This window comes from Sphingobacterium sp. B16(2022) (genome assembly GCF_012030425.1).
Lineage (GTDB): Bacteria > Bacteroidota > Bacteroidia > Sphingobacteriales > Sphingobacteriaceae > Sphingobacterium > Sphingobacterium anhuiense.
The window spans coordinates 749731-865073 of the sequence record NZ_JAAUVN010000003.1 but is presented as its reverse complement, the minus strand read 5'-3'; the positions used below and the strand labels follow the sequence as shown (position 1 = coordinate 865073).

Sequence of the window (115343 nt, the reverse complement as noted above, 5' to 3'; positions counted from 1 at the left end):
ACAAAGTAGTTTTTGATAATGCAAACTCAAGTACTTTACGATTTTTAAAGGAATATCTATCTATTGATAAAATTGATCCAACAGCGATTTCTGCCTTAGAGAATAATACTGATGTCATCAAATATGTGAGTGAGAATAAAGGAAGTATCGGAATTGTAGGTTTCAACTGGATATTGGATATGACTCAAAAAAAATCTGAATTATTGAATAAAATTCGTACATTGAGCGTAGAAAATGCTTTAGGAGCTAAGAAAGACGGTTTGTTCTACAAACCTTCGCAATCCAATATATCTTTAGGTGTATATCCTTTTACAAGACCTATATATGTATTGAATTATCAGCCGAACATGGGCTTAGGCCTGGGCTTTAGTGCCTTTTTGACAGGAGATAGAGGTCAGCGTATTTTTTTAAAAGCTGGACTTTTACCTGCAACAATGCCAGGACGTGATATTATTATTAGAGAAGAAAACAGTTTAAATTAGAGTATAAAATAGTACAACAATAGATTATGACAAACAGTAAATTATTATTTAGTCTGTTATTAGCAGGTTCTGTTGGCACAGCAAGTGCACAAAGTTTAAAGGATGCTAGAGCGGCTATTGAAACAGAAAACTACGGTAAAGCAAAAACAATTTTGCAACAATTAGTAAGTAAACAAGCTAAGGTTGGTGATAATTACTTCTATTTAGGTCAGATTTATTTAGTCAATGATAAGCCTGATTCTGCGGCAATTTTCTTCAATCAAGGTTTGACTGCTGATCCAAAATCACAGATTAATAACGTTGGTTTAGGCTACATTGATTTGTTGAAAAAAGATAAGGCTTCGGCTGAAGCTAAATTTTCTGCAGCTAGTGCAAACTTAAAGAAAAAAGATTACGAAGAATTGTTGGAAATTGGTCGTGCTTATATTAAGGCGCCAGAGCCAGACTATGCAAAAGCCTTGGATTATTTAACACAAGCTAAAGCAAAGAATGCTAAAGATGCTGCTATTCCTTTAGCATTGGGAGATGCTTACAGAGGATTGAAGGAAGCAAGTAGCGCTTACTCAAGTTATAGTGAAGCAACTGATTTGGATCCGAATTCAACTCGCGCTAAAATTGGACTTGCAGTAATTGTTCGTGGTGCACAAGCTTTTGATGAGGCAGTTGCTCAATTGACAGAGATTACTACAGCGTCACCTACTTATGCTCCGACTTACCGTGAACTGGCGGAGACTTACAATATGTGGTCAAAAGCACCTGGTACATCTGACGAGAAGTATGTGGAATTAAATAAAAAAGGTGTTGAGCAATATAAAAAGTATTTAGAAGTTAATGGTGATAACTCTTTGGAAGCAAAGATCCGTTATGCCGATTTCTTGGTTTATGCTAGACAATACGATGAGTTAGGAGCAGTTTCTGAAGAATTAGCGAAAAATCCAGATGTAGATCCTAAGATTTATCGTTATTTAGCATACAATGCATTTAGAAATAAAGACTACGCTAAAGCATCTGAGAATATACAAAAGATGTTTGCAAAAATGGATCCTCTACGTGTAATTCCTTTGGATAATATGTATGCAGGTTTATCTGATGTCGCTAATAATAAAGTTGAATCGGGTATTGTATTTATTCAAAAAGCAATTGATCAAGATAAAGAATTGTTAGCAGAAGTTGCTGAAACAGCATTTGCAAAATATCAAGATCAAGAGACTGCAACTGCAGTAGCATTATTTGAGATTATTGCTAAATATCCTGATACTGATTATTACTTCGATTCTAATTATTATGCTGGAGAAGGTAATTACCAAATTGGCTTTAAAAAAGATCAGGAAAGTAAGGATGAGGAAGGTAATGTAACCGATCAAGCTTTAAAAGATCAAGCTGTTGCCGCTTTTGTAAAATCGCAAGCACAGTTAACCGTTATCGAAAATGCGAATAAACCTGAGGTATTAGAAAAATACTTGGTTCCAGCGCTATACTACAAAGCTTTCTCTGCTTTAGGTACGGATAATTTGGAAACTCCAAAAGGTGATTTTGTGGCTCCTTTCGAAAAATTAATTAAAGTTATCAACGAAAGAGGCACACAAGAGAAAAATAAAGCATATTTAATCGATGCTTACACTTATATTGGTTTCTTCCAATACAGTAAAAATGAAATGGCTAAAGCAAAAGCTAGTTTCCAAGAAGTATTGAAATTAGATCCTGAAAATGAGAATGCTAAATCTTATTTAGAAGGTATTAAATAGACTTAGTATTTTAAAATAAAAAGGGGAGAACAAATGTTCTCCCCTTTTTTGATTTTAGGCTATTTTTTCTTAAATTTAGGTTTTACCAATATAAACATTTTTGATATGGAGCAATTTAGTGCGAATGCACCTATTGACTATCTGCCAATTTTATTTCAGCTTATTGTTGCTGCTGGATTTGGTATTGGAACGATCATCATCACACATCTCATTGGCCCAAAAGTAAGAACTGCAAATAAGCTTAGTTCATTTGAGTCGGGTATTGAAGTTGTTGGAAATGCAAGACAGCCCTTCTCGATTAAGTATTTTCTTGTTGCTATTCTGTTTGTCATTTTTGATGTCGAAGTTATCTTTATGTATCCGTGGGCAGTTAATTTTCGAGAATTTGGATTTGAAGGTTTGATCCAGATGTTTATTTTTATGGCCATGTTGCTTTTAGGCTTCATTTATGTCATTAAAAAGAAAGCTTTGAGCTGGGATTAGAATAGTTCTAAATTGCGCTAACAGCTTGATTTTTATCTAGAAAATGTTAGTTTTGATATGTGCGATAGCACACAACTGTAAACCACTTTAAATTATATTTCCATGAGCGATATTAAGTTGGCCAAAGCACCTCCGGGAGTTGAGGGCGCTGGTTTTTTTGCCACGAGTTTGGATAAAGCGATTGGTTTGGCGCGTTCAAATTCTTTATGGCCTTTGCCTTTTGCTACTTCTTGTTGTGGGATCGAATTTATGGCTACAATGGGTTCAACATATGATCTTGCTCGTTTTGGCGCAGAAAGACCAAGTTTTTCTCCTCGCCAAGCCGATATGTTATTGGTAATGGGAACCATTGCTAAAAAGATGGCTCCTGTTTTAAAGCAGGTGTATATGCAAATGGCTGAACCTCGTTGGGTGATTGCGGTTGGTGCATGCGCCTCAAGCGGAGGGATTTTTGATACGTATTCTGTCTTACAGGGAATCGATGAAATTATTCCTGTTGATGTATATGTGCCTGGATGTCCGCCGAGGCCAGAAGCAATATTAGACGGCGTCTTACGCTTGCAGGATATTGTTAAAAATGAATCATTGAATAGGAGAAATACACCTGAATACCGCGCTTTATTAGAAAAATACGGAATTGAAACTTATGAATAAGATAGATAATACCTATTTGTGGGAGAAGTTAGGGTCTAAATTCGGTGCTGATGTGTCACAATTGGCTGATGACTATGATCTATTAACAGTGAATGTACATATTGATGCTATTCATGCTGTGTTGACTTTTTTGAAACATGATGCGGAATTGCAGTTTATTCACTTGACAGATATTACGGCAGTTCACTATCCGCAGCAGAAACAGTCATTTGAAGTGGTATATCATCTGAATAGCCTCGTGCATAATATTCGGATTCGGATTAAAGTGACGATAGACGGACAAAATCCGGAAATTCCTACGGCTACTACCATTTGGAAAGGTGCAAATTGGATGGAGCGAGAAACGTATGATTTTTATGGTATACAGTTTTTAGGGCATCCAGATTTAAGGAGGATATTAAATGTAGATGAGATGGAGGTTTATCCTATGCGGAAGGAATACCCTTTAGAAGACCCCAACCGTGTAGACAAGAAAGATCTCTATTTTGGACGTTAACGTTAGAAAGGAAACCAGTTATGAACGATTATATTACCAAGATATCCCCAAATAAACCTGTTTACGATGATAATGATCCCCAGGATGAGTTGATAACCTTAAATATTGGTCCTACACATCCTGCGACTCATGGTGTATTTCAAAACGTAGTCCAAATTGATGGTGAACGTATTGTTAGCGGTGTTTCAACAATCGGTTATATCCATCGGGCGTTTGAAAAAATTGCTGAACATCGACCATTTTATCAGATTACCCCGCTCACCGATAGATTGAATTATTGTTCTGCCCCCATTAATAATATGGGCTGGCATATGACCGTTGAGAAGTTATTAAAAATAGAAATTCCAAAGCGTGTCCAGTATATGCGGGTTATCGTAATGGAATTGGCTCGTATTGCTGACCATATTATCTGTAACGGTATTCTCGGTGTTGATACGGGGGCATTTTCAGGCTTTTTGTATGTTATGCAGGAGCGGGAGTTTATATATGAAATTTTTGAAGAAATATGTGGAGCCCGTTTAACGACCAACATTGGTCGTATCGGTGGTTTTGAAAGAGACTTTAATGCTATTGCATTTGCAAAGATTGAAGAATTTTTAAAAAGATTTCCTCCGGTTCTGACAGAATTTATGGAGCTATTTGACCGAAACCGAATTTTTATAGAGCGAACATCTGGAATTGCGGCCGTTACGCCGGAAGAAGCTTTGGATTATAGCTGGTCTGGTCCTATTTTACGTGCTACAGGTGTGGATTATGATATTCGGGTTCAAAACCCCTATTGTTCCTATGATGAATTTGATTTTGATATCCCTGTAGGTACAAAAGGAGATGTTTATGATCGCTATATGGTGCGTAATGAAGAAATGTGGCAATCTTTACGCATTATTGAACAGGCTTTAGCTAAAATAGAGAAAGAACCTAAGGGAGTTTTTCATGCTGATGTACCGGAGTTTTATTTACCTCCAAAAGAACAGGTGTACACCAATATGGAAGCATTAATTTATCATTTTAAGATTGTGATGGGAGAAGTTGATACCCCAAAGGCTGAAGTTTACCACGCTGTCGAAGGTGCCAATGGAGAATTGGGATTTTATCTGGTACACGATGGTGGACGTACCCCTTATCGTTTACATTTCAGAAGGCCTTCCTTTGTCAATTACCAAATGTTTGCTCCGATGAGTGCAGGAATGTTACTTTCGGATGCGATTCTTAATATGAGTAGTCTTAACGTTATTGCAGGAGAATTAGATGCTTAGTATAAAAAATAATGAATATGTTGAATTTTCTTCAACATTGCTAAATCAATTTGCTGAAGTAGTGGGACGTTTTCCGGAAGGGAGACAGAAATCGGCATTGCTTCCTATACTGCATTTAGTACAAGCAGAGTTCGGGTGGTTAAGTCCTGATACTATGGATAAGGTCGCTTATTATTTAAGTATAGAGCCGATTGAAGTTTATGAGGTTGCTTCTTTTTATACGATGTATCTTTTGCAACCACAGGGGAAGTATGTTTTGGAAATATGCAGAACTGGTCCCTGTTGTCTAGTCGGAGCGGAACGTATTATGAGCCATCTTGAACATAAATTGGGTGTTAAAGAAGGAGAAGTGACGGCCGATGGATTGTTTTCATGGAGAGGAGTCGAGTGTTTAGCCGCCTGTGGCTATGGGCCTGTCTTACAGATCGGACCTGAATACACTTTCTACGAAAACTTAACCGAAGATCGTGTTGATCAATTAATAGATGATTTAAGCTCAAAAACTAAATAATATGGCGCGTAAACTTTTGTTAACACATATTGATGTTCCAGGGATTCAAACTTTTGATGTTTATCGTCAACATGGTGGATATCGGGCGGTCGAAAAATCACTTAAAACGATGTCCCCAGATGATGTTGTTGAAGAAGTTAAGAAATCAGGTCTTCGTGGAAGAGGTGGAGCTGGTTTTCCTACTGGGATGAAGTGGAGTTTCTTAGCAAAACCGGAGGGTGTTCCTCGTTATTTAGTGTGTAACGGAGATGAATCTGAGCCAGGTACTTTCAAGGACCGTTATTTAATGACACATATTCCTCACGCTTTGTTGGAGGGAATGATCGTCTCTAGCTATGCTTTGGGAGCTAAGACTTCTTATATCTATGTTCGAGGTGAAATGATGCCTCAGATCCGGATTCTTGAACGTGCCATTGAGCAGGCGAAAGCTGCAGGGTTTTTGGGTAAGAATATTTTGGGGTCAGGTTATGATTTAGAGATTTATGTACAGCCTGGAGCTGGAGCTTATATCTGTGGTGAAGAGACTGCTTTATTGGAGTCTTTGGAAGGTAAAAGAGGAAATCCGAGGATAAAGCCCCCTTTTCCTGCTATAGCAGGATTATACGGCTGTCCTACAGTAGTCAATAATGTTGAATCGATTGCCGCTACTGTTCCGATTATTAATGATGGTGGAGAAGAATATGCGAAGATTGGTATTGAGCGGAGTACAGGAACAAAATTAATTTCAGCCAGTGGAAATTTAGTAAAGCCAGGTGTATATGAGATTGATTTAGGCTTATCTGTAGAAGAATTTATTTATTCAGATGAGTATTGTGGTGGTATCGCAAACGGGAAAAAGTTAAAGGCGGTAGTCCCCGGCGGTTCATCAGTTCCTATTTTACCAACGAATTTAATTTTAAAAACAGCAAATGGCAATAACCGCTTAATGACTTATGAATCATTGGCTGATGGAGGTTTCCAAACAGGAAGTTCCATGGGATCGGGCGGTTTTATTGCTTTCGATGAGGATCAGTGTATTGTGCGCAATACGTGGAATTTTAGTCGTTTTTATCATCACGAGAGTTGTGGACAGTGCTCTCCTTGTAGAGAGGGAACAGGATGGATGGAGAAAGTGTTGCACAAGATCGAGATGGGACATGGCAATTTATCTGATATTGAATTGCTTTGGGATATACAGAGACGTATTGAAGGAAATACGATCTGTCCGTTAGGTGATGCTGCGGCATGGCCAGTGGCTGCGGCCATACGGCATTTTAGAGATGAGTTTGAATGGCATATCAATCATCCGGAGGATGCATTGACTCGTAATTTTGGATTGGCGCATTATGCAGATCCTTTACCGATTGTTTCTTAATTAGATTGTGATAAACGCGATACGAAGATGGCAGAAGAGGTTAAATTGAAAGTTATTATAGATGGTATTCCTGTAGAAGTTGCGCCAGGAACAACAATTTTGAATGCAGCACGTGAAATTGGTGGCGATATCGTTCCCCCAGCAATGTGCTATTATTCTAAGTTGGAAGGTACAGGTGGTAAATGCCGTACCTGCTTAGTGAAAGTTTCGAAGGGATCTGAAAAAGATCCACGTCCCATGCCTAAGTTGGTCGCCTCCTGCCGTACGACTGTGATGGATGGAATGGAAGTAGAGAACATCACTTCTCCAGATGTTGTGGAAGCAAGAAAAGCGATTGTGGAGATGTTGCTGATTAATCACCCTCTAGATTGTCCTGTTTGTGATCAGGCTGGAGAATGTAAATTGCAAGATTTAGGTTTTGAGCACGGCTCTGCGCAGACGCGATATGAGTTTGATCGAAGAACATTTGAACGTATTGATATAGGAGATAAAATTCAACTGCATATGAATCGATGCATTTTGTGCTATCGATGTGTGTTTGTTGCAGATCAGATTACTGATAAACGCGTGCACGGTATCATTGGTCGCGGAGATCATTCCGAAATCTCAACTTATATTCAAAATGTTGTAGAGAATGATTTTTCAGGAAATGTAATTGACGTTTGTCCTGTAGGGGCTTTAACTGATAAAACATTCCGCTTTAAAAATAGGGTTTGGTTTACAAAACCGGTAGATGCTCATCGCGATTGCCCAACTTGTTCGGGCAAGGTGACTTTATGGTACAAAGGACCTGACGTGATACGTGTCACTGCACGCAAAGATGAGTTTGGAGAGGTAGAAGAATTTATTTGTAATACCTGTCGGTATGATAAAAAAGAAACCATCGACTGGAAGCTAGAGGAACCTACTCCAATTAGTGACCAGTCTGTGATTGCATCTAATCATTATACACGCTTTAATCCACCAGCTGTTATCAAAATAGATCCTGTACTGCAGGAACAAAATTTAGAACAGTTGGCTAGAACAGAAAAATTGAAATAATATGGAGTTGTCATTTGTCATAGAAAAATTCGTCCTTGTTACTTTGGTTTTTGTGATCACGCTTGTGATTGCGATGTACTCAACATTGGCAGAACGTAAGATCGCCGGCTTTATGCAGGATCGTTATGGTCCTGATCGAGCGGGAATATTTGGTTTATTACAACCTTTATGTGATGGTGGTAAGTTTTTCTTTAAAGAGGAAATAATACCCGCCGGAGCGCACAAAGCCTTGTTTATTCTTGGGCCCACGATCGCTATTATTACTGCCTGCATTAGTTCTGCGGTGATACCTTGGGGGCAATCGTTAACGATTGGTGATCGCGTTATTTCACTGCAGGTTGCCGATGTCAATGTGGGCATTCTTTATATGTTTGGTGTTATTGCACTTGGTGTGTATGGTATTATGTTAGGTGGCTGGGCTTCGAATAATAAGTTTTCGCTTATGGGAGCTGTTAGAGCGGCTTCACAAAGTATCAGTTATGAGATTGCTATGGGGCTTTCAATTATAGCACTTTTGATGGTGACGCAATCGCTATCTTTAAGAGATATCGTTGCCCAGCAATCAGGTTTTTTAAATTGGAACATTTGGGCGCAACCTTTAGGATTTATCATTTTTATGGTTTGTGCTTTTGCTGAATGTAACCGTGTTCCCTTTGATTTACCAGAATGTGAGACCGAATTGGTCGGAGGTTATCATACCGAATATTCTTCCATGAAACTGGGACTGTACATGTTTTCAGAATATATCAATATGTTTGTGTCTTCAGCATTGATGGCCTCGTTATATTTCGGAGGATATAACTTCCCTTTCATGCACGACTTAGGACTGTCTGAAAATTGGATAACGATTATAGGCGTTCTCGCATTTTTCGTCAAAATATTTGCATTTATCTTCTTCTTTATGTGGGTGCGTTGGACTTTGCCACGATTCCGATATGATCAACTGATGAATTTAGGGTGGAAAATGTTGATTCCTTTAGCAATTGCAAATATTGTGTTGACGGGAATAATTACATTGATTAAGGATACATATTTTTCATAGAAAGGAACCGTTATGCAACCATTAAGTAATAGAAAAAAAGTTTTGGCACAACAACCAATGAATTTTATGGAGCGGATCTATTTTCCAGCTATTATAAAAGGTTTGTCCATTACTCTAAAGCATTTTTTTAAGAAAATACCAACTGTTAAATATCCAGAGGAACAGCGTCCTTATTCGAAGAACTTTCGAGGGCAACATTCTTTAAAGCGAGATGAAGAGGGACGTGAAAGATGTACAGCATGTGGTTTATGTGCCCTATCTTGTCCTGCGGAGGCCATTACTATGACTGCCGCCGAGAGAACTAACGAAGAAAAGGATTTGTACCGTGAAGAAAAATACGCCGCCGTGTATGAGATTAATATGTTGCGCTGTATTTTTTGTGGTCTATGTGAAGAGGCATGTCCTAAAGAAGCCATTTATTTAGATGGTCCACATGTTACTGCCGATTATCTTCGTAAAGATTTTATCTATGGTAAGGATAAACTGGTAGAGCCAAAATTTGATATTACAAAATTGAATAGTTAACCACAAACCTATGACTGTTTTTTATTTAGTTGCTTTCTTATCGATTTTTTTCGCGCTGATGACCATCTTCACGAAAAATCCTGTGCATAGTGTTTTATATCTTGTGATTACGTTTTTCACGTTTACCATTCATTATATTTTACTTAATGCACAATTCCTTGCTGCGGTTAATTTTATCGTCTATATGGGGGCTATTATGGTTCTCTTTCTATTCGTGTTGATGTTACTGAATCTGAATAAGGATACGGAACCCATGAAATCAAATCTTGTAAAAATGATGGGTGTTATTGCAGGTTGTTGTCTTGTTGTTGTTCTTTTTGGTGCATTACGAGTTTTTGACATCTCCAATCCATTGGTCGCTAAAGATCCTGATATTGGGCTAGTGAAAAATTTGGGAAAAGTATTATTTAAAGAGTTTTTGCTCCCGTTTGAATTGTCTTCAATTCTTTTGTTAACGGCTATTATTGGAGCAGTATTATTGGGGAAAAAAGAACCAAAAAAAATATAATGGAAACAGCAGTTCAACAATTACAAGGTGTTCCTATAAATCATTATTTGATTTTTTGTGGATTGATTTTCGCCATTGGCGTGATCGGAGTATTGATACGTCGTAATGTTATCATTATGATGATGTCAATTGAATTGATGTTAAATGCAGTAAATCTCTTATTAGCGGCATTCTCTGTTCATCATGGTGATGCTTCGGGACAGGTTTTTGTATTTTTTATTATGGCTCTGGCAGCAGCCGAAGTGGCGGTGGGTCTAGCTATTATTATTATGGTGTATCGCAATACGAAGTCGATAGACATTGAATCACTACATAAACTTCGTTGGTAATTTAAAGCATTAAAAAAAGAAAGATATTAGCTATGCGTGATTTAATTTGGTTAATTCCTTTATTGCCGTTGATTGGTTTTGTCATCAATGGAATAGGACGACAGGTGCTTTCAAAAAGTTTAGTTGGATTTATCGGTAGCGGTACCGTATTTATTTCGTTTTTATTGAGCTGTACTCTTTTTGTATCCATTTATGAGGCGCGTGCACTTGGTGAAACAGGTAGGATTAGCCAACATATATTTGATTGGATTAAAATCGGGAATTTGGAAGTCTCACTTTCCTTTTTAGTGGATCCTCTAAGTGCGATTATGTTATTGGTAGTAACAGGTATTGGCTTTTTGATACATATCTATTCGATAGGTTATATGCAACATGATGGAGGATTTGCAAAGTACTTCGCTTATTTAAATCTCTTTATCTTTTTCATGTTGGTCTTAGTCATGGGATCCAATTATTTGGTCATGTTTATTGGTTGGGAAGGTGTTGGACTTTGTTCTTATTTACTGATCGGGTTTTGGTATAAAAACAGTGATTATGGTGCAGCGGCTAAGAAAGCCTTTGTGATGAATCGTATCGGAGATTTAGGTTTCCTAATTGCGATCTTTTTTATCTTAAATACTTTTGGATCCTTGGAATTTTCCACCGTGTTTGAGTCTGCAAAAAGCTTTCCTGTAGGAGATCTGACGATCTTAACCATTACGCTATTACTCTTTGTAGCAGCAACCGGTAAATCGGCTCAGATTCCTTTATTTACCTGGTTGCCCGATGCGATGGCTGGTCCAACTCCCGTTTCTGCTTTAATACACGCAGCAACGATGGTCACCGCAGGGATTTACATGATTGCCCGTTCAAATATCTTATTTGTAGTATCACCTTTGACGCTTCAGATCATTGCGATAATAGGCGTTTGTACCGCTCTATTTGCTGCAGCAACTGCACTGACACAGAACGATATTAAAAAAGTGTTAGCCTATTCTACAGTTTCCCAATTGGGTTATATGTTCTTGGGATTAGGAGTTGGTGCATTTTCAGGTGCTTTCTTTCATGTTTTAACACATGCCTTTTTTAAGGCTTTACTCTTCTTGGGTGCAGGCTCGGTGATACATGGCATGAGTGATGAGCAAGACATGCGAAAAATGGGAGGTCTTAAAAAGGCTTTACCCATCACGTATATGACCATGCTGATCGGTACCATTGCCATTTCAGGTATACCTCCATTTTCAGGTTTTTTCTCTAAAGATGAAATTTTAGCACATGCTTTTGCTGCTAATCCAGTTTACTGGGTACTAGGGTTTATCGGTGCTTTGATGACATCTTTTTATATGTTTAGGTTGATTTATTTGACTTTCTTTGGCTCTTTTAGAGGAACAGAAGAGCAAAAGCACCATCTCCACGAATCCCCTAAATCAATGACTTTGCCATTAATTGTTTTAGCCATATTAGCTATCTTCGGTGGTGTGCTTAATCTTCCTGAGGTATTAGGAGGTCAAACTTGGCTAGCAACATTTCTGTCTCCTGTCTTTGCTGATGGAGCAAGTTTGCAACATATTCATACAATAACTCACAGTACTGAATATATGTTGATGGGAGTTTCTGTTGTGGGGGTTTTGGTCATGGCATTTGTTGCCTATAACAAATATGTGAAACAGGGATCGGTGCCTGAACATAACCAGGTGACCAGAACAGGTCTTGCAAAACTTTCTTACCATAAGTTTTATGTGGATGAGATTTATGAATTATTAATTATAAAACCGATTAATTGGCTTTCCGTATTTCTAGCAAGAATAGTTGATGGCTTAGGAATAGACGGTTTAGTCAATGGAATTGGTAAATCGTCCTTTATGACTGGAAAAGGAGTTCGCCTTTTACAAAGTGGAAATGTAGGTTTCTATCTTTTACTGATGGTCGTTGGAGCGATAGCCATCTTTTTATACGGTTTATTGAGTTTTTAACATTGTAATAGCTATTTGATCATCAATGGATAACCTATTTTTACTTATTCTAACTCCTATTATCGGTGCTATTTTTTTGTCCTTTGTATGTGAACATACACTAGCGAAAAGAGGGGCACTGGTACTGTCTTTGATTACGCTGGGTCTGACTATTCCTTTTATCTGTCAATTCAATCCTGAAGGCGACTTTAATTATGAACAGTCTTATCCTTGGATAACTGCTTTTGGTGTTAACTTCCATATTGGGGTTGATGGTATTAGCTTGCCTTTGTTAGTCCTGACTAATTTTTTAGTGCCACTCATTGTTCTCACAACTTTTAAGAAAGCCTTTAAAGGCAATTTCTATGCTTTAATGTTTTTTATGCAAAGTGGTTTGATGTTGGTTTTTTCTGCTATGGATGCTTTCACATTTTATGTGGGCTGGGAAGTTGCATTGATTCCGATCTATTTTATATGTGCTCTTTGGGGAGACGGTGACCGTATCCGGGTCAATTTGAAATTCTTTATCTATACTTTCTTTGGCAGTTTATTGATGCTGGTTGCGATTTTATATCTACACCAGCAAGTCGCGACTAATGATTTTGAATGGCATTCATTTGTTTCCCTAGATTTAGAAGCATCTACACAACGGTGGATATTTTGGGCTTTCTTTATTGCTTTTGCAATAAAAATTCCAATTTTCCCTTTTCATACATGGCAACCATCAACGTATACACATGCTCCTGCGGCGGGAACGATGCTTTTGGCCGGAATTATGTTAAAAATGGGTGTCTATGGTTTTATGCGCTGGCTTTTGCCTGTTGTACCTGAAGCGGTTGCTATATACGGTCAGCTTGCTATGATTTTATGTGTTTTTGCAGTTGTGTACGCGTCGATTATTGCGATACAGCAACAAGATTCGAAACGACTTATTGCTTATTCTTCTATTGCTCACGTTGGACTAATTAGTGCTGGGGTATTTACTTGGAATGTCACCGGAATGAGTGGTGCCATGATCCAAATGATCAACCATGGAGTTTCTGTTGTCGGATTATTTTTTGTACTGGATATTATTCAGGATCGTACCGGATCAAGAGATTTACGAGAATTGGGCGGTATAGCTAAGAAAGCGCCGCGCTTAGCCATCGTATTTTTAATTATTATCATGGGAGCTATCGGTTTACCATTGACAAATGGTTTTATTGGAGAGTTTTTGCTTTTGAAGGGGATCTATGAATATAGTGTTTGGTTTGCTGTTTTTGGTGGATTGACACTAATTCTTGGAGCTGTTTACATGCTTCGTTTATATCAAAAAACAATGCTTGGCACCACGTCCGAAAGAACAGCGCATTTTGTTGATATTTCTGGTGTCGAATTGTATACTTTGATCATCATTTCAGCAGTGATTATTTATTTAGGAATTTTTCCAAACAGCTTATTGCATATTTCTTCAGCGTCTGTATCCGTTTTGGCTACGTTTCTAGGGAGATAATTTTAGACTTAAACTTTACGAATAATAGATTCGATTATGGGGGCGATTATTACATTATCAATATTAGCATTATTGGTACTTTACTTAGGATTATTTAAGGCAAATAAATCATTATTACCGGTAGGTTTAGTGGGCCTGCTTGTTGTCATTGGACTATTAATTAAAGATTGGAAAATAGATGCATCTCCATTATACAATGGGATGATCTTATTTGATCACTATGCTATTGCTTTTTCAATATTATGTACTTTCGTGACAATATTGGTTTTTATACTATCTAAAGGATATTTCACGTCTTCAAGTGATCATGTGGCTGAATATTATACTTTATTGTTGTTCTCATTGCTTGGGGCTGTTCTGGTTAGTAGTTATCACAATTTAGCCTTATTGTTTCTAGGGATAGAGATCATGTCTGTTGCGCTTTATATCTTGGTCGGAATACGTAAGAAAGATCCAGCTTCCAATGAAGCGGCGATCAAATATTTTATCATGGGGGCATTCTCTACGGGATTTTTATTATTGGGAATAACCCTCTTGTATGGCGCATCCGGATCTTTTGATCTGATGATGATCAGAGACTATGTAACAGCGCATCCGGGTGCCATATCACCTTTATTTTACGGAGGAGTGTTGTTGATGATTATCGGTCTGACTTTTAAAGTTGGTGCAGCTCCCTTTCACTTCTGGACGGCAGATGTATATGATGGGGCACCGATCTTAATTACGAGCTTTATGAGCACAGTGGTTAAAGTAGCATCCTTCGCGGGCCTATTAAGATTATTTACCTTTTCGCTTTTGCCACTGCAAGATTTTTGGACACCTATATTTTTAGGAATTGTCGTGCTTACATTATTTATTGGTAATCTTTCAGCTTTAATGCAATCCTCATTTAAGAGGATGTTAGCTTACTCAAGTATTTCACATGCTGGTTATATGCTTTTTGCGGTGATTGGTATTGGAGCTAGCTCTGCGAATTCAATTTTTGTTTATGGAGCTTCTTATTCTTTGGCTACTGTTACTGCCTTTGCAGCTTTGATTTTAGTAAAACGAGCTGTTGGCTCAGATCATTTCGAATCATTCAATGGGTTGGCGAAAAAGAATCCTTATTTAGCAGCAATCCTCACTATTGCCATGTTGTCTTTAGCCGGTATTCCGTTAACAGCAGGTTTCATCGGCAAATTTATGATGTTCAGTTCAGTGATGGCTCAATACCATATTGTATTACTACTAATTGCGGTTTTAAATGCTGCGATTGCGGTGTATTATTATTTAAAAGTGGTTGTAGCGATGTATTTCAGGACTGCAGAGGGGAAAACTATACTAATAAATGCCAATTACGTTATTCTATTTATTGTTACTACTGTTTTAACGATTTTAATCGGAGTCTATCCGAATTGCTTTATGGAGTTAATTTAAAGGGAGGTTAATTAATATACTTAATGCATAGTTTGTAAAAACTATGCATTTTTTATTTTGATTTCATGCCTTATAATTTAAAGACAAATTGTATATTGTCAGTAGGAATAAGTAATTGCTGATATTCATGAAGTTTTTAATACCGATTATAACTATAATAAAAAGACTTTTTATTATTGCTGTTGTGCTGGGTATTTTAACAAGCCTAGGATTTGCGCAGCGAAATGTTAAAGGTCGTGTCATTGACGGTAAAACTGGAAAAGGAATCCCTTTAGCTAGTATCTCCTGGAGCGGTCATAGTGGAGGCACTTCGGCAGATACACTTGGTAATTTCAATATTGTGCTCCGGAATGAATATGACCAGATTGCCTTTCGGGCAGTTGGTTATGAGATTAAATTAATTGATCTTAATGAGGTTCAAGATTCGGTATTAAATGTATTACTATTTGGCAAAGACAATAAAATCGGGGAGGTTGTGGTCAATGCTAAAGGGCGAAAATATAAAGACCCTGCCTTAGCACTGATTGAAAACGTCATTTCTCATAAGGATGCAAATCATATCTCCAGATTAAATCATATTCAATATGAGGAATATGAAAAATCACAATTTGGTACTGTAGATTTTAAAGTAAAGCCAGGAAGATTGCCAGGTAAATTAAGATTTCTGTTTGAAAATAAAGATACAGTTAGCATACCCGGGAGTTCTATTTTACCTTTTTTCTTAGAAGAAAGTGTCTCAGAAGTCTATTCTACCTTTAAACCTTCGCGGAAGAAAAAGATTATTACAGGACATAAGGTCACAGAATTAAACAAGCGTTATATCAATAATGCCAATATCCAAAGTTATTTTCAAGATCAATTTCGAAATATTGATCTCTACGAGAATAATATCCAGCTGATAAGTAAAGCCTTTTTAAGTCCGATAGCCGGTAATGCTCCTTCTTATTATAAGTATACAATTAGGGATACGTTAGTTAAAGATGGTGTACGCTATATCGAATTGCATTTTGAAGCAAAATCAAAGATGGACGTGCTGTTTAAGGGATCAATATGGGTCTCCGATGATGACCGTTATGCCGTTTATTACGCAGAAATGGAACTTGGTGAAGAGGCCAATATTAATTGGGTTAATGGAATTAATATAGGTCTTGAGTTTGAAAAGCATCCTGCGGGACAAATGTTGCCTAAACGCGCTAACCTACAGATTTTATTTGGAACAGATAAGGGGAATGCGCTGTACGGGAAAAAGGAAACTTATTTTTCGAAATATAAAGATGAAACGATAAGTGATGACCTATTTAAAGGTATTCCGATTGAGAAGCGTTATCTTGAACAAAAAGATTCTGTACAATGGGATCGGGTTAGAGTAGTGCCGCTTACAGAAACTGAAGCTAAGACTTACGTCAATATTGATTCTCTTTCAGAAATGAAATCGATTAATCGATTAATCTCAATTGGATATTTTTTAGTAAGAAGTTATTATAATGTTGGAAAATTTGAGTTTGGTCCTTTAGAATATACCTATAGTTTTAATGAAATAGAAGGAAGCAGAATTCGATTAGGGGGTAGAACAACTGAATTGCTTTCGAATAAATTCTTTTTTGAGGGCTATGTCGCCTATGGTACCCGAGATCAGGAATTTAAATATTACCTCAACGTAGCACAGTCTTTAAATGGAAAATCTATCGTACAGTTTCCTGCCCACTATCTGTCGGCAACGATTCAACATGATGTGATGGAACCTGGTAGGGGTTTAAGCTACCTGAAGGGCGATGGTTTTTTTCAGTCCTTTCGAAAGAATAAACCTACCAAATGGTTGTGGAATGATATTTACCGTCTTGAACATTTAATTGAATTTGGAAATCATTTTAGTGTGAGTACCATGTTGACAAGACATGAAAGACAGGCCGCTGGGACATTGTCTTTTGTGACAGGAAATGCTTCGCCAGATACGATTGCAGCGATTAATACAAATGATATACAGATCAAATTACGATGGGCACCGGGAGAACAGTTCTATTATAGAAATTTAGAGCGGACGCAGATCCGGAATAAATTTCCGATTCTGACTTTGCAATATAACAAAGGATTAGATGGTTTCTGGAATGCAAATCAACGCTATGATGCTTTGAGGTTTAAGATCTTTAAAAAGATATTTATGTCTCCCGCAGGAACAGCTGATATCGAATTTAGTGCTGGTAAGATATGGGGCTCTATTTATTATCCATTGTTAGAGATGCCAGATATTCAAACGGATAAATCGGGTCCTTTACAAAATTTTGATTTGATATCAAATATGGAATTTGTTGCAGATCGTTTTGTGAAGCTTGCTTATTATCACCATTGGGATGGCTACATATTCAACAGGATCCCATTATTGCAACGGTTAAAGTGGCGCGAGGTGACAGGTTTCAAGTTTTACTATGGACAAATCAGTGATCGAAATAATCCGGAATTTAATAAGAATCAGATTCAGTTTGACCGTGATGACGATGGTCTTGTTAAAACTCGGGTTATGGGCAATCAACCTTACATGGAGGGAATAGTAGGTATTGACAATATTTTTAAAATTTTTCGAGTTGAATATAAAAGAAGATTAACGTATTTAAATTATCCAAATGTATCCCGTGATACCTATGGTGTATCACTTCATTTAAATTTTTAGAATTTATGGAATATCAACATCTCTTATATCAAGTGGATAAGCATATTGCTTACATTACAATCAACAGAGCATCGGCATTGAATGCTTTGAACCAACAAACATTGACAGAGCTAGAGGCAACGCTTCTCGAAGCAAAGAAGGATCATGATGTCAAAGGAATTATTATTACCGGCGCAGGTGAGAAAGCATTTGTAGCAGGGGCTGATATTAAAGAATTTGTAGATTTAAGTGAGGCCGAAGCTAAACTTCTTTCACAAAAGGGTCATTATATTTTTACGGAATTGATCGAACAATCACCGAAACCTGTCATCGCCGCAATAAATGGATTTGCGCTAGGAGGTGGTTTAGAATTAGCGCTTGCCTGTCATATGCGCTTTGCTTCAGCAAATGCAAAACTAGGTCTTCCAGAGGTTTCTTTAGGTCTTCTACCAGGTTATGGCGGCACACAAAGATTGACACAATTGGTAGGACGCGGACGTGCATTACAGATGATCCTGACAGCCGATATGATCAGTGCTGAAGAGGGACTGAGAATAGGACTGATCAATGAGGTGCTGGATGCTGCTGATTTGATGGATCGGGTAGTGGAGGTTTTGGAACGCATATTCTCTCGGTCAGGTACGGCTGTGGCAGCAGCTATAGATGCGGTAAATGCATCAAATGAACAAACAAGAGATGGCTATCAGGTGGAGATTAATCATTTTGCTGAACTTTTTGTAACGAGTGATTTTAAAGAAGGTGTTGATGCCTTTTTAACCAAGAGAAAGCCAAACTTCTAGTTATTATTTGTACTTATAGCCTCTTCTCTACGAATGGTAACATGGTTTTACGGTAGAACAGTAGCGATAAAATTTGTCCAAAAAAAATTAATTTCCTATTTATATGCTGTATATTGTAGAGAGGAGAAATTGTACTAAGCCTTGAAATGTCTAAAGTGCCCAAATTGTATCAAAAATAATCAGAATGGAAGCTCATAAAACACTAAAAAATACGCGTCCGGATTTTTTCTACAAGGTAGATATTGTTGTTATTGGTGCAGGGCAGGCGGGTTTATCTGCGGCCTATTATCTGAAAAAAGCAGGAATCGAACCTGGAAAAGGTTTTGTCGTTTTGGATGATGAGTTTGCTGCAGGTGGCGCTTGGCAACATCGCTGGGATTCATTAACGCTTGATAATGTTAATGGGATTAATGATCTTCCAGGAATGGGATTTTCAGATGCTGTAGATACCATGGATACTACACTGCAAGCGAATACCGCTATTCCGAAATATTACGAGCTGTATGAAAAAAAGTTTGAACTTCCGATTATTCGTCCTATAAGGGTGAGTGAAGTAACAGCGCGTAATGGACGATTTATGATACATACAAATGGTATTCAATTTAGTGCTCGCGGATTGATAAATGCAACCGGAACTTGGAAAACTCCCAATTGCCCCAAGTATCCGGGCTGGGAAAAGTTTAAAGGCAGACAGCTGCACACTGGAGAATATATAAATGCGGATGAGTTTATTGGAAAGCATGTTATCGTTGTAGGTGGCGGAATCTCAGCCATTCAACTGCTGGGTGAAATTTCTCAAGTTACCCAGACCACATGGGTAACCCGTAAACCTGTAGATTTTAGAAAAGATGAATTCACTCCCGATGTGGGAAGGGAGGCTGTTGCTCTGGTAGAAAAAAGAGTGCGTGAAGGTTTACCTCCAAACTCGGTTGTATCGGTCACAGGCTTGCCTCTTACACCAGCTATTGAAAAAATGTTACGTGATGGTGTTCTGGATCGTAAGCCGATGTTTAAAGAGATCACTGAAACAGGTGTCAGGTGGGAAGATGGAACGACTTTGGATGCTGCTGTTATTTTTTGGAATACCGGTTTTAAACACTCTCTGGATCACCTTGCTCCACTGGGTTTGATCAACGATAAGGGTGGTATCGAGCTATCAGGAAGATTGGCCACGCAGGTTACAAAAGATCCACGCATTCACTTAACGGGCTACGGTCCGTCAGCTTCTACAATTGGAGCTAATCGTGCTGGAGGGGCAGCTGCAAGAGAGTTAATTGCATATTTAAAGTTGTGAGCGACTATTTGACCTAGCAAAGAGTAATACAAGATGTTATGAAAGTATATACCATCTAAAAAAAGCGACGGCTAGGTCGCTTTTTTTAGATGGGCAAGTTGAAGATTGTAACTTCTTTCCTACTATTATCTTTTGTTGATGCGGCCTTTAAATTGGCTAATACCATCCATAAAGGCTTCTAAAATTATTCTTCCTGAAGGGAGGTGTTTAAGATCATAGTCGAATGTAGCATTTTTAATAGCTTTATACTCATGTTTCTGCCATACGGTGCCATCAACAGTGATCTGCACGGTCATATCGCTTGGTTTATTGGATACGACATTTAATTGCGTATTGTCGACCACTGATCTTGGATAGAGAGAAAAGGCGTATCTGCCTGTTGTGGTATTGAATTCTAACCCCTTCACAGCATTGAAACTGAACATTTCACCGATCCCGCAATCGCTTTCGAATGCATGGATCAAATTTCCTTTTAGATCAAATATGCGAAGATGACCATCTCCATTTGCCGGCTGTGCCCAGAATTGTAATCCATTGCTTGCAGTATCGATGAGACGTAGTGAATGTTTACCTTCCGAGAGGTGTATCGTATCTGTGTATAAGGTCACAGGTTCTAATTGCGTTGCGGTTTTTTGAAAGATTGTATCTTGTTTAGCATTTAAAAGGAAAATGCTGTTGTCTTTAGGCTTATTATTCGTTAAAAACTGTAGAACAAAAGTTGCTGGAAATTTCTGTGCAGCAGTAAAGGTGGCTTGCATGTTATTGTCTCCGGACCAAGCATCTTTCTTTCCGTTGGGTTGATTAAGCGTGACAAGAAATACATTTTCGCCATCTTTTTCCTGAATCTCCCCGGGGAGTATCACTTCGGCAACTTGATTGAAAGGAAGATTTCCTTTCCAATGGAATGTTTTAGTCGGAAAACCCTGTGTTCCATATACAATAGTGAGTGAACGAACAGGGTCTGAACCTAAGTTTCTAAACATTATCCGAGGGCCTGAGCTAGCCGGATTTAAACGGGAAAATCGTTGTTCATCATTGGGAACCATTATAGCTTCCACAGAGACATCTGTTTTTTGATTCGGGGCGGTGTACTCAAACAAATACGCGGCTATATTTTCAGCAGCCTGTATGTTGTCGGTGGCTGTATAAGGCTCCATTAATAAAGATACTTGATGACTGCCTGGCTTTGTCCATACATCGATCACATCAGGTTGTTGTAGGTCGCCCGGACACCAGTACGCCCGGTCAAATATCCAGGTACCACCTTGTGGGTAAAGTGGGTTGTCGCCACATTTTTTCCACATATCACGTTTATCAACGATTTTTCCGTCTACAGAAATTTCGCGCCAGCGGCTGCAAAACTCACTGCAGCCACGTGGTTTGTCCATTCCATGACCGGTATGCTGTATGCGTATTCTGCTTAATGCCGTTCCAGCTGTAGACTCATAATTTACCGGTAAAAGGTTATCCTCAATCTTCTCGTTGGGATCTCCATATTTATAGGCCTTATTCCATAAAGGTTTTATACCAAGTGGTGTAACAACAGGAGGACCGGATAAGATCTCAAAATCTATCGTAAGCGCCCAACCGACTGTTTTATCTTCAAAGCCTGAATGCACATATACAATTTCCACACTATCTCGGAGAAACGGGGCGAAGTCTGTGACATCAACCTGCCATTTCCAGTTCCATCCTTTGTTGTAAATACTGCCATATGGTGTAAGCATCCTACCCAGTTCATAGTTAAGTTCAGAACCATTTGTACCGCCTTTGCGACGCAATATAATATGATCCAAATAATCCCAGTGGGCAGTATGGAGACTATCGGGGCTTCCCAAGGTAACGTGCATGGTTATTTTTCTGATGGAAGCATCTGTTTTAGGAAATAGACCCCATGCAGGGTATGGCTTTTCTCCTTTAATGGGATCGCAAATAATAGTCGCACGGTTATGCGTAACAATGTGGCTTATCGCTGGCTTTTGAGCAACGGCTCTATAACAGATGATGAGACAAAATAGGGTTAGGAAAGATTTTATGTTCATTAATTTGAAGAAATATTATTTAAGAAACTGCATAAAGATAAGATGTTTTACGCAATCTTATTACGAGGAAGGTGTGGCATTATTTGCATCTCAAATTTTGATCAATAAAAAAAGCGACTCTTTTGAAGTCGCTTTTCGTAGCCCGTAGGGGAATCGAACCCCTGTTTCTAGAATGAAAATCTAACGTCCTAACCCCTAGACGAACGGGCCATTTGTTTATTAATGTGATGCAAAGATAAGCGCATTTTTTACTCTTGCAAAATAAATGTACTCTCTTTTACGTAACTCTTTGAATTTGAATAAAATTATTTTTTTACAAGGTCTTTATTTGAGGGTAAATCAAGCTTATTCGACCACATAAGCTAGTAAATACGCATTGAACTTCTCATAATGAACATCGAAGTGACAATCGTGATATTCACTTTTTAAATGTAATTTCAAAATTCCTTCATCCTGATATTGAAAAGGAGCAATGGTCATATTATGTAGAAAGGAGACGCCACTATTACCCTGCAATTTATACACAGCCTCTTTAGCACTCCAACAAGCATAGAGCTGCGCTATACGGTTTTCGCCCGAGGTGATAAAGTCCAGTTCTTCTTCTTTTAAGAATTTATGTACAATGCGCTCCACTTTAGATTTGATAAGCTCCATATCAATACCTACCTCGCCCACCGAACTGATGATCGCTCCCGCATAATCAAAAGAATGAGTGAGTGATATTTTTTGCGGAAAATTAGCTAGGTATGGTTTTCCATTTGCATCAGAAGGACAATCAATATAAGCAGTCGTGTTTAATAACGTGCGTAAAAGGACGCGTGTGGCGAGCCAATGTAAACGACGTTTGCCATTGGATAGGCTGATGAGTTTCTGTTCTTCTAATGCGTCTAATTGCAGTTGATTAGACAATGTTTGTTCATCTTCTTCAATACGCCAAATTGCAAATTTGGTATGCTGATCCAATTCTCGTAGATATACTAAGCTCATAATCAAACTTAGTTAAATTTGTTTTCATTTAAAAGGAGCTTCGTCTGTAAATAAGCGGTTTTTCAGCTTTATTTTTTGATATGAACTTACTAGGACCTGATGAAGCATGATAAAAATTAATACCTAATATTTCCAGAAGAAATATTAGGAAATGCTGTAAAATATCAACGATTACCGTATTTTTGAAAAAAATGGTTGCTGTTCACTTTTCTAAACGATTGAGAGTCAACTTTAACCTATATAAATATTGAATAATCATGATTTTATCGGATAAACGTATACTAGAAGAAATTGAAAATGGCAATATCGTTATTGAACCATATGATCGTAAATGCTTGGGGACAAACTCGTACGATGTTCACTTAGGTAAACATCTGGCGACCTATAAAAACCGTGTTTTAGATGCGAAACATCATAATGAGATTGATCATTTTGAAATTCCGGAAGAGGGATTTGTTTTAGAGCCTAATACATTATACCTCGGGGTCACGTTAGAATATACCGAAACGCATAAACATGTTCCCTTCTTAGAAGGAAAATCGAGTACGGGTCGTTTAGGTATCGATATTCATGCTACTGCTGGAAAGGGTGATGTTGGATTTTGTAATACGTGGACATTGGAGATTTCATGTGCACAGCCTGTTCGCATCTATGCAGGAATGCCAATAGGACAACTTATTTATTTCGTAGTTGAAGGAGAGGTGGAAACTCTTTATAATACAAAGGGTAATGCAAAATATAATATCAAGACGACCAAGCCTGTGGAGTCTATGATGTGGAAAAACTCATTTTAAAATAAAAAAGAGCAAAGATTTTAAAATCTTTGCTCTTTTCGTTTGAAATCTGCTTAACCTCCAAATTCCATTAAATAGGCTTTTAAGAATTCGTCCAAGTCACCGTCTAGCACAGATTGTGTATTAGAGGTTTCGTAATTGGTTCTTAAATCTTTAATTAATTTATAGGGGTGTAATACATAGTTTCTTATTTGAGATCCCCACTCGATTTTCTTTTTATTACCCTCGATTGCGTCGGTTGCCTCTTGGCGTTTCCGCATTTCGATTTCATACAGTTGTGATTTCAAGAGTCGAAAGGCATTTTCTTTATTTTGTAATTGTGATCTAGATTCCTGATTTTTAATGATAATACCAGTTGGCTTATGGTGTAATCGTACTGCAGTTTCTACTTTATTTACGTTTTGACCTCCAGCACCACCTGCACGGAAAGTATCCCACTCAATTTCAGAATCTTTGACCTCGATTTCAATGTTGTTATCAATTAATGGATAGACGTATACAGAGGCAAATGAAGTATGACGCTTGCCGTTTGAATCAAAGGGTGAAATACGAACTAAACGGTGGACACCATTTTCACCCTTTAGATAACCATATGCAAAATCTCCGGAAATTTGGAGCGTGACAGTTTTTATTCCTGCAACTTCTCCCTCTTGCGAATCCTGTTCAGTTACTTTATAACCATTTTTCTCACCCCACATGATATACATACGCATCAACATGGCCGCCCAGTCACAACTTTCTGTTCCGCCGGCTCCAGCAGTAATCTGCAGAATGGCGTCCAGCTGATCTTCTTCGGCGCTTAGCATGTTCTTGAATTCTAATTCTTCCACCGCTTCTAAAGCAATATGATACTGTTCATTGAGCTCCGCTTCCGTAGCGTCGCCGGCTTGATAGAATTCATATAATACACCCGTATCATCGACAGCTGCCGCGACCGAATCAAAGTGATCCGTCCATACCTTCTGTACTTTGATAGACTGTAATATTTTTTCTGCAGCTTTTGAATCGTCCCAAAAATTAGGTTGTAAGGTAATTTCTTGGTCTTTTTCTAGCAGTTCTTTTTTGACATCGATGTCAAAGATGCCTCCTCAGGGAAGTTACACGATCCCTCAAATCTTGAATTTGTTCTTTGGTCATAATAACAAAGATACGGCTTTCTATAGGAAATGCCCAAAAAGCTGCGATATGAACTTCAGTGATCGGGATAAATTTTTATATTTCCTCAATAGTACAGTTTTTAATGGAAGAGGAGAAATCGATAACTTTGTTTATAGATATGGTACAATTAACATTGTAAATAAAACAAATTTATCTAAGTTTGATTAAAATAGAAAAATATGTTACCAAAAATAGATTTTACTCAGACAGCGGCTTACCGCTATTTAGCCGATCATTATATTAGTATAAACGAGCATAGCTTGAAAGATTTATTTGCTGCAGATGATTTTAGATTTGAGAAATATAGTATTGAATTTAATGATTTGCTCTTAGATTATTCAAAAAATAGAGTGAACGATGAGACGTTAGCTTTGTTACGCCAGTTGGCAAAAGAGTGCCAATTAAGCGAAGCCATAGAAGCAATGTTTCAGGGTGAGAAAATCAATGAAACAGAAGGCCGTCAGGTATTGCATACGGCTTTGCGCAATCAATCTGGAAAAGCAATATTTGTTGATGGTCAAGACGTCATGAAAGATGTAAATGCTGTTTTGGCACAGATGGAGTCATTCACAAACCGCATTCTATCTGGTGAATGGAAAGGCTATACTGGAAAAACCATTACCGATGTGGTGAATGTTGGTATCGGAGGATCTGATTTAGGTCCAGTAATGGTGACGGAGGCTTTAAAGGCTTATCGCACACATTTAAATATGCATTTTGTATCTAATGTGGATGGAACACATATTGCCGAGGCTATTAAAAACCTTGATCCAGAGACAACCTTATTCCTGATTGCATCAAAAACTTTTACAACACAGGAAACGATGGCAAATGCGAATACTGCTCGAGATTGGTTCTTGACAAGTGGAGCACAACAGACCGATGTTGCGAAGCATTTTGCTGCTTTGAGCACGAATACCGCTGCTGTTGCCGCATTTGGTATCGACACTAAAAATATGTTTCAATTCTGGGATTGGGTTGGTGGACGTTACTCCCTATGGTCTGCGATCGGTTTATCGATCAGCTTAGCTGTTGGTTTTGATCATTTCAAAGAATTATTAACGGGCGCATTTGAGGCCGATGAGCATTTTAGAACAGCAGCTTTTGAAGAGAATATTCCGGTTACTCTAGCTTTGTTGGGTATTTGGTATAATAACTTTTTTGAAGCAGAAAGTCACGCGATCTTACCATATGATCAATATTTACATCGTTTCGCGGCGTATTTCCAACAGGGAGATATGGAGAGTAATGGTAAGTGTGTGGATCGTAACGGTAAAGCTGTGGATTATCAAACAGGTCCAATTATCTGGGGTGAGCCTGGTACAAATGGACAGCACGCTTTTTATCAACTGATACATCAAGGAACTAAATTAATCCCTTGTGATTTTATTGCACCTGCCATTAGCTTAAACCCTATAGGCAAGCATCATCAGATGTTACTTTCTAATTTTTTTGCGCAAACAGAAGCATTGATGAATGGAAAATCTGAGGAAGTTGTTGTTGCTGAACTAAAGGCAGCGGGTAAATCGGAAGAAGAAATTGAAAAGCTGAAAGCATTTAAGGTGTTTGAAGGAAATAGACCGAGTAACTCTATTTTGCTTAAAAAAGTAACACCACGTTCTTTGGGTACTTTGGTTGCACTTTATGAGCATAAAATATTTGTACAGGGCATTATCTGGAATGTCTTCAGTTTTGATCAATGGGGGGTAGAATTAGGGAAGCAGCTTGCGGGTCAAATTTTACCAGAATTAGAGTCAGAAGATATCATTACGACGCATGATTCGTCGACAAATGGTTTGATAAATCAATATAAAGCTTGGCGTTTATAAGTGTTAAGGAAATAAAAAAACCGGGGTTAATGTTTTAATCCCGGTTTTTTTATGTTGTTATTTTTTATAAGGATAGAATTTCAACTATTCTTAATAAATCCTGATTGATTGAATCAATGTGTTTAATTGCTTTTTTGAACGATATAAATTGTATTTCGCCATGAACTAAACCCACCATTTCACCTTTGCGACCCTCTAGTAGAGCCTCTACAGCGGCAACACCTAATCTGCTGGCCAATACTCTATCCATACAAGTCGGGCTTCCACCGCGCTGTATATGACCTAATATCGATAATCGAACATCATACTTAGGAAAGTTTGCTTTGATTCTTTCTGACACAACCATTCCACCTTCCGAATCACCTTCGGCAACGATGATGATACGTGATGATTTGCTTTTACGCGTTTTATCTAAGCGTTTCATGATGGCATCGTAATCCACATTAAATTCAGGGATTAAAACGGCTTCAGCACCTGTACTGATACCCGATCTTAGCGCAATCAATCCCGAATCTCTACCCATCACTTCAATTACAAAAAGACGGTCATGAGATTCTGCTGTATCTCTAATTTTATCAACAGCCTGTATAACTGTATTGATAGCCGTATCATAACCTATTGTAAAGTCAGTCCCAGCAAGATCATTGTCAATTGTACCAGGAAGACCGATGATAGGAATATCAAATTCCTCTAGAAATTTGGATGCACCTGTAAAAGTTCCATCGCCACCAATTACGACTAAAGCATCGATACCTGCCGCTTTTACATTTTCATAAGCTTTTTGGCGTCCTTCAATAGTTCTGAATTCATCACTTCTTGCTGTTTTTAAAATGGTGCCACCACGTTGTATGATGTTAGCGACAGATTTAACGTCCATAGCATACATATCGCCACTGACCAAGCCGTCATATCCTCTTTTAACACCAAAAACATTTAAACCATTATATATACCTGCTCTAACTACCGCGCGAATGGCAGCATTCATTCCTGGAGCATCTCCTCCAGAAGTTAATACTGCTATATTTTTAATATTACTCATAATTCAAACTTAATAAATCGTATTTCGGTTTGCAATATAAACCAGTTGAATGAAAAAAACAACTTATTTGGGTTATCTATTTGTAAATTGATCACCCAAATAAGTTGCGATTGCTTTTATTCTTTGCTCGAATCGGGATCGATTCAACAAAATCTACGGCCCGTGAAGCCGTTACTTTTTAGCATTGAAGGCGTCAATTCCACTTTGTAAGTATTGCGCATAGGCAATAGGATCGTAATTTGCTCCTGAAGGTGGAACCAACACGTTTCCTTGCGTATCGACAATCACATAAAGAGGCTGTGAATTACTGTTAAATTTCGACGCTTGAAAATCTGAATTTTTGTTTCCAATATTCTTGATTTTCTTTTTTGAATAAGTTGAAATAATCTGCTCTTCTTCAGGTAACTCCGTACGGTCATCGACAAAAAGTTCAGCCATTACGAAACCTTCTTTCAATAATTTGGCTACGTTAGGATCTGTCCATACGTTTGCTTCCATTTTACGGCAGTTTACACAGTTCCAGCCTGTAAAATCGATTAGAACAGGCTTGTTCAATTCTTTAGCAGTTTCTAAGGCTTGGTCGTAGTCATAGTAAGGATCAAATCCTTTTGGAGTACCACGTTCGTGGAATATCTCTGCATATTTTTTTACTTTGCCATCCGAGTATACCGGTGCACTTGCTATTCCAGCAGATAAATCAAAATCCTGAGTTGCTGATGGTGGTAAAAATGCGGATATGGATTTCAAAGGAGCCCCCCATAGTCCTGGTATCATGTACATCACAAAAGCAAAGACTGTTATCGCTAAAAATGTACGTGGTACGGATAAGAATTTTAGCTCACTATCATGAGAAAACTTAATTTTACCAATAAGGTAGAGACCCATTAAACCGAAAATAACGATCCATAAGGAAAGAAATACTTCACGATCAAACCAATTCCAATGGTAGGCAAGATCAACATTTGATAGGAATTTTAATGCTAAGGCTAACTCCAGAAATCCTAGGACTACTTTTACACTATTTAACCAGCCTCCTGATTTTGGAAGGGATTTTAATAATGAAGGGAACATTGCGAATAATGCAAAAGGAATTGCTAAAGAAATAGAAAAACCAAGCATACCGATTGCTGGCCCTAAGCGCTCGCCTTTAGATGCTGCTTCCACCAACAACGTACCTATAATAGGTCCTGTACAGGAAAAGGAAACTAAAGAAAGGCTAAATGCCATAAAGAATAGACCAACCAAACCACCTTTGTCCGATTTGGCATCCATTTTATTGACAAATGAACTTGGTAGTGTAATTTCAAATGCACCAAAAAATGACGCTGCAAAAACGACTAGTAATAGGAAGAATAAAAAGTTAAAGATACCATTTGTAGAAAGTGCATTAAGTGCGTCAGAACCAAATAAAATGGTAATGATCATGCCCAACGCAACATAGATGATGATGATAAATAATCCATATAGTAAAGCTTTACTTATTCCACTGGCTCTTGATCCTGATTGTTTCGTAAAGAAACTGACAGTCAACGGTAACATTGGAAAGATACAAGGCATCAATAATGCCATAAAACCTCCCACTAAACCTGCGATGAAAATACCCCAAAGTGATTTTTTTTCTTCGGGAGCTTGATCAATTGCTGTTTGCGTCATGGCTTTAGTTGTATCCTGACTGAGGGTATCAGGACTTTCAGAGAAAACCAAATCCTCTGTCACTTCAACAGGGGATGTTGTATCAGCAGATTCTGAAAATTCGATTCCTTCCACACTAAGTAAAGAGTCTTGTGCTGTTGCAAAAGAAAGAACAGGAATAAATAAACTGAAAATAACGAAGTAGATTAAAAATAGTTTCTTTTTAGCCATTATATATAGAGTTCTAAGATAATTTGTAAAATTAAAAAAAGACATTGAGAATCACCTTATTGTTTAGTAGTTGTAAAGTCAATTTTACTTTCTAAAGGCAATCTTACAGGCGTTTATACTTCATTACAAGGGTAATTATAATAAATCGCAGAAAATTAACATTTCATGAAGTGATTTTGAATTCGCACGCTAATAAGAAAACGCTATTCAACTAACCATAATGAATTAGCTGAATAGCGTTTTGTTCAAATATATGTTGCTAATTTTTACTTGATTGCTACAGAAAATGCATAATCTGTTGGTGGAAGACATTGTGTTTTATCGCAAGCTTGGTATTCTACACTTCCTTTTACAGTTGTTGTTCCTTTATTTAATTTTACTTTTTGCTGAAAAATTACCTCTTTTTTAAAGTAGCCTACATTCATTTTAAAGACTTCTTCGTATTTTGTTGCTGCTTTAGGTTCAGCTGTTTTACCGTTTAGCGCGTAATCTTTAGATGCAGGGAACGTAAATGAGGTTGGTATAGGACCATTTTCACCGACATTTTGAGAATAAATGTGCCAACCGTCCTGAATAGTGGCTTTGATAAAGATAACTGCTTCCTTATCATTTAATTTTTTTGAAGCAACAGTCCATTTAACAGGATCGTGGATTTGAGCTACTGCTCCTGAAATAGCAAAAAATAGTACTGCTATTAGTAATGTTAATTTTTTCATGGAATATATTTGTTTTTTGTATTGTTACAAAGCTATCATTAGCATATTTATTGTTTTTAGTAAACGATAGGCATTGATGGTTTCATCAGCATATTTAATATTAAAAACTTTCTATACAAATCATGCTCTTGCTATAAGACCTTAGGAAATAGCTAAAGTTTAATTTCTTTTAGCAAATTTACTTTTTTGGTCCAATATATTTATCGGAGCAGGGTAAATATTTTGTTGCTTAAAGGACATATTTAATCTCTTGGAGATTGAACTCTTTTATATCATTTGCGATTTGAATCTGTAATAGGCCATTTGAAAGTACTTGTATTATTTTCCCTTCAATTTTTGTTTTATTGACTATATATCTTTTCATCTCATTTCTTCTAAAAAGATTTTGATTGAATGCTAATAGTTGTTGATCTTGATCCTGGTTTTTTAACCGTTTGTACTCTATATCTAAAAATTGATAAAGTTCTGTCGCTAGCGATCGTATGTGATAGGGTTTTTCTTGTTTGGTGATCGATTTTAGTGAGGTAATATGTTGGGTATCGCCAAATGACGTCTGATTTATATTAATACCGATCCCAATAATACTTGTTGCGATTTTATTTCCTTTTATCGTGTTCTCAATTAGTACACCTACTATTTTTTGGTCATTAACATAAATATCGTTTGGCCATTTGATTTGCACTTTTTGGTTGGTTTTTGTTTTTAACCAGTTAAATATTCCGAGACATATGGCGCACGATAAGGTAAATTGCTGATCTATTCTTAAAAAATGCGGGTAAATGAGGATTGATGTAATGATATTTTTACCAGGTTCGCTTTTCCAAATATTACCCCTCTGACCTTTCCCCGCGAATTGTTCTACTGCTAAAATGGCAGAACCTTCGTCCTGTGGCTTGAATTTTGACAAGTTTTCTTTAAAATAATCATTTGTGGATGCCACTCGATCGACAGTAATTACATTTTGACCGATAATAAGTCCTGAAAATGTGTTATTTTGCAAGGTGATAATTTTTTAATTGTATACAATAGTCAAAACTATAATTTTTTTTAATGGATAAAAATAAAAGTTCAGAATTGTCAACGCGACTGTCAGAGGTGGTGGTATATGGAATGCAAGAGAAGAAAGCAAATGAAATAGTGCGATTGGATTTGAGAAATATTAACAGTTCTGTTTCCGATTATTTTGTAATTTGTCATGCAGACTCCCATATTCAAGCGCAAGCAATCGCGAAAAGTGTAGAAGATGAAGTCTATAAAACATTTGGTCAAGATCCACAATATAAAGAAGGCCAGAGTCTTGGCGAATGGTTGATACTTGACTTTGTAGATGTAGTTGTTCATATCTTCAAGAAAGAAAAAAGGGCACTGTATGCGATCGAGGATCTATGGGGCGACGCTCAAATTCAAGACTTTCAAAGTGCTTAATTAAGATAGAAAAAATAGAATTAAAACGATATAAATAAGAAAGAATGAAGAAAATACCAACTGGTAAAATAACCCCAAAACCGCCCAAGTTTAATGTCATGTGGCTTAGTTTTGCTTTGATATTGGTTTTTTTTGCCCTACAATACGTTTTTAGTGATAATTCGGCTAAAAAAATCACGTACAGTGAATTTGAATCTACCATTTTACCAACAGGTGATGTAGAAAGATTAGAAGGTACTAAGAAAAATGATCTTGTACATATTGATGTTTATATCAAGAAAGATCGTTTAAAAGATGAAAAATATAAAAATGTGGCTCCAGGAGCAAATGCATTGTCATTGAACCCTGAAGTAGGCCCTCAATATTACTTTACTGAAGCTTCGGCTGATATTTTAGCTTCAAACTTAAAAGCGGCGCAAGAAAATCTTCCTGCAGGTACGCCGCGATTAAGTGTAAGTTATGAAGATCGTTCTAACCCATGGGCTAATTATTTTGTGACCTTTATTTTACCACTTGTTGTGATGGTATTATTATGGTTATTCTTGATGCGTCGTATGAATGGTGGTGGCGCTGGTGGTGGCGGTCAGATATTTAATATTGGTAAATCTAAAGCACAGCTGTTTGATAAAGAGTCTTCCATTAATATTACTTTTAATGATGTTGCAGGTTTAGAAGAAGCCAAACAAGAAGTAATGGAAATTGTGGATTTCTTGAAAAACCCGCGCAAATACACAAATTTAGGGGGTAAAATTCCTAAAGGAGCATTATTAGTTGGCCCTCCAGGAACCGGTAAAACGTTACTTGCAAAAGCTGTGGCAGGTGAAGCACAAGTTCCTTTCTTCTCATTATCAGGTTCTGATTTTGTTGAGATGTTTGTGGGTGTTGGTGCTTCTCGTGTCCGTGATTTGTTTAAGCAGGCAAAAGAAAAAGCACCATGTATCATCTTTATCGATGAGATTGATGCTATAGGCCGTGCGCGTGGTAAAAACTCCATGATGGGCGGTAATGATGAACGCGAAAACACTCTAAATCAGCTTCTTGTTGAGATGGATGGTTTTGGAACGGATTCAGGTGTTATTATTTTAGCAGCGACCAACCGTATTGATGTATTAGATAGTGCATTGTTGCGTCCAGGACGTTTTGATAGACAGGTTTCTATTGATAAACCCGATTTAATCGGTCGTGAGCATATTTTTAAAGTTCACTTGAAACCATTAAAGTTATCGGAAGAAGTTGATGCTAAAAAACTGTCTGCACAAACTCCGGGATTTGCTGGTGCAGAGATTGCCAATGTTTGTAATGAGGCGGCTTTAATTGCAGCACGTAAGAATAAGACAGAGATTGATATGCAAGATTTTCAAGATGCGGTAGATCGTGTTATTGGAGGTCTTGAGAAAAAAAATAAAATCATTTCACCAGAAGAGAAGAAAATTGTTGCTTACCATGAGGCCGGCCATGCGATTGCAGGTTGGTTCTTAGAGCATGCTGATCCATTGGTGAAAGTGTCTATCGTGCCTCGTGGAGTTGCTGCACTGGGATATGCGCAGTATTTACCAAGGGAACAGTTTTTATATACTACTGAGCAGTTAGTTGATAGTTTGTGTATGACGATGGGTGGCCGTGTAGCTGAAGATATTACATTTGGACGTATATCTACTGGTGCACAAAATGATTTGGAAAGAATCACAAAATTAGCATATGCTATGGTTGCTATCTATGGTATGAATGATAAGGTTGGTAATGTTTCATTCCGTGACGGATCTGAACAATTTCATAAACCTTATTCTGACAAAACGGCAGAGTTAATTGATTCTGAGGTACGTAATTTAATTACTGACGTTTATGCAAGAACAAAACAGTTATTGTTAGATAAACAAGAAGGTTTAGTTGCGATTGCCGAAAAACTATTAGAGAAGGAAATCTTATTTCAAAGTGATCTGGAAGAAATATTGGGAAAACGCCCTTTTGATACAAAAACAACGTATGATGAGTTTGTGAATAGTGGAGATGGTGGCGGTGTTCCGCAAACAGATCTTCCATTAGATGTGTTACCTGAAGAGGCGAGCAGCGCAGAACCAAAAGTAGGTATTAAAGAAGAGGATAATCCAAACACATAAATTTTTAATTCTACAGCGCTTCTGAAAAGAAGCGCTGTATTTTTTATCAATTCCACCGAATGAATGTTAAAAATAGCAGCAGCAAAGAGCAGATGCTTAGCAAAATAAGAAAAGCTCTGTTAGAAAAGACAGAAAATCCACATCCCAAATTTCAGAAGACACCTTTATATCAGGAGGAAGATGAGCTTGTGGATGTGACCTTTGCACGCGAATTAACAGCAGTAGGGGGGAAGTTTTTGTATTGTGATGGCGAGATTGAACTGATTGAGAATTTGATTAATCTGACGGAGGAAAATAATATTAAAAAGATATTTACCTGGGAAAAAGGAGTTCAAGACCTTTTAAACCCTTACGGTTTTCCTATACATACGGATGAAATTGAATTTGATGCAGCCGATGCAGGGATAACTTCTTGTGAAGTTATGATTGCGCGTAACGGTAGTATCATGGTCAGCAATGCTAATGCATCAGGACGTAGATTGGGAATCTATCCGCCCATCCATATTGTTATTGCAAAAGCCTCGCAGATGGTCTGGGATATTAAAGATGCATTATCCTATATGCAGCGTCGCTACGGTAATGAAATGCCCACAATGGTTTCGACAGTCACTGGACCTTCCCGTACAGCAGATATCGAAAAACGCCTGGTCCTGGGGGCTCATGGACCAAAAGAATTATATGTTTTATTATTAGAGGATCGTTTTTAATTATATGATACAGGAATACCTTTTTTTAACTCCAGTTGCGAGTATTATCTTTGCTTTGACAGTGGCTTCAAGTATCTATAGTTTTTCAAATCCTCAAGTATTGGGAGAGATGATGTTACATCCTTATAGTATATATCGTAAAAAACGCATTTATACTATTTTAACCAGTGGCATGGTTCATAAAGATTGGGGGCATCTCCTTTTTAATATGATCACATTTTATTATTTCGGATTTGGCTTAGAAAAAATATTGATCCAGGTCAGTGATTGGGGGCACCTTCAATTTGCAATCATTTATATTTCCAGTTTAATACTGAGTGATATTCCTACCATTTTCCAGCACAAAAATAATCTGGGCTATTATAGTTTAGGTGCTTCGGGAGCAATCTGTGCCGTTTTATTTAGCTATATCATGTTTGATCCTAAAATGATGCTCGGTATCTTTATGATCATTCCAATGCCAGCTTATATATTTGCCGTACTTTTTCTTGGTTACTGTATTTGGGCATCTAAAAATTCAAAAGACGGTGTCAACCACGATGCGCATTTATTTGGAGCAATCTCTGGAGTGATTATTACCTTGTTGCTCTATCCATGGATTTTTAAACATTTTATAAGTCAATTTTAGCATTATCCTGCCCAGTTCTCGCGGTCTAAGCTTCTATATTGTATTGCTTCAGCGAGATGATGATTCTGGATGTTGGTTTCTTGTTCCATGTCGGCGATTGTTCTAGCTACTTTTAAGATGCGGTCATATGCTCTTGCTGATAAACCTAATTTCTCCATGGCAACTTTAAGGAGCTGTGTTCCCTGCTGATCTATCTGACAGCGTTCACGAACCTGAGTACTGCTCATTTGAGCATTATTATGGATTTCACTATACTGTTTAAAACGTTCGTTTTGAATTTTTCTGGCAGCAATGACACGTTGTCGAACCACGATGCTTTTTTCTGATGTTTCATTAGATACAAGCTCTTTAAATGCTACCGGTGTAACTTCCACGTGGAGATCGATCCGATCCAGTAGTGGTCCTGATATCTTGCTTAAATAACGTTGCACGGTATTGCTTCCACATATGCATTCTTTTTCGGGATGATTGTAATACCCACATGGGCATGGATTCATGGCAGCAATTAACATAAAGCTTGCTGGATAATCGACCGAAAATTTTGCTCTTGAGATTGTAATATTCCGAGACTCCAATGGTTGTCGCATCACTTCAAGTACAGTTCTTTTAAACTCAGGAAGTTCATCCAGAAATAAAACACCATTATGTGATAATGAGATCTCTCCAGGTTGAGGAGTTGCGCCGCCCCCGACCAGAGCAACATCAGAAATGGTGTGATGGGGAGACCGAAAGGGCCTAGTTGTCATCAACGATTCCTTGGCTAAAAGCTGTCCTGCAACAGAGTGAATTTTGGTGGTCTCTAATGATTCTTCTATTGTTAATGGTGGTAAGATCGTCGCTAATCGCTTTGCCAGCATTGTTTTACCTGCTCCTGGCGGACCTATTAAAATAACGTTGTGACCGCCGGATGCCGCAATTTCTAAAGCTCTTTTAATGTTTTCCTGACCTCTAACATCACCAAAATCAGTTTCAGCATGATCGATTTTGTTTAAAAACTCTTCTTCAATATTGATAGCAGTTGGCTTAAGGTCATACTTGTCGTTAAAAAAATCCACTACTTCCGTCAGATTATCAACTCCGAATATTTTAAGATTTGATACAATTGCGGCTTCTCTTGCATTTGTATTCGGAAGAATAATTCCTTTAAAATTATCCTTAAGCGCCTGAATAGCGATTGGTAACACTCCCTTTATAGCTTGAATCTTACCATCTAGTGATAGCTCTCCCAATATCAGATAATCCGTTAATTTGTCCGCATTAATTTGATTAGACGAAGCCAGTATTGCTGTCGCAATTGCAAGATCATAAGCTGAGCCTTCTTTGCGAATATCTGCTGGGGCAAGATTGACAACGATTTTTTGTCTGGGCATGCGAAGACCGCAAGACACAATGGCACTTTCTATGCGCTGTAAACTTTCTTTGACAGCATTATCGGGCAATCCAACAATATAATATCTTGTTCCTGCTGTGATATTTACTTCAACAGCTACACTCGTGGCTTCAATGCCATATACTGCACTACTATAGGTTTTTGTTAACATATAATTGGTCTAACTGATCATTAAAGTTAATAAAAAGGTTTAACTATTTCTTGAGAATTATTTTTTTCCTTTGAAGAACAGCATGAAGTTGTGGTTTTAGATAAGATACATTATATTGTAGTAATTGATATTTATCATATGTCAAAAAATAATTGGTTTTGGCAAACGATTTGCTACTCTATTTGTATTATTAATGAATAGAACGGATTGCAAAGAATTAACATTTAAAGTTTAAGAATATGAATGATACTAGTAAAGTAGTAGTGGCATTATTGGCAGGGTTAGCTGCAGGAACCGCTTTAGGAATTTTATTCGCACCTGATAAAGGAACAGAGACAAGAGACAAGTTAAATGAATCATTAGCAGATTTGGGAGATGCTATCCGTGAACGCGCAGAAGAGCAGTTTGATCAGCTAAATGACTTCAAGGAAAAAATAGTTTCAACCCTTAAAACAAAAATCAATAAAGGGGAAGAAATCTTCGAAGACGAAATAACAGAACACGCGTAAGTGGCTGTTGTTTTAGAGCTTAAAAAAATATTATAGATCATATTATCAGAGGCTAAAAAAGCCTCTGATTGTTAAAATAAAAATAAATGGAAGAAGAAAAATTCTCGCTTAGTGGAACATTCCAAAAGACCAAGGAATATTTAGATTCGCAATTAAATTTAATTCGGCTAAAGACCGTTGAGCGATCTTCCCGTTTGATCGCAAGCTTAATTGTCGATGGAGCAAAAATTATTTTAACCTTATTTATTATATTTTTCCTTTGTCTTGCCCTTGGTTTTTATTTGGGAGAAGTATTAGGTAGTAATTCTTTAGGATTTTTAGCTACAGCCGTAATATTTTTGGTGATACTGTTACTGATTTGTGTATTAGAGCCAAAATTAGAGACCAAATTTATGGATTTATCTATCCGCAGATTCTCTGCAAAATGGGATGATGAATCAGATGAAGAAGAAAATAATTTGAAACAAGAAAACTTAGAAGATGACGAAAAAAAGCAAAATTCATAACCTCGCAGAGCTTAAGGCAGAAATCGCGCGTCTCAAGATTTTGAAGAACGAACAGGAAGCGTATTTAAAGTCTCAAGTTAAATTATTGAATCATAAAATAGAGACACCTGTACGTATTTTTAATGCGCTTAAATCTAATATTCCGGGTGCAAATATCATATCAGGCCTTTTTGCTTCGACAAAAAATAGCGGTGGCACTAACTCAGACTGGGTAACTAAAGCCCTGCGCATTGGTGTGCCTTTTGTTATGAACAGATTTTTCTTTAAAAAAGCTGGTGTTTTGAAAAAGGCTCTTCTTCTGTTAGCTTCGGAAAAAGCTCTTGGTCAGGTTAATCAAGATAAAATTTCAAGTATTATCGAGAAAGTAACAGATTTTATTAAACCAAAAAAGAATAAGAAAAAAAAGGTTGATATGGAGAAGCTTCCAGTAGTAGAAGATCAGGTGAATGAATATGGTATACCTTCCTATAGTGAAACTTATTAATGAGGATAACTGTTTCCTTCAGTACTATTGACCAAAGCCAGATGTTGGCTTTATTAATGAATTGCTGGCGATAGCTATTTTTCTTTTGTCATTCTATTGCTAATAATATTTAGCTGTTTCATAAAAGCTATCCCTACTTATTTTATAAGATGAATTTTTGAATGTTGCAATGACATTTACGATTTCATGACCTCCTGGCTAAACTTTGATCGGTCATACTCCCCACTTAATTTTACTATACTATTGATTACTGCAAGAATAAGATTATTTTTGCAGGATATTTTATTATAATGGGTAAAGACAAACTTAGAAAATTTGCAGAAATTGGTACTTTTGACAACGTCGTAGAACTTGATGCAGGTAAAGCGCTTAAAGGTCAATGGGCTAAAACGCATTTTAAAAATGATAATCCAATTGTTGTAGAGTTGGCTTGTGGAAAAGGTGAATATACTGTCAATTTGGCGAAGCTTTTCCCTGAAAAGAATTTTATTGGTGTTGACTATAAGGGTAACCGGATTTGGAGAGGAGCAAAAACTGCTATTGAAGAAGGTATTACTAATGTTGGATTTCTACGTATTCAGATTGAAACGATTTTAGAATATTTTGCAGAAAATGAAGTTTCCGAAATCTGGATTACATTCCCAGACCCACAACCGCAGGATAGCCGTGAGAAAAAAAGACTGACCAATCCAACTTTCCTAGGCCGTTATAAGTTTGTTTTAAATGATGGTGGATTTATGAACCTGAAAACTGACAATGATGGTTTTTATAATTATACTTTAGAACAGATTGAAATCTTAGGATTGCCTAAACATGTCGAAACAGCAGATTTGTATCATTCTGATTTAGTAGATGAGGTTCTGTCTATTAAAACATATTATGAGAAGAAATATTTGGCTGTTGATAAAAATATAAACTATGTTAAATGGTCATTTGATCAGATATAATTCTTTTCTGAAATGCATTTCATAAATAAGAAGGCTCCATCCGGTTAGGATGGAGCCTTCTTATTTATGCTTCAACTTGCGCTTTAGGAGGAAAGTTTTTATGTTTTCTTTTGCTTATTTTTTCGATGTTGACCGGTTGAGGTATCTTAACATAGTAGCCTGTACCATCATAGGTGCGTTTCAACGGATCTTCTTGGCAAGCTGTTGAGCAACAGCCTTCAAGTTTTTCACCACATTCATCACATTGTGTGAAATGCTCATTGCAGATTGGGCTGGCACAGTTAATCATCTTCGGTGTTTCTTTTCTGCAGTTCTTACATTTTGAAACTACAACAGGATTTACAGAGTTGACATCAACAGTAACCCTGTTATCAAAGACATAACATTTACCATCGAAGTCTTTACCTCCGGCCTCTTTACCATATTTGATAATACCACCATGTAGTTGATAGACATCTTCGAAACCTTCTGCAAGTAATAGCGCTGATGCCTTTTCACATTTGATACCGCCAGTACAGTAGGTTAAGATTTTTTTGCCTTTATATTTTTCGAGTTCTTTAACTTTTTCAGGGAATTCTCTGAAATTTTCAATGTCTAAAGTAACTGCATTTCTAAAATGACCAACATTATGTTCATAATTAGAGCGTACATCAAGAACAACAACATCATCTCGGTCTTTCATTTCCATGAAGTCTTTAGGTTCAAGATGTATTCCTGTTTTCTGAGTGGGGTCAATAATTTTTGGATCCCGTAAACCCGAGTGAACAATTTCGGTTTTGTAACGGCAGTGCATCTTAATAAAAGATGGTTCCGTAACATCGTCTATTTTAAACTCGGTATGATTAAATCTTCCATCGGCATAAAGGGCATCCATATACGCTTGGCAAGACTCTGGTGAACCCGAAACCGTTCCGTTAAGACCTTCGTCTGCAACGATAATACGTCCAACTAAATTTAATGATTTACAAAATTCTAAATGATCTGCCGCAAATTTTTCAGCGTCAGCGATAGGACTGTAGCAATAGTACAGTAAAGTTTGATATTGTGCCATAGTTTTCATTGATACCGCTGCAAACGGCGTTTAATGCAAATGAATTATAGGGCAAATTTAGTTAAAAATTGGAAATTATACAATTTTTAACGTTTTCTCATCGACCTTTGAAGAACAAATATCATGATGAAACATAAAAATAAAACGGTGAAATAAATAATATTCGTCACTTTTTCTTTAATGGCTCTAGTAGGTACTCGAGTCCATTTAATTTTATCTCATATAATGTACCCAATTGAATACCTAGCTTTCCTGGAGGGAAACCTTTTTGGTGGAACCATACCAGATAAGGTTCGGGTAAGTTACAGAGCGTATAGCCTTGGTATTTTCCAAAAGGCATTTTAACGGTTACAAGTTCAGTAAGTATTTCTGGATTCATCATTAGTCTTCGGGATTACCATTTTTGATACGGTAAACAATCATTTTCAGTCCAATTATAAAATGGTTGAACAGATTGGGAATTGTGCCGTAATATTTTTGAAATATGTCATAACGCTCTTTCAAGGATTCGCGGTGCCTTTGTTTGGACATTCCACCAACTAAATAACGTGCAACATGCTGATGGGCATTTACTGCTATAGATGCCTTTTTTGCAGCTTTGATGACCCAATCTATATCTGCACACAATTTGTAATGTAAGTCATAAGGCTCGGCAATAGTGCGTTTGATATAGATTGCCTGGTGACAGATATTCATGCCATAGCGAAAGCTTTTCCAGTTAAAATATGCGGGAACTTTATGTCGACGTTCACCAATTATTTCTCGCTGTTCGTTTATTAAGAAAGTTTCACCGTAAATAATATCAGCTCCTTCACTTACTTCAGCAAGGTTTGCTAATGTTTCTTTACTGTACAACTCATCTCCAGAATTCAGAAATAAAACATAATCACCTGTGGCCAGCGCTAGACCTTTATTCATTGCATCGTAAATCCCTTTATCTTTTTCGGATAAAATAACGGATACCTGTGATCTATATTTTTCGATCACATCCAAAGTTCCATCTGTAGATAAGCCGTCAATAACAATGTATTCTACATGTTTATAGGTTTGACTCACAACAGATTTTAGGGTATGTTCAATATCCCGCACATTATTGTAAACGACTGTAATGATGGAAAATGTGGGGTTATTATACATGTTATTTTTTTAATTCGTTGAGTTTCTTTTTTGCAAAACGGATTCCTCTTTGTAAAAGCGAACCTTTTCTATGGGCATAAAAATACTTAATTGATTGATAAGCTTGGGCATGCTCTTGAATTTCTTGCGGAAATTGTGTTATTTTTTTATTCGCAAGTACAACTTGATAGGTCGTCTCTGCTGCTGTATGTGTTCCGGATCCATCATTACCGATATTCTGTGTCAATGAATTTCGCGGATAGAGCACTAATCCGTTGTTTTTAAAAACAGATGCATACCAGCGGATAGCCCAAGAGTTGATTTTTCCAGCTTTAAATTCTTTCACCTGCTTCCAAAAATTCTCTTTGCCCTCTATACTAAATTGGTGAATTTGCTCAGCAGTAAAATCATCTGTTAAGGTATTAATATCGCTATTAAAACGATTCCAAGCGCGATCCCATGTTGCCCAGCCCCAACTATTTGCTACTCTAAAGAAAAACGTTTCAGGTAGAGTTTCAATATCTTTTACGGGATAACCATAGCCAGATATCTGCATGACCTGATCTTGATGTCGGTAAAGTTCTAGAGCATCATTAAAGTATTGCAAAGCAAATGGGGAAGTTACTAAATCATCTTCTAGAACGATCACTTGACCATATTGTTTTACAATTTTAGTTACACCGTCGATGACATTTGCTGCTAATCCGCAATTTGACTCCCTTAAAGTAAGAGTTACAGCTTTAAATCTCCAATTTCTACTGATAATTTCCCGTACTTGTTCTACTGCAGCCTTTGATTGCTCATTTTTAGCAGCATCCGCGTAAATAAATAATTCAGACTCGGAAGCCAGATTATTATTTTCCAGTGCCTTTAACGTACGTAAAGTGTGATCTGGTCGATTGTAAACGAATAAGATAATGGGAGCTTTTGACATTATGGTTATATTCCTAAGCAGTTATTTTCTTTGTAAAATAGAGATGTCGCTTTTCTATGTATTGCACCGATTGCTATTCCTGAAAAAGGGATATGTTTAAATCCTTGTTGTAAAAGAAAGTCAATAGCAGGTTGGTAGTGTGCCCTTTCTGAATCGTCCAATATCAATACACCGCCAGTGCTCAATTTTTCAATGGCACTTTTACAGCAGGCAACGCGCTTTCTGCCATCAACAATAACAATATCAAAAAGCTGGTCTTCCTGATTTATTGCGTTGATATAGTCGTCATTTTCTAAAGAAATGTTCTTAATATCGACATTGGCAGGCATTTGATTTTTGATACGTTCAAACCAATTTTTATCATGTTCTACAGCAGTTACTTTTTTGACATGTTTTGCATAGAATAAGGTTGAATTGCCTGCTCCGTATTCAAAAAGTAATAAATCTTTATTTAAGCGACCATCAATAAAATCTAAAAAGGAGTAAGTGAGCCAAGGGATTGGATTTCCATTCGGATCTAATGATTCTTTGTTTAAATAGGAGTTGATCCAGCCTGTCTGAACGAAATATCCCTTAAAGGCCAAGGATAATAACCCCTTAATTAATTTGCTATTGAATAATGATTGGTAGCTACCTGTTTTTTCCATTTTTTAGATTTTATTAGTGGAAATAAACTTAACGATTTATTTTCGAAAATCTTTCTTTTATCGTAGATAAAAGCCCCAACAGGAAGAGGGATTTTATCATTAAAATAGCATTCGGACGAGTCCTTTTAATGAAAAGAAGGAAAAAAGTCGAAGCAAAATAGGCGATCAGGGTTGCATAAGCAGCTCCAATAATTCCAAATTTTGGTATGAAGAAATAATTCAGCACGACATTAACAATTGCACCAAAAGCTGTTCGGTATAAGGTGATCTTTGTAAGTCCCTCAGCAATGAGATATTGTGCACTCGCTGTTCCTAAGAAAGTAAATACACCTGCCCAAATATGCACTTGAAGCGTATGCAGTCCTGGTGCATATTCTGGCTTATAATATTTAAAAATAAAAGGGGCGAGAAATGTAACAACCAAAGCAACAGATACGCTAACAAAAACCATAAGCTCATATAAGTTTCCTAGTCTTTTTTGATATAACTCAGGACTCCCTTTTCGGGCATTCATTATGGCGGGAAATAATGATGTGGAAATAGCAACAGGTATAAAATACCAACTTTCGCTAAAATTTACCACAACCGTATAAACTCCTAATGCTGATTTACCCAATATCGCGTCGATCATCAATTGGTCGATCTTCATGTAAAAGGTAATAAACAAAGAAGAGAAGGCTAATGGCCAGCCTTGTTTGATCAATTCTTTAGCGGTAGTGGCATCATATTTCCATTTGGAAATATGATGTCCCAATTTACGGTAGAGTGCTAAATATCCGATTTGTAAAATAAGAACATCAATAACTAAAGTCCAGATGAAAGCATCTAATGGGGCTTTTAACAGAATTAATATCAGTTTTATAGCAGCAGAAAGAATGTTTCCTCCTACCTGTACGATCATAATCATCTTACCCTTCACCTTCGCTTGAAAGAAGCTATCGATGATCTGAACGGCCTGTATGATGCATATAAAGGAGACAAGTACAATCTGTTTAAAAGTAGCAGCTGGGGCTTCTGGTGCGTACTGAGCGATGAAAAAGTAAGTGATGTAAATAAGCGGCAAGACGAGTAAACCCGTTATGATACGAATGCGTAATGCCGAACCTAAAAGCTCATTTTCCTTTTCAGGATGCTGAATGATTTGTCGGGTGATGAGGCCATCGGTACCCATTGTGGAAATGCCTGTAAAGAAAGCAAGCAAAACTAATGGATAACTGTAAGTACCGAAATTTGCACTCCCTAAGTAGGAAGGTAATGCAACAGTTGTGACCAACATCTTGATAAACAGGGATCCTACACGGGCCATTAAAAGCCAACCCGTGTTTTTGAAATATTTTTCGAATGCCTCTGGATTAAATCCTGGTAATGCCGGTATTTTCATTATGATGCAAACCTACTGATTTTTTAGAGGTTTGCATGAGAATCCCACCGTATTATTACAATACATTAATCGTATTGGAGAATTCGATTAAGCTCGGGTGTGTTGGATTAAGGTCTGTTACAAGGTAATTGACATCATGAATTGGAACAACTTTCATTTTCTGAACCGAGTTTAATTTTTCGGCAATGCTTAAGATAACTAGTTTGCTTGAACATTTAATCATGGCTTTTTTAATTTGGACAACTTCCCAATCAGAATCTGTAACGCCATCTTGAGTGGAAAGACTGTTTGTCCCTAATAAACAAAGATCTACTTTGATATCAGAGAGCTCATTGGTTACTTGAGATCCCGATACGATATTTGTATTCCTGGAAAGTTTTCCACCAATTAAAATAACCTCTAAATTTGGTTTTTCAGCTAATTCTAATGCAACAAGGGGGCTGATTGTAAATATGGTACATTGAAGACTGTCCGGTACTAGTCGAGCAAGTTCAATCATCGTTGTACCTCCCCCAGCAAGAATGGTCATGCCATTTTGAAGTAAAGTAATTGCTTTTTTAGCGATTTCCTTTTTAGCTTCTTTCGCATAAACATTTCCATCTTGAAAAGGAAATTGAAAAGATTTGGATAAGGCTCCACCGTAAACCTTTAGTACTTTGCCATTTTCCGCTAATTCATTTAAATCACGACGTATGGTGTCTTCAGAAACATTGAGCTGAATGCTTAAATCTGAAGATAATACTTTATTGTGCAGATTTATTTGGTGTATAATAAAAGCTTGTCTTTCCTCTTTTAACATGACAGATAGTTTATATAGTCGAAATAATTTATATACAAATGTAATTAAATGAAGGTATAAAAAATAAAAGTATTTTAACCGTTATCTTTATTTTTTATCTGCGTTAATCGCGGTTTAAAACCAGTCGGTTTGCTAGCAGGTTCAATGGGATCCTCTTTAACAGTTTGATCCTTTTGCTCTTCTGTTTTATGTTCCGTATTTATCGGTTCTGCTGTAGTAGCTTGTTTTGTTAGTCCTGCTTTAAATCTAGGTTTAAATCCAGCAGGTTTGTTTGCTGCTTCAGCAGGCGTGTTCTGTTGGTCCGTTTTATCAAGCTGTGCATCTACTTTTTGTTCCGCATCTGTAGGTTCTGCTGCAGTCGCCGGTTTTGTTACTCCAGCCTTAAATCTAGGTTTAAATCCAGCAGGCTTTTTTGCTGTTTCAGCAGGCGTGTTCTGTTGATCCGTTTGATCAAGCTGTGCATCTACTTTTTGTTCCGCATCTGCCGGTTCCACTGTAGTCGCCGGTTTTATTACTCCAGCCTTAAATCTGGGTTTAAATCCGGCAGGTTTGTTTGCTGTTTCAGCAGGCGTTTTCTGTTGATCCGTTTGATCAAGCTGTGCATCTACTTTTTGTTCCGCATCTGCCGGTTTCACTGTAGTCGCCGGTTTTGTTACTCCAGCCTTAAATCTGGGTTTAAATCCAGCAGGTTTGTTTGCCGTTTCAGCAGGTGTGTTCTGTTGATCCGTTTGATCAAGCTGTGCATCTACTTTTTGTTCCGTATCTGTCGGTTCTACTACAGTCACCGGTTTTGTTACACCGGCCTTAAATCTGGGTTTAAATCCAGCAGGTTTAGTCGTAATATCTGCTGGAAGATCAACTTGTTCTTTTTTATCGTCGGTGTTTTCTGTACCGGAAGCGGGCTCGGATACAGGTGACGATGTTACTCCGGCCTTAAATCTAGGTTTGAATCCGGCCGGTTTTGCTGTTACTTCTTGTGATATGGCAGCATTCTGCGTTTTTTCGACATCCTCATTTTTCAATTCTGTTTCAGTAGCAGGAACTATGGCAGGTTTTACCATTGTTTTAAAGCGTGGTTTAAAACCTTTAGATGGAGTAGCCGTTTCAGCCGCAACAACTTGTTGTTCTTTTACAATTGGAGCAGGTTGTTGTATTTCTTTCTTGTCAACTATTACCTCCTCTAATCGATAACTTTTTCGGAGTCTATTGAACCAAAATTTCTTGGTATGGTCAAAACTTTTTGCTCCCATGGCCACATAGTGCTTTTTAAATTCTTCATAAAGTGAGTTGTCCGCTTTTTCTAAAGCAGTTAAATCAATCTTTTTTTTAGCGAAAAATTCTTCAAAAGTCATCCTGAAAGTATTTAGTCTATTACAAATGTATACTATTTTATTAAGCTTTAATAGCTTGGGTGCTATTTTGGAATAATTTTGGGTATAAAAAAAGAGCGACAAGCGCTCTTTTTTTTATGTTGTCAGAAAAATATTAAGCCATGTTGTGGTATACAGCTTGAACATCATCATCTTCTTCAATTTTGTCGATTAGTTTTAGTACATCTGCAGCATCCTCTTCCGAGATATCAGAATGTGATAAAGCAATACGTTCTAGTTTTGCAGAAGAAACTGCTATACCTTTTTCCTCAAGTAGACGTTGCATATTTCCAAAATCTTCAAATGAAGTTTGGACAACAACTACATCATTTCCCTCTTCATCAGATTCGACGTACAATTCTTCGAGACCGCCGTCAATGAGTTCTAATTCTAATTCCTCTACATCCAGATCTTCTGTTGCAGGAAATCTAAAAAGAGATTTACGGTTGAAAATAAAGTCTAGAGATCCTGTTTTACCCAATGTTCCACCAGCTTTGGTGAAATAGCTGCGTATATTGGCTACAGTTCTATTCGTGTTGTCAGTTGCTGTTTCAATTAAGATAGGCACTCCGTGAGGGCCGTATCCTTCATATACATATTCTTCATAGCCTTTGGAATCTTTTTCAGAAGCTCTTTTGATAGCTGCTTCTACACGATCTTTAGGCATATTTACAGCTTTCGCATTGTTTATCGCTGTACGTAATCTAGAATTTGATTCTGGATGAGGACCACCTTCCTTCACCGCAATTGCAATTTCTTTTCCTAAACGCGTAAATTGGATTGCCATTTTGGCCCAGCGTTTAAACTTACGTTCCTTTCTAAATTCGAAAGCTCTTCCCATGTTATATTTTGTTTGTTTTAAGATTCTCTATCATTTCGACAGTAAGCTTTGCTAAATCAAAAGCAGGCTTCCAGTTCCAATCTGCTCTTGCTGGAGAGTCCTCAATACTAGCTGGCCAAGAATCTGCAATGGCTTGTCTAGGATCATTCTCCGAGTAAGTGATTGTAAAATTAGGAAGAATTTTTTTAATTTCTTCAGCTAGTTCTTTTGGCGTAAAACTTACACCTGTTAAATTATAGCTTGAGCGAATCGTTAAACTTTCTTTTGGTGCATCCATCAACTGTAAAGTACCGCGGATAGCATCGTCCATATATAACATCGGTAGTGCTGTATCTTCAGATAAGAAACACTCATACGTTCCTTTCTTCAGTGCGTCATAGAAAATATGAACAGCATAATCTGTTGTACCTCCTCCTGGTTCAGCTTTCCATGATATAATACCCGGGTAGCGAATGCTACGGATATCTAATCCACGGTTTTCTTGATACCATTCAACTAGTCGTTCGCCGGCAAGTTTGCTGATTCCATAAATGGTATTTGGATCCATCACACAGTATTGGTCTGTATTCGTTTTAGGCGAATGAGGTCCAAATACTGCGATTGAGCTCGGCCAAAATATTTTTGACACCTTATATTCAACTGCAAGATCAAGCACATTGAGCAGACCGTTCATGTTAAGGTCCCAAGCTTTTTGTGGATATATTTCACCAGTCGCCGATAACATGGCCGCTAATAAATATACTTGTGTTGGTTTATATTTTTGGAAAAGGGATTCTATTGCACTTTTGTCAAGTACATTAAGGGTTTCAAAGATTTCCCCGTCCTTTAAATTTTGAGGTTCTCTAATGTCGGAAGTAACGACATTTTCAATACCAAATTTTTCTCTTAAAGCTGTAGCCAATTCAGTTCCGATTTGACCATTTGCACCGATTATAATAATGCTTTCTTTCATCGATGCAAATATAGTATTTTTATTATCCTAACCAATGCTTTGAAACCATTGAAATGACTGTCGAATATTCTTTTTTTAGTCTCATAAAGTCTTTACTGTCACGATATTCGGATCATTTGCTGTTTCGTTTTAGCTTTTTTTTGAGCTTTTTTTAGCTCTTTTTTTTAGTGTTTATTTTTCATTTATGACGCTTTTCTAGGAGAGCAATCGATTGCTTATTTTTGCATTGTGTAACGTGACATGTGTTGATTTATTTTATTATGAAAAGTTGTAATTTTAGAATAGTTCAGCGGGATATTATTTTAAGATATTTTATTAAAAATAGCATTAGGCTATTGATATTACTATTGATTAATCTATTTTTTTGCAATAATCATTAAATATTAGCCCTTAATTTCGTAAGTTTGAGAAATAAGAATGTTCTCATTTGTACATTCGTAATACATTTTATAACAAATTAAAGAAAAAGTAGCAAGATGAAAGTCGCAGTAGTCGGCGCAACAGGCCTTGTAGGTACTGAGATGTTAACAGTGTTAGCAGCGCGCAATTTCCCAGTTTCAGAATTAATTCCAGTAGCTTCAGAGCGTAGTAAGGGTAAGGAAATTGATTTTAAGGGAAAGAAGTATAAGGTGGTTACTCCATCTGAAGCTATTGCTTTAAAACCTGATGTTGCTTTGTTCTCTGCTGGTGGAGGTACTTCTTTAGAGTATGCGCCATTATTTGCCGCTGCTGGAATTACAGTTATTGACAATTCTTCTGCTTGGCGTATGGACCCGACCAAGAAATTGGTTGTTCCGGAAGTTAATGGAGATGTATTAACTGCTGAAGATAAAATTATAGCCAATCCAAACTGTTCAACCATACAGATGGTCGTTGCTTTAAAGCCGTTGCATGACAAGTATAAAATTAAGCGAGTTGTCGTTTCTACTTATCAGTCTGTGACTGGTACAGGGGTTAAAGCTGTCGAGCAATTGATGAATGAGCGTGCGGGTATTAAGGATGGCGAGAAAGCTTATGCTTACGAGATCGATTTAAATGTTATTCCTCAAATTGATGTATTCCAAGAAAATGGTTATACAAAAGAGGAAATGAAAATGATTTTGGAAACAAATAAGATTATGGGTGATGATTCCATTAAAGTGACTGCAACTACCGTTCGTATTCCAGTAATGGGTGGACACTCTGAATCATTAAATATTGAGTTTGAGCGTGATTTTGATTTAGCAGATGTTCGTGAAGCATTAGCCGCTCAAAGCGGTGTTATTGTCGTTGATGATCCAGCTAATTTGCAATATCCGATGCCAAAAGATGCACACGGTAGAGATGAAGTATTTGTCGGCCGTATTCGTCGTGATGATTCACAAGCAAATACGTTAAATATGTGGGTAGTTGCAGATAATTTGCGTAAAGGTGCCGCAACTAATACCATTCAAATTGCAGAAACATTAAGAGAAAAGGGATTAATTTAATCTGATCTTCATATACGTAAAGAGCTATATCAACACATTGATATAGCTCTTTTTTGTTTTGGGACCTGCTCCACCATTGTATTTCCTCTTAATTGCACATCAACCACTTTAAAATAATCTTCTCTCTTTTACTCATTACAACTAAAGCCCCTTCTTATTTTCAACCTTTCTTGTACGATATTACTGCTTTATGTACATAAAAAGTGATTGGAGTCCACATCAAAAGCAATATTTCTTCACTTAGCGCTTGTGTTTCAAATGCTATTTTGTGGATTGATTTCTTGTAGGTCTACGCTAGGGACCTGCTAAGAACCAAATAGGGCCCAACTTATAGATGTGAGTAGGGTGTGAAAACTGTGTTCCCAAAGAGAAAGCACGATGTAATATGGACTTACCGTGGTTAAACTTATAACATGGTACAAATTTGGTCATAACCTGCTCTCTCGCTGTTCGGTTTTATTACCGTTAAACTTGCGCTAATTCTAGCTACTGTATTTGTCTTCTTATTCTTTAATTTACGGTACTGCTCTTAGAGTCTCTCGTCAATGAATAGGTTGTGACGTATCTGAGAGATGCGCTTCCGAATCAATCTTTTAAAATGTGGTAATAGAAAATATTAGGATAATATGTTAGACACTCCAATACTTGAATTAAATTCATAGGTTGGTTTACTTTTCATGCTTATTCTTTGGCGAATGCCTCCGTATCTCTGGAGCGTGAGAAATATCGATTTGGCTTCAGGATGAATAATCTAACCAACAGTAATTATTTCGCGGGAGATGGAGTTATTGTGGCGTAGATGCCTCGTAACCTTGTAACGAAAGTAGTCTTAAGTTGTAAAATAAAGCCGAATCAACGAAGTGCGATTAATGGTTCGCCTCACTTCTCGATGTTACCTTGCTTAGGAAAGCTTTTTTTAATAATAAAGCGGCTGTATTAGAATACAGCCGCTTTATTATTTAGTATTTTTCTTTAACTATTTTACTGGAACAAATTTCCAAGTATCGTAGTATTTGTTTGATCCGTTTTGACCAGTAGTGATATACCCTACATTGTCGATTCCAAATCCAACAGCATCTTGTCTAACTTGACCTTGGAAACCTTGGTTGTCAGCATTCCAAACATCAGTTGTTGGGTTATATTCCCAGATCGTGTTGATTGTCGTGTTTTTTCTACCACCTACTACATATGCTAGATTGTTCAATACAAAAGTAGATGCGCTTGAACGTGTTAAGTTGTATGTGTAAGAGTTATCACTACGATCTAAATCATTTAATGGAGTCCATTTGGTACCATCAAATTTAAAGAAATCTTCAGGGTATGAGCTATTGTCGATACCACCACCTACGTAAGCGACGTTATTGATCACAAAAGCAAATCCATATCTTCTGTTCGATTTTAATGGGCTTTCTACAGGAGTCCATGAATTATTTGTAGGATCGTATTTGTAGAATGATTTAACGTTAGTATTATTATCGTTCCCTTTAGAACCAGTACCTACATAACCGAAACCACCAATTGAAAAAGCAACTGCACCATAACGAGCTGCGTCAGCAGGTAGGTCAGCAATTTTAGTCCAAGTGTTAGCTGAAACATCATATTTATAGAAATCTGACAATGCATTTGCTCCATCATAACCAGACCCTACATATCCATTGTTTCCAATTGAAAAAGCAACAGCTGAGTAACGAGCTGAGCCAGGGAATTCAGCCTTTTGAGACCAAGTTCCTGAGGTTGCATTATATGCCCAAATATCTTTTTTAGGCACAGATACTTGACCTTCTGTAGCAAGACCAGTTGCTACATAAGCGATATTGTTAATTAAGAAAGATACTGCCCCACTTCTTGCGCCACCATCGAAAGCAGAACCTTTAGTCCATTCTGTTACCTCATCTGTAGTATCATCATCCTTTGATTTACAAGAGTAAGTAGAGAAAGTAACGACGCACGCTAATAATATTAGTAGCCAATTTTTCTTGTTCATAAACTGTTAAAATTTAGTATATAAGATGTTTAATTTTATTCTTGGTTTGTTATTTGCATCCTTTGCAATAATAAGTCGATCTGTAGTTGCGAATAAACTACTTTGCGGCACACTCAAGAATAAAGATGTGTTAAAGTAGCTATCTTTTTTTATATTATTAACATATTCGATCATATTAAACGTATATTTTGCATTTCCACCGAACTCATCACCTCCTGCTAAAATCCCATATTGCGTAGGATCCTGCTGTCCTTGTTGCTGTAAGAAGGGAGGCGTAGTAATAATACTTACCGGATTTCCACCAGCGTTTGCGATCATCAGCACGACGCGAGCAGGCGGGATAAAAAATGAATTACGATATTTGTTTTCTGTTTCTATAACGAGTTCGACCTTATTGATCGCTACAGTTGGATCGTTAACTAAATCCAATAATGTTGGAAAAGTTAATTTAACGACTGCTCCTGTGCTACCTTCCACAAATACATCACCGTTCGTCGTGGTGCTTTTCAATTCTGGATTTGTAACACTTAAAGTGTTGAATGCTGTACCTGAACGGTCAGCTTCTACATTATTAAACTGATAGGCTTTGTTACCCAAATTAAATGAAGTGGATTTACTCACTTTAAATCCTTCGTCGTTTATATAGTTATAATGCACCTGCATACTCACGGTATCTTTAAAACCGATCATTGCCGTGTTATTATTTCCAGCAACAAGTGCTATTCCTTTGAAGTATTCATTGAAATTGTCATTGGATGCAATATTTCCATGACCATCTTTGATATAAGAAAATAGCGTGTTTCCTAAGTTGTCATTTAGTCTGATTGCGATTGAATCTAATTTTTTGACAAAAGGTTTGAATGACAAGGACCCTAAAGCTGTTGGTTCGTAAGTGAATTTTTGATTATTATAAACAGCTGCCCCATTGACATAATACGGTAATTCATTTGTACCGGATCCCGTACTGACTTCTTTTAATGTAATCTGCTGCGTTAATTGGTGAACAGATAATGTTTGTGTTTTCGTTGTATCTCCGTAGAAATATTTGTTCGGCTTTAATACAAACGTAATGGAGTCGTATTTTGCTGCTGTTGGGATTGAACCGGCTATAATGTTATCGATAGCCATGCGCATATAAGACGTCGAAAGAACAGATCCTGTTGTAGTATTCGAAATTTTTCCGGCTAGAATCATTCCTGTTCCAGACGTTGGTACATCATCTAACAGATAAGTAGATGCATTCACCTGAAAGGTATCGATAGGAACTAATCCTATGGATTCATCTCTTGAATTGTCTAAAGAGAGCGAAATATCTTTATTACAAGCTGAAATGCCTATCAGTAATAACGCTGAGAATAAAAATTGAATACTACGTCTCTTAAAATTTCTTATCATGCTTAAAAATTGAATATTGCAAATGTAATCAATGCGCATTGTTAATCAGTGTTATATTTTGTTAAATATGGTTAATTACCAAGGCGAATGCAAATCTAGTAATTTAAATTTGTTTTTAATTATGGCAAATAAGTTTAAATTATTGATAACACTTTCGGTATTAACAGGTATCGGGATGATTAGTATCTTGGGTATATGGCTCTACGGAAGTTACAATAACCGGCTTGATCTGTTCCTTTCTTCAGCAGAGCGGAGTATGTTTAATGTTGTGCAAGATGTGTATCAAGCCCATAGCAATGATCTAAAAAGTGATCAGGGCGGGGCATTGGGGAAATTACGGAAAGAATTAAAAGCAAAGTATACAGATGCTGAAATTGATACGCTATTTAAAGATTTTGGATCCTATTACAAACAGTCAAAAGCGGGGTCATCTCGAGGAGGAAAGACGATGGGATTATCTTATCCGCACGGGAAATCTGGAGGAGAAATGATGGCGCCTTATTTATTTTCACAGATCGGTGTCACTCCAGCGATGATCGAAGAAATAAATGAAAAATTTGCCACCGCTTTAGAAGCTAAGGGAGTCCGTGCAGAATATGATGTTACGACCGATATTTTTCCGAGGGATAGTCTGTTTGCTATCCGTAAGGAGTATAGAGCAAAAAAGTTATCGTGGACAAGACCGATATTGATAGACGCTTCGGACAGTCGCTTTTTAATCGTCAAATTTAGGCAGGTATGGAAAAATCTCTTGTTTGATTTAGGATGGCAGCTGGGCATTGCTATACTTTTGATCAGTATTTTTATCGGTTCATTTCTTTATCTCTTTAAAACGATCTTTCGACAGAATCGATTAGCTGAGATGCAAAAGGCATTTGTGAATAATATGACGCATGAGCTGAAGACCCCTGTCTCTACTGTCATGACTGCTATCGAAGCGATTCAACTCTACGGGGTAAAAAATGATCAGGTGAAGATGGATCGTTATTTGGCCATTTCCCGACGTGAGCTTGATCACCTTTCGGATATGATTGATCGAGTTCTTCAATTGGATGTTGATGAACGAAAAGGTCTTAAACTTGACAAAAGCGAGATTGATCTGATGCTCGTTTTAAACAATGCGGCAGACACCTTTCGAATCAATGTCAGTAAGGAAGTGAAGATTTCAGTGAACAGTTCCGTTCCTACATTAAGGTTACATGCCGACGAATCACATCTGCGCAATGTTGTTAATAATTTATTAGAAAATGCTGTCAAGTATTCTGGAGATGTGGTTACTATCACTATTGATGTCTGTGACCATTCCGATTATATAGAGTTTAGTGTTTCCGACAAAGGAAAGGGCATCTCTTTGGAGTACCAGAAGGAGATTTTTGGTATGTTTTTTCGGGTTCCTGAAGGCAATCTACATCCAGTCAAAGGCTTTGGAATCGGCTTGGCGTATGTTCGTCAGGTAATACTGCAGCACGGAGGTAAAATTACAGTGAAAAGTAGTCCAGGTAAAGGTAGTACCTTTACTATTAAAATACCTAAATAAGCAGATTTATGATTGATATCTTATATGTTGAAGATGAAGCGAGCCTGGCACTTATTGTTGCTGATAGTCTGGAGATGAACGGTTTTTCGGTAAGACATTGTCATGATGGGCAGGAGGCTCTTCGTTTATTTGAAAAGCAAAAGCCAGATATCTTGCTTATTGATGTGATGATGCCAGTGATGGATGGCTTTACGTTGGCTACACATATAAGAGCCTTAGACAGTCAGGTGCCGATTATTTTCCTTACTGCTCGTGTGCAGACAGAAGATGTTGTTAAAGGCTTTCACTTGGGGGCGAATGATTATGTAAAAAAACCTTTTCGTATTGAAGAGTTGGTCGTTCGTATCGAATCACTGGTTAAGGGCAGTCCTAAAATGCAGCTTAGTCAAAATCTCATGATCGGAGATTATGTCTTAGACAGCTTGAGACAGACACTTAGCTATAAAGGCGACAGTATTAAGTTATCTTACCGGGAAAGTGAATTGTTACGCAGCCTGTATGAAAATAGGAATCAGGTAATTCCTCGTGAAGATATCATGAAAGCCTACTGGAGTTATGATAAATATTTTTCTGGAAGAAGCTTAGATGTATTTATAAGCCGTATCCGAAAATATTTAAATCAGGATCCACGTATCAAAATTACCAATATACGGGGTATAGGTTATATGCTTTCTGTTGAGTAATTGATTTGAAAGCTATGAAGTGCTATGTTTTCTGGACTTTTGTCACCTCTTGATAATATTATTTTCAAGTTACAAATGATGGTCTTTCGAAAAGAAAAGAATAAGTATATTTAAAGGAGTGATATGAAAATTGCGCCCTATTGATGCGTGTCAATTATGAAGAACGAAATAAATAATTTGCTTTTATATTTAGGAAGATTATAATTGGGTATAAACGCAAATTTATCTAAGTTTGTACGCTGTAAAAGGGAATAAAAAAATGAAAGATAGTGTATTGAGTAGAAAAGAGAAAATTGTTCGTGAGGCATTGAATTTGTTCTCAGAACAAGGTTATGCAGATACCTCTACCAAAGCTATTGCTCAAAATGCAGGTGTGTCTGAGGCTTTAATTTTTAAACATTTCGGAAATAAGGATGCTTTGTTGGTGCACCTTATTAAAGCGGGCTATCGGAAAGTGCTGACACATCATAAAGGTATGATGACTTATCGTGATTCGAAGGACTTTTTACGTAAGATGATCAATTTACCTAGTAAGCTGGTCGCTGATGAGCCTATCTTCTGGAAATTACAAGAACGTCTTTCCCATCATCCTTTTTCAAGACAGCAGCATGAACAATTTATGAAACCTGTGCAGGCAATTATTGTGCGGGCTTTTAAGGAACTGGGATATAAAAATCCGGATCTGGAAACGGAATTTTTGTTAATTGTTATTGATACTTTATGGAAAAAGGAAGCTAATGGTGAACTTGATCATGCGATGGAACTAGCCATATTATTGGAAGAGAAATATAACTTGATATAAGTTATATTTTTTTGTTCGACAATGCAAGTTTATGCATGTTTCATAAAATTGTTGCACAAACTGTTTTTTATTGTGTGAAAAATACCCGTAATTCGTATTCTATTTTAAACAAAAAATTATGTTAAAAAAACTAGCTTTGGGTGTTGCCGCACTGGCATCTTCCATCTCTTTTTCACAAGCTCAAGATAAGAAGGATTTTGTGAAATATATTAATTCTCCCCATGCTTGGGTTGATTCTGTATTTAACAGCTTGACACCTAAAGAACGTATCGCCCAACTTTTTTTGGTGCGTGCCCATACCAATCTGGGACAGCGTTATATTGATTCTGTAGCACAGGTTGTTCAAGATGAGCAATTGGGCGGTCTTGTTGTATTTCAGGGCGGGCCGGTTCGTCATGTGGATATGTTCAATCGTTATCAGCATCTTTCAAAAGTGCCTTTATTGATCACTTTTGATGGAGAATGGGGTTTAGGCATGCGTCTTCCCGATTCAACTTTATCTTATCCATATCAGATGACCTTGGGAGCTATACAGAATGATCAATTGATTTATCAAATGGGCCAAGAAGTTGCAAAAGATTTTCATCGTATCGGTATGCATTTTAATTTTGCTCCTGTTGTTGATATTAACAATAATCCGAAAAATCCAGTTATCGGGTTCCGGTCTTTCGGCGACAATAAAGAAAATGTTGCAAAAAAAGCTAAAGCATATATGGATGGTATGATGAACGGTGGTATTATATCATCATTAAAACATTTTCCTGGACATGGCGATACAGATGTTGATTCACATCATGACTTGCCGCAATTGACCTTTACTAAGGATCGTCTAGAGGCTTTGGAAATGTTTCCATTTAAAGAATTAATTCGTGCTGGTGCTCCTGCTATTATGGTCGCTCATATGAATATTCCAAGTTTAGACCCTACTCCCAATATTCCCTCTTCCATTTCAAAACCTATTGTGACAGGGATACTACGTGAAGAATTAGGTTTTCGTGGTTTAACAGTAACCGATGCAATGGATATGAATGGTGTGAAAAAATTTTTCCCAAATGGTGAAGCTGACGTGATGGCTATTATTGCAGGTCATGATTTGTTGGAAGTATCTGAAAATAGTAAACGCGCTATTGACCTTGTATTGAAAGCAATCGGGGAAGGCCGAATCAATCAAGCGGATTTGGATGCACGTGTTAAAAAAGTACTCGCGTCAAAGCTATGGTTGGGCTTAGATCAATATCGTGATGTGAATACCGGAAATCTATATGCGGATCTGAATAGAACTTCTTCAAAGCAGCTGATAGACCAATTAGCCGCATCATCGGTCACGGTTTTGAAATCTACGGATAAAATAAAATCATTTAAAAATTCAGAAAAAACGGCAATTGTCAATATCGGATTAAAATCCCCAGGTACTTTCCAGCGGATAATGGACGATGCCCTCGCCAATGAAACGCAATATTTTGTTACGGATGAAACCAGTGAGGCTGATTTAAAAAATATCATCAAAGAAGCAAAGAGAAACAAACAGATTATACTTGCGATCCATGATACACGTTCACGTCCAAGACCTGAAGTGCCAGCAAATGATGGTGTAAAGCATTTGATTAAAAAATTGGCTAAGAAATCAATTGTTACTTTCTTTACCAATCCTTATGCATTGGATGGTTTTAAAGGCGTCCATAAAAGTAAAACCATTTTAGTTGCTTATCAAAATGATGATTTTATGCAACGTGCTGTAGCAAAAACAATTTTAGGACAAAATATTGCTACAGGGAAATTACCTGTTACCATCAATAAATATTTCAAGTACGCGGCGGGTAAATAACTGGCAGCAATTCTTATAAACAAAGAAGGGGCTTATTATTGATAAGCCCCTTCTTTGTTATGGATAGAAATATATTTATTTTTTTTCTTGGATGATCATATCTGTCATCACTTTAGCACTTTCATCCTGTACAAAGTCAAATTCCATTTTAGGTTGTGGCTTGCCCTCTTCCCATAAAGGTAGCCCTCTTTGTTTCAGTAAAGCATTCACACGATCTCTATTTTTCTTCTGAAAATCATCACGCTCTTTTTTAAACTTATCGAGTTGTAATGGAATTTTAGTTCCCTCGTCGCGTTTTTCGAAGGTTGCAATATCTTCCAGTAAAAACTTGTATTCAGTCGAGTTTTTCATTCTCGCTTCGTGTTCTTGTTCTAGTTTTTTGTTCAATGCTGTTAAGTCCGCTACTTTTTTATATGTACTTGATTTGATCTGATCCCAAGGTAAAGCAGAAGGCTCGGAACTCTCACCGAATTTTTCTGCAGAATACTGCGTTGGGAATGTCACATCGGGACTTACACCTTTATGTTGTGTGCTGCTACCATTTACACGGTAGAATTTTCCTAATGTAATATTGATCTGACCATATTCTGGTGCACCATTTGGTGTATCAGGATCTTTTTCGTTTTGTGCTTTTAATAATAATTTACTTGTAGGACTGATCACACGTGCCATATCAACAGCAGATTGTACTGTACCTTTACCGTATGATTGAGAACCTAAGATAACACCGCGGCCATAATCTTGTATTGCTCCAGCAAAGATTTCAGACGCTGAAGCGGAGAAACGGTTGATCATAACACCCAGTGGACCATCCCATGAAACGCCTGCGTTTCTATCTTCTTCCACATCGATGGTATTTCGGACATCACGTACCTGTACTACTGGTCCTTTGTCAATAAATAAACCTGTCAGGTCGATAGCTTCCGGAAGTGACCCACCACCATTGAAACGTAAATCAATCAAAACTGCATCAACTTTTTCCTGTTTTAAGGTATCCAGCAATAAGCGCACATCGCGGGTCGTACTTTTATAGTTTGGATCACGCTTACGGTATGCTTCAAAATCCATGTAAAATTTTGGTATGTTGATGACACCAACACGATAATTCTTGCCATCAGCACCTTTAACAGTTAAGATTTCTTTTTTCGCAGATTCTTCTGCTACTACAATTCGCTCTCTTGTTAATGAGACTATTTTCGGGTGAGATCCAACCGGCTGACCAGCAGGTAGAATTTTTAAACGAACAATTGTTCCTGCAGGACCTTTGATTTTAGCTACTGCTGCATCTAATCTCCAGCCAATGATATCCTCAAATTCGCCATCTTTCCCTTGTGCCACACCAACGATTTTGTCATCAATGGCTAAGCTTTTATCTTTAAATATCGGTCCGCCAGGAATGATTTCACTAATAGTCACCATTTCATTGTCTATTGTCAATCGTGCACCGATACCTTCAAATGTATTAGCCATACCTTCATTGAAAGCCTGTGCAAATGATGGGTTGAAATACGATGTATGTGGATCAACCGCATCAGTTAATGAAGTCATGATTACTTGGAATGCATCATTTGAATTTATTTTCTTTCCCTGAGAAATTAAATTGTTATATCTTTTGCGAAGGGTTTCCTTCTGTTTAGTTTCTGTACTATCTGTTTTTTTAACAGTTGTCATTTCCAGATTCAGCAAATCATATTTCACACGGTGTTTCCATTGTGTATCAGCTTCTGCTGTGTTTTTGAACCAGCCTAACTTCTCACGGCTTGGTAAATAGCTTTCATCGATCGTGAAGTCTTGTTTTACATCTACTTGCTTCAACGCATATTGCATGCGTTCTAAGTAGCGTTTAGAGTATACATTGAAAATATGAAAAGGAGCAGATAGGTCACCATTACGGAAATCCTGTGCGATTGAATTTCGGTATTGCTGAAACTCGTCGATATCAGATTGCAACAAGTAGTTTTTCCCCTGATCTAAAGATTTAATTAAGTTATCAAATACGATTTTAGATATGGAATCATTCAGCTGTACTTTTTTATAACTGGTCGATTCTAAAAGTCCAGCAACTTCTTTTGCTATGACTTCGTGTTGCGCGCTAGGCTTTAGACCTCCCTCTACTTCGCTTAAATTAACACGGGGCTTCGAGCCACAGGAGACAATTGAAATAACAAAAAGGGTGAATATTAGCTTTTTAAACATATTTTCTATAATTTTAATAGTTATTTTTATATATTGAGATAGCGCTTTAAATCCAAAGAGCTAAATTTAAATAATTTCAGTTCATAAATTTCAACAAATCAACAAATTTATTTGATATTTTAATTGAAAAATATGTACTATTTTATATTTCTTTTAATAATAACTCATTTTAATGAAGTTAAGTATGTTTTCTGAAAAACCAACCGTTCCTGTAATAATAATGTTATCTAATCAATCATTCCTAAGATAGCATCATTATATCTTGCGAATGATCGATTCAGTCTATACATAAAACTGTTTAGGAAGGCCCATTTATAAAACTGAAAACTAACACTAATAAATAACCGAGTGCAACGAGCTCATTTATACCATTGAAAACTAACACTAATAAATAACCGAGTACAACGAGCTCATTTATACCATTGAAAACTAACACTAATAAATAACCGAGTACAACGAGCTCATTTATACCATTGAAAACTAACACTAATAAATAATTTTTTCTTATGAAAGCCTTAATAATGACAATCATATGTTTTTGTGCCACAGAAACGAGTTTCGGTCAGCTTAAGCCTGTGCGTTACTCCGACGGAGACCAGGCATTAGCTGGTTTAGTAAATACAGATGCAGGCGAGGGTGCTCCTGGAGTTTTGATTCTCCCTGCTTGGATGGGTATTGACGATGAAGCGACACAGGCGGCAGTACAGCTCAGCAAGGAAGGTTATATTACATTTGTTGCAGACATCTACGGAGAAGGAAATAAACCCACTACTGGTGCTGAAGCGGGGCAACAGGCTGGAAAGTATAAGAACGATCCTGAAGCATATCAGAGAAGGATCCGTTTAGCACTAGAACAACTTGTAAAAGCTGGAGCAAGTCCACGTCGTTTGGCTGTGATCGGCTATTGTTTCGGTGGTACGGGAGCGCTTGAGGCGGCTAGGGCCGGTATGGAAGTGCAAGGTGTTGTTTCCATACATGGCAACCTTGGTAAAGGTAACCGTCCAGATGGCCCCATCAAAACCAAAATACTGGTTCTACATGGCGCTGCAGATCCTCATGTATCTCCGGAAGAGATCGCTAATTTCAGAAAAGAGGTGGAGCATGCAGGAGCAGATTGGCAAATGATCTATTATGCGGCCGCAAAACATGCCTTTACCAATCCTGCCAGTAGTGATTTCGAACCTTTAGCAGCGCAGCGTTCGTGGAAACATCTACTCATATTCTTACAGGAAATATTGAAATAAAAGCTTGAAATCTATTCAGATCATTCAAGCAGGTTACAGCTTCATTTATAAATCTTTAACCTGCTTGAATGTCGCTTTTAAGGTTGTGAAGTTTTGATAAGTTTTATCAGCCTCTTCAAAGTCTTTTAGATGTATGTACACTTCACCAAGTTTATCTAATACAGCGAGCTCAAGGGGTACATTTTTCCTTTCGCGGGCTAGTAGAAGCGTAGATAAAAATTCTTTTTTGGCTATTTTAAAGTTTTTATCTAACAATTTTGATGAAGCCAGCAGATATTCAATTGCCGGTAACTCATTTGTGATCTTTTTATTTTCTGCTAGTTGCTGTGCCTGAAGTAGAAACCATTGTGCCTCCGTGTATTTATTTTGCTCAAAATAAACCTGTGCTAATTGCTCCCAGGCAATTATTTTATCTTCATAAGCTTTCGCTTTATTATAGAGCGGTATCGCTTTTCTGATGATATTTTGTTCGGCTTCATGATAATTTCTCTTGCCACTTTTGGCTAATGCTATTTGCATCCAGGCATTTGCTTGGTCATGATAGTCTTTAGATTGAACTGCCAGATTTAAATTTTCCTGAGCTACAACACTAGCTTTTTCAAAATTACCGGAATAAAGTAGCACTGCCGCTAAGTTTTGATGTAAGACAATACGATCCAGTTTATTGCTTTCTTTTGCCGCAATCAGGATTGCATTTTCAAAATAGGAAATTGCTTGATCGGGTAAATTATTATTGATTGCAAATAGCCCTGCTTCATTTACTAGCGCGAGGTTTACTTGATCATCGTAATTTTGTCTGATGCGGTTCAAGAGTTCATTCCATGTTGCTAAGTCCGTAGGTTCTGGTTTCATTAAATATTGAAACCGTCCTATATTCGGTAGACTATTAACTTGGGTGAGTAACGTTTTATAGCGAAGTTCTTGAGCAATCTTTTTCGCATAATCTTTTCTCATATTGCTATCAAATATGTCAATCAATTGCTCCGTTCTTGACTTAGGTGGCGGGACAAAATATACCTTTGGACCTATTCCTTTGAAATTACTGTTATACTTTGTTATTGAACCAGTATAATCTTTGGTTAATTCCTGCGCATAAGACACGAAGCATAATGCCACTATATAAGCACTACTGAGAAAGGCTATTTTCCAAAATTTCTTTTTAATCATGTATAATACCTGCTGTTGGTGAGGATATTGCAAATATGACGAAAAAATATGTGAAATATTGTTAAAGTGTTGTTCAGAATAGGTTTCAGTTTCTTTTTAAAGATACTCCAAACGATCTTTAGCTTGTTTTAGTTATAATAATGAAAAAGTCCTTAAGTACAATTTAATATGATTTGAGAAAAAATCATATTAAATTGTAACTTTTTGATGGATAACCGCAATTTGTAACGATCAAATTTTAAGCTTTCAAATGTGTTCTTTAATTTCGAATCCGGATCACCCATATGAACTATTAATCTGTATTGATGATTTGCAATCTAGGCGAGCAGTATGGCTTTTGCTCCACCATTTATCTATGTCTAAGATGTCCTCTTTTTTTCTGTATTAAACTAAGGACATGAATTATAAAAAACCACTAAAATGAAAAAACCAGCACTATTTGCGTTATTTTTTGCACTGAGTAGTATCGCAATAGCACAAAAGAAAACCGATCGCCCCAATATTGTATTTATAATGGCAGATGACCTGGGTTATGGTGATTTAGGAGCTTATGGACAGCAGATTATTGAAACGAAACATCTGGATGCTTTAGCAAAGGAGGGGATGCGTTTTGATAATTTCTATGCAGGAACTTCGGTCTGTGCTCCATCCCGATCTGCACTGATGACGGGCCAACATACTGGCCATACGCCTGTGAGAGGTAATAAGGAATTGGAACCAGAAGGACAGCAACCTTTAGCCGATTCGGTACAGACTATTGCTATGTTACTGCAAAAAGCAGGTTACGCGACTGGTGCATTCGGAAAATGGGGTCTTGGTATGGTGGATACTTATGGATCGCCTCGTAATAAAGGTTTTGATGAGTTTTATGGCTACAACTGCCAGCGTCAATCGCACCGTTATTATCCGACACACCTGTGGCATAATCAAGAGCGTATTGAGCTTGAGGGTAACGGTTTATTGGCAAAAGGGCAGTATGCTCCTGAATTGATCCAAGAAAAAGCATTGGAATTTATTGATAACAATAAGGATAAACCATTTTTCTTATATGTTCCCACCGTACTTCCTCATGCCGAGTTGTCTGGTCCTGATGATCAATATTATGAACAATATGCCAACAAGTTTGAAGAAAAAGCGCATAAAGGAAATGACTACGGACCAAAAGCTACGATTCCAGGATATGCTTCTGTTGCTAAGCCAAGAGCTACTTACGCCAGTATGGTAAGTCGTATGGATGCACAGGTTGGACAGATTGTTGCGAAGCTGAAGGACTTAAATTTGTCAGATAATACGATTATCGTTTTTACAAGTGATAATGGTGCGCATCGTGAAGGTGGTGCAGATCCCGATTTTTTCAACAGTTCGGCAGGTTTACGGGGTTATAAACGTGATCTATATGAGGGTGGTGTAAAAACTCCTTTCATTGTTTATTGGCAAGGAAAAGTTGCTCCTGGCACTACCTCCAATTATTTAGGAGCATTCTGGGATGTCCTGCCGACTTTAGCTGAAGTGGCAAAAGCAGGTAAACCACAATATACAGATGGTCTTTCTTTTGTTCCGACATTATTGGGAAAACCTAAAAAGCAAAAGCAGCATGATTACCTATATTGGGAATTTCATGAAGATGGCGGCCGTCAAGCAGTGCGTCAAGGTGACTGGAAATTGATTTTGCAAAAAGTGAGAAGTGGAAATCCTGTTGCTGAACTGTATAATCTAAAACTAGACCCGAAAGAACAAAATAACTTAGCGACAAGTAATGTGAAAAAAGTTGAAGAATTACGTAAAATCATTGCAAAAGCACATGTGGAAACGCGTGATTTTCCTTTAGTTTCGAAGTAACGAAGTAAATCGTGAAGTAGTAACGAAGCAATTATCTACTTCGTTACTACTTTACTTGTCACCTCTTTACTATCTAATCATCACATGTGGCTGTTGATGATAGGTTTCGCTTTTATAGAAACGGATCAGAAAATCAATCGTTTCACTGTTTAGTGGATAGAAAAACTGCTCATTGATTTCCTTTTCGTATAATTCGTAATAATGTTGTACAAGCCCAACGGAGTAAAATTTCTGAACCAGGAGCTGCAATAGATTTTGCGCATAACTGATCGGTTCGTTTTCATTTTCTACATAGTATGGATTATTCTGTAGCGGGAATAGCGTTTCTATTCCGCCGAAAAATTCTAGACCTATTTTCGAATTATAGAATGCTGTAACTGGAATAGCTCTTGCCTCATTCGGATTTGCAACCTCTTCGATTGGCGGTAATCCCACCTGCTCGCGGTACGTATTGGTCAGATCGCGGATATAGTTGCTGATTTCAGATTCTTCCATAAATGCCAGCTGACCCTGATGTTTTTTAACAAACAGCTCCTTCAGGTCTGCAACTTGTTGTGCCGCCTTTTCGATAAGTGTTGTTTTTCCGTGCAATGCTTCGACAACATATGCTTGATCCATTTCCTGATCGGAAGTTAGGTCAATCTGATCCCTTTCGACAGCAGACATCATACCCGATAGGTTCCAGGTTCCTTCCCATGGTACAATCTCCATATAAAAGAGTTGATCAGCAGTAGGTTCCTGAAAGTTCTGAATCGAATTTTGATTGACCAAGAAAATTTCTCCAGTTGTCAGGTGTTTCAATTCTAAACGGCCCTCTTCCACTTTTTTAAATTCAAAAAAGCTATCAATTCTGTTGCCGATGGTTCTTAGATTCTCATGTTGCGGATGGTTAGTATCTACAGTCGAAGCAACAAATTCACAGGATCTCAGCGCTAATAAGTGCAGGCGGAAAAAAGTGAAATGATTGTCTCGAACACGGAAAGTCATTTGATTTAAGTAGGCCGGGTCGTGCTGATAGCGTCCTAAGTCAGCGATATCCATATGCTGCATCAAACTGTTATAATAATAGCCACCGGTGATGTAATTGGTCGCAATTACCTTCTCAGCATAGTTGCGTACTTCAAGATAATTGGCATCTGTAGCTAGCGTATACTCTTTTTGTAACAGCGTATTTTCAGGTGCAGTCTCATAATATTCTTCCAAAACAGCATAAGCAAGATCGGTCACCAAAGCTAGTAAACGGCCTTCTTTATCCAAGAAAAGGTGCGGGTTACGCTCACTGAAAAACAACCATGAAAGGACCAATACATCTTGCGGATTGATATCTTCCGGGTAATAGTCTGTCAATGCTGCATCTTCGAAAAAAGGGAGCATTTTTCCATAAAGTGCCTGGTGTTCTTTTCTGAAAGCATCGAAAAGTTTTGTTCCGGAAACCACATCCTCCAGATAGCAGGTCAAATAAACACTGAGTGTTTTAATCATTTCAGGTCTTATCAGGGCATCGGTTTCTTCTTCATCAAACCAGAGTGTATTTAAGGCATCCTGTATATCATTGGCTACTTCTAAATAAAAACGATCGGCATCCGATCTTCCTTGATAAGGGTGCTGTCCCAGCCAATCCTGTATATAAATGCGGTTTTTTTTCATTTAATTATTTGTTTTAATAATGCGTGTTAGCACTTTATTGTATTATTGAGCTCGTTTTACTCGGTTTAATGGTAATGAGGCTATCATGAGCAGCGATTTAGAAATTTTGAAGCTCATGATGGTTTCATTAAATAATTTGTTTTAATAATGCGTGTTAGCTCTTCATTGTATTATTGAGCTCGTTTCACTCGGTTTTAATGGCAATGAAGCTAACCTAAGCCAAGTATTAAAGATTGCTTCAGCTCATGTGGGTCATATCGATTCAATGCTCATTCAAAAATAACCAAATTTTTGAATTCCATAAATTGATTGTGAAGTAAATGGACATTTGGCAATATCTTCTTACTTTTGATGTATGGCTACACGAATTCCACTGGCAGAGCGCATGCGTCCCAAGAAATTGGAAGATTATGTTGGACAGCAACATATTATCGGTCACGATGCGGTATTATATCATGCCATCCAGCAAAAAAATATTCCATCCATGTTACTTTGGGGTCCTCCGGGAGTTGGGAAGACCAGCCTTGCACTCTTGATGGCCAAAGAATTGGGGCGGCCCTTCTTTTCCTTAAGTGCTATTCAGGCCGGTGTGAAAGACATTCGTGAAGTTATTGATAAAGCAGAGCGACTGATGAATTTAAATCAGGAACAAGCAGCTATGAATTTTAATCAGGAGCAACCCATTCTGTTTATTGATGAGATTCACCGTTTTTCTAAATCACAGCAGGATTCTTTATTAGGTGCTGTTGAACGGGGTTTAGTGACGCTTATCGGGGCAACGACAGAAAATCCTTCTTTCGAAGTTATATCTGCACTATTATCGCGCTGTCAAGTTTATGTTCTTGAACACTTAAGTTCCGAAGACCTGATCGGCCTAGTGGAGAAATCATTGCATGAAGACGAATACCTGAAAGCATTAAATATTGAGATTGAAGAGTATGAGGCTATTTTACGTCTTTCCGGTGGCGATGCCCGTAAGCTCTTAAATGTGCTCGAACTGGTCAGTAATGCTGCAGTACTTCATCATGAACCGATTACGAATGCATTTGTGCTGAAGCAGGTACAGCAGAATATGGCTATTTATGATAAGACAGGTGAGCAACATTACGATATCATATCTGCTTTTATCAAATCGATCCGTGGATCAGATCCCAATGCAGCCATTTATTGGCTGGCACGTATGATCGAAGGGGGGGAAGATCCTTCTTTCATTGCTCGTCGTCTCCTGATATTGGCTTCTGAAGATATCGGCAATGCCAATCCCAATGCTCTACTGTTAGCGAATACGTGTTTCCAAGCTGTTAATGTCATCGGATGGCCCGAATCGAGGATTATTTTGGCGCAGGCCGTGACTTACTTGGCCAGCTCTCCTAAAAGCAATGCCTCTTACGAAGCAATCAATAAGGCACAAGCTATCGTGAAGCAAACGGGAGACCTTTCCGTACCCCTTCATTTGCGAAATGCGCCGACTAAATTGATGAAAGAGCTTAACTATGGAGCCGAATATAAATATGCGCACGCCTATCCTGGAAATTTTGTGTTGCAGGAGTTTTTGCCCGATCAACTGAGCGGTATGACTTTATACGATCCAGGTAAAAATCCACAGGAAGAAAAGTTAAGACAGGGATTACGCGATAAGTGGAAGGAAAAATATCGGTATTAATTAGGGCGTTATCGGAGTAAGTTGAAACTGTTTGTTTTCCTTAAGGAGTCTTTTGTAGTATTTCTGTCCACATTTTAAATCTCAGTGGATATTGTTTACCTTTGCTCGGATAGGAATATAGCATGACATCAGATTTAACATTTACAGCGATAGATTTTGAAACAGCAACAGGGCATCAAAATAGTGCCTGTGCAGTTGGTATCGTGACAGTGGAATCGGGTATCATTACAAATGAATTTTACTCCTTGATTCAGCCACCCCGCAATGAGTATATGTGGCAGACGACCCGTGTGCATGGCATCAAACCCCGTGATACGCAACATTCCCCAACTTTTAAGGAGTTATTTCCTTCCATTCAATCGCTTCTGACGAATAAATTGATGATCGCACACAACGAGTTGTTCGATCGCAATGTTTTACGCAAGACGATGTTACATTATGGTTTGTCTTACGAGGAACTGCAGCTTGCCGAAATGTGGGAGTGTACTTATAAGATCTATCGTAACAAAGGTTTTAAACCAGCCCGCTTAAATGCCTGCTGTGAAGTGTTGGGAATCAATCTCAATCACCATGAGGCTTTATCCGACGCGAAGGCCTGTGCCGAATTATATTTGCGCCATCCTTTTGTAGCGACATTGGTGGAGGGGTAGTAATTAGTACTTAGAAGTTAATAATTAGATTTGAGAAAATTACTTCGTTACTCCGTCACTACTTTACTTAATCACTGTTTCACTCCGTTACTGATCACTTCGTTACTTTATATTAGTATCACATCGATTTTAATTTGTTATTATTTATTTTATTGATAATAAGCTTGTTGTGTGTTTTGTCGTGCGATGTCTCCCTATTTGTCCCCTCTTTGTCCCCCCTTTAAAATCGTTCTAGGAGCAGTTCAGAATTATCTTTGCCTTTGTCATTTCAAAAATGCTTAAAAATTGCCTTTTTGAAAAGATTTGTCGCAAATGGATCTTATTTTTTAATAATATGTTTTACGTCTATCTTCTACTTACTGCTTTAATTTTAGTATCTGGTTTTTATTACTGGCGCAGGTCGCGCTTGTCAAATGAGTTTGTGAATCGTGCTACTTTACAGGTACACTATCGCTTTCACCATTTAGAAAATGATGATCGGGAATACGGTAAATCAAAAAATGGGGCACTCCTGCTTAAAGTAGAAAGGTTGGATGCGGATACACGTAATATTGTTGTGAAAGATGTGATCATGGATCATGCTTGTCTCAGTGTAAGTTTAGATCAGATCATTATGATCACTTTTCCTGCTGATTCGAACCAGGCCTATGAGGCTTCCGTACGTTTTAGAATACGGGGTGCGGTGCGTAAACCTGATTTCCTAAGCCACCATCATGCGACCGTCATCGGTTATATTACTTCCGAAAAATCAGGACGTGTGCCTTTCCGCATTAAAGTTGGAATGCTTGAGGCGGAGCAGGTTAGTCAAGTTTGATTTTAGTAGTTAGATTTTAGCAAGTGAGTGGGTTAGAAAGTTAGATTGTTAATGCGTTAGACTGTTCGTATCGCCTCCGTTGCTTCAGTAACTACTTTATAGGTTCGTTTTTTTTGTTACATTCATACTTAAGAAGGGGAGACACACGGTAATGCACGTGCTCCCCACTCTTATTATTTATGGATTGGAAAGTTAGAAATAGTTATTGGGTGAGCATGTTAGTGAGTTAGATTGTTCATATCACCCTTGTAACTCTGTTACTTCCCTCACTTGTCACTTCGTTACTGGTTACTCCGTCACTTCTTCACTCCGTTACTCAATCACTTCATTAGCCAATTAAATAATTGTATTATAATCAGCATCATGTTATTGTTTATGAGATACTATTTATCTAAGTTTGTTTAATATTATATTAAAAAATATGAAGATAGCGCTACAGCAACCTTTCGGAAAGTGGGTTGTTTTTATTCTGGTTGCATTTTTTTTCGTTAGCTGTAAAAAAAATACACCAGATCCAGAACCGGAGCCTGAACCAATTGTACGAACCACGGATCAAAAGATCCGGGATAGTATCTATTATTATTATAAACTGTACTCCATATGGGAAGAGAAATCCATTCCAAAATATGAGCTTCCATCCGAATTTACAGATAAGTACAATTCTGCTAGTAGTGTTCTCAATGCCCTGAAAGGTATGACTCCTGCCTATGCGAACTATGCACAGTATGGTGGTGTGTATGATCGCTTTTCTTTTATCGATGGACTTAACGGTTATAATATCAATGCTACAGCTAAGTTAAAAATGGATCGCAATGATGGTTATGGTTTATATATTTCCATGGGTACGGTTGATTCTAAAGTTGCAAGACCTGTTATCTATTTTATTGAAGGAGGTTCACCTGCAGATAAGGCCGGTTTAAAACGTTCGGATATGGTAACGGCTATCAATGGCGAGACCGACTTTACTGTTGCGATCAATTGTGATGCTTCAGGCTGTAAGCCTGTAGATCCCAATGCGCTTAATAATATGAGAAACCGTGTAGCCAATGCACTGGAAGGTGGCGGTCTTCAGCTCGCGCTCTTGCGTCAGGATGGGACGACTTATAATGTAAGTCTTTCTTATGGATCATATACCATCGATCCAATTTATCACGAAGAGGTTTACGAATATCCAAGTAAAAATGTCGGCTATTTTGCTCTTTCTTCATTTGAAGAGATAGAGCGCAATAATTATAACCAGCAGCGCGTAGATGCTTCTTTTAAAACGTTTGAAGATAAGCATATTGAGGATTTGATCGTAGATTTACGCTATAATACAGGTGGTTATGTTGATGCTGCGGTATATATTGCAAACAAGATTGCAGGAACAAAAGTTTCAGATAAGAACCTTATGGTGACCTATATCTGTAACGCTTATATGGAGCGCACTCAGAAAGGTGCCAATGGTATGTTCAGAGATACTTACTTCAGTCAGACAAGTACGTTGAATCTGCGTAAAGTATATTTTTTGGTAAGTGAAAAAACGGCTTCAGCTGCAGAGATGCTGATTAATGTCTTAAAACCTTATATGAACGTGCAGATTATCGCGACAGGAACACATACTTACGGTAAACCTGTTGGTTTTTTTGAACAGATTATTGAAGACCGTGTTTCCTTCTGGCCAGCATCTTTCCAGTTGAAAAACGCTGATGATTTCGCAGATTACTGGGATGGATTAGTGGCAGATAAACCTAATGTAAATGATTATATCTTTTTGCCGACAGGTGATACGCAAGAGACGATGTTAGAGACGGCTCTGGAAGATGCAGTACCGGGAAGTACAAAGAAAACGTCGGCCCGTGTTCGTGCAAGCCAACATGCCCGTATGTCACTTGGTGGTGCTGTCAATGCTCTACCTGAAAGAGGTCTTTTGAAAAACTAGTCGTGCTGTAACATATAGGGAGTGATCGATTGATCATTCCGATTTTATAAATGAAAAGCGGGATCGATATCGATCCCGCTTTTCATTTATAGGGGTGAAGCAGATCACCTCATTCAATGTTCAATCATGATACAGCAAGCTGGTACTAGTGTGAGGCATTATGACTTATGACGGCGTCTCAAAAATACGTTGATGACAGAGTTCTGCAGCCGCTTCATCCGGTAAGCATTTTAGAAAACCAACAGGAACCTGGCTGATTACTTTTTCCAATGTACTGTTCATCATTGCAAAAAGATCTTTATTCCATCTAATAGCTGTACAACTTGGCAATACAGCAATGAAGCCTTTCACGCCAGATAATTGTTCAAATATATTTTCTGGTCCCTGTTGCAGACGTACAAATGCTTTTAATGGTATCGCTTCATTTTTATAACAAGGCGTTTTACCGCTCCAAGGAGTACCATATATAATCACGCCGTTATCTGTAATCCGGATCGCCGGATTATCATCATTGAGCAATGATGTATTTGGGATATGTTTTAACCAAAGGCGGCTATGCGTACTTTTTCCTGTACCGCTTTTACCCAGGAATGCTATGCCCTGACCATTTCGGTTGATGACCGATCCGTGGATCATAATGACATCGTGTAGCAGGGCGGCCTGACCAAAAAGCATCATCAGCATCCAGCAGATAACTGCACTCTGTTCTGTTTCGGTACTTTCTGGGATATAAATGGTCGACTGAGCAAAATCTCTTTCACTGTACAGATACCAAAAGTCGTTACCCCGATCATTGGCTATTGTCGTGATAAATGTGTTTTCTTTTTCATAAAAACAGAAGCGGTCTCCCCATGATATGGACTGATCACTTAAGAGTTGCCCGAGGTCTTCACCTTGCGCAGCTTGCTCCATACTCAGGTTCACCTGGATGGTCCTGTTTTCTTTTGTTGTACTGTATTTAAAATCACGGAAAGAGGGTAATAATTTTTCCAGATCTAGGCTAGCCGGATAGTTGATCTCCAGTATTAGATCTGCTATTTTATAGCATTTTTTCGATATTTCAGTAGGGTTTGTTAAAGTCATAGCGCGTTCATTAGTCGAGATAGATACGCTGTACGCATGTATCGGCCAAGTTTAAGTCATGTGTTACAAAAAGGCATAATTTATCTTGCCCAAATTCTAAAAGTCTTTTGATCAGTGTGTCGGCCGTATTTCTGTCCAGTGCCGAAGTCACTTCATCAAATAACCAGATATCACCATTATGCATCAGCGCTCGGGCAATCGCAATGCGTTGTGCCTGTCCTTCGGATAGGCCCATTCCCGATTCACCGACCACGGTATCGACACCATCAGGCAGTTCCAGTACAAATTCTGCACAAGCAATCCATAGGGCTTTTTCTAAAGCAATATGCTCGCCTTCTTTAACATGGAGCATCAGGTTTTCCCGAATAGTTCCACTGAAGAGTGAATTTCCCTGTGGAATATAGGCAAAATTGATGCGGTGTGCAGCAGTTAAGGGTCTGGTACCCTCGTGGTCCGTGAGTAATATCTGGCCTTTTTCTGCTTTGATCAGCGATAGCAATAAGCGTATCAGGGTTGTTTTTCCTTTACCGCTGGGACCTACGATCGCGGTAGGCTGACCCGCCATCAGGTTTAAATTCAGGTTATTTAACACCCATTTATCTTCATATCTAAAAGATAGATCCTGGATCTGTAGCGCTGTTGTTTGCAGTAACCTTTGCTGTTCGATCTGCGGTTCTATCTCACCTTCTTTAAGTTCTAAGAGGCGGTCGGCAGAAACTCTGAACCGTACAAAACCCGGTATATAGGTGATCAGTGCGAGAATCGGTGTTTGTATCCTTGCCACCAATTGCAAAAACGCTGTCATGGTACCAAATGAGATCTGTCCACTATGCAGTCTATAGATTCCCCAGATAAAGGTGAGCAGATAGCCCGCATTGATACAGATTTTCATGGCACTCTGGGTATAGGTCGAAAAATTGAGCTGTTTCATTTTCAAAATGAAAAGCTCCTGCTGGCTGGCGGTGAGTTTTTGCCTTCTTTTTGGAAAGATACCCATAGCCCGGATCAAGAGTCGAAAGCGAAGATTTTCTTGCAGAATGTTAGAGAAATTACTCTCTTCACTTTTTACTTCCCTGCTCAGCTTGCGCATTTTTTGGAAGTATATTTTCGAAAATAGGAATAGGGGCGATATGGCCAATATCATGAGTGCCAGCATCGGATCCATATACCATAAAAACGCCAGTGAAGCAAGTAATTGTATTACGGTAAGCAGAAATGAAAGTGCCGATTTTGCGATCATAGTGGCCACTTCTTCGCAATCCGTTTGGATTCGGATCTGGATATCACCTGTATGCCAGTTTTTGATCAGTTTCCAGACCGAGAGCATCTGTGCATCGAGCATATTCCGTTGCAGCTGAAAGGTCATCATCATTTTGATCCTTTCATTAAGCCAGCTGGTATATGCCCGTATTCCGATGCCAATAGCAACACTTGTCACAATTCCGATCAGTGTCCACTTCAACGGAAGGTCTTCCGGAGAAATGGCCATGTCTACCGCTTTTTTGGAGAGATACACAAAAAGTAGGGAGAGCACAATAGCAATAAGCTCCAATATAAAATACAGGAGCAGTTTCGATCGGTATCCCTGGCTTATCGACCAGGCCCAGCGGATATGCTGTTTCAAGTTATTATTATTGGTCACAGCTAGTGGTTCTTTTGGGCATTTATTTTTGCAGCAAACCTTGTTTTTCGAAATCCTGAATTAAAATTTCAGCATCAGCTTGTGCCTGTGTTTCCGTTACATCATAGTGTTCGCAGAGTAGCTCAACTACAGTAGCACTTGAGAATTCTATTCCTTTCAGCTGCTCCCAAAGCCATGCTGCAGAATCATTTAATGTATATACTGTAGAAAGATCGACCATATCTTGACTAGGATCCACAATCATGTGATCCGAACCTATTGTTCTTAAAACTAAATCTGTTCTTAATTTCATTTATGTTAAAGTTAAAAAATTAGTAAAGTCAAAGTTAATCAATCCTTCGCATTCTAAGAAATTAGGTCAGATATCTTCTTTTTAGTGCACTGATTACCCTCCTAACGATCCTTAGTCGGTACCAGCTCATACCCCTAAACCGTGACCAGGTGCTGTTGATATCTTTTGCTAGATCACTGTCTTGTGAATAATGTTTTGTAGCAATCGCTATAATATCGGATGATGTTACGTACTCGTGCAATGCGATATTTCCGTCCCCGGCAAGAACAATGTTTCCATTCTTTTTACCCACATAGCGATGAAAAACAAACTTTCCTTCATGCTTAGCCAGGATGTTTGCACCTGAGAGCAAGGGAGTTCCACGATAAGCTTCAAGCAATACTCGGTCTCCATTCTTGATAAAAGGTAACATGCTATTGCCCTTTATGCGGATGCAAACTTCTTTTCCTTCGTGGAGTAAACGTTGTACTTCTTCAAAATACAGCTCATTCGTGATGATACGTGGTTCTGTTTTATCCATCTTTCCTAACTTAGGTGAGCTGGACGAAATATTGGAGAGCCTGTTGCAGTTCGGTATCTTTTAATATCACCTTTTTGTCCGCATCTAATAGATAGATTGTCGGCGAAGCTTTGGTATCGTAAAGTCGTTTTTTCTGAATGACAGATTCGGTATCAAAACCATTGATCCAATTTTCTGCCAGATGCGTTTGAAAGTTTTTCCATTTAGTACGGTCACCCCAAGGTTCGATGGTTACCATCTGGATCTGTTTCTTTTCAAAAAGATCGACAACTTGTGGTGTATCTTTAAGGGCAGCAATCATTTCCTTGCAGTGCGGACATTCCGTGTCGTAGAAAAACAGTAGTGTATATTTTGATTTCACATCCGACAGCTTTTGGGTTTTGCCCTCGCTGGTTTCGAAACTAAAATCTTCGGCTACTTGACCTACTTTATTCCGCTGTACCAATTTATAAACCGGGCGGTAGGCCTCTTTTTCAAGGTCTGTGAGCTGATCGGTTTTTATAAGGTAGCGCAGTACAGATTCATAGCGGTTATCATTACGCATAGGCGAATTACCTTCGTAAAGATAGTGTTCGTATAATTTAATAAAATGATCGAAAGTTACTTTGTTTACTTTTGCCTTATCCAACATGCGTGCTACAGCATGATCCGCTACAGTATCCGAAACCGAGTTGAGTGCTGAGATAAAGTCCGCTAATTTCTGCTCCCCAATATTCGGATCTTTTATTTTTGAGGTATCTTGCATATCAATTTTATCCCAGTAGCTTAATACAGCACTGTCCGCCCCGTTATAGGCTATATCTTTGTTGACCGTAGTTGCCTTGTCCTGTTGATCAGACTTTGGATTGTGGTTGCATGCTATGGACAACAAAGTGATTGCTATGCCTAGACACAGCACATTAAAGGGTACACATTTCATTATAATTAGCTTAATAATAACAAACTTAGCGATATTGTGATTGATATACAATATAATTGAGGTGAAGTTAAAAACAATTGCTTGATTTTTTTCATCTTTAGAATTAAATTTTAACACAGGTTTAGGGTATGACCGTAAAGGCTTAATGTTTGATGTTTTCTTAATGAATTAATAAAGAACTTGTTAATTGTATAGGCTGGAATATGGATAATCCGATGTTTTGTGTTAGCATAATTCAATATTAAATTTTTATGAACTTTTCGGAATGGCTTTTGTATTACAAATAATCTCTATCTTTGAGATAGTAATAAAACTGTACTTAATTCATGTTATTATAATTTTAAATATGATTACAATACCTGCTAAAGAAATGCGTATCGGCATTACTTTCAGTGCGTTTGATCTGTTGCATGCAGGTCATATCAAGATGCTGGAAGATGCCAAACGTCAGTGTGACTATTTAATTTGTGGCCTACAAACTGACCCAACCTTGGACCGACCTGAGAAAAATAAACCTACACAAACTGTTGTGGAGCGTTATATTCAGCTCAAAGGCTGTAAATATGTGGATCAGATTGTACCTTATGCGACAGAACAGGATCTGCAGGACGTGTTGCGTTCGTTCAAGATCGATGTGCGTATTGTTGGTGATGAATATCGCGAGCGTGATTTTACGGGACGCCAGTATTGTGAAGAGTCTGGTATCGAGTTGTATTTCAACAGCCGCGATCATCGTTTTTCAAGTTCAGGTCTGCGCCGTATCGTTGCCGAACATGAGGTGGAAAAAGGTTAGAAAGTATAAGAGTAAAGCAGTAACAGAGTAACGAAGTAACAAAGGTAATGAATTAACAGATAGCTCATAACACGTCACTAGTTCACTATAGTTACTACATCACTAAAAAAAGAAAGAACACATTACATGAAGATAGGAATTACATTTGGCGTATTTGATTTATTACACGCCGGGCATATCATGATGTTGGAAGAAGCACGTCGCAATTGCGATTACCTCATTGTTGGACTCAATACGGATCCTTCGGAAGTTTCTCCTGAAAAATCAGCGCCGACACAAACTGTTGTGGAGCGTTATATTCAGTTAGAAGGTTGCCGTTATGTGGACGAGATTATTCCTTACGAAACAGAGCAGGACTTGATCGATATGATTAAAGCCTTGCCTATTCAGGTTAGGATCATTGGAGAAGAATACCGCGATATGGATTTTACAGGAAAGAAATATTGTGTTGAAGAAGCTATCGATATCTATTACAACAAACGCAGCCATCGTTTTTCAAGTACAGGCCTACGTAAAGAGGTTGCGGCAAAGGAAGCGGAGAAAGTCAGGTAATCGAGTAACGAAGGTAGCAGATAACTCGTCACGGGTTCACTATCGTCACTACGTTACTAAGAAAGTATTACTTTACTAGTCACTACGCCAATAACAAAAAAGATATATAAAAAATAGAATGAGCAATATAGTACATGTGATTTTATCGGGTGGAGTGGGGAGCCGCTTATGGCCGCTGTCTCGTAAAAGTTTTCCTAAGCAGTATCTTTCTCTATTTAAAGAAGGATCTTTGTTTGAGATGACTGTCAATCGTAATCGGGATTTATGCAACCAGGTTATTGTTGTGGGGAATAAAGATAACAATCAACTGAGTCGCGAGGTCATGGAGAGCAGCGGGGTGGAGTATATTGACATCGTGGAGTCTACTCCACGTAATACAGCTGCGGCGATTGCATTTGCGGCATTTGCGGCGAACGCTGATGATATTTTGGTTGTTACGCCCTCAGATCATGTTATCGTGGGTGATGAAAGTTATAATAAGGCCATTCAAGAAGGAATAGAAAAGGCAAATCAAGGCTATATTGTTACTTTTGGGATCCAGGCAACCAAACCGGAGACCGGGTATGGTTATATTGAGTATAAAGGTGATCAGGTACTCTCATTTCGCGAGAAGCCGAATAAAGAAACAGCGGAAGATTTTATTGAAAGAGGCAATTTCCTGTGGAACTCGGGTATGTTCTGTTTTCGGGCAGACACCTTATTGCAGGAACTACAGCAGTTTGAGCCACGTGTTTATGCCACCGCTTTGGCCGCTTGGCAACATAAGAAAGATGGTATTTTGGATGAGGCATTATCCAAAGAGATTCCCTCGATCAGTATTGATTATGCTGTGATGGAGCGATCCAAAAAAATTCGCGTTGTTGCAACACATTTTAACTGGTCCGATCTGGGTTCATTTGAGTCGATGTATGATTATCTGAAGCATACTGGTCATCCTACGGATGAAAATGGAAACATGGTGATCGGAACGGATGTTTACAGTGCATTCGTTGGTTTAAGAAATACGATCCTGGTTTATACAAAAGATGCCTTCCTGATCTTACAAAAAGAAAGTTCTCAGGATGTTAAGAAAATATACAATACACTGGAACGACACCAGTCCAAACTGATCGATTAAAAATATACAACAAACTGAAAAGCGTTACGTGTTTTTTTGTAAGATTACGTTTTATTAAAAAACATACGGCTTTTTATATTTTATGCATTAATGGGAATTCTACTTGTATGTGGATTCCCATTTTTTTAGCGATAAAGTACCTATATATGCTTGTAGTGATTTTGTGGATCGCTGATTATCAGCTGTCTGCAAAAATCAAAAATATCAATTTCGATCTGTAACTACAACAGGGACCGGATATCTTTTTTGACGTGGATATTATGAAACGAATACTCCGAAATCTGTTGATCAATGCGGTTAAATGCAGCCATGAACATTCTGTTGTTAAACTGACTTTACATCAAGATGGGAATTGGTCTGTTTTAGAGGTTATCAATTTTTATGTAAAAGGTGCCCGGTATTTCAAAAGAAAAATGGTGCAATCATATTTAAGACAGATTTTTAAAATAAGCAATGGTCTTTATAAGTCCTTCTTCCAGTTGGATTTTAGGTTCCCAGTTTAATTTTGCTTTTGCCAGATCAATATCCGGTTTCCTTTGTTTAGGATCATCAGAAGGCAAAGGCTGAAAGATAATTTTAGACTTGGAACCTGTCAGCGTGATCACCTTTTCTGCCAGTTCACGAATGCTGAATTCATTGGGGTTTCCCATATTAATGGGACCTATCGTTTCAACAGGGCTTTCCATCATTTTAATCATACCATCGATAAGATCATCTACATACTGGAAGCTTCGGGTCTGCGAACCGTCACCATCAATTGTAATATCTTTATTATTTAGCGCCTGAGTGATAAAGTTCGATACCACCCTTCCGTCATTCGGATGCATATTTGGTCCATAGGTATTAAATATTCTAATGATCTTTATTTTAACATCATTCATGCGGTGATAGTCCATAAACAATGTTTCTGCACATCTTTTTCCTTCATCATAACAAGATCGGATACCGATGGGGTTGACATTACCCCAGTATGATTCCGTTTGCGGATGGATGATCGGGTCACCATATACCTCACTTGTAGAAGCCTGCAAAATTTTTACGTTAAGCCGTTTTGCCAATCCCAGCATATTGATCGCACCCATCACCGAAGTTTTGACTGTTTTGATCGCATTAAACTGGTAATGTATCGGCGACGCAGGGCAAGCGAGATTATAAATTTCATCCACTTCAATAAAATAAGGCATGGTCACATCATGCCTTATCGCTTCAAAGTATGGGTTTGATAATAGTGGAGCTATATTTTCTTTCGATCCTGTAAAATAATTATCCAAAGAAATCACCTCGTTTCCAGCGTCGAGCAATCTTCTGCATAAGTGCGAGCCGATAAAACCTGCCCCACCCGTTATCAATATTTTTTTTTTCATGGATCTCTTTTTTATAAAAAGTTGAACATTACGAAGATATAGATCTCACAGTTGTCTGACAAATTTATTCCTCTTCGTATTGAATTGTAGCAAATAAATAAATAATTTCGGCATCCATATAGCTGCTTTAACTTCCTTATATTTTGTTGGTTAAGACTTATATGTCGTTGTATGCTATATTCAATCAATGCAATTTTCGAATTATGTGAAGTGGCAGATTCCAATGTTGCTGAAGTGTCGCGTGCCATTGGTTATGACTCCCGGGTTGGATCTAAGTTCCTGAAAGCATCTGTGGGGTTTTGGTGGTTTCTGTTTTCAGAGATATATTTTAAATCTCGTTTATATCGCCCGTTCCTACAACTTAACTGTTGTGGCCGATTATTGGGAGCAGGTCATTTTGTTAAATGATCATCAGAAAGAACGATTTGCACAGCATATTATTAAGACCATGTACAATACGGTCAATGGTAAGAAAATCGTATTTTTAGGCTGGGCCTTTAAAAAAGATACCGATGATACTCGGGAGTCTGCAGCCATTTATGTGGCCGATTATCGGGAGGCGAGTAATCGTTGTAGTAACCAATGTAATCACAGTATTAAGGCCGCATTTATCTCGTTTTTTTGTTTATAAGCATTTTGGTCTTGCTAGTTTCATCGAAACTTAATTTTAAAAGAAAGTACAGTTCACTTTTTAGGTCTAAATTTGTGCTATCGAAATGGCGCATGCGTAATTTTATGAGTGTATCCAAAACAGATCTAATTAATCTGCTTACATTCATACGATGTGGCTTTTCATTACGTTAATATATGCAAATCATGTTTACTATATGCAAAACCATTTTGAGCATTACAATGTTACTGTTTATCAGTTGAGATGGTTAGAAAGTTAGATTGCCACTACGTTACTTTTTACTACAGTCACTAGTTGCCGGTCACAACGTTACTCATCATTATAAATGCTCTTTTATTTTACAACCCTTAACCTTTACCCACAATGATTATTGTAATTATTTTAATTGTATTATTTTTATTTGGCAGTTATTATTTTTGGACAGCACAGCATTCGAAGCAACGATTAGCGGCTCATGGCACATTATCGGTCAGTTACCTTTTTCAAGAGCGTGCGGGACAGTATAGTGGCGATCGTAGTGTGAAGAGCGGTGTAATTGTGATCCATGGCAGCAGCAGTGATCAAAAATTAAAGCATGCTACACTAAAAAGTGTAAATTTAAAACACCCTGATGTCAATATACAGCTTGATCAGTCTTTATCACTTCCTTTTCAATACAATAGTTTAACACATCCTGAGGTATCTATCCGTTATAAGGTATTGAATAGAGACTTGACAACATTAGATTTAACTGGAGTACTTACCACTATTTCCGGGAAATTGCATTTTGAAGGTGGCAAGACGAAACTTTTTCGAGTTGCTGTACCGATATCTGGACTATACCAAGAGCAAGTAGAAAAATAGATTTTTGGCAAAGAATAAGCTGAAAACCTCATTTTAGCTTGTTTTGCTCGCTTGTAGTGATTGATTGTTCATAAAATCTTATTACTTTTGATGCTAATCCCTTAATTATCGTTAAGGGGCTTTAAGCTGTTAAGAAATATTTTGCTCATATTATGAATAAAACAATCCTAATTACAGGTGGAGCAGGTTTTATAGGTTCTCATGTAGTACGAAATTTTGTTACTAAATATCCTGACTACCATATTGTCAATCTAGATGCTTTGACGTATGCTGGTAATCTCGAAAATTTACGAGACCTCGAAGAGGAGCCGAATTACACCTTTGTTAAGGCCGATATTACCGATGCCTTGGATATGTTCCGTGTTTTTGAAGAATATAAACCCGACGGTGTCATACATTTAGCCGCAGAGTCTCATGTTGATCGTTCCATTGCCGATCCTACCGCATTTGTGATGACGAATGTGATCGGAACGGTTAATTTATTGAATGCCGCACGCCAGATCTGGAAAGACGATTTTACAGGTAAGCGTTTTCATCATGTTTCTACCGATGAGGTATTTGGTGCGTTAGGAGCAGAAGGTTTATTCACTGAAGAGACTGCTTATGATCCACATTCTCCATATTCAGCATCGAAGGCGAGTTCCGATCATTTTGTTCGAGCTTACCATGATACTTATGGTTTGCCTATCGTACTGACCAATTGTTCTAATAATTATGGTCCTAACCATTTCCCGGAGAAATTGATTCCATTATGTATTCATAATATCTTGAACGGTCAGCCACTACCCATCTACGGAGATGGAAAATACACCCGCGATTGGTTATTTGTAATTGATCATGCCACAGCGATAGATCTTGTCTTTCATGAAGGTAAGAATGGTGATTCTTATAATGTTGGTGGCTTTAACGAGTGGCAGAATATTGATTTGGTCAAAGAATTATGTAAACAGGTAGATGAAAAATTAGGTCGTCCAGCTGGTACAGCAGAACACTTGATTACTTTCGTTAAAGACCGTCCAGGGCATGATTTGCGTTATGCTATTGATGCCTCCAAGATAAATAAGGAACTCGGTTGGTATCCTTCTGTAACGTTTGAAGAAGGTCTTTCCAAAACAATCGATTGGTTCTTGAACAACGAGGAGTGGCTAGCAAGTGTCACTTCCGGAGATTACCAAAAATATTACGATAAGCAGTACAAGGATTAAGAAGTGACCGAGTAACAAGTAACAAGTAACAGAGTAACAAGTAAAGAAGTGACGAGTACTAGGTCACTAAAAATAGCGATGTTACTAGTTCACTATCGTTACTATGTCACTAAAAAAATAAACCATGAATTTTACCGAAACAAAATTAAAAGGCTGTTTTATTTTAGAACCGACAGTCTTTGAAGACGAAAGAGGTTACTTTTTTGAAGCCTTTAATGATCAGAAGTTTGAACAGATTGTAGGGTCGAAACCAGCATTTGTCCAAGATAACCAATCCCAATCGCAGTATGGTGTTGTACGTGGCTTGCATATGCAAGCCGGAGAATATGCGCAGGCAAAATTAGTGCGTGTTTTGGAAGGTAAAGTGTTGGACGTTGCTGTCGATGTACGTCTAGGTTCTGCAACATATGGTCAGTATGTAGCAGTGGAGTTATCTGCCGAAAATAAGAGACAATTATATGTTCCACGTGGATTTTTACATGGATTTTCGGTCTTATCAGAAAATGCTGTCTTTTTCTACAAATGCGATAATCATTATCATAAAGTAGCAGAAGACGGTGTTCATCCGTTAGATATAGCGTTAGGTATTGATTGGCAGGTCCCTCGGGAAGATATGATTCTTTCTGTGAAAGATGAAGAAGCGCAGTCTTTTATGGCATTTAACGAAAAAAATGGAATCGGTTAGTCAAAAACAGCGTATTGTTATTACGGGAACATCCGGGCAGTTAGGTCAAGAATTGAAAGTTCTGCTGGATCAGGATGTGTCTAAAGAATGTTTTTTCTTGGATCGGAAACAGCTTCCTTTGGATCACATTACGATTATTCAGGATATTCTTAGTATGTATCAACCCGATTTGATTATTCATGCCGGAGCATATACTGCGGTCGATCAAGCCGAATCAGATGCTGACCTGGCAGAACAGGTTAATCATTTGGCTAGTGAAGAGATTGCGCTGTATTGTCGATTGCATAACGCAAAATTGATTGCGATTTCGACCGATTATGTCTTTGATGGAAGTAGCAGTGTCGCATTGACCGAAGATGCTCCAGTCAGTCCAATTAATATTTACGGAGCAACAAAGTTAAAAGGTGAGCAAGCAATACTGAAATGGTACCCCGAGGCGATTATCATTCGAACTTCATGGGTATATTCTATTTTTGGAAAAAACTTTGTAAAAACCATGTTGCGTCTGCTATCTGAACGGGATTCCATTTCCGTTATTAACGATCAGATCGGTTCTCCGACCTCAGCGCAAGATTTAGCGCAGGCAATTGTAGATATTGTTAATTCAGGAAAATGGAAAGGTGGTGTTTATCACTACAGCAACGAAGGCGAAATTAGCTGGTATGATTTTGCGGTTGCTATTCGCGATATTAAAGGTTTGAACTGTGAGATACAGGCGATACCGACAACGGCATATCCAACACCTGCAAAAAGACCAAAGTATTCGTTATTAGATAAAACGAAAATCAAAGCAACATTCGGAGTGAAGGTGCCATTTTGGAAAGATAGCCTAGTGAGATGTTTGGATAACGAAGGGTTATAGTAACAAAGTGAACTAGTGACGAAGTAACGGAATTATCAAGTCACGAAAGTAACGATGTGAAGAAGTAATCGAAAGATATAATCACTAAAATATAAGAGATGAGAAGTCATAAAGATTTAATTGTATATCAACGTTCACTTTTATATGTTAAAAGTATATATGATTTATCTCGTGATTTTCCTGAGATGGAAAAATTTGGTTTGACCAGTCAAATTCGAAGGGCTGCCGTTTCAGTTCCAAGTAATATTGCAGAAGGAGCTGCGAGAAGATCTGCTAAAGAATTTCTCCAATTTTTATATATCGCTTTGGGTTCATTGAGTGAAATTGAAACCCAAATTGAAATAGCTAAATTATTAGGGTACACAACTGTCATTGATTCAGCTTTAGAAGAAAATGTTCAGCTAAGAAGAATGCTGTTGAAATTAATAGAAAATATTAAAAATAAAATATAAAAGTACTACGTCACTACTTTACTAGTCACTATGTTACTAAGAAAAACTACGTCACTAATTACTACGTAACTAAAATTAAAAAAAATGAAAGGAATCATATTAGCAGGAGGATCAGGAACACGTCTACATCCCATGACTTTGGCAGTGAGCAAGCAATTGATGCCAGTATATGATAAACCGATGATTTATTATCCGCTATCCACTTTAATGTTGGCGGGGATCAATGAGATCTTAATTATTTCGACTCCACAAGATCTACCGCAATTTCAAAGGCTATTGGGCGATGGTTCGCAACTTGGATGTAGATTTGAGTATATCGAACAACCCAGCCCAGACGGTTTGGCACAAGCGTTTATCTTGGGGGAAGAATTTATAGGTGATGATAAAGTAGCGTTAATCTTGGGCGATAATATTTTTTATGGTTCAGGGATGTCCAAATTATTACAGTCATGTGTTGACATCGAAGGCGGAATGGTGTTTGCTTACCAAGTTACAGATCCTCAGCGATATGGCGTCGTGGAATTTGATGAAGATAAAAAAGCGATTTCAATAGAGGAAAAACCTGTAGTACCAAAATCAAATTTTGCTATCCCAGGTTTATATTTCTACGATAATGATGTGGTAGCAATTGCAAAGCAAATAAAACCATCCTCGAGAGGAGAGCTGGAGATTACCGATATCAACAAAATCTATTTAGAACGTGAAAAGTTGAATGTTGCTGTTTTTGATAGGGGTACAGCTTGGTTGGATACAGGTACAGTACAATCGCTTATGCAGGCGGCTCAGTTTGTTCAGGTAATTGAAGAACGCCAAGGGATGAAGATCGGAGCGATCGAAGAAGTAGCTTATCGTATGGGCTATATTGATAAAGAGCAATTATTAAAAATTGCTGAACCGTTGCGTAAATCAGGTTATGGAGAATACCTGTGCCTCTCAATTAAATAAATTTACCTATTTTTGTGAAAATTTCAAATTAGAATGAAAAGAGTGATATTGTTGTTGTGTGTAGTGAGTTTTTTTGGATCCATTCATGCACAGACCAATCCAGCAAATATAAGAGTTGATGATTTAACGGATGCTCAAATTGAGCAGTATGTAAAGCGAGCTGAACTGATGGGCTATGGTGAAAGTCAATTGGATGGATTTGCCCGTGCACAGGGTGTTTCTGCGGTTGAAACTCAAAAGCTGAAAGATCGTTTGCAGAAGATAAAAAGAAATAAGCAACAACCAAATCAGATACAAAATAAATCAAATAATACACGCTCCACTACGGGACGTCAAGTAAATGGTGTATCCCAAATAGATTCTTTACAAACAAAAAAAAACAGTAAGGATTCTTTAAAAATTGACAACGGGCAGCTTAAAATTTTTGGTTCCGATTTATTTAAGAACAGCGAAATTACTTTTGAGCCAAACTTGAGGATGGCAACTCCAAGCTCCTATATTATTGGACCTGACGATGAAATTTTATTGGATATTACAGGAGATAATGAAGCATCATATAAATTGCCAGTTAATCCTGACGGAAGCATTACAGTTGAATATGTGGGCAAAGTAGCTGTTTCAGGATTATCAGTTTCGGCCGCAAAAAATAAGATCCAACAACGTTTGAGTGGTACTTACCCAGCTATTCGTTCTGGTCATACGCAGGTTGATGTCAACATTGGTAATATCCGTAGTATCCGAATTACACTAACAGGTGCCGTGACAAAGCCGGGGACATATACCTTACCATCTTTAGCTACTGTATTCAATGCGCTATATGCTTCAGGCGGTCCTAGTGAAAAGGGGACTTACCGTCAGATCCAAGTGGTTCGTAACAATCAGGTTGTTACGACCATTGATTTATATGATTTCTTAGCGAATGGCATCCAACGCGGCAATATCCGTTTACAAGATCAGGATATTATCCATATTCCGGTTTATGGTAGCCGGGTACAATTTGAAGGCGAAGTCAAACGTCCAGCGATATTCGAAACCGTATCTGGTGAATCATTATTGGATTTAGTCAAATACGCTGGTGGATTTAGTGAAAATGCATACACCGCAAAGGTCAAAGTATTGCAAAAGACGGATAAAGAACGTAGTGTCAAAGATATTTATTCGGATCAATTTGCTGATTACAGTCCAAAGGCAGGTGATCAGTTTATTGTGGAGCCAATCTTGGAACGCTTTGCCAATCGTGTTAGTATTTTAGGAGCAGTCTTTCGTCCAGGCTTATATGGAATGGAACCAGGAATGACTCTGAAGCAGTTATTAGAGCAAGCAGACGGTATACGTGAAGATGCCTTTTTGGAAAGAGGTATCATTAATAGATTGAGAGCAGACAATACGGCAGAGCTTATTAATTTCAATGTTCGTGAAATACTAGCAGGAACAGCAGCAGATATTCCGTTAAAAAGAGAAGATAAAATTGAAATTGCTTCTATTTTTGATTTAAGAGATGAATATAAGTTTACCGTCCAAGGTGAAGTGCGTCTTCCTGGTGATTTTCCTTTTGCTAGTAATGCAACGCTAGGCGATTTGATCCAGAAAGCAGGAGGTTTGAATGAGTCTGCTAAAAATGCGCGTATAGAAATTGCACGACGATTAAATAATCGTGAAGTTACAGATTCGAGCACTTCACAGACTATTGTAATGGAGATAAATGAAGGCAAGATATCGAATTTAAATTTTGCATTAAAAGCTTACGATGTGATTACAGTTTTAGGCGATGCTGGATTCCGTACACAAAGGCAAGTTAAAGTCGAAGGAGAAGTGCTATTTCCGGGTTTTTACACAATTTCCCGTGAAGATGAGCGTATCTCCGATATTATCAAACGTGCAGGAGGATTGACTTCGTATGCCTATACGGAAGGAGCATCCTTAAAGCGAACTGGACTTTCTAAACTAAAGGCTGAAGAGAAAAAAGAAAAAGAAAGTGCTCAAAAAGAAATCGAAGTTACTTCAGGTGAAAAATTAACTGAAGAGGAGGGGTTTGAGCAAGAAATTACGTTAGCTAATCCAAATGCTAAAAATAAAGCGTTAGCAAAACTATCACAGCAGCAAGGTGTTTCAGCTCCCGATATTGAGCCAAGTGATTTAGTAGGTATCGAACTGAGTAAAATACTTACCAATCCTAAGCAACGAGGTGATTTACTTGTGCTTGATGGTGATATTATAACAGTCCCAAAGGAACTGGAAACGGTAAAAGTAATGGGCGAAGTATTGAATCCGAATAACGTGGTTTATATAAAAGGTAAAAACCTAAAATATTACGTCAATCAAGCTGGAGGTTTTACAGATAATGCGCTAAAAAAACGTGTTTTTGTTCAATATGCTAACGGCGCAGTTAAAGGAAAAGATGGAGGATATCCAGAAGTAAAACCTGGAGCAGAAATCGTTGTACCGAAACGTGCACCACGCGAAAGATTAAGTTCACAAGCCTGGGTAAGCATAGGAGCCGGTGTTGCGTCGACTTTAGCCATTATATTAAGTTTATTCAAATAACATATGGTTAACATGAATAATGGGGGGACGATAAGTTTAAAAGATTTTATCCTAAGTTTTAAGGATTGGATGAGCTATGTGGTATCTAAGTGGTACATCTTTATTATAACAATCTTAATAGGTGGGGCTATTGGTTGTTATTATGCTAAATCACAGCAGGCTGTTTATACTGCCAGTACTACTTTTGTATTAGAGTCAGGCGAGGGAACAAGTAGTGGTGGAGGGCAGATGGCAGGATTAGCAGCCCTCGCTGGGGTTAATTTGGGATCTCCGGGAGGAGGTATTTTTCAAGGAGACAATCTTTTTGAATTATATAAGTCACGTAAAATGATTGAAGCAACTTTATTACTGCCCTCAGAAAGTGACAGTTCGATGCTTATTTTAGATCGTTATCTCTCTATAAGCCATGCACGCGAGCGGTGGCAAGAAAATAACCCAACATTATTGGACATTAACTTTAAAGGGACTGTACCAATTGCATTAGTTCGTGCGCGGGACAGCGTATTGCAGAAGGCCGTTCAGGATATCAATAAAAAAAATTTAATAGTTGGAAAATTGGATAAAAAATCTGCATTATTTAAAGTAGATGTTACATCCACAGATGAGGTTTTTTCCAAAGAATTTAATGAAGCACTTGTTGCGCAGGTTAATGATTTTTATGTAAAAACCAAAACGAAGAAATCGCTGGATAACATTGCGATTTTACAGCATAAGACCGATTCGGTTAGAGCAGTTATGAACGGTAATATTTCTGCAAGTGCTGGTGCAATAGATGCGACGCCCAATCTGAATCCAACAAGACAAGCGCAACGTCTTATACCTACGCAACGGTCGCAATTTTCAGCAGAAACAAATAAGGTTATCTTGAGTCAATTGATGCAAAATCTGGAGATGTCAAAGATGGCACTTATGAAAGAATCACCTTTGATTCAAAAGGTTGATGAACCGGTGTTTCCACTTATGGTTGAGCGTCCCAGTGTTTTGAAAACAGGCGTTGCAGTTGCTTTTATATTTGCCTTTTTAACATTTTTAATACTTGTTATCAGAAGGTGGTATAATGAAATTCTTAAAAATTAATGAAATAGAAATATAATGAATTTGGATAATAAATCGATATTGATTACGGGTGGTACGGGCTCCCTTGGCAAAGCTTTGGTAAAACATATTATAAGTACTCACCCCCGGGTGAAGAGACTTGTAATATTTTCAAGAGATGAACAAAAGCAATTTCAGATGGCACAGGAATATCCTGGTGCAGAATATCCTCAAATTCGTTTTTTTATAGGCGATGTTCGAGATAAAGATCGTCTTGTAAGGGCAATGAAAGGGGTTGATTATGTTATTCACGCTGCCGCGATGAAGCATGTTCATATAGCCGAGTATAATCCGGACGAGTGTGTTAAAACCAATATTCACGGCGCTCAGAATGTAATTGATGCTTGTTTAGAGACAGAAGTAGAGTGTGTTGTTGCGCTATCTACAGATAAAGCATGTGCACCGATTAATTTATATGGAGCTACTAAACTTGCTTCCGATAAACTTTTTGTTGCTGCAAACAATATTCGAGGTAATAATCCAATCCGTTTTTCAGTTGTGCGCTATGGAAACGTGATGGGATCAAACGGATCTGTTATTCCATTTTTTATGAATAAGAAGAAAGAGGGTGTTCTTCCGATTACGGATCCAAATATGACCCGATTTAATATTTCTTTACAAGGAGGTGTTGATATGGTTATGCATGCTCTATTTCATGCTTGGGGAGGAGAGATTTTTATACCAAAAATTCCATCTTACCGTATTATGGATGTGGCTGTCGCGGTTGCTCCTGATTGTGAACACCGTGTTATTGGCATCCGACCAGGTGAAAAGATTCATGAAGAAATGATTACTCCTTCAGATTCCTTTTATACTTATGATCTCGGTAAGTATTATACCATCTTACCTTCTGTACCAAAATGGAATTTACAAGATTTCCTTCTAAAATTTAATGGTAAAAAAGTTGAAGAAGGTTTTGCTTATACTTCAGGAGCAAACACGGAGTGGGAAACTGTTGATAGTTTACGCAATTTAATTAAAGAACACGTTGATTCAGCTTTTGATCTATAGTTATGTTAAATAAAGCAATCCCTTACGGTAGACAAAATATTACGGAGAGTGATATTCAAGTCGTTATCGAAACCTTGAAATCTGATTATTTGACTCAAGGGCCTAAAATAAAGGAGTTTGAAGATAACTTTGCAACTTATGTCGGTTCAAAATATGCCGTAGCAGTAGCGAATGGTACCGCAGCATTACATTTATGCGCGATGGCATTAGACGTTAAAGAGGGCGAAAAGGTGATAACAACACCTATTACCTTTGCCGCTTCTGCCAATTGTGTACGCTATTGTGGAGGCGAAGTTGTTTTCGGTGATATTGATCCAGATACCTATTTGCTGGATATTAATTCAGTGAGAAAATTATTAGAATCATCACCAAAAGGCACTTATAAAGGTATAATTCCAGTGGATTTTGCTGGTAGAGCTGTAAATCTTGAAGAATATAAGCATTTAGCTCAAGAATATAACCTCTGGATTATTGAAGATGCCTGTCATGCTCCAGGTGGATATTTTATTGATTCTAAAGGGGAGGAGCAACGATGTGGAAACGGGAATTATGCTGACTTAGCAATTTTTTCTTTTCATCCTGTAAAACATATTGCATCTGGTGAAGGTGGAATGATTACCACCAATGACGACGAGTTATATCGTAAGCTATTAACATTGCGCACCCATGGTATTGTTAAGGATAATGATCTTTATGAAAATACCATTGAATTTGCTGGCGGAGCAGAAACTTATCCTTTGTGGTATATGGAAATGCAGACACTTGGCTATAACTATCGCATTACCGATTTTCAGGCAGCATTAGGTAATAGCCAATTGGAAAGAGCCGATGATGGAATTGTTAAAAGAAGACAAATTGCAGAAGCTTATGAAGTTGCTTTTTCAGGTTTATCTTTTATTAAAGGACAGTCAGGTTCCGTCGAGGGGCACGCATACCATCTGTATATTTTGGAAGTGGAGGACCGTCTAGGGCTTTATAATTTTTTAAGAACAAAAAATATATTTGCGCAAATTCATTATATTCCTTGTCATCTGATGCCTTATTATCGGAACTTTGGCTGGAAAGAAGGAGACTGCGTTCAGTCTGAAAAATATTATAAGCACTGTATTAGTTTGCCTATGTATCCAACTTTAACAACAGAGGAACAGAGCTATGTAATTGAGACTATAAAAAGTTATTACCGATGAATGTAAAATTAGCAGTTTTTGGTGATAGAATCGGTCCGGATATTGGGCTTACACACTGGATGTTGCATTTCAAGTATTTAACAAAGATATTTTTATTGGGTAAATTTGGAAAGATTGGAAAAAATTTTCAGATAAGGCCCTATGTAAGTATTGTCGGGGGGAAAAATATATGTATTGGTAATAATGTCACTTTGAGGTCATTCACTCAAATACATGCAGGAAAGACGGCTCAGGTAATAATTGAAGATGATGTTCTAATTGCACCAGGAGTTTTTATTACTACTAATCAACATAATTTTGAAGATATCTCCATGCCGATCCGGCTCCAGGGCGGTAATTCGAATGGTATACGAATTAAAAGTGGTGCATGGATAGGTGCAAATGCCATTGTTATGGACGGCGTCACTGTTGGTCATAATAGTGTCGTTGCTGCAGGTGCTGTTGTAACAAAAAATGTTCCGGATTACTGTGTTGTTGGTGGTGTTCCTGCTAAAATAATTAAAATGCTAGTATGAGAAATATTTGCATAATTCCTGCTCGTGGTGGAAGTAAAAGAATACCAAGAAAAAATATAAAAAATTTTTTGGGTAAACCTATTATTGCCTATTCTATTGAGGCAGCTCTTAATTCGGGACTGTTTTCGGAAGTAATGGTCTCAACTGATGATTTAGAAATTGCTACAATTGCAAATCACTATGGTGCAAAAACACCATTTTTTAGATCTTCAGAAAATTCAGATGATTATGCGAGTACAACCTCGGTTATTAAGGAAGTATTACAAAATTACGCTGCTGTTGATATGTTTTTTGATGGTTGTTGCTGTATTTACCCAACTGCTCCGCTTATCTCTTCTTATTCACTAATTGAAGCTGCTCGCTTGCTGGAAAGTGGTAGTGGCGATGTAGTGATGACTGTGGTCGAATACAGTTTTCCTATTCAAAGAAGTTTAGTAATCAATAAAAAGCACAAAGTAGCATATAAGTTTCCCGATCAACGGTTGATGAGAAGTCAAGATCTAGAACCAAGTTATCATGATGCAGGCCAGTTTTATTTCTTTTCAGTAGCTAATTTCAATACCAGGGATAGCATTATGAGTGAAAGCGCAGTACCTCTTATATTATCAGCGCTGGAGGTTCAGGATATCGATAATGAGTCGGATTGGTTGATTGCTGAATTGAAAATGCAACTGAAATTAAAATAGTTAACAATATGAATATAGGCATTTATGTTGAGGGAGGGCATTATTTAGGTTTAGGTAATGTATATCGCATGCTTTCGCTAGCCAAATCCTTAGCAAACGAACATCTTATTAATATTTTTTTTATCACCACCAGTGATCATACCGTTACCGATTTAATCAATGGTCAAGGTTTTACGAATGTAATAAAAAAGGCTGATTTAGCAAGTGTAAATTCCTGTTTGGAATCTTTAGACCTGGCGATATTAATTATTGATGTTTTAAATATTGATGTCAATTTTGTTAAAAATATAAAGGAGCTTTATCCTTTGAAAATTGTTTTATTTGGAAATAATAATGAAGCAAACGATTTCTCGGATCTTGTCGTCAATGCGATAATTTCCACTAAGCAATTTCGTAATGAAAATTATGTCGATACCTTTCACACTCATTATCTAAAAGGACCAAAATATCTGACATTACGAGATGAATTTAGATTTCAAAGTTATCAATATACGAATACCTTAAAAAATGTTTTACTTCTATTTGGGGGTAGTGATCAAGCCAATTTAAGCTATAAAATTTTAAGCGATCTGCAAATTGACGAGCGATTAGAAGACGTACATTTTAATGTCGTTTTAGGTGCGGCTTATTCCAATCAGGATAGTTTGGATCAGTTTATTTCAAATGGAAACGTTACCATATTAAAAAATATTACAAATGTAAGCGAAGTCATGCTTGCGAATGATTTTTTATTGACTTCAGCAGGAACAGCCTATTTTGAAGGGCTTTATTTAGGAGTACCTTCCGTTGCTTTTTTTCAAAATAGTGCTCAGCGTGAAGTGTTTGGCAATTTTTTCAACACTTTTGAATATAAAGAAGTTCTATCGGTAGTTGACCTTATGTTAGATGTCTTTGATAATTATGGCAGTTTTAGCAAGAGTGTTGGAGAACTAGGTGTTGGACTGGGAAAGAAAGAAATTATAGAAACGATATTAAATTTAAAGAAATGATAATAGTTATTGGTGGCACGGGATTTATAGGTGCTTATTTAGTCGACGAATTGATTGCAAACGGTAAAAAAGTCTTCGTTACAGGAAGAAATAAAGTCGTTTTAGACCATTTTAAAAATAGTGGTATCGATTCGTGCTATTTGGATTTAAGTGATGGCGCATCTTTTGATCAATTGCCAACAAATGATATTGAGGCAGTTGTTCTATTGGGAGCACACTTGCCAGCAAATGTTCAGGATTACAATCCTCAGGATTATATTGATATTAATATTACGGGAACCTTAAATGTATTGGAATTTTGTCGTAACAATAGTATTGATACGGTTATTTCTACTACATCTTATTCTGATGTTCGCACCTTGTGGATTAAAGATCAGCCAATTGATGCAGATGCACCACGTGAAGCTATGTTCAAAGGTGATCATGCAGTCTATTCAATTTCAAAAAATGCTGCTACAGATCTGATTGTACATTATAGTGAAGAATATGGTATAAACGGCAGTGTTTTCAGATTGCCACCAGTATATGGTTATGGGCCCCATTCAGCAATCTATGTGGACGGGAAATACTATAAATCTGGCTTTCAGGTATTTTTAGAAAAAGCTATAATGGGAGAAGATATTGAAATATTTGGAGATTATACCGCCTCAAGAGATGTTGTATATGTTAAAGATGTCGTACAGGCATTTGTAAAAGCTATTTCAACTAAAAATGCTCGAGGTGTATACAACATTACCTCAGGTATATCAACATCTTTGGTTGACCAGGTAGAAGATATTGTCAAGGTATTTGGACCGGATGATAAAAAGTCCAAAATCAATTTAAATACAGCTAAGCCAAATGCTAGTGCAAGTTATATTTTTGACATTTCGAAAGCCACAAATGACTTTGGTTATACGCCTCAGTATGTTCCTTTCGATCGTCTTTTAGAAGATTATAAAGCCGAGATGCTAAGTAAGAAATTTGATTTTTTAATTAATTCCAGAATTAAGTCATGAACGAAAAAATTCTGATACTTGGAGCCGGTATTATTCAGGTACCAATCATAAAAAGAGCTAAAAGCTTAGGTTATGTCGTTCTCGTATTAGATGGTAGCGCTGACGCTCCGGGTATGAAGTTAGCAGATCACAGCTTTGTAATTTCAACTTTAGATGCAGCATCCGCATTAAAGGTTGCCATAGAATATCAGGTTAATGCTGTTCTTACAACATCGGATTATCCGGTTAATGTTGTTGCTAAAATCTGTGCCCAATTAAATTTAATTGGGATCAGTCCCTATGCCGCAGAGATCTGCACAAATAAATACCTGCAAAGAGAGTTAGCCGTGAACAATGGTATTCAAAGTCCTGGTTATGATAAATTAAATTTTAATCATTTGGATCATTATACCACTAAGCTTAATTATCCCCTTATTGTCAAGCCATTAGATTCCTCGGCAAGCAGAGGTATTACAATCATCCATGAAGAATCAGCCTTACCAGAGGCTTATGCGCAGGCAAAGCTATACAGCCGAACAGATGAATTTTTAATTGAAGAATTTGTTGGAGGGAAAGAGTATAGTTTAGAAGGGTTAGTTCAGGATGGTAGATTACATATATTAGGTATCACCGAAAAATTTCTTGAGGAATCGGAGGGGATGGAATTTCCGGTAGAGATAGGCCACATCTGCTCCATCGTTTTCGCTCGAGAGATTCAAGAGATGATCAGTAATTTTGCGCTTTCAGTAATACAGGCCTTTCAAATTGATAACAGTGCACTGCATCTTGAATTTAAACTGAATGAAAATCAGATTTATCTGATTGAGTGCGCATGTAGACCTGGAGGCGACTTTATTGCTTCCGACCTGATACCTCTATCAACGGGAATTGATATGTTGGAGGCTCTTATTAACATAGCAACAGGACAGAAGTTAAACTTAAAGAGATCGCGTGATACATATGCTGGTATTAAATTTTTAGACCGTAACAATTACGGACGTTTGACAGATTATTTACATCAGTCACCGGACCCCTCGATTTCAAAATTTAGTATCGAGGAGTACAAAGATGTTCCCTTAAAGAGTTCATTAGATCGTTTAGGTTATTTTATAGCCAGTGATAAAAATAAAGATAGGTTAATAGCAATATTAGATGGAAAATAGAAAAAAATTCGATTATAAAAAGTTTAAGGAAAATAAAGATGTATTTATTATAGCAGAATTATCTGCTAACCATAATAACGATTTTGATTTAGCAATTAAAACCATAGATGCGATTGCTTCGACGGGAGCAGATGCGGTTAAAGTTCAGACATTTACTCCTGATTCGCTTACTTTAGATGTCGATAATTTATATTTTGGCCCTCGAAAAGATGGCTTATGGGAGGGAAAGCGACCTTATGACTTGTATAAAGTGGGTATGTTGCCATTCGAATGGCATGGTAAATTAAAAATGCATGCTGAGTCTTTAGGCTTATTATTTTTCTCATCTCCTTTCGATTCATATTGTGTTGAATTTTTGGAAGATTTAGATGTCCCTATGTATAAAATTGCTTCAGCAGAAATTACGGATATCAATCTTATTAAAGCAGTTGCAAGTAAAGGAAAACCTGTTATTATATCTACAGGTATGGCAGGTCTTGAGGATATTGAATTAGCGATTAATACATGTTTAGCGGCTGGCAATGATCAGATTGTATTATTAAAATGTACTTCAGAATATCCTGCACCTATCGACATGGCGAATTTGTCTACTATTCCGATGTTAAAAGAAAAATTTGGAGTAGTAGTTGGTGTCTCAGATCATACTATGGGAAGTATAGTGCCCACTGTGTCTGTTGCGATGGGTGGGCAAGTTATTGAAAAGCATATCATATTGTCCCGCGATTTGGGAGGCATAGATTCACAGTTTTCAATGGAACCTGCAGAATTTAAGGAAATGGTTGACTATGCACGTATGGCAGCAATGTCTATTGGTAGTCCGGTGCTTGAATTGAGCGAGAAAAATAAGTTAAGAAGAAGGTCTATTTTTATTTCCGAAGATATAATGGAAGGCGAAGAATTATCACGTCATAATATGAGAGTTGTTAGACCTGGTCACGGGCTAGCTCCTCGATATATGGAGGATTTAATTGGCCGCAAAGTAAAACACTCGGTTACAAAAGGAACTCCTTTAGACTGGAATATGTTGATGGAAAATGATAAATAAAATTAAGCGGGTAATTGCTGTTGTATTTAAAAACAATGTGGTTCTTTATCTATTTAGCAGGTATTTTACATTTTTCCTTCAGTTTTTAAATTCCTTATTTTTAGCGACAAACCTAGGGCCATATTACCTAGGTATTTGGGGCTTCTTTAGTTTATCGTTGCAATATATTGCTTTTTTAAATTTTGGAATTCAGCAATCGAGCAATAATTATTTGTCGCTTAAATTTTCGAATCAAAATTTACGTGTAAAAATAACAACCAATGCCCTAATTTTATTATCTGCGTTGTTTGTTATTTTGATTATGGCGGCATTTGGATTTCGGCTTTTTGGATCAAATTTCTCAGATAAATATCATTTTTCAGCCCTATATATCCCATTACTGATTGCGGGAATAATGAATCATCTGATTGTTTTTTTTTCAAACATATACCGTATTTACGGTAAATTTTTAAAAATTGCAATCAGTCAGTCTTTATCCGTGTTTCTTACCCTTTTAGTCGTGTGGCAATATCAAGGTCTTTATCTTTTAGAAATTTTGGTTTTTATTCATGTTGCCTCGGCTATCATTTCCGTTATTTTGTTTTTAATAGGTTTACCTATTAAAATTAAATGGTCTTTTAACACCTACTGGTTAAAGCGTATCTGTATTAAGGGCCTCTATATGTTTTTTTATAATTCATCCTTTTACTTTATGATGCTTGCTACCCGATCATTTGTTAGTACCTATTATGAAGTTGAAGAATTTGGATACTTTACTTTCGCTTTTACCTTGGCTAGTACAATATTATTGTTATTAGACTCGCTAAATTATGTCATTTATCCCAAAATATTGAATAGATTTTCTAAGATGGAGAAAAGCAAAGTAGTCCAGGAGTTAAGTTATATCCGATCATGTTATACCACCTGTACACATTTTCTTGCACACGCAGCAATTGTACTTTTTCCCCTGTTTTTATATTTGTTTCCTAAATATGCTGAAAGTCAGAATGCGTTTCGTCTGATTATTTTGACGGTTATTTTAACCACAAATGCATTCGGCATATCTGGATTTATTATATCAAAAGGAAAAGAACGTAATCTGGGGCTCATAGCCTTCCTCTGCTTGCTACTAAATCTTGTGTGTAATTATATTCTGGTTATTGTGTGGCATGTCGGTTTCGAGTATGTAATATTGTCGACTGGAATAGCATATTTAGTTTATATTTTTGTGATTAATCATTTTGGTTTAACGCTTATCGGTGATAAGCTTAATTTCAGACAATTGCTTAATTTCACATTTAATATAAAATTGTTAGTACCTTATGCTTTAACTTTACTATTTATCTTTTTAAATTGTCCAAATTATTTTTACATCTTATCATTTGTTCTTTTTGTTTTGCTTAATATGCAAAGTTTCAAACAAGTGTTTGTAATCATGAAGAGATTAATTCTTGATCCTAGTATATTTTCCTTAAAATAAATCATGAAAATACATTATACGGCTATTATTTTATTTTTGGGATTCCAATTTCTCATAACAGGTTGCAAAAAAGAGAAACAGTGGGTCAATTTGCCTGAAATTCCACTTGTTGACGGTGAATATAGGGCCGAAATGTTGGATAGTGCAATTGTATATCATACTTCTCCTTATAATGCTTTCACTGACCTTGCTTTTTACGAAGGTAATTTTTATTTAACATTTAGAATTGCTCGAGAGCACGGATTTGATACTACCAGCTCCATTAAAACGTTGCGAAGTAAAGATTTTGTGCGTTGGAGTGATTTCTCCACCAATCGGGAAAAGGGTCTAGACGTACGCGACCCTAAATTTTTAGTTGATAAAGAGCAGTTATTCTTAAATTATACCACTATTACGGATAATGTTCCCATAAATAAAAAGCAATTAAAATTATTTGCAGTCAATGGTATTGATAAAACGACCTTGTTAAGGAACGATTTTACGAAAAATGATATCTGGTACTGGTATACTGGTCCGCTTCACGGCGAATTGCTAAGTATGGGCTATAAAGATGCTAAAGTAAACTATTACCATATGTCACAGGCGAAAAGTCCTTATCTCAAATGCGCTCTTGATTTGCCAAATCACGCCTCTGAAGGTAGGTTTGTCGCTGATAAGAAAAACTTATATTCTGTCGTCCGGACCCAGTTTAAAGGTATTTTAGTCATCAGTAACTTATTGAATATTTGCGCTCCAACATTATTTCAATTACCGATTTATCAATTAGGAGGTCCCAATATAACCGTCTTTAATGCGGATAATCTTCTAATTTCAGGTAGGGAGCTTATAGATAATAATAATTCAGGTAAGAATGTCAAGACTTCCTTATTTCTGTTTAATACAAAGCTTAATACAATATCTAAACTGATGGAATTGCCCTCTTTTTCGGACAATGGCTATGCAGGGCATGTTATTAAAAATGACACTATATATGTCAGTTATTATGATCATCATGTAGCAACGGGCAAAGCAGTTATTAAAACAGCGCGAATAAAAATTATTAAAAAGAATGCTTAGAGTAAAAGAGAAATTAACCAAAATAGTTGACGAAAGCAGCCTGTTGCGGGATTTATTTACATTGTATAAATGCAATAGTAATCGTGATTTTTGTCATGAAATTGATCGTAGAGCTAAGGTGTCCATTTTTGATTATAAGACGTTAGGTAAAGAGCTTTTTGAATACCCCTATTTCTATATATCTGACTGTAATTATTATGGATTATACCATCAGCTTTTATCTTACGCAGGGCTGGTCCCAGAAGATCTAAGTCGTTTACAAAAACATTATTTTTATATTGAACATGGTCTAGTTTTAGGAAGTTATGCCAATCATTATAATTTAAAAAAAGCAAAAATGATTACGACTATGAGTCAGACTCGTAAATTACATATTGCTAATTTTGTTAATGATACTCCAATTCATGTAATAGGGCCTTATATTCATTATAGTTCAAGTTTGTTGTCTGAAAATGAAATCATGACATTAAAAGAAACATTAGGACGTGTATTGTTAGTTATTCCTTCTCACTCTATAGGATCTGTTACCGCGCAATTTGATGAACAGGCTTTTATCACAGCTATTCGCGAAAAGAGCGTGGGTTTTGATACTGTAATTGTGTGTTTATACTGGAAAGATATAGATAATGGAGCCGATAATGTATATTTGAAAGAAGGTTTTAAGGTGAGTACTGCCGGACATCGTGATGATTTAAACTTTCTACCACGACTCAAAAGTTTACTTTTATTATCCTCTGAAGTATTTACCAATAATTTTGGCACGCATGTGGCCTATGGTTCAAGTGTCGGTGTACCTGTAAGTTTATATCAGCAACAGATAAACTATAAGGAGATCCAGTACTTTAAGAACAATGATGATATATTAAAAAATCAAGAAAATATTCTTTCATCAGGATTTGCAAAGAAAGAGATAAAGGCCGCTTTAGTCCATAACGACCGTGCGGTATTAAACCAATATTTTGGTCTGGACCAAGTCAAAAGCCAGGATGAAATGCGCCAGATTCTATTGTCAATCAAATAGAAAATAGAGTAATCAATTACGTTATATATGGACATGAAAGAGCTTAATCTTTTTAAAATAATTTCATTAAATCTGTTGATAATAGCCTTATTCGACTCTTACACGGTTTATAGTGAATTTGTTTTTTTGAAGGTTGCTATTTATCTCCTCAAGCTTTTAAATGTTGTCGGTATCATGTACCTGTTAAGGTATAATACGCGGTCAAATTATCAGTGGCTATTGCTGGTAGTTCCGATATTCTATCTTTACCTTTCTAAGGATATTGTTTTAAGTATACAGCTTTTCTATTCTGCATTTTTACCGGTTTGCTGTTTTATCTTACTTCCAGATGAATACAAGCACCAAGTTGCATTAAATTACGTTCGTGTTTTTTGCTTTTTGTGTTTAATTGGAATTCCAATTTATATTTTGATAAATCTGAGGCTACTACCAAGTATTTTTACATTTGCAAAAGGAGAAAAAATCTATTATAATTATCTGCTTGTCTATTGGGGCCGGGAAAATCTACTGTATCGTTTCACATCCATTTTTGACGAGCCGGGCGTAGTGGGAACCCTTGTGCCTATGATCTATTTTTATTTCCATAAGGAATTAAAACTCTGGCAAAAAATTACCTTAAATATTGCTGGATTTCTTAGCTTATCCATGTTTTATTTCATTACGATTATTCCGGTATTATTTTTCTCCGATCTACGTGCAATTTCGATGAAAAAATCAATTAAACGACTTATCGTCTTCATCCTCTGTTTAATAAGTTTTTATTTTTTACTGAATGTTGTTGCACTGTGGAGCAAATCAAATCCGGTTTTAGCCCTAGCAGTGTACCATCGTTTTGAATGGGCTGGAAATTGGATTGTTGGCATCGTAAACAATAGAGATGTTGCCATTCAGGGTTTTGATGAATTATTTGATAAGTGGAATAATTATCGTAGTTTTACATATTATTTCGGTTATGGAAAAGACTACATGATGGAAGTTTTTGATGGTTCTACATTATCCTATCGTACAGTTTTAATTGAAAAAGGCACACTCATCGTGTTTTATTTATTATTATGTTTTTCCCTTATGCATCAGTCTAAATATAAGCTCTTTAATTTAATTTCCATTGTCTTTTTAATGACTGTTTTTTTTCAACGACCTACTTTACATGCCATAAATTATTTTTTATTGCTTTATGTCGGTTTACGGCTTTACGTTGGTTCGGACGAAAAGTATGGCCTGAAAGAATTAGACAGTAGTGATCAAAAGCCATTATAAACAGGTGAGTCGTAATTTCGGTGGGCAAATAAGGAGAGGTCACACTGTTTTAGTAGAAGAAAATTTAAAAATGAAAAAGCCTAAATTAATACATATTATACCATCTTTAGACAGGGGGGGAGCTGAACGATTTGTTGTTGATCTTTGCAATGAGCTTTCAAAAACGAATGAAGTATATCTGATTTCTTTGTTTGATAACAGTGAAGATTCATTTGTCAGTGAAATATCGGAAAATGTTCAATTAATCTCACTTGGAAAAAAGCCAGGTTTTGACTTGAAAGCAACGTTAAAACTATCCAGAATCATAAATAAAATAAGACCACAAGTTGTCAATACACATATCAGTGCTTTGGAGTATTTAATACCCCATCTGTTATTCAGCTTTAAAAAGAAAAGTGTCAAGTTTTTTCATACCGTTCATAACGAAGCTGATAAGGAAACAGTTAATCAGGCTATCTTCAATTTAAGAAAAGTATTATTTAAGTTAAAGCTTATAATCCCGATTACTATTTCTAAAACAATGAGGAGATCTTTTGAAGAAGTTTATAAGTTGTTAGGCTATGATAAACAGGTAGATAACGGCAGGCCATATAGGCCTTTTAATATAACGGTTCGTGATGCAATCATAACGAAGTATGGTAGTACAGGTCAGCCGTTATTTGTTAATGTAGCAAGAATAGATACACAGAAAAATCAGTTAAATCTTGTGCTCGCATTTAAAGATGAAAGGCTAAAAAAGAGCAATGCGGTGTTGTTGCTTATCGGAGACATCAGGAATGAAGCACTTTATAATGCTATTCTCACAGCGATAGAAGGTGAAAGCAATATTTATTTATTAGGTGGCGTTTCCAATGTAGAAGATTATCTGGCAGCCAGCAATGCTTTTATTTTACCTAGCATTTATGAAGGTATGCCCATTTCTTTAATAGAGGCCTTATCTCATGGATCCTTCCCTATATGTAGTCCGGTTGGTGGAATCAGCGATATGATTGATGATGGGATAAACGGCTTTTTAACTGCGGGCACCTCAGTAGAAGATATTACCAATTCGGTGATACGCTATTTAAATTATGATGATAAAGAGATGATCAAGGAAAATGCAAAAAAAAGTTATCATGATCGCTATGCTATCGAGACAACCGGTTTAAATTATTTAAAAGCCTATGGATTATGAATATGAAAGTTTATGTAATTGCCATAATATTTGCAGTGGTATGTAAATCTGCTACAGCCCAGTCTGTCAAGACTATTTCTGTGCTTGATTTTGGTGCTAAGCCAAATGATAATGTCAGTGATCAGGAGGCATTTGAAAAAATGAGCGCCTACGTCAATTCGCGAGGTGGGCATGTGATCATTAAAATACCTGCAGGAGTATTTCTAGTAGGACGGCAAGAGAAAATCGCAGGTGGTAGTTATTATTTAACAGGAAAAGATGTTATTAGTCTTCAAAACTGCGAGAATGTAACGATCAAGGGTTCGGCGGGGACAAAGTTGTTATTCAATGTAGGCATGCGTTTTGGATCCTTTAATCCAGCTACAGGTAAAAGTACAAATAAGACATTCGAATGTGTTGCCAAGAATAATGTTGCCACAGAACGTGCCATGTTGGGCCGGGTTATACATGTTAGAAACAGTAACCAGATCAGCATTCAGAATCTCAGTCTGGATGGAAATTTTTATGCCGGGACAGTCAATAACATGAACAGTTTTCCCTTGCGTGGGATTTCTCAAAATTCAGAATTTCAGGCTGATAAAATTAACATAGGAGGTGGTTATGGTGACTGCGGGATTCAGATTGAACACTATGGTATCGTGATATCCCACTCCACCAATGTACTTGTTGATCATGTTCGGTCCAATCGATTTGGGACGGATGGATTGATGATCGCTAATATCAGTGGCAGTGATAATCATGTCCGTGTGCGAAACTCTACTTTTGATTACAACTCGCGTACTGGTATTGCTGTGGGTGGCGGTCAGGATATCACCATCAATAAATGTACGATCTCTAATACAGGACGATTTCTTTATATCTCTACGGCAACAGGTATCGATATAGAACCTGAAGCAGATGCAACAGTGAAAAATAAGACTGTTAAAAAGGTAACGATCAGTAACTGCATCCTTTCGGGTAACAGTGAAGGCGCCATTTTAGCTAAATTTGGAGGTGCAAGTTCAGAAGTCCACGTGATGAACTGTGATATATCATCTTCAAGAACAGCGGTCGTTATAGGTCCAAAATCAACAAATTTTAGATTTTCTAATAACCGGCTGAATGGTGAACTCATCCTTAATAATAAGAATATGGGTAAGATTTCTGCTAAAGAGCAACGTGTATTAAATAAATCAAATTAATGAATATTCTCCATATCATCAACAATATGGCCAATGGCGGTGCAGAACGGCTGCTTGTTGATTTTTTACCGCAGTTAAAATCAGATCAATGTGATATAAGCTTATTGGTTATCGTTGAATCCACGAGCTTACCCGAATATATCCAGGAATTACGCGATTCAGGCATTCATGTTTATTTTTTAAAACACAGTGGCAGTCTTTATGATTTAAAACTACCATTTGCCATACAAAAATTTTTAAATCAAAAACATTTTGACATTGTTCATGCGCATTTATTTCCGGCGTTTTATTATGTCGCGTTAGTGAAGCGCATGTTCCGCCGAAAAGAGCGCTATTATTTTACAGAACATAGCATTCATAATAAGCGTATCGATGATAGTCGATTTAGATCTTTGGAGAAATGGGTTTATAATGCTTTTGATAATCTTATAGTCATTTCCAGTCCCATTAAGGACAAATTGGATCAATGGATTGGCAATTCAGAGAAGACGGTATTAGTTCGAAATGGACTGAATTTATCGAAGCTACAATCAGCAGAGCTAAAGGATCTGTCCACAATAGATGGTGCGTTAGGACATAAGGACCGAAAGTATATTTTAATGACTGCTCGATTTGATCATCCAAAACGTCAGGATCTTTTATTGGAAGTTTCCCAATCTCTTCCTGAAAATTATACTATAGTCTTTGCAGGGGAAGGACCGCAGCTAAACAGTTGCCGTAGCTTAGCTGAGGAGATGGGGATTTCACATCGGATCGTTTTCCTTGGGCATCGTAATGATATTGCTTCTTTAATGAAATCGGTAGACCTTAATATTTTGTACAGCGAATATGAAGGTATGTCAGGAGTCACGATAGAAGCTATGGCATCAGGCCAGCCATTTTTAGGTTCCGATGTACCTGGTATCAATGATATTGTTGCCAGTCCTTTGAATCTATTTAAAAATAATCAGGCCACTGAGATTGCAAATAAGATTGTTGCACTATGCTCTTTGTCGGATACATCTCTGTTGAATCTTCAGATGGAGCAATCAGAAAAGTTTACGATGAAAGCGATGGTAGAAGGATATTTGAAGTTATATCGATAAAAACAATGACGATGAAAGGAAAAAAAATATTACATGTTGTTTCTGTATCATTCTCCCTGCGTTATTTTGTGGGTAACCAGTTTCATTATTTTAATGGAAAAGGATACGAATTTCATGTCGCATGCTCTGGATCTGAAGAATTCGACAATTTAGCTCAAGAATTTGGTTTTAAGCAATTCCCAGTTCCGATTTTGCGCAGTATCAATCCCTTGCAAGATATCAAGTCTATTTACAAATTATATCAGTATATCCGGAGGGAAAAATTTGATATTGTTATTGCGCATTCTCCCAAGGGAGGTTTAATTGGTATGTTGGCAGCATATTTTGCTCAAGTTCCGACTCGTGTTTTTTTTCGTCACGGATTAGTTTTTGAGACAGTTACAGGATTCAAAAAGTACTTATTAATTAATATTGAGCGTCTCATTGGCTTTTGTGCCAACTCTATTGTAAATGTAAGTCCCTCCATCAGTAAAATTTCAGATCAGTTACACTTAAATATATCTTCTAAAAATGTACTCTTAGGTAAGGGAACGTGCAATGGTATCGATACGGTACGATTCGTACCTCGAGCAGGTTATAAAAACCCTGAAATAACGACTGTAGGTTTTGTCGGAAGATTATCCAGGGACAAAGGTATCGTTGAGCTTATCGAAGCGTGGAAAATGTTAAGCCATGAATATGGATCCATTCGGTTGTTATTAGTTGGTCCTGTTGATGAAAGAGACCCTTTGCCCACCGCTACGTTAGAACAGATTAAAAAAAATCCATCTATTAAGTATGTTGGAGGAGTCAGTGATACTGCTTTGTATTACAATGAGATGGATGTTTTTGTGTTGCCTTCTTATCGGGAAGGATTTCCTACGGTTACCTTAGAAGCTTCTGCGTCGGGATTGCCTATTGTGACCACTAAAGTGACAGGATGCATCGATTCAATTATCGAAAATGTTACAGGCCTCTTTGCTGAAAACACGGCGAAAAGTCTTTACGAAATGGTAAAATTCTATATCGATCATTCTGAAATAGCAAGAGAACATGGAGAAAATGGAATTCAATTTGTTCGCGATAATTTTTCTGAAGACTATATATATACAGAAGTTGAAAAAAAACTTTTAGCACGATAAATGGTATAAAAATTTTGCGTTTGACTAGCAGACAATAGGCGTAAATATGGATATGACGGTGAATCAATGACGGGCCAAATTTCTTTATAATACTTTGCATTTCTCACTCTTTATTAGTTTTTTAGGAGTCTTTATTATTTTTTTTAAATAAAAATTTTAATAGAATCTCTAAAATTCAAGTTTTCTAAGATCAATCTTGATCTTTTTCGATCTTAAATACGCTCTAATTTGTCTTAAATTCGCATAATTGAGAAATTATCATTCTCAGCTGTAGCGTTTTACAATGATTTAACGTTAAGTAAATAAATAGGACAATTATCACTATATTTGTATCATTAAATATTAACTATGTTTACGGTGTGTATCTTTTCTGTTATATAATTATATGGCTGAGAATTTTAACTGCTATTATTACCAGATTAGAGCGTCATGTCATCGTTAAAATTTAATTATACTGGTTATTGAAATAAAAAAAGAAGTCTGGGAAGAATTTCATTTAGCAATTTTAAGATTCAATTAAGGGCTTTACGATATTCAAATGAATCATTGCCGTTTATGATAGTTCTATTCGTTTTTTAATAATATATACTTAAATAAACAACCAACCGTTTGAGACGTGCAGTTGTGGAGAGATAAAGTATTAATAATAAGTGTTACGTTGAGTAATTATGTGGTTATAAGAGTATATAATAATGAAGGTATTAGTTTTAGGTGGAAATAGCGGTTTTATAGGAAGTCATCTGAGTGATAAATTGGGTGGTTTATTTGATTGCAAGTTTGTATCAATGCGTAATTTAGATTGGGTTAACGATAATTTCGCTGCAAATTGTGTTATCAATCTTGTTGGAAAAGCACATGACTTTACTGGCACTGCCAAGGAAGAAGATTTTTACTATGCCAATTTTGAACTTGCAAAAAAAGCTTTTCAAATATTTTTATCATCACCTGCTAGTGTCTTTATTCATATTAGTTCTTTGGCTGCAATAGAGGAAATAGAGGCCCCAAATCCGTTATCTGAATTTGCTACTTACAACTCTGTAACACCTTATGGCAAATCCAAGCGTGCAGCGGAAGAGTGGTTACTTGCACAGACACTTCCCTTAGGTAAAAAGCTGATCATTTTGCGTCCACCAATGGTGCATGGTGAAGGAGATAAAGGAAATCTCAATCAATTGTTTAAATTAGTAAATAAAGGAATTCCTTATCCACTTACTAAATTTAAAAATAAGCGGTCTTTTCTTTCTATCGAAAATTTTTGTTTCTTTATTGAACAGATCTTATTTAAAAAAGACAAGATGGAGACAGGTATTTATCATCTTGCTGATGATGAAACGTTATCATCCAATGAAATTATTAAAATTATTAAAGAAGAGACAGGTTTTAATACGCCTTGCCTGCCCTTGCCTAAAAGCTTAATACGTTGGATATCTAAGGTCGGTGACCGGACCTCATTACCATTGAATACATGGCGTCTTAAGAAACTAACCAGTACTTTGGTTGTATCTAATAAAAAGATAAAGATAGCCTTGTCTATCCAACGTCTACCTCTTACAGCCAAAGAAGGGTTGAGAGAAACTATTCGATCATTTCAAAATTTAAATCAATAACCCTTTTCATTTTACATTGATTTGTTTTTTAGACAATTGTTCATCTATTATTGCCGGTACAAATAACAGCTTTTGGCCCATGCACTATTATGCAAATGTTCACAGAAATTTCTCTTGATATTTATGTGTATGCTGTTTCGAAGCCTGCTGAATATCACTACACTTATTATCGTAATAATAACCAAACAATAAACTAGGAAACGACGTGTATAGCTGCAGTTCTATTCGGCATATTAAGGAAACAAATAGGCGATTTAGCATTGCCAGGTAATTGCCCTCAACCGGTAAAGAGCTAGCCTTGAAAAACCAAATTTGATAAAACATTTACACGAAGCTTTCAGTATTTCTTTTTATTCTCCGTGATTTGAGCTCCTATTGTACTGGACTATACATCTTTTTTCACGTTTTCAGAAGTGTTAATGTATGTTAAACGATAAAAGTAGGCATATTTATTGCGATTAGCGAATCAGCCTTTTACTTTATATCAATGAAATTGTTACATTTCAATATGAAACCGTTTCAGCTAAGTTAACAAGTAACGGGATCATCAATTTAAAATTAGCATCACAATGAAGCTAATTTTAAAGCAATAACAACATAATAATTTGAAAAATGATGAATGATAAAAATACAAGTGCCTTACAATCCATAGTTGCAAATACTCATATCGCTGTCATTGGCTTAGGCTATGTTGGATTGCCATTGGCTATAGAGCTTTCAAAAAAGTACGATGTTTTGGGTTTCGATATCAATGAGGGGCGCATCAGCGAGCTTCGCCAAGGAAAAGATAGTACAAAAGAAGCTGATTTAGCAGATCTAGCCGCAGTCATGGAATTGCAGAAAAGTGCTACCATCGGATTATCTTTTTCCAGTGCAGTAGAAGATCTCCGTCGCTACAATACCTTTATTATTACGGTGCCTACACCAATAGATAAATTTAAAACACCCGATCTGCGGTTATTGCTTCGTGCTTCTGACATGATCGGTAGTGTATTAAAGGTAGGCGATATTGTCATTTATGAGTCTACCGTTTATCCGGGCTGTACCGAAGAGGACTGTGTCCCTGTTTTAGAAAAAACCTCTGGATTGGTTTTTAATCAAGATTTTTATGTAGGTTATTCTCCAGAACGTATCAATCCTGGAGATAAAGTCAATACATTGACCAAAATCAAAAAAGTAACTTCTGGTTCCACACCTGCTATTGCTGCGCGGGTCGATCAATTGTATGGATCTATTATTGTTGCAGGCACACATATGGCACCTAATATAAAAGTTGCAGAGGCATCCAAGGCTATTGAAAATGCACAGCGCGATGTAAATATTTCGTTTGTCAATGAGCTATCACTTATTTTTGATCGGATCGGTATCGATACCCATGATGTAATAGAAGCCGCGAGCACCAAATGGAATTTTTTAAAATACAAACCCGGATTAGTAGGAGGGCATTGTATCGGTGTAGATCCCTATTATCTTGCACATAAAGCTCAGGAACTCGGTTATGATCCACAGGTTATCCTTTCAGGACGAAGAGTCAATGACAATATGGGAGCATTCGTTGCCGATAAAGTTATTAAATTGATGATTCAAAAAGATCTAAAGATCAAGGGCTCCCGTACACTGATCTTGGGCATCACTTTTAAGGAAAACTGTACCGATGTGCGCAATACCAAAGTGGTCGATATTTATCACGAATTGCGATCGTTTGGTGTTGAGGTCGATATTTACGATCCTTGGGCTAATGTTGCCGAAGTCAAGAAAGAGTATGATTTGGATTTACTTCATGACCTAGAAGGAGCTAAGACCTATGCAGCAGTCATAATTGCTGTTGCACATGATCAATTTATCGAACTTGATTATGAAACCATAAAACAGAAAAATGGAATTATTTTCGATACCAAAGCATGTTTAGACCGTTCAATAGTAGATGGTAGATTATAGGTCAAACATGACCTATAATTGCAGTACTATAGTACTATAATGGATATTCTTTTACAAAAATAAAAGCATATCCAATCAATTATTTTCAATTCAACATGAAAATGGATGACACTTATTTAATAAAATGTGTCATATCTAATAAACCTACTCTATAAAGTTATTTTTTCTTAACAAAATTTTAATTTGTACATTTAAATTAGATTGAGTACTTTTGTTACTCAATATCTAATCAACTTAATGCTAGATTCGCTGATCACTTCAAAAACAAGACTCAAATTACTGATCAAATTTTTTGTATCAGCCAGCAATCGTGGCTATTTGCGAGGTATGGCAGATGAATTTAAAGAGTCAACCAATTCCATTCGTAAAGAGCTCAATCAATTGACCGAAGCCGGTTATCTGCTTCGGGAAGATAGCGAACACAAAGTTTATTATCGTGCCAATATTGCTCATTCCCTGTTTTCCTCACTTCAAGGTTTAATCCACAATTTTTTGGGTATCGAAGTTTTTGTAGATCAAGTATTAGCACGTGCTGGCGATGTACATGAAGTGGCTCTGCTGGGCGATTATGCTCAAGGTTTGGATTCTGGGCATATTGAGGTTTTGGTCCTAGGAGTGGAGCTCAATATGGACTATTTAGAGCAGGCAGCTTTAAAAGCTGGCACAATCCTTGGTAAGGAGGTCTCGATTTATACCGAGTCTTTAGATCAAGTCAATGGTAAGATTATACTCTATCAAAAAGCTTAGAAGCTTTACTATAAGAAAAACATAATTAACAAATTTTAAAATTAATTTGAGGTTATAAAAATGAGAGAAATTAAGAAAATAACCTGTATTGGAGCAGGTTATGTAGGCGGGCCTACCATGTCGGTTATTGCTCAAAAAAATCCGAATGTTACGATCACTGTAGTCGATTTAAATCAGGTGCGTATTGATGCCTGGAATGATGCCGATCTAAGCAAGCTCCCGATATATGAGCCGGGTTTAGATGCCGTGGTTGGTGAAGCAAGAGGACGCAATCTGTTTTTTTCTACCGATGTAGACAAAGCGATTGATGAAGCAGACATGATCTTTATTTCGGTCAATACCCCAACCAAGACTTACGGAAAAGGTAAAGGACAGGCAGCAGATCTGAAATATATCGAGCTATGTGCCCGTCAGATAGCCCGTGTGGCCAAAGATGATAAAATTGTCGTAGAGAAGTCTACCTTGCCCGTACGTACGGCCGATGCCTTAAAAAGTATTTTGGGGAATACCGGTAATAACGTCAATTTTCACATTCTTTCCAATCCCGAGTTTTTAGCTGAGGGAACAGCTGTTACCGATTTACATAACCCAGATCGTGTTTTGATCGGTGGTGAAGATGCAGAAGCAATCGAAGCCTTGGTGCAGATATACGAAGCTTGGGTACCACGCGAGCGTATTTTGACAACCAATTTATGGTCATCCGAACTGTCCAAATTAGTAGCCAATGCATTTCTTGCGCAACGTGTTTCTTCTATCAATGCCATTTCAGAGCTGTGTGAAGTAACAGGAGCCAATGTCGATGAAGTTTCACGAGCTATAGGTTACGATTCAAGAATTGGATCCAAATTCTTAAAAGCATCCGTTGGTTTTGGTGGATCATGTTTTCAAAAAGATATTTTAAATCTGGTTTATATAGCACGTTCATATGGCCTTACTGCTGTAGCAGATTATTGGGAGCAGGTTATTATTTTAAATGATCACCAAAAATCAAGATTTGCGCAGAATATCATTAAGACCATGTACAATACCGTCAATGGTAAGAAGATTGCATTTTTAGGTTGGGCTTTTAAGAAAGATACCAATGACACGCGTGAGTCTGCCGCTATTTATGTTGCAGATCATCTGTTAGAAGAAGAGGCGGAGATTGTTGTTTACGATCCGAAAGTACCAGCAGAGCAAATTTATAGAGATTTAGATTACTTAGGAACACGTTCGCCAGAAGATAACCGTCGTTTGGTAACTGTGGTGAGCGATCCTTATTTAGCGTTAGATGAAGCACATGCGGCAGCAGTACTGACCGAATGGGATGAATTTAAGCAATACGACTGGTCTAAAATTAAGGCAACAATGAAAAAACCTGCATTTGTGTTCGACGGTCGCAAGCTATTGGACAGAAAAGAATTAGAGGGGTTAGGGTTTGATTATTACGCGATTGGCGAGTAGATAGTAAAATTAAGATTTATTTAGCAGTAATAGTTTAATGGACAAGAATAAGGAAAATATAATTCATGTTGTTTTATCTGGGGGTATTGGAAGTAGGTTGTGGCCATTATCTCGAAAGCATAGTCCAAAGCAGTACTTAGGTTTATTTGACGGACAATCTTTGTTTGAAATGACAGTTCAAAGAAATCAGCAAATTGCTGATCAGATTATTGTGGTTGGAAATAAAGATAATACACATTTAAGCCATAAAGCCATGGTAGCTTGTGGTTTACCTTATAAAAATATCGTTGAGGCAACTCCTCGTAACACAGCAGCTGCTATAGCTTTTGCAGCATTTAGTGTTGATCCAAGTGATATACTTATTGTAACGCCTTCCGATCACATGATTTCAGGTGAAGAAGGATATAAGGATGCTATGGAAAATGGCATTCAAAAGGCAAAAGATGGTTATATTGTGACTTTTGGGATTAGGCCCACTCGTCCAGAGACAGGTTACGGATATATTGAATACGTAGAAGATGCAGTAAAATCTTTTCGTGAAAAGCCAAATCAAGATACAGCAGAAGATTTTATTGAAAGGGGAAATTTCTTGTGGAATTCGGGAATGTTTTGTTTCCAAGCTTCAGTTTTTTTAGAAGAATTAAAAAATTATGAACCACTTGTCTATGAAAAAGCATTATTGGCTTGGACATCTGCAAATGAAGGATTTTTAGATGAATCTTTATCCTTAAATATTCCGTCGATTTCTGTTGATTATGCCGTTATGGAACGGTCAAAAAAGATCCGTGTGGTTCCTACTACTTTTGAATGGTCTGACTTAGGCTCTTTTGAGTCTTTATATGATTATTTTATTTCAAATGGTTATCCCAAAGATGAGTATGGAAACATTGTTATTGGTACAGATGTTTTTACCGGCTTTGTTGGTTTGAAAAGAGCAATTTTTATTTCTACAAAAGATGCATTTTTAATTGTTCAAAAAGAGAAATCGCAAGACGTAAAAAAAATCTATAATATGCTTGAAAAGCATCAATCTAAATTATTAGACTAACTATATGCAGTATAAAAAAGTACTTGTAACCGGAGCCGCAGGATTTATCGGCTTTTACTTATGTAAAGCCTTACTTGATCAGGGAGTCGAAGTTGTTGGTATTGATAATATCAATGACTATTACGATATCAACTTAAAATATGCCCGTTTAAATGAGCTCGGTATAGTGCGCTCATCAGCCGAGAAATTTGGTGAAAAGGTAATTTCCAGCACATATTCGAATTTTCATTTTATTCGCATGAATTTAGAAGATCGTACATCACTGCCGGCGCTTTTTGCCAATGAAGGGTTTGATGCCGTAGTCAATTTAGCTGCACAGGCAGGAGTGCGTTACAGTTTGGAGAATCCAATGGCTTATGTAGATAGCAATGTCGTCGGTTTTGTAAATATTTTGGAATGCTGCCGTCATCATAAGATCCAGCATTTGGTCTATGCTTCCAGCTCTTCTGTTTATGGTGAAAATGCAAAAGTGCCATTTTCCGAAGATGATCGTGTAGATTATCCCGTAAGTCTATATGCGGCGACTAAGAAAGCAAATGAGTTGATGGCACATACGTATAGCCATTTATATCAGATCCCGACTTCAGGTCTTCGTTTCTTTACGGTTTATGGACCTTGGGGACGACCAGATATGGCGCCCATCTTATTTGCGTCGGCTATTACTGAAGGGCGTTCCATTAAAGTGTTCAATAATGGAGAGATGAGTCGTGACTTTACCTATGTCGATGATATTGTAAGTGGGATTATTATCACATTAAATAATCCACCAAAATTAGAAAAAGAACAACCAAATTATCAGGTGTTGAATATTGGCAATGGATCTCCGGTTTCTTTAATGGAATTTATCGGAACTTTGGAGAAGCACTTAGGTCAGGTAGCAGAGAAAGATATGCTACCTATGCAGCCAGGCGATGTACCACGTACTTGGGCAGATACTAAATATTTAGAAAGTCTAGGATATGAAAGTTCTACAACAGTTGATGTGGGAGTTCAGCGATTTGTAAACTGGTTTATAAATTATAAAAATTAATTTTAGTTAATAAGTATTGATGAAAAAATCGATCATGTTAATGGGATCTTTTTCTGGAGGTAATTATGGAGATTCTATTGTCTTAACATCATTGTTATCCTACCTAGAAGAAAAATCTTTTACTGAAGTATATATTCCTTCTGCTAGTCCTGTAAATACTGAAAAGTTACTGACTAATTATTCAGGAATTTTGAAAGTGAACTATATTGATATTAATATGAGAAGAACCTACGGTTACAGGTTTTTTAATACTAAGGTTATCAAATCACTGAAAAATATTGACTATTTAGCTTTTACAGCTGGAACTATTTTCTTTCGTGATTTGTTCAATCCTAGAAAGAATTTTGTCTTTTCTGTATTTTTATTGTTATTGTTTTTAAGAAATTATAAGATCAAATTAGTGGGTTTATTTGTTGGAATTAATGAACCAATACTTGAATATAAAGGATTTAGAGCTACAGTCGCGAAAATTTTCTTTAATTCATTCAGCCACATTATAAGTAGAGATTATGAATCTTTTATAAATGTTAAAAATAGCTATCCTGATGTAAAAATATCACGTTCTTACGATATTGCATTTTATGATCTCCTGAAAAGAAATAAGAATAAGTTGAATAATGATTTGATTAGCATATCTAATCATGAAGATTCATCCGTTATTGGTTTAAATATTTGTGAGTATTTAGGAAAGCAAGTTGGAAAAGAAGTCAATATTTTAGATCTTAAAATTTTTTTAGAGACTGCAAGTAAGGATTTCAATAAAGTTGTATGGTTTCATACCACAAAAATGGATGAGGAGTTTGTAAAAAATAATCTTTTAAGTGAGGGACAAGATCTTAGTAAGAAAAGCATTCATCTTGCTTTATATGAGGACCTAAGCCATGAAGAAGAGTATGAAAACATTCACTATTTTATTGGCATGAGAATGCATAGCATTATTCCGGCACTAGCCTTTAAAGTTCCGTGTATAGCATTGAATTATAATGACAAAGTAAGATCGCTTTTTCGTCAATTGGATGGTGAAATGTTTGCACTGGATTTGGATTTGATTAAAAGTACTAATGTATCAGAACTTGTAAAAAATGGTTTTGTCCTAGATGATGACCAAAGAGCTCAAATTATTCAAAATGTTGAAGATATCGAAATTTAAATCATTACTATCTGGTAATTTTGGTTTTACGGCTCTAGCAAAAGCGTCGGATCTTGTCCTAAAATTTGGAATTCTTCTTTTTTTTATGACATTTCGTGGAAATGAAGATTTAGTTCAATACACTTATTTTTTATCTTTAGGTGGTATAATGGGGGCAATATTTGATTGGGGTGGAGCTCGATATAATGTTAGGCAAATGATTGATAAGGGAGTTCTACCTTTGAATTTTTTATCTGTTGTTTTATCTGCAGTATCTTTTCTTATAATCTATAAATTTCAATTTATAAAAATATATAATTTATCATTTTTAATACACTGTATAGTATATGGTGTAACGCTAGGATGGATAAATACATTTGTTAAGTATTATGAATATATAAATAAGAATAAAGTTCTATACAAGTTTCAGGTCTTTATAAATTTAACCTGTTCCGTGTTAATATCAATATTAATTATATTGGGTCTAGACTTATTGTATGCATTCGAAATTCTAATTATTGGAAATATAGCTATTATTGTTATATGTTTTACTATTAATAAAGGAAATGTAAAATTTATATTTTCTCCAACGTTACTATATAATGGTTTACCTTTTTTGATAAATACATTAGCGGTAATGGCATTTTCTCAGATTAATATTGTTATAATAAATCAGTTTGGTACAGATTATGAAATTAGTAATTTTGT

The 115343-nt window shown here is 37.1% G+C and carries 106 protein-coding genes and 1 tRNA gene (2 of these 107 only partly in view); 77 read left to right on the top strand and 30 right to left on the bottom strand.

Features of this window, described 5'->3' with window-relative positions; translation table 11 throughout:
- From HCX49_RS18040 to HCX49_RS17950, 19 genes are all read left to right on the top strand, one after another.
- Positions 1–482, top strand: the 3' portion of a protein-coding gene (locus HCX49_RS18040; RefSeq protein WP_132769980.1) for a PstS family phosphate ABC transporter substrate-binding protein. Its footprint begins 454 nt before the window's first position; 482 of the gene's 936 nt are visible here — the last part of the coding sequence; its start codon lies off the left edge, out of view; the stop codon is at positions 480–482.
- Between the two features lie 26 nt (positions 483–508).
- The gene (locus tag HCX49_RS18035) at positions 509–2227 is read left to right on the top strand and encodes a tetratricopeptide repeat protein (RefSeq protein WP_132769978.1); all 1719 of its coding nucleotides are present in this window, start codon (positions 509–511) and stop codon (positions 2225–2227) included.
- 105 nt (positions 2228–2332) lie between these two features.
- Positions 2333–2710, top strand: coding sequence for an NADH-quinone oxidoreductase subunit A (locus tag HCX49_RS18030; protein WP_132769976.1), 378 nt, complete (start codon positions 2333–2335; stop codon positions 2708–2710).
- 102 nt (positions 2711–2812) lie between these two features.
- Positions 2813–3364, top strand: a complete 552-nt coding sequence (locus tag HCX49_RS18025; protein ID WP_132769974.1) for an NADH-quinone oxidoreductase subunit B — start codon at positions 2813–2815, stop codon at positions 3362–3364.
- Entirely contained in the window at positions 3357–3860 is a 504-nt protein-coding gene (locus HCX49_RS18020) for an NADH-quinone oxidoreductase subunit C (protein ID WP_132769972.1), read from the top strand. Before HCX49_RS18025 ends, HCX49_RS18020 begins: the two co-directional genes overlap by 8 nt.
- A gap of 20 nt (positions 3861–3880) precedes the next feature.
- The gene (locus tag HCX49_RS18015) at positions 3881–5116 is read left to right on the top strand and encodes an NADH-quinone oxidoreductase subunit D (protein ID WP_021190702.1); all 1236 of its coding nucleotides are present in this window, start codon (positions 3881–3883) and stop codon (positions 5114–5116) included.
- Positions 5109–5627 (top strand): complex I 24 kDa subunit family protein, encoded by a 519-nt coding sequence (nuoE, locus tag HCX49_RS18010; RefSeq protein ID WP_168127813.1) that lies wholly within the window; start codon positions 5109–5111, stop codon positions 5625–5627. Before HCX49_RS18015 ends, nuoE begins: the two co-directional genes overlap by 8 nt.
- 1 nt (position 5628) lies before the next feature.
- Entirely contained in the window at positions 5629–6981 is a 1353-nt protein-coding gene (gene nuoF / locus HCX49_RS18005; RefSeq protein ID WP_168127812.1) for an NADH-quinone oxidoreductase subunit NuoF, read from the top strand.
- Positions 6982–7008: 27 nt separating this feature from the next.
- Entirely contained in the window at positions 7009–8022 is a 1014-nt protein-coding gene (locus HCX49_RS18000; protein ID WP_132769966.1) for a 2Fe-2S iron-sulfur cluster-binding protein, read from the top strand.
- Between the two features lies 1 nt (position 8023).
- Positions 8024–9064 (top strand): NADH-quinone oxidoreductase subunit NuoH, encoded by a 1041-nt coding sequence (gene nuoH, locus HCX49_RS17995; protein WP_021190698.1) that lies wholly within the window; start codon positions 8024–8026, stop codon positions 9062–9064.
- A 12-nt stretch (positions 9065–9076) separates the two neighbouring features.
- A complete protein-coding gene (locus HCX49_RS17990; RefSeq protein WP_021190697.1) occupies positions 9077–9589 on the top strand; it encodes a NuoI/complex I 23 kDa subunit family protein in 513 nt (170 codons plus the stop codon).
- Between the two features lie 10 nt (positions 9590–9599).
- On the top strand, positions 9600–10097 hold the full coding sequence (locus HCX49_RS17985) for an NADH-quinone oxidoreductase subunit J (RefSeq protein WP_132769965.1): 498 nt from the start codon (positions 9600–9602) through the stop codon (positions 10095–10097).
- Positions 10097–10426 carry an NADH-quinone oxidoreductase subunit NuoK gene (gene nuoK, locus HCX49_RS17980; protein ID WP_132769964.1) on the top strand — a complete coding sequence of 110 codons (330 nt, stop codon included), beginning with the start codon at positions 10097–10099 and terminating at the stop codon, positions 10424–10426. Before HCX49_RS17985 ends, nuoK begins: the two co-directional genes overlap by 1 nt.
- Before the next feature lie 32 nt (positions 10427–10458).
- Positions 10459–12378: an NADH-quinone oxidoreductase subunit L gene (gene nuoL, locus HCX49_RS17975; protein WP_168127811.1), complete on the top strand. Its 1920-nt coding sequence runs from the start codon at positions 10459–10461 to the stop codon at positions 12376–12378.
- A gap of 25 nt (positions 12379–12403) precedes the next feature.
- Positions 12404–13849: a NuoM family protein gene (locus tag HCX49_RS17970; RefSeq protein WP_168127810.1), complete on the top strand. Its 1446-nt coding sequence runs from the start codon at positions 12404–12406 to the stop codon at positions 13847–13849.
- Between the two features lie 36 nt (positions 13850–13885).
- Positions 13886–15265, top strand: coding sequence for an NADH-quinone oxidoreductase subunit N (locus tag HCX49_RS17965; protein ID WP_132769959.1), 1380 nt, complete (start codon positions 13886–13888; stop codon positions 15263–15265).
- Between the two features lie 127 nt (positions 15266–15392).
- On the top strand, positions 15393–17930 hold the full coding sequence (locus tag HCX49_RS17960) for a DUF5686 family protein (RefSeq protein WP_132769958.1): 2538 nt from the start codon (positions 15393–15395) through the stop codon (positions 17928–17930).
- A 5-nt stretch (positions 17931–17935) separates the two neighbouring features.
- Positions 17936–18709, top strand: coding sequence for an enoyl-CoA hydratase/isomerase family protein (locus HCX49_RS17955; RefSeq protein WP_132769956.1), 774 nt, complete (start codon positions 17936–17938; stop codon positions 18707–18709).
- Between the two features lie 184 nt (positions 18710–18893).
- Entirely contained in the window at positions 18894–20003 is a 1110-nt protein-coding gene (locus tag HCX49_RS17950) for an NAD(P)-binding domain-containing protein (protein WP_132769954.1), read from the top strand.
- 125 nt (positions 20004–20128) lie between these two features.
- Here HCX49_RS17950 and HCX49_RS17945 read toward each other — a convergent pair whose 3' ends face one another.
- From HCX49_RS17945 to HCX49_RS17935, 3 genes are all read right to left on the bottom strand, one after another.
- Positions 20129–22045, bottom strand: coding sequence for a peptide-N-glycosidase F-related protein (locus tag HCX49_RS17945; RefSeq protein WP_132769952.1), 1917 nt, complete (start codon positions 22043–22045; stop codon positions 20129–20131).
- 138 nt (positions 22046–22183) lie between these two features.
- Positions 22184–22255, bottom strand: a tRNA-Glu gene (locus tag HCX49_RS17940).
- 135 nt (positions 22256–22390) lie between these two features.
- Positions 22391–23032, bottom strand: a complete 642-nt coding sequence (locus HCX49_RS17935) for a 4'-phosphopantetheinyl transferase family protein (protein ID WP_168127809.1) — start codon at positions 23030–23032, stop codon at positions 22391–22393.
- Between the two features lie 257 nt (positions 23033–23289).
- Here HCX49_RS17935 and dcd point away from each other — a divergent pair, with 257 nt between their 5' ends.
- Positions 23290–23826: a dCTP deaminase gene (gene dcd, locus HCX49_RS17930; RefSeq protein WP_132769948.1), complete on the top strand. Its 537-nt coding sequence runs from the start codon at positions 23290–23292 to the stop codon at positions 23824–23826.
- 53 nt (positions 23827–23879) lie between these two features.
- Here the strand turns inward: dcd and prfB are convergent.
- Positions 23880–24963, bottom strand: a protein-coding gene (gene prfB, locus HCX49_RS17925; protein ID WP_132769946.1) for a peptide chain release factor 2 whose coding sequence is annotated in 2 segments (ribosomal slippage) — positions 23880–24902 and positions 24904–24963 — 1083 coding nt in all. Because the reading frame shifts where the segments join, the coding sequence is not laid out codon by codon here.
- 200 nt (positions 24964–25163) lie between these two features.
- On the opposite strand from prfB, the gene pgi reads away from it, so the two are divergent.
- Positions 25164–26813 carry a glucose-6-phosphate isomerase gene (gene pgi / locus HCX49_RS17920; protein ID WP_168127808.1) on the top strand — a complete coding sequence of 550 codons (1650 nt, stop codon included), beginning with the start codon at positions 25164–25166 and terminating at the stop codon, positions 26811–26813.
- A gap of 64 nt (positions 26814–26877) precedes the next feature.
- Here the strand turns inward: pgi and pfkA are convergent, their stop codons facing one another.
- From pfkA to HCX49_RS17900, 4 genes are all read right to left on the bottom strand, one after another.
- Positions 26878–27852 (bottom strand): 6-phosphofructokinase, encoded by a 975-nt coding sequence (pfkA, locus tag HCX49_RS17915; RefSeq protein ID WP_132769942.1) that lies wholly within the window; start codon positions 27850–27852, stop codon positions 26878–26880.
- Between the two features lie 171 nt (positions 27853–28023).
- Positions 28024–29715 carry a protein-disulfide reductase DsbD family protein gene (locus tag HCX49_RS17910; RefSeq protein WP_168127807.1) on the bottom strand — a complete coding sequence of 564 codons (1692 nt, stop codon included), beginning with the start codon at positions 29713–29715 and terminating at the stop codon, positions 28024–28026.
- A 266-nt stretch (positions 29716–29981) separates the two neighbouring features.
- Entirely contained in the window at positions 29982–30431 is a 450-nt protein-coding gene (locus HCX49_RS17905) for a protein-disulfide reductase DsbD domain-containing protein (protein ID WP_132769938.1), read from the bottom strand.
- Between the two features lie 229 nt (positions 30432–30660).
- Positions 30661–31431: a biotin--[acetyl-CoA-carboxylase] ligase gene (locus HCX49_RS17900; RefSeq protein ID WP_168127806.1), complete on the bottom strand. Its 771-nt coding sequence runs from the start codon at positions 31429–31431 to the stop codon at positions 30661–30663.
- A 50-nt stretch (positions 31432–31481) separates the two neighbouring features.
- On the opposite strand from HCX49_RS17900, the gene rsfS reads away from it, so the two are divergent.
- The 4 genes from rsfS to HCX49_RS17880 are packed head-to-tail and all read left to right on the top strand — an operon-like array spanning position 31482 to position 35308.
- Positions 31482–31856 carry a ribosome silencing factor gene (gene rsfS / locus HCX49_RS17895; protein ID WP_021191401.1) on the top strand — a complete coding sequence of 125 codons (375 nt, stop codon included), beginning with the start codon at positions 31482–31484 and terminating at the stop codon, positions 31854–31856.
- Positions 31857–31900: 44 nt separating this feature from the next.
- Entirely contained in the window at positions 31901–33973 is a 2073-nt protein-coding gene (ftsH, locus tag HCX49_RS17890) for an ATP-dependent zinc metalloprotease FtsH (protein ID WP_132769934.1), read from the top strand.
- A 59-nt stretch (positions 33974–34032) separates the two neighbouring features.
- A complete protein-coding gene (locus HCX49_RS17885; RefSeq protein WP_021191404.1) occupies positions 34033–34680 on the top strand; it encodes a lactate utilization protein C in 648 nt (215 codons plus the stop codon).
- 4 nt (positions 34681–34684) lie between these two features.
- Positions 34685–35308, top strand: a complete 624-nt coding sequence (locus HCX49_RS17880) for a rhomboid family intramembrane serine protease (RefSeq protein WP_168127805.1) — start codon at positions 34685–34687, stop codon at positions 35306–35308.
- A 2-nt stretch (positions 35309–35310) separates the two neighbouring features.
- On the opposite strand, the gene HCX49_RS17875 is transcribed toward HCX49_RS17880, so the two are convergent.
- Positions 35311–36849, bottom strand: a complete 1539-nt coding sequence (locus HCX49_RS17875) for a YifB family Mg chelatase-like AAA ATPase (RefSeq protein WP_132769930.1) — start codon at positions 36847–36849, stop codon at positions 35311–35313.
- 239 nt (positions 36850–37088) lie between these two features.
- Here HCX49_RS17875 and HCX49_RS17870 point away from each other — a divergent pair, with 239 nt between their 5' ends.
- The 4 genes from HCX49_RS17870 (at position 37089) to trmB (ending at position 39295) form a co-directional block, all read left to right on the top strand.
- Positions 37089–37358 carry a YtxH domain-containing protein gene (locus tag HCX49_RS17870; RefSeq protein WP_021191406.1) on the top strand — a complete coding sequence of 90 codons (270 nt, stop codon included), beginning with the start codon at positions 37089–37091 and terminating at the stop codon, positions 37356–37358.
- Positions 37359–37444: 86 nt separating this feature from the next.
- Complete coding sequence (locus HCX49_RS17865; protein ID WP_021191407.1) at positions 37445–37864, top strand: hypothetical protein; 420 nt, start codon at positions 37445–37447, stop codon at positions 37862–37864.
- Complete coding sequence (locus HCX49_RS17860) at positions 37839–38348, top strand: hypothetical protein (RefSeq protein WP_132769928.1); 510 nt, start codon at positions 37839–37841, stop codon at positions 38346–38348. The genes HCX49_RS17865 and HCX49_RS17860 overlap by 26 nt, the downstream gene beginning before the upstream one ends.
- Positions 38349–38638: 290 nt before the next feature.
- Positions 38639–39295, top strand: a complete 657-nt coding sequence (gene trmB / locus HCX49_RS17855) for a tRNA (guanosine(46)-N7)-methyltransferase TrmB (RefSeq protein ID WP_132769927.1) — start codon at positions 38639–38641, stop codon at positions 39293–39295.
- 64 nt (positions 39296–39359) lie between these two features.
- Here trmB and HCX49_RS17850 read toward each other — a convergent pair whose 3' ends face one another.
- The 10 genes from HCX49_RS17850 to HCX49_RS17805 all read right to left on the bottom strand — a co-directional run bounded on the left by HCX49_RS17850 (position 39360) and on the right by HCX49_RS17805 (position 48386).
- Positions 39360–40346 carry a rhodanese-related sulfurtransferase gene (locus tag HCX49_RS17850; protein ID WP_168127804.1) on the bottom strand — a complete coding sequence of 329 codons (987 nt, stop codon included), beginning with the start codon at positions 40344–40346 and terminating at the stop codon, positions 39360–39362.
- 166 nt (positions 40347–40512) lie between these two features.
- A complete protein-coding gene (locus HCX49_RS17845) occupies positions 40513–40728 on the bottom strand; it encodes a DUF3820 family protein (protein ID WP_021191410.1) in 216 nt (71 codons plus the stop codon).
- Positions 40728–41483 carry a glycosyltransferase family 2 protein gene (locus HCX49_RS17840; protein ID WP_132769923.1) on the bottom strand — a complete coding sequence of 252 codons (756 nt, stop codon included), beginning with the start codon at positions 41481–41483 and terminating at the stop codon, positions 40728–40730. The genes HCX49_RS17845 and HCX49_RS17840 overlap by 1 nt, the downstream gene beginning before the upstream one ends.
- 1 nt (position 41484) lies before the next feature.
- Positions 41485–42396: a glycosyltransferase gene (locus HCX49_RS17835; protein ID WP_132769921.1), complete on the bottom strand. Its 912-nt coding sequence runs from the start codon at positions 42394–42396 to the stop codon at positions 41485–41487.
- Positions 42397–42401: 5 nt separating this feature from the next.
- Positions 42402–43043 carry an SAM-dependent methyltransferase gene (locus HCX49_RS17830; protein ID WP_021191412.1) on the bottom strand — a complete coding sequence of 214 codons (642 nt, stop codon included), beginning with the start codon at positions 43041–43043 and terminating at the stop codon, positions 42402–42404.
- Between the two features lie 28 nt (positions 43044–43071).
- Positions 43072–44424: a flippase gene (locus HCX49_RS17825; protein WP_132769919.1), complete on the bottom strand. Its 1353-nt coding sequence runs from the start codon at positions 44422–44424 to the stop codon at positions 43072–43074.
- 55 nt (positions 44425–44479) lie between these two features.
- Complete coding sequence (locus HCX49_RS17820; RefSeq protein ID WP_021191414.1) at positions 44480–45223, bottom strand: DeoR/GlpR family DNA-binding transcription regulator; 744 nt, start codon at positions 45221–45223, stop codon at positions 44480–44482.
- 74 nt (positions 45224–45297) lie between these two features.
- On the bottom strand, positions 45298–46575 hold the full coding sequence (locus HCX49_RS17815; protein WP_168127803.1) for a hypothetical protein: 1278 nt from the start codon (positions 46573–46575) through the stop codon (positions 45298–45300).
- A gap of 133 nt (positions 46576–46708) precedes the next feature.
- On the bottom strand, positions 46709–47434 hold the full coding sequence (locus HCX49_RS17810; protein ID WP_021190283.1) for a YebC/PmpR family DNA-binding transcriptional regulator: 726 nt from the start codon (positions 47432–47434) through the stop codon (positions 46709–46711).
- A 1-nt stretch (position 47435) separates the two neighbouring features.
- Positions 47436–48386, bottom strand: coding sequence for an NAD-dependent epimerase/dehydratase family protein (locus tag HCX49_RS17805; protein ID WP_168127802.1), 951 nt, complete (start codon positions 48384–48386; stop codon positions 47436–47438).
- A 476-nt stretch (positions 48387–48862) separates the two neighbouring features.
- Here HCX49_RS17805 and HCX49_RS17800 point away from each other — a divergent pair, with 476 nt between their 5' ends.
- Complete coding sequence (locus HCX49_RS17800) at positions 48863–49855, top strand: aspartate-semialdehyde dehydrogenase (RefSeq protein WP_021190281.1); 993 nt, start codon at positions 48863–48865, stop codon at positions 49853–49855.
- Positions 49856–50831: 976 nt separating this feature from the next.
- Here the strand turns inward: HCX49_RS17800 and HCX49_RS17795 are convergent.
- Both HCX49_RS17795 and HCX49_RS17790 read right to left on the bottom strand, forming a co-directional pair.
- Positions 50832–51839 carry a Kelch repeat-containing protein gene (locus HCX49_RS17795; protein WP_132769911.1) on the bottom strand — a complete coding sequence of 336 codons (1008 nt, stop codon included), beginning with the start codon at positions 51837–51839 and terminating at the stop codon, positions 50832–50834.
- 6 nt (positions 51840–51845) lie between these two features.
- The gene (locus tag HCX49_RS17790) at positions 51846–53234 is read right to left on the bottom strand and encodes a DUF4270 family protein (protein ID WP_165905887.1); all 1389 of its coding nucleotides are present in this window, start codon (positions 53232–53234) and stop codon (positions 51846–51848) included.
- Positions 53235–53355: 121 nt separating this feature from the next.
- On the opposite strand from HCX49_RS17790, the gene HCX49_RS17785 reads away from it, so the two are divergent.
- The 4 genes from HCX49_RS17785 to HCX49_RS17770 all read left to right on the top strand — a co-directional run bounded on the left by HCX49_RS17785 (position 53356) and on the right by HCX49_RS17770 (position 58081).
- Complete coding sequence (locus tag HCX49_RS17785; RefSeq protein WP_168127801.1) at positions 53356–54771, top strand: sensor histidine kinase; 1416 nt, start codon at positions 53356–53358, stop codon at positions 54769–54771.
- Between the two features lie 8 nt (positions 54772–54779).
- A complete protein-coding gene (locus tag HCX49_RS17780; protein ID WP_132769905.1) occupies positions 54780–55454 on the top strand; it encodes a response regulator transcription factor in 675 nt (224 codons plus the stop codon).
- Positions 55455–55713: 259 nt separating this feature from the next.
- Entirely contained in the window at positions 55714–56256 is a 543-nt protein-coding gene (locus HCX49_RS17775) for a TetR/AcrR family transcriptional regulator (RefSeq protein ID WP_021188632.1), read from the top strand.
- Positions 56257–56374: 118 nt separating this feature from the next.
- Positions 56375–58081 carry a glycoside hydrolase family 3 protein gene (locus tag HCX49_RS17770; protein WP_206368576.1) on the top strand — a complete coding sequence of 569 codons (1707 nt, stop codon included), beginning with the start codon at positions 56375–56377 and terminating at the stop codon, positions 58079–58081.
- A 75-nt stretch (positions 58082–58156) separates the two neighbouring features.
- Here the strand turns inward: HCX49_RS17770 and HCX49_RS17765 are convergent, their stop codons facing one another.
- Entirely contained in the window at positions 58157–60277 is a 2121-nt protein-coding gene (locus HCX49_RS17765; protein WP_132770105.1) for a carboxy terminal-processing peptidase, read from the bottom strand.
- Positions 60278–60783: 506 nt separating this feature from the next.
- Between HCX49_RS17765 and HCX49_RS17760 the strand changes: the two genes are divergently transcribed.
- Positions 60784–61521: a dienelactone hydrolase family protein gene (locus HCX49_RS17760; protein ID WP_021188630.1), complete on the top strand. Its 738-nt coding sequence runs from the start codon at positions 60784–60786 to the stop codon at positions 61519–61521.
- A gap of 45 nt (positions 61522–61566) precedes the next feature.
- On the opposite strand, the gene HCX49_RS17755 is transcribed toward HCX49_RS17760, so the two are convergent.
- Entirely contained in the window at positions 61567–62688 is a 1122-nt protein-coding gene (locus tag HCX49_RS17755) for a tetratricopeptide repeat protein (protein ID WP_132769900.1), read from the bottom strand.
- 420 nt (positions 62689–63108) lie between these two features.
- Here HCX49_RS17755 and HCX49_RS17750 point away from each other — a divergent pair, with 420 nt between their 5' ends.
- The gene (locus tag HCX49_RS17750) at positions 63109–64527 is read left to right on the top strand and encodes an arylsulfatase (RefSeq protein WP_168127800.1); all 1419 of its coding nucleotides are present in this window, start codon (positions 63109–63111) and stop codon (positions 64525–64527) included.
- Between the two features lie 69 nt (positions 64528–64596).
- On the opposite strand, the gene HCX49_RS17745 is transcribed toward HCX49_RS17750, so the two are convergent.
- Entirely contained in the window at positions 64597–66174 is a 1578-nt protein-coding gene (locus HCX49_RS17745) for a DUF3843 family protein (RefSeq protein ID WP_168127799.1), read from the bottom strand.
- Between the two features lie 355 nt (positions 66175–66529).
- On the opposite strand from HCX49_RS17745, the gene HCX49_RS17740 reads away from it, so the two are divergent.
- From HCX49_RS17740 to HCX49_RS17725, 4 genes are all read left to right on the top strand, one after another.
- The gene (locus HCX49_RS17740; protein ID WP_132769894.1) at positions 66530–67837 is read left to right on the top strand and encodes a replication-associated recombination protein A; all 1308 of its coding nucleotides are present in this window, start codon (positions 66530–66532) and stop codon (positions 67835–67837) included.
- A 122-nt stretch (positions 67838–67959) separates the two neighbouring features.
- Positions 67960–68487: a 3'-5' exonuclease gene (locus HCX49_RS17735; RefSeq protein ID WP_132769892.1), complete on the top strand. Its 528-nt coding sequence runs from the start codon at positions 67960–67962 to the stop codon at positions 68485–68487.
- Positions 68488–68821: 334 nt separating this feature from the next.
- On the top strand, positions 68822–69301 hold the full coding sequence (locus HCX49_RS17730) for a hypothetical protein (protein ID WP_132769890.1): 480 nt from the start codon (positions 68822–68824) through the stop codon (positions 69299–69301).
- A gap of 421 nt (positions 69302–69722) precedes the next feature.
- Positions 69723–71222 (top strand): S41 family peptidase, encoded by a 1500-nt coding sequence (locus HCX49_RS17725; RefSeq protein WP_168127798.1) that lies wholly within the window; start codon positions 69723–69725, stop codon positions 71220–71222.
- 165 nt (positions 71223–71387) lie between these two features.
- Here HCX49_RS17725 and HCX49_RS17720 read toward each other — a convergent pair whose 3' ends face one another.
- The 5 genes from HCX49_RS17720 to HCX49_RS17700 form a co-directional block, all read right to left on the bottom strand.
- Positions 71388–72305, bottom strand: a complete 918-nt coding sequence (locus HCX49_RS17720; protein ID WP_168127797.1) for a hypothetical protein — start codon at positions 72303–72305, stop codon at positions 71388–71390.
- A gap of 10 nt (positions 72306–72315) precedes the next feature.
- Positions 72316–73947 (bottom strand): ABC transporter ATP-binding protein, encoded by a 1632-nt coding sequence (locus HCX49_RS17715; RefSeq protein WP_207902413.1) that lies wholly within the window; start codon positions 73945–73947, stop codon positions 72316–72318.
- Positions 73948–73969: 22 nt separating this feature from the next.
- Entirely contained in the window at positions 73970–74239 is a 270-nt protein-coding gene (locus HCX49_RS17710; protein ID WP_132769884.1) for a PqqD family protein, read from the bottom strand.
- Positions 74240–74300: 61 nt separating this feature from the next.
- On the bottom strand, positions 74301–74759 hold the full coding sequence (locus HCX49_RS17705; protein WP_168127796.1) for a S24 family peptidase: 459 nt from the start codon (positions 74757–74759) through the stop codon (positions 74301–74303).
- Between the two features lie 10 nt (positions 74760–74769).
- The gene (locus tag HCX49_RS17700; RefSeq protein ID WP_168127795.1) at positions 74770–75678 is read right to left on the bottom strand and encodes a DUF5106 domain-containing protein; all 909 of its coding nucleotides are present in this window, start codon (positions 75676–75678) and stop codon (positions 74770–74772) included.
- Positions 75679–75943: 265 nt separating this feature from the next.
- On the opposite strand from HCX49_RS17700, the gene HCX49_RS17695 reads away from it, so the two are divergent.
- The 3 genes from HCX49_RS17695 (at position 75944) to HCX49_RS17685 (ending at position 78140) form a co-directional block, all read left to right on the top strand.
- The gene (locus HCX49_RS17695; protein WP_237682844.1) at positions 75944–76471 is read left to right on the top strand and encodes an adenylyltransferase/cytidyltransferase family protein; all 528 of its coding nucleotides are present in this window, start codon (positions 75944–75946) and stop codon (positions 76469–76471) included.
- 126 nt (positions 76472–76597) lie between these two features.
- Entirely contained in the window at positions 76598–77023 is a 426-nt protein-coding gene (locus tag HCX49_RS17690) for an adenylyltransferase/cytidyltransferase family protein (protein ID WP_132769879.1), read from the top strand.
- 118 nt (positions 77024–77141) lie between these two features.
- Positions 77142–78140 (top strand): mannose-1-phosphate guanylyltransferase, encoded by a 999-nt coding sequence (locus HCX49_RS17685; protein WP_132769877.1) that lies wholly within the window; start codon positions 77142–77144, stop codon positions 78138–78140.
- Positions 78141–78568: 428 nt separating this feature from the next.
- Here HCX49_RS17685 and HCX49_RS17680 read toward each other — a convergent pair whose 3' ends face one another.
- Positions 78569–79504, bottom strand: coding sequence for a UDP-glucuronic acid decarboxylase family protein (locus HCX49_RS17680; RefSeq protein WP_132769875.1), 936 nt, complete (start codon positions 79502–79504; stop codon positions 78569–78571).
- A gap of 171 nt (positions 79505–79675) precedes the next feature.
- On the opposite strand from HCX49_RS17680, the gene HCX49_RS25610 reads away from it, so the two are divergent.
- The 34 genes from HCX49_RS25610 to HCX49_RS17515 form a co-directional block, all read left to right on the top strand.
- Positions 79676–79912, top strand: a complete 237-nt coding sequence (locus tag HCX49_RS25610; protein WP_237682843.1) for a hypothetical protein — start codon at positions 79676–79678, stop codon at positions 79910–79912.
- Positions 79875–80135, top strand: a complete 261-nt coding sequence (locus tag HCX49_RS25605) for a hypothetical protein (RefSeq protein WP_237682842.1) — start codon at positions 79875–79877, stop codon at positions 80133–80135. The genes HCX49_RS25610 and HCX49_RS25605 overlap by 38 nt, the downstream gene beginning before the upstream one ends.
- A 363-nt stretch (positions 80136–80498) precedes the next feature.
- Positions 80499–80978 (top strand): hypothetical protein, encoded by a 480-nt coding sequence (locus HCX49_RS17670; protein WP_132769873.1) that lies wholly within the window; start codon positions 80499–80501, stop codon positions 80976–80978.
- A 152-nt stretch (positions 80979–81130) separates the two neighbouring features.
- Positions 81131–82183 (top strand): dTDP-glucose 4,6-dehydratase, encoded by a 1053-nt coding sequence (rfbB, locus tag HCX49_RS17665; protein ID WP_132769871.1) that lies wholly within the window; start codon positions 81131–81133, stop codon positions 82181–82183.
- A 124-nt stretch (positions 82184–82307) separates the two neighbouring features.
- Entirely contained in the window at positions 82308–82868 is a 561-nt protein-coding gene (rfbC, locus tag HCX49_RS17660; RefSeq protein WP_132769869.1) for a dTDP-4-dehydrorhamnose 3,5-epimerase, read from the top strand.
- A complete protein-coding gene (rfbD, locus tag HCX49_RS17655; protein WP_237682841.1) occupies positions 82816–83730 on the top strand; it encodes a dTDP-4-dehydrorhamnose reductase in 915 nt (304 codons plus the stop codon). The genes rfbC and rfbD overlap by 53 nt, the downstream gene beginning before the upstream one ends.
- 98 nt (positions 83731–83828) lie before the next feature.
- Positions 83829–84182 carry a four helix bundle protein gene (locus tag HCX49_RS17650; protein WP_168127794.1) on the top strand — a complete coding sequence of 118 codons (354 nt, stop codon included), beginning with the start codon at positions 83829–83831 and terminating at the stop codon, positions 84180–84182.
- 84 nt (positions 84183–84266) lie between these two features.
- On the top strand, positions 84267–85127 hold the full coding sequence (rfbA, locus tag HCX49_RS17645; protein WP_168127793.1) for a glucose-1-phosphate thymidylyltransferase RfbA: 861 nt from the start codon (positions 84267–84269) through the stop codon (positions 85125–85127).
- A gap of 33 nt (positions 85128–85160) precedes the next feature.
- A complete protein-coding gene (locus HCX49_RS17640) occupies positions 85161–87671 on the top strand; it encodes an SLBB domain-containing protein (protein ID WP_168127792.1) in 2511 nt (836 codons plus the stop codon).
- A gap of 3 nt (positions 87672–87674) precedes the next feature.
- Positions 87675–88748, top strand: coding sequence for a lipopolysaccharide biosynthesis protein (locus tag HCX49_RS17635; protein WP_168127791.1), 1074 nt, complete (start codon positions 87675–87677; stop codon positions 88746–88748).
- A 15-nt stretch (positions 88749–88763) separates the two neighbouring features.
- Positions 88764–89777: a UDP-N-acetylglucosamine 4,6-dehydratase (inverting) gene (gene pseB, locus HCX49_RS17630; RefSeq protein ID WP_168127790.1), complete on the top strand. Its 1014-nt coding sequence runs from the start codon at positions 88764–88766 to the stop codon at positions 89775–89777.
- Between the two features lie 2 nt (positions 89778–89779).
- The gene (gene pseC / locus HCX49_RS17625) at positions 89780–90964 is read left to right on the top strand and encodes a UDP-4-amino-4,6-dideoxy-N-acetyl-beta-L-altrosamine transaminase (protein WP_168127789.1); all 1185 of its coding nucleotides are present in this window, start codon (positions 89780–89782) and stop codon (positions 90962–90964) included.
- Positions 90961–91479 (top strand): acyltransferase, encoded by a 519-nt coding sequence (locus HCX49_RS17620; protein ID WP_168127788.1) that lies wholly within the window; start codon positions 90961–90963, stop codon positions 91477–91479. The genes pseC and HCX49_RS17620 overlap by 4 nt, the downstream gene beginning before the upstream one ends.
- Positions 91476–92165 (top strand): pseudaminic acid cytidylyltransferase, encoded by a 690-nt coding sequence (pseF, locus tag HCX49_RS17615; RefSeq protein WP_168127787.1) that lies wholly within the window; start codon positions 91476–91478, stop codon positions 92163–92165. The genes HCX49_RS17620 and pseF overlap by 4 nt, the downstream gene beginning before the upstream one ends.
- Positions 92166–92173: 8 nt before the next feature.
- On the top strand, positions 92174–93154 hold the full coding sequence (locus tag HCX49_RS17610) for a hypothetical protein (protein WP_168127786.1): 981 nt from the start codon (positions 92174–92176) through the stop codon (positions 93152–93154).
- Complete coding sequence (locus HCX49_RS17605) at positions 93151–94152, top strand: NAD-dependent epimerase/dehydratase family protein (RefSeq protein ID WP_168127785.1); 1002 nt, start codon at positions 93151–93153, stop codon at positions 94150–94152. The genes HCX49_RS17610 and HCX49_RS17605 overlap by 4 nt, the downstream gene beginning before the upstream one ends.
- Complete coding sequence (locus tag HCX49_RS17600; protein WP_168127784.1) at positions 94149–95294, top strand: acetyl-CoA carboxylase biotin carboxylase subunit family protein; 1146 nt, start codon at positions 94149–94151, stop codon at positions 95292–95294. Before HCX49_RS17605 ends, HCX49_RS17600 begins: the two co-directional genes overlap by 4 nt.
- A complete protein-coding gene (gene pseI, locus HCX49_RS17595; RefSeq protein ID WP_168127783.1) occupies positions 95284–96339 on the top strand; it encodes a pseudaminic acid synthase in 1056 nt (351 codons plus the stop codon). The genes HCX49_RS17600 and pseI overlap by 11 nt, the downstream gene beginning before the upstream one ends.
- Complete coding sequence (locus HCX49_RS17590) at positions 96329–97798, top strand: lipopolysaccharide biosynthesis protein (protein ID WP_168127782.1); 1470 nt, start codon at positions 96329–96331, stop codon at positions 97796–97798. Before pseI ends, HCX49_RS17590 begins: the two co-directional genes overlap by 11 nt.
- A 3-nt stretch (positions 97799–97801) precedes the next feature.
- The gene (locus tag HCX49_RS17585; RefSeq protein ID WP_168127781.1) at positions 97802–98854 is read left to right on the top strand and encodes a hypothetical protein; all 1053 of its coding nucleotides are present in this window, start codon (positions 97802–97804) and stop codon (positions 98852–98854) included.
- A complete protein-coding gene (locus HCX49_RS17580; protein ID WP_168127780.1) occupies positions 98847–99875 on the top strand; it encodes a hypothetical protein in 1029 nt (342 codons plus the stop codon). Before HCX49_RS17585 ends, HCX49_RS17580 begins: the two co-directional genes overlap by 8 nt.
- A 27-nt stretch (positions 99876–99902) precedes the next feature.
- A complete protein-coding gene (locus HCX49_RS17575; RefSeq protein ID WP_168127779.1) occupies positions 99903–101132 on the top strand; it encodes a hypothetical protein in 1230 nt (409 codons plus the stop codon).
- A 70-nt stretch (positions 101133–101202) separates the two neighbouring features.
- On the top strand, positions 101203–102306 hold the full coding sequence (locus HCX49_RS17570; protein ID WP_168127778.1) for a glycosyltransferase: 1104 nt from the start codon (positions 101203–101205) through the stop codon (positions 102304–102306).
- A complete protein-coding gene (locus HCX49_RS17565) occupies positions 102303–103487 on the top strand; it encodes a right-handed parallel beta-helix repeat-containing protein (protein ID WP_168127777.1) in 1185 nt (394 codons plus the stop codon). Before HCX49_RS17570 ends, HCX49_RS17565 begins: the two co-directional genes overlap by 4 nt.
- On the top strand, positions 103487–104572 hold the full coding sequence (locus HCX49_RS17560) for a glycosyltransferase (protein ID WP_132769831.1): 1086 nt from the start codon (positions 103487–103489) through the stop codon (positions 104570–104572). The genes HCX49_RS17565 and HCX49_RS17560 overlap by 1 nt, the downstream gene beginning before the upstream one ends.
- Positions 104573–104583: 11 nt before the next feature.
- Positions 104584–105693, top strand: coding sequence for a glycosyltransferase family 4 protein (locus tag HCX49_RS17555; protein ID WP_168127776.1), 1110 nt, complete (start codon positions 104584–104586; stop codon positions 105691–105693).
- Between the two features lie 692 nt (positions 105694–106385).
- On the top strand, positions 106386–107300 hold the full coding sequence (locus tag HCX49_RS17550; RefSeq protein ID WP_132769827.1) for an NAD-dependent epimerase/dehydratase family protein: 915 nt from the start codon (positions 106386–106388) through the stop codon (positions 107298–107300).
- Positions 107301–107912: 612 nt separating this feature from the next.
- A complete protein-coding gene (locus HCX49_RS17545) occupies positions 107913–109238 on the top strand; it encodes a nucleotide sugar dehydrogenase (protein ID WP_237682840.1) in 1326 nt (441 codons plus the stop codon).
- A gap of 237 nt (positions 109239–109475) precedes the next feature.
- Positions 109476–109985 (top strand): ArsR family transcriptional regulator, encoded by a 510-nt coding sequence (locus tag HCX49_RS17540; RefSeq protein WP_132769825.1) that lies wholly within the window; start codon positions 109476–109478, stop codon positions 109983–109985.
- 60 nt (positions 109986–110045) lie between these two features.
- Positions 110046–111428: a nucleotide sugar dehydrogenase gene (locus HCX49_RS17535; RefSeq protein WP_132769823.1), complete on the top strand. Its 1383-nt coding sequence runs from the start codon at positions 110046–110048 to the stop codon at positions 111426–111428.
- Between the two features lie 37 nt (positions 111429–111465).
- Positions 111466–112476 (top strand): mannose-1-phosphate guanylyltransferase, encoded by a 1011-nt coding sequence (locus tag HCX49_RS17530; RefSeq protein ID WP_132769821.1) that lies wholly within the window; start codon positions 111466–111468, stop codon positions 112474–112476.
- 4 nt (positions 112477–112480) lie between these two features.
- Positions 112481–113506, top strand: a complete 1026-nt coding sequence (locus HCX49_RS17525) for an NAD-dependent epimerase (RefSeq protein WP_132769819.1) — start codon at positions 112481–112483, stop codon at positions 113504–113506.
- 19 nt (positions 113507–113525) lie between these two features.
- On the top strand, positions 113526–114656 hold the full coding sequence (locus HCX49_RS17520) for a polysaccharide pyruvyl transferase family protein (protein WP_132769817.1): 1131 nt from the start codon (positions 113526–113528) through the stop codon (positions 114654–114656).
- Positions 114634–115343, top strand: the 5' portion of a protein-coding gene (locus HCX49_RS17515) for a hypothetical protein (protein WP_132769815.1). It continues 475 nt past the right edge of the window; only the first 710 of its 1185 coding nucleotides appear in the window; the start codon lies at positions 114634–114636; its stop codon lies beyond the right edge, outside the window. The genes HCX49_RS17520 and HCX49_RS17515 overlap by 23 nt, the downstream gene beginning before the upstream one ends.

Excerpts from the sequence above, each read along its gene's own strand:
- HCX49_RS18035 (WP_132769978.1), top strand. The coding sequence starts at position 509 with ATGACAAACAGTAAATTATTATTTAGTCTGTTATTAGCAGGTTCTGTT.
- HCX49_RS18030 (WP_132769976.1), top strand. The coding sequence starts at position 2,333 with ATGGAGCAATTTAGTGCGAATGCACCTATTGACTATCTGCCAATTTTA.
- HCX49_RS18025 (WP_132769974.1), top strand. The coding sequence starts at position 2,813 with ATGAGCGATATTAAGTTGGCCAAAGCACCTCCGGGAGTTGAGGGCGCT.
- HCX49_RS18020 (WP_132769972.1), top strand. The coding sequence starts at position 3,357 with ATGAATAAGATAGATAATACCTATTTGTGGGAGAAGTTAGGGTCTAAA.
- HCX49_RS18015 (WP_021190702.1), top strand. The coding sequence starts at position 3,881 with ATGAACGATTATATTACCAAGATATCCCCAAATAAACCTGTTTACGAT.
- nuoE (WP_168127813.1), top strand. The coding sequence starts at position 5,109 with ATGCTTAGTATAAAAAATAATGAATATGTTGAATTTTCTTCAACATTG.
- nuoF (WP_168127812.1), top strand. The coding sequence starts at position 5,629 with ATGGCGCGTAAACTTTTGTTAACACATATTGATGTTCCAGGGATTCAA.
- HCX49_RS18000 (WP_132769966.1), top strand. The coding sequence starts at position 7,009 with ATGGCAGAAGAGGTTAAATTGAAAGTTATTATAGATGGTATTCCTGTA.
- nuoH (WP_021190698.1), top strand. The coding sequence starts at position 8,024 with ATGGAGTTGTCATTTGTCATAGAAAAATTCGTCCTTGTTACTTTGGTT.
- HCX49_RS17990 (WP_021190697.1), top strand. The coding sequence starts at position 9,077 with ATGCAACCATTAAGTAATAGAAAAAAAGTTTTGGCACAACAACCAATG.
- HCX49_RS17985 (WP_132769965.1), top strand. The coding sequence starts at position 9,600 with ATGACTGTTTTTTATTTAGTTGCTTTCTTATCGATTTTTTTCGCGCTG.
- nuoK (WP_132769964.1), top strand. The coding sequence starts at position 10,097 with ATGGAAACAGCAGTTCAACAATTACAAGGTGTTCCTATAAATCATTAT.
- nuoL (WP_168127811.1), top strand. The coding sequence starts at position 10,459 with ATGCGTGATTTAATTTGGTTAATTCCTTTATTGCCGTTGATTGGTTTT.
- HCX49_RS17970 (WP_168127810.1), top strand. The coding sequence starts at position 12,404 with ATGGATAACCTATTTTTACTTATTCTAACTCCTATTATCGGTGCTATT.
- HCX49_RS17965 (WP_132769959.1), top strand. The coding sequence starts at position 13,886 with ATGGGGGCGATTATTACATTATCAATATTAGCATTATTGGTACTTTAC.
- HCX49_RS17960 (WP_132769958.1), top strand. The coding sequence starts at position 15,393 with ATGAAGTTTTTAATACCGATTATAACTATAATAAAAAGACTTTTTATT.
- HCX49_RS17955 (WP_132769956.1), top strand. The coding sequence starts at position 17,936 with ATGGAATATCAACATCTCTTATATCAAGTGGATAAGCATATTGCTTAC.
- HCX49_RS17950 (WP_132769954.1), top strand. The coding sequence starts at position 18,894 with ATGGAAGCTCATAAAACACTAAAAAATACGCGTCCGGATTTTTTCTAC.
- HCX49_RS17945 (WP_132769952.1), bottom strand. The coding sequence starts at position 22,045 with ATGAACATAAAATCTTTCCTAACCCTATTTTGTCTCATCATCTGTTAT.
- HCX49_RS17935 (WP_168127809.1), bottom strand. The coding sequence starts at position 23,032 with ATGAGCTTAGTATATCTACGAGAATTGGATCAGCATACCAAATTTGCA.
- dcd (WP_132769948.1), top strand. The coding sequence starts at position 23,290 with ATGATTTTATCGGATAAACGTATACTAGAAGAAATTGAAAATGGCAAT.
- pgi (WP_168127808.1), top strand. The coding sequence starts at position 25,164 with ATGTTACCAAAAATAGATTTTACTCAGACAGCGGCTTACCGCTATTTA.
- pfkA (WP_132769942.1), bottom strand. The coding sequence starts at position 27,852 with ATGAGTAATATTAAAAATATAGCAGTATTAACTTCTGGAGGAGATGCT.
- HCX49_RS17910 (WP_168127807.1), bottom strand. The coding sequence starts at position 29,715 with ATGGCTAAAAAGAAACTATTTTTAATCTACTTCGTTATTTTCAGTTTA.
- HCX49_RS17905 (WP_132769938.1), bottom strand. The coding sequence starts at position 30,431 with ATGAAAAAATTAACATTACTAATAGCAGTACTATTTTTTGCTATTTCA.
- rsfS (WP_021191401.1), top strand. The coding sequence starts at position 31,482 with ATGGATAAAAATAAAAGTTCAGAATTGTCAACGCGACTGTCAGAGGTG.
- ftsH (WP_132769934.1), top strand. The coding sequence starts at position 31,901 with ATGAAGAAAATACCAACTGGTAAAATAACCCCAAAACCGCCCAAGTTT.
- HCX49_RS17885 (WP_021191404.1), top strand. The coding sequence starts at position 34,033 with ATGAATGTTAAAAATAGCAGCAGCAAAGAGCAGATGCTTAGCAAAATA.
- HCX49_RS17880 (WP_168127805.1), top strand. The coding sequence starts at position 34,685 with ATGATACAGGAATACCTTTTTTTAACTCCAGTTGCGAGTATTATCTTT.
- HCX49_RS17875 (WP_132769930.1), bottom strand. The coding sequence starts at position 36,849 with ATGTTAACAAAAACCTATAGTAGTGCAGTATATGGCATTGAAGCCACG.
- HCX49_RS17870 (WP_021191406.1), top strand. The coding sequence starts at position 37,089 with ATGAATGATACTAGTAAAGTAGTAGTGGCATTATTGGCAGGGTTAGCT.
- HCX49_RS17865 (WP_021191407.1), top strand. The coding sequence starts at position 37,445 with ATGGAAGAAGAAAAATTCTCGCTTAGTGGAACATTCCAAAAGACCAAG.
- HCX49_RS17860 (WP_132769928.1), top strand. The coding sequence starts at position 37,839 with ATGACGAAAAAAAGCAAAATTCATAACCTCGCAGAGCTTAAGGCAGAA.
- trmB (WP_132769927.1), top strand. The coding sequence starts at position 38,639 with ATGGGTAAAGACAAACTTAGAAAATTTGCAGAAATTGGTACTTTTGAC.
- HCX49_RS17850 (WP_168127804.1), bottom strand. The coding sequence starts at position 40,346 with ATGGCACAATATCAAACTTTACTGTACTATTGCTACAGTCCTATCGCT.
- HCX49_RS17845 (WP_021191410.1), bottom strand. The coding sequence starts at position 40,728 with ATGATGAATCCAGAAATACTTACTGAACTTGTAACCGTTAAAATGCCT.
- HCX49_RS17840 (WP_132769923.1), bottom strand. The coding sequence starts at position 41,483 with ATGTATAATAACCCCACATTTTCCATCATTACAGTCGTTTACAATAAT.
- HCX49_RS17835 (WP_132769921.1), bottom strand. The coding sequence starts at position 42,396 with ATGTCAAAAGCTCCCATTATCTTATTCGTTTACAATCGACCAGATCAC.
- HCX49_RS17830 (WP_021191412.1), bottom strand. The coding sequence starts at position 43,043 with ATGGAAAAAACAGGTAGCTACCAATCATTATTCAATAGCAAATTAATT.
- HCX49_RS17825 (WP_132769919.1), bottom strand. The coding sequence starts at position 44,424 with ATGAAAATACCGGCATTACCAGGATTTAATCCAGAGGCATTCGAAAAA.
- HCX49_RS17820 (WP_021191414.1), bottom strand. The coding sequence starts at position 45,223 with ATGTTAAAAGAGGAAAGACAAGCTTTTATTATACACCAAATAAATCTG.
- HCX49_RS17815 (WP_168127803.1), bottom strand. The coding sequence starts at position 46,575 with ATGACTTTTGAAGAATTTTTCGCTAAAAAAAAGATTGATTTAACTGCT.
- HCX49_RS17810 (WP_021190283.1), bottom strand. The coding sequence starts at position 47,434 with ATGGGAAGAGCTTTCGAATTTAGAAAGGAACGTAAGTTTAAACGCTGG.
- HCX49_RS17805 (WP_168127802.1), bottom strand. The coding sequence starts at position 48,386 with ATGAAAGAAAGCATTATTATAATCGGTGCAAATGGTCAAATCGGAACT.
- HCX49_RS17800 (WP_021190281.1), top strand. The coding sequence starts at position 48,863 with ATGAAAGTCGCAGTAGTCGGCGCAACAGGCCTTGTAGGTACTGAGATG.
- HCX49_RS17795 (WP_132769911.1), bottom strand. The coding sequence starts at position 51,839 with ATGAACAAGAAAAATTGGCTACTAATATTATTAGCGTGCGTCGTTACT.
- HCX49_RS17790 (WP_165905887.1), bottom strand. The coding sequence starts at position 53,234 with ATGATAAGAAATTTTAAGAGACGTAGTATTCAATTTTTATTCTCAGCG.
- HCX49_RS17785 (WP_168127801.1), top strand. The coding sequence starts at position 53,356 with ATGGCAAATAAGTTTAAATTATTGATAACACTTTCGGTATTAACAGGT.
- HCX49_RS17780 (WP_132769905.1), top strand. The coding sequence starts at position 54,780 with ATGATTGATATCTTATATGTTGAAGATGAAGCGAGCCTGGCACTTATT.
- HCX49_RS17775 (WP_021188632.1), top strand. The coding sequence starts at position 55,714 with ATGAAAGATAGTGTATTGAGTAGAAAAGAGAAAATTGTTCGTGAGGCA.
- HCX49_RS17770 (WP_206368576.1), top strand. The coding sequence starts at position 56,375 with ATGTTAAAAAAACTAGCTTTGGGTGTTGCCGCACTGGCATCTTCCATC.
- HCX49_RS17765 (WP_132770105.1), bottom strand. The coding sequence starts at position 60,277 with ATGTTTAAAAAGCTAATATTCACCCTTTTTGTTATTTCAATTGTCTCC.
- HCX49_RS17760 (WP_021188630.1), top strand. The coding sequence starts at position 60,784 with ATGAAAGCCTTAATAATGACAATCATATGTTTTTGTGCCACAGAAACG.
- HCX49_RS17755 (WP_132769900.1), bottom strand. The coding sequence starts at position 62,688 with ATGATTAAAAAGAAATTTTGGAAAATAGCCTTTCTCAGTAGTGCTTAT.
- HCX49_RS17750 (WP_168127800.1), top strand. The coding sequence starts at position 63,109 with ATGAAAAAACCAGCACTATTTGCGTTATTTTTTGCACTGAGTAGTATC.
- HCX49_RS17745 (WP_168127799.1), bottom strand. The coding sequence starts at position 66,174 with ATGAAAAAAAACCGCATTTATATACAGGATTGGCTGGGACAGCACCCT.
- HCX49_RS17740 (WP_132769894.1), top strand. The coding sequence starts at position 66,530 with ATGGCTACACGAATTCCACTGGCAGAGCGCATGCGTCCCAAGAAATTG.
- HCX49_RS17735 (WP_132769892.1), top strand. The coding sequence starts at position 67,960 with ATGACATCAGATTTAACATTTACAGCGATAGATTTTGAAACAGCAACA.
- HCX49_RS17730 (WP_132769890.1), top strand. The coding sequence starts at position 68,822 with ATGTTTTACGTCTATCTTCTACTTACTGCTTTAATTTTAGTATCTGGT.
- HCX49_RS17725 (WP_168127798.1), top strand. The coding sequence starts at position 69,723 with ATGAAGATAGCGCTACAGCAACCTTTCGGAAAGTGGGTTGTTTTTATT.
- HCX49_RS17720 (WP_168127797.1), bottom strand. The coding sequence starts at position 72,305 with ATGACTTTAACAAACCCTACTGAAATATCGAAAAAATGCTATAAAATA.
- HCX49_RS17710 (WP_132769884.1), bottom strand. The coding sequence starts at position 74,239 with ATGAAATTAAGAACAGATTTAGTTTTAAGAACAATAGGTTCGGATCAC.
- HCX49_RS17705 (WP_168127796.1), bottom strand. The coding sequence starts at position 74,759 with ATGGATAAAACAGAACCACGTATCATCACGAATGAGCTGTATTTTGAA.
- HCX49_RS17700 (WP_168127795.1), bottom strand. The coding sequence starts at position 75,678 with ATGAAATGTGTACCCTTTAATGTGCTGTGTCTAGGCATAGCAATCACT.
- HCX49_RS17695 (WP_237682844.1), top strand. The coding sequence starts at position 75,944 with ATGGCTTTTGTATTACAAATAATCTCTATCTTTGAGATAGTAATAAAA.
- HCX49_RS17690 (WP_132769879.1), top strand. The coding sequence starts at position 76,598 with ATGAAGATAGGAATTACATTTGGCGTATTTGATTTATTACACGCCGGG.
- HCX49_RS17685 (WP_132769877.1), top strand. The coding sequence starts at position 77,142 with ATGAGCAATATAGTACATGTGATTTTATCGGGTGGAGTGGGGAGCCGC.
- HCX49_RS17680 (WP_132769875.1), bottom strand. The coding sequence starts at position 79,504 with ATGAAAAAAAAAATATTGATAACGGGTGGGGCAGGTTTTATCGGCTCG.
- HCX49_RS25610 (WP_237682843.1), top strand. The coding sequence starts at position 79,676 with ATGCTATATTCAATCAATGCAATTTTCGAATTATGTGAAGTGGCAGAT.
- HCX49_RS17670 (WP_132769873.1), top strand. The coding sequence starts at position 80,499 with ATGATTATTGTAATTATTTTAATTGTATTATTTTTATTTGGCAGTTAT.
- rfbB (WP_132769871.1), top strand. The coding sequence starts at position 81,131 with ATGAATAAAACAATCCTAATTACAGGTGGAGCAGGTTTTATAGGTTCT.
- rfbC (WP_132769869.1), top strand. The coding sequence starts at position 82,308 with ATGAATTTTACCGAAACAAAATTAAAAGGCTGTTTTATTTTAGAACCG.
- rfbD (WP_237682841.1), top strand. The coding sequence starts at position 82,816 with ATGAAGAAGCGCAGTCTTTTATGGCATTTAACGAAAAAAATGGAATCG.
- HCX49_RS17650 (WP_168127794.1), top strand. The coding sequence starts at position 83,829 with ATGAGAAGTCATAAAGATTTAATTGTATATCAACGTTCACTTTTATAT.
- rfbA (WP_168127793.1), top strand. The coding sequence starts at position 84,267 with ATGAAAGGAATCATATTAGCAGGAGGATCAGGAACACGTCTACATCCC.
- HCX49_RS17640 (WP_168127792.1), top strand. The coding sequence starts at position 85,161 with ATGAAAAGAGTGATATTGTTGTTGTGTGTAGTGAGTTTTTTTGGATCC.
- HCX49_RS17635 (WP_168127791.1), top strand. The coding sequence starts at position 87,675 with ATGGTTAACATGAATAATGGGGGGACGATAAGTTTAAAAGATTTTATC.
- pseB (WP_168127790.1), top strand. The coding sequence starts at position 88,764 with ATGAATTTGGATAATAAATCGATATTGATTACGGGTGGTACGGGCTCC.
- pseC (WP_168127789.1), top strand. The coding sequence starts at position 89,780 with ATGTTAAATAAAGCAATCCCTTACGGTAGACAAAATATTACGGAGAGT.
- HCX49_RS17620 (WP_168127788.1), top strand. The coding sequence starts at position 90,961 with ATGAATGTAAAATTAGCAGTTTTTGGTGATAGAATCGGTCCGGATATT.
- pseF (WP_168127787.1), top strand. The coding sequence starts at position 91,476 with ATGAGAAATATTTGCATAATTCCTGCTCGTGGTGGAAGTAAAAGAATA.
- HCX49_RS17610 (WP_168127786.1), top strand. The coding sequence starts at position 92,174 with ATGAATATAGGCATTTATGTTGAGGGAGGGCATTATTTAGGTTTAGGT.
- HCX49_RS17605 (WP_168127785.1), top strand. The coding sequence starts at position 93,151 with ATGATAATAGTTATTGGTGGCACGGGATTTATAGGTGCTTATTTAGTC.
- HCX49_RS17600 (WP_168127784.1), top strand. The coding sequence starts at position 94,149 with ATGAACGAAAAAATTCTGATACTTGGAGCCGGTATTATTCAGGTACCA.
- pseI (WP_168127783.1), top strand. The coding sequence starts at position 95,284 with ATGGAAAATAGAAAAAAATTCGATTATAAAAAGTTTAAGGAAAATAAA.
- HCX49_RS17590 (WP_168127782.1), top strand. The coding sequence starts at position 96,329 with ATGATAAATAAAATTAAGCGGGTAATTGCTGTTGTATTTAAAAACAAT.
- HCX49_RS17585 (WP_168127781.1), top strand. The coding sequence starts at position 97,802 with ATGAAAATACATTATACGGCTATTATTTTATTTTTGGGATTCCAATTT.
- HCX49_RS17580 (WP_168127780.1), top strand. The coding sequence starts at position 98,847 with ATGCTTAGAGTAAAAGAGAAATTAACCAAAATAGTTGACGAAAGCAGC.
- HCX49_RS17575 (WP_168127779.1), top strand. The coding sequence starts at position 99,903 with ATGGACATGAAAGAGCTTAATCTTTTTAAAATAATTTCATTAAATCTG.
- HCX49_RS17570 (WP_168127778.1), top strand. The coding sequence starts at position 101,203 with ATGAAAAAGCCTAAATTAATACATATTATACCATCTTTAGACAGGGGG.
- HCX49_RS17565 (WP_168127777.1), top strand. The coding sequence starts at position 102,303 with ATGAATATGAAAGTTTATGTAATTGCCATAATATTTGCAGTGGTATGT.
- HCX49_RS17560 (WP_132769831.1), top strand. The coding sequence starts at position 103,487 with ATGAATATTCTCCATATCATCAACAATATGGCCAATGGCGGTGCAGAA.
- HCX49_RS17555 (WP_168127776.1), top strand. The coding sequence starts at position 104,584 with ATGAAAGGAAAAAAAATATTACATGTTGTTTCTGTATCATTCTCCCTG.
- HCX49_RS17550 (WP_132769827.1), top strand. The coding sequence starts at position 106,386 with ATGAAGGTATTAGTTTTAGGTGGAAATAGCGGTTTTATAGGAAGTCAT.
- HCX49_RS17545 (WP_237682840.1), top strand. The coding sequence starts at position 107,913 with ATGATGAATGATAAAAATACAAGTGCCTTACAATCCATAGTTGCAAAT.
- HCX49_RS17540 (WP_132769825.1), top strand. The coding sequence starts at position 109,476 with ATGCTAGATTCGCTGATCACTTCAAAAACAAGACTCAAATTACTGATC.
- HCX49_RS17535 (WP_132769823.1), top strand. The coding sequence starts at position 110,046 with ATGAGAGAAATTAAGAAAATAACCTGTATTGGAGCAGGTTATGTAGGC.
- HCX49_RS17530 (WP_132769821.1), top strand. The coding sequence starts at position 111,466 with ATGGACAAGAATAAGGAAAATATAATTCATGTTGTTTTATCTGGGGGT.
- HCX49_RS17525 (WP_132769819.1), top strand. The coding sequence starts at position 112,481 with ATGCAGTATAAAAAAGTACTTGTAACCGGAGCCGCAGGATTTATCGGC.
- HCX49_RS17520 (WP_132769817.1), top strand. The coding sequence starts at position 113,526 with ATGAAAAAATCGATCATGTTAATGGGATCTTTTTCTGGAGGTAATTAT.